82 protein-coding genes, 1 tRNA gene and 6 pseudogenes (2 of these 89 cut by a window edge) are annotated in these 115,343 nt (G+C 61.6%); 49 read left to right on the top strand and 40 right to left on the bottom strand.

What is annotated here, in order from left to right; translation table 11 throughout:
* On the top strand, positions 1-394 hold the 3' portion of the coding sequence (locus tag GKZ68_RS07840) for a YtxH domain-containing protein (RefSeq protein WP_173112898.1). 20 nt of this gene lie to the left of the window's left edge; only the last 394 of its 414 coding nucleotides appear in the window; its start codon lies beyond the left edge, outside the window; the stop codon is at positions 392-394.
* A gap of 283 nt (positions 395-677) precedes the next feature.
* On the opposite strand, the gene lysS is transcribed toward GKZ68_RS07840, so the two are convergent.
* The 4 genes from lysS to GKZ68_RS07825 form a co-directional block, all read right to left on the bottom strand.
* Complete coding sequence (gene lysS / locus GKZ68_RS07835; RefSeq protein WP_173112895.1) at positions 678-2,234, bottom strand: lysine--tRNA ligase; 1,557 nt, start codon at positions 2,232-2,234, stop codon at positions 678-680.
* 223 nt (positions 2,235-2,457) lie between these two features.
* Positions 2,458-3,129, bottom strand: coding sequence for a hypothetical protein (locus tag GKZ68_RS22005; RefSeq protein ID WP_254244207.1), 672 nt, complete (start codon positions 3,127-3,129; stop codon positions 2,458-2,460).
* Between the two features lie 206 nt (positions 3,130-3,335).
* Complete coding sequence (locus GKZ68_RS22000) at positions 3,336-3,566, bottom strand: hypothetical protein (RefSeq protein WP_254244206.1); 231 nt, start codon at positions 3,564-3,566, stop codon at positions 3,336-3,338.
* A 238-nt stretch (positions 3,567-3,804) separates the two neighbouring features.
* A complete protein-coding gene (locus tag GKZ68_RS07825) occupies positions 3,805-6,081 on the bottom strand; it encodes a carboxy terminal-processing peptidase (protein ID WP_254244205.1) in 2,277 nt (758 codons plus the stop codon).
* A 105-nt stretch (positions 6,082-6,186) separates the two neighbouring features.
* On the opposite strand from GKZ68_RS07825, the gene GKZ68_RS07820 reads away from it, so the two are divergent.
* On the top strand, positions 6,187-7,161 hold the full coding sequence (locus GKZ68_RS07820) for an ADP-ribosylglycohydrolase family protein (RefSeq protein WP_173112889.1): 975 nt from the start codon (positions 6,187-6,189) through the stop codon (positions 7,159-7,161).
* Positions 7,162-7,169: 8 nt separating this feature from the next.
* Here GKZ68_RS07820 and GKZ68_RS07815 read toward each other — a convergent pair whose 3' ends face one another.
* From GKZ68_RS07815 to GKZ68_RS07805, 3 genes are all read right to left on the bottom strand, one after another.
* Entirely contained in the window at positions 7,170-8,042 is an 873-nt protein-coding gene (locus GKZ68_RS07815) for a DMT family transporter (RefSeq protein ID WP_173112886.1), read from the bottom strand.
* A gap of 47 nt (positions 8,043-8,089) precedes the next feature.
* On the bottom strand, positions 8,090-9,511 hold the full coding sequence (locus tag GKZ68_RS07810) for a glycoside hydrolase family 125 protein (RefSeq protein WP_173112883.1): 1,422 nt from the start codon (positions 9,509-9,511) through the stop codon (positions 8,090-8,092).
* 116 nt (positions 9,512-9,627) lie between these two features.
* On the bottom strand, positions 9,628-11,577 hold the full coding sequence (locus GKZ68_RS07805; RefSeq protein ID WP_173112880.1) for a beta-1,3-glucanase family protein: 1,950 nt from the start codon (positions 11,575-11,577) through the stop codon (positions 9,628-9,630).
* A gap of 530 nt (positions 11,578-12,107) precedes the next feature.
* Between GKZ68_RS07805 and GKZ68_RS07800 the strand changes: the two genes are divergently transcribed.
* A complete protein-coding gene (locus tag GKZ68_RS07800; protein ID WP_173112877.1) occupies positions 12,108-13,250 on the top strand; it encodes an L-dopachrome tautomerase-related protein in 1,143 nt (380 codons plus the stop codon).
* A 15-nt stretch (positions 13,251-13,265) separates the two neighbouring features.
* On the opposite strand, the gene GKZ68_RS07795 is transcribed toward GKZ68_RS07800, so the two are convergent.
* Genes GKZ68_RS07795 through GKZ68_RS07780 form a run of 4 tightly spaced genes read right to left on the bottom strand, consistent with a single transcriptional unit; the run spans position 13,266 to position 17,802 of the window.
* Positions 13,266-14,378, bottom strand: a complete 1,113-nt coding sequence (locus GKZ68_RS07795) for a VWA domain-containing protein (RefSeq protein ID WP_173112874.1) — start codon at positions 14,376-14,378, stop codon at positions 13,266-13,268.
* Between the two features lie 3 nt (positions 14,379-14,381).
* Positions 14,382-14,741, bottom strand: coding sequence for an Imm51 family immunity protein (locus GKZ68_RS07790; RefSeq protein ID WP_173112870.1), 360 nt, complete (start codon positions 14,739-14,741; stop codon positions 14,382-14,384).
* Between the two features lie 45 nt (positions 14,742-14,786).
* Positions 14,787-15,467, bottom strand: coding sequence for a 2'-5' RNA ligase family protein (locus GKZ68_RS07785; RefSeq protein ID WP_173112867.1), 681 nt, complete (start codon positions 15,465-15,467; stop codon positions 14,787-14,789).
* A 28-nt stretch (positions 15,468-15,495) separates the two neighbouring features.
* Complete coding sequence (locus GKZ68_RS07780; RefSeq protein ID WP_173112864.1) at positions 15,496-17,802, bottom strand: DUF5682 family protein; 2,307 nt, start codon at positions 17,800-17,802, stop codon at positions 15,496-15,498.
* Between the two features lie 326 nt (positions 17,803-18,128).
* Between GKZ68_RS07780 and GKZ68_RS07775 the strand changes: the two genes are divergently transcribed.
* Positions 18,129-18,530, top strand: a complete 402-nt coding sequence (locus GKZ68_RS07775; RefSeq protein WP_173112861.1) for a hypothetical protein — start codon at positions 18,129-18,131, stop codon at positions 18,528-18,530.
* A gap of 9 nt (positions 18,531-18,539) precedes the next feature.
* On the opposite strand, the gene GKZ68_RS07770 is transcribed toward GKZ68_RS07775, so the two are convergent.
* The 6 genes from GKZ68_RS07770 to GKZ68_RS07745 all read right to left on the bottom strand — a co-directional run bounded on the left by GKZ68_RS07770 (position 18,540) and on the right by GKZ68_RS07745 (position 26,216).
* Positions 18,540-19,622, bottom strand: coding sequence for a hypothetical protein (locus tag GKZ68_RS07770; RefSeq protein ID WP_173112859.1), 1,083 nt, complete (start codon positions 19,620-19,622; stop codon positions 18,540-18,542).
* Positions 19,623-19,757: 135 nt separating this feature from the next.
* A complete protein-coding gene (locus GKZ68_RS07765) occupies positions 19,758-20,780 on the bottom strand; it encodes an AAA family ATPase (RefSeq protein ID WP_254244204.1) in 1,023 nt (340 codons plus the stop codon).
* Positions 20,781-20,895: 115 nt separating this feature from the next.
* Entirely contained in the window at positions 20,896-23,898 is a 3,003-nt protein-coding gene (locus GKZ68_RS07760) for a DUF5691 domain-containing protein (protein ID WP_173112856.1), read from the bottom strand.
* Between the two features lie 57 nt (positions 23,899-23,955).
* Positions 23,956-24,507 carry a hypothetical protein gene (locus tag GKZ68_RS07755; protein WP_173112853.1) on the bottom strand — a complete coding sequence of 184 codons (552 nt, stop codon included), beginning with the start codon at positions 24,505-24,507 and terminating at the stop codon, positions 23,956-23,958.
* 71 nt (positions 24,508-24,578) lie between these two features.
* Positions 24,579-25,094, bottom strand: a complete 516-nt coding sequence (locus GKZ68_RS07750) for a hypothetical protein (RefSeq protein WP_173112850.1) — start codon at positions 25,092-25,094, stop codon at positions 24,579-24,581.
* Positions 25,095-25,118: 24 nt separating this feature from the next.
* Positions 25,119-26,216, bottom strand: coding sequence for a tryptophan 2,3-dioxygenase family protein (locus GKZ68_RS07745; RefSeq protein WP_367949213.1), 1,098 nt, complete (start codon positions 26,214-26,216; stop codon positions 25,119-25,121).
* Positions 26,217-26,301: 85 nt separating this feature from the next.
* Here GKZ68_RS07745 and sdaAB point away from each other — a divergent pair, with 85 nt between their 5' ends.
* From sdaAB to GKZ68_RS07720, 5 genes are all read left to right on the top strand, one after another.
* Positions 26,302-26,979: an L-serine ammonia-lyase, iron-sulfur-dependent subunit beta gene (gene sdaAB, locus GKZ68_RS07740; protein ID WP_173112847.1), complete on the top strand. Its 678-nt coding sequence runs from the start codon at positions 26,302-26,304 to the stop codon at positions 26,977-26,979.
* Between the two features lie 194 nt (positions 26,980-27,173).
* The gene (locus tag GKZ68_RS07735) at positions 27,174-28,712 is read left to right on the top strand and encodes a TolC family protein (protein ID WP_173112844.1); all 1,539 of its coding nucleotides are present in this window, start codon (positions 27,174-27,176) and stop codon (positions 28,710-28,712) included.
* A 65-nt stretch (positions 28,713-28,777) separates the two neighbouring features.
* Positions 28,778-30,187, top strand: coding sequence for an efflux RND transporter periplasmic adaptor subunit (locus tag GKZ68_RS07730; RefSeq protein ID WP_173112841.1), 1,410 nt, complete (start codon positions 28,778-28,780; stop codon positions 30,185-30,187).
* A gap of 125 nt (positions 30,188-30,312) precedes the next feature.
* Entirely contained in the window at positions 30,313-31,125 is an 813-nt protein-coding gene (locus GKZ68_RS07725) for a phosphatase PAP2 family protein (protein ID WP_173112838.1), read from the top strand.
* Between the two features lie 30 nt (positions 31,126-31,155).
* On the top strand, positions 31,156-31,569 hold the full coding sequence (locus tag GKZ68_RS07720) for a hypothetical protein (RefSeq protein ID WP_173112835.1): 414 nt from the start codon (positions 31,156-31,158) through the stop codon (positions 31,567-31,569).
* Positions 31,570-31,577: 8 nt separating this feature from the next.
* Here the strand turns inward: GKZ68_RS07720 and GKZ68_RS07715 are convergent, their stop codons facing one another.
* From GKZ68_RS07715 to GKZ68_RS07700, 3 genes and pseudogenes are all read right to left on the bottom strand, one after another.
* Positions 31,578-33,056: an exonuclease domain-containing protein gene (locus tag GKZ68_RS07715; RefSeq protein ID WP_173112832.1), complete on the bottom strand. Its 1,479-nt coding sequence runs from the start codon at positions 33,054-33,056 to the stop codon at positions 31,578-31,580.
* A 120-nt stretch (positions 33,057-33,176) separates the two neighbouring features.
* Positions 33,177-33,638, bottom strand: a complete 462-nt coding sequence (locus tag GKZ68_RS07710) for a PA2169 family four-helix-bundle protein (RefSeq protein WP_173112829.1) — start codon at positions 33,636-33,638, stop codon at positions 33,177-33,179.
* A 110-nt stretch (positions 33,639-33,748) separates the two neighbouring features.
* Positions 33,749-34,902, bottom strand: a pseudogene (locus tag GKZ68_RS07700) (AI-2E family transporter).
* A gap of 319 nt (positions 34,903-35,221) precedes the next feature.
* On the opposite strand from GKZ68_RS07700, the gene GKZ68_RS07695 reads away from it, so the two are divergent.
* From GKZ68_RS07695 to GKZ68_RS07685, 3 genes are all read left to right on the top strand, one after another.
* Entirely contained in the window at positions 35,222-37,135 is a 1,914-nt protein-coding gene (locus GKZ68_RS07695; protein ID WP_173112820.1) for a DNA topoisomerase IV subunit B, read from the top strand.
* Between the two features lie 219 nt (positions 37,136-37,354).
* Positions 37,355-40,312, top strand: coding sequence for a DNA gyrase/topoisomerase IV subunit A (locus GKZ68_RS07690; protein WP_302052010.1), 2,958 nt, complete (start codon positions 37,355-37,357; stop codon positions 40,310-40,312).
* 35 nt (positions 40,313-40,347) lie between these two features.
* Positions 40,348-41,313, top strand: coding sequence for a hypothetical protein (locus tag GKZ68_RS07685; protein ID WP_173112817.1), 966 nt, complete (start codon positions 40,348-40,350; stop codon positions 41,311-41,313).
* A 15-nt stretch (positions 41,314-41,328) separates the two neighbouring features.
* Here the strand turns inward: GKZ68_RS07685 and can are convergent, their stop codons facing one another.
* The 3 genes from can to GKZ68_RS07670 form a co-directional block, all read right to left on the bottom strand.
* A complete protein-coding gene (gene can, locus GKZ68_RS07680; RefSeq protein WP_173112814.1) occupies positions 41,329-42,105 on the bottom strand; it encodes a carbonate dehydratase in 777 nt (258 codons plus the stop codon).
* Positions 42,106-42,259: 154 nt separating this feature from the next.
* Positions 42,260-43,654: a HAMP domain-containing sensor histidine kinase gene (locus tag GKZ68_RS07675; RefSeq protein WP_173112781.1), complete on the bottom strand. Its 1,395-nt coding sequence runs from the start codon at positions 43,652-43,654 to the stop codon at positions 42,260-42,262.
* 90 nt (positions 43,655-43,744) lie between these two features.
* Positions 43,745-44,425: a response regulator transcription factor gene (locus GKZ68_RS07670; RefSeq protein ID WP_173112778.1), complete on the bottom strand. Its 681-nt coding sequence runs from the start codon at positions 44,423-44,425 to the stop codon at positions 43,745-43,747.
* Positions 44,426-44,635: 210 nt separating this feature from the next.
* On the opposite strand from GKZ68_RS07670, the gene GKZ68_RS07665 reads away from it, so the two are divergent.
* From GKZ68_RS07665 to rplT, 5 genes and pseudogenes are all read left to right on the top strand, one after another.
* The gene (locus GKZ68_RS07665; protein WP_173112775.1) at positions 44,636-45,745 is read left to right on the top strand and encodes a lipopolysaccharide assembly protein LapB; all 1,110 of its coding nucleotides are present in this window, start codon (positions 44,636-44,638) and stop codon (positions 45,743-45,745) included.
* Between the two features lie 102 nt (positions 45,746-45,847).
* Positions 45,848-47,785, top strand: a complete 1,938-nt coding sequence (gene thrS, locus GKZ68_RS07660) for a threonine--tRNA ligase (protein ID WP_173112772.1) — start codon at positions 45,848-45,850, stop codon at positions 47,783-47,785.
* Positions 47,786-47,968: 183 nt separating this feature from the next.
* Positions 47,969-48,508, top strand: a pseudogene (gene infC, locus GKZ68_RS07655) (translation initiation factor IF-3); the annotation flags it as partial.
* A 198-nt stretch (positions 48,509-48,706) separates the two neighbouring features.
* Complete coding sequence (gene rpmI, locus GKZ68_RS07650) at positions 48,707-48,901, top strand: 50S ribosomal protein L35 (protein WP_144842930.1); 195 nt, start codon at positions 48,707-48,709, stop codon at positions 48,899-48,901.
* Between the two features lie 70 nt (positions 48,902-48,971).
* Positions 48,972-49,316, top strand: coding sequence for a 50S ribosomal protein L20 (gene rplT, locus GKZ68_RS07645; protein WP_173112769.1), 345 nt, complete (start codon positions 48,972-48,974; stop codon positions 49,314-49,316).
* Between the two features lie 174 nt (positions 49,317-49,490).
* Here the strand turns inward: rplT and GKZ68_RS07640 are convergent, their stop codons facing one another.
* Together GKZ68_RS07640 and GKZ68_RS07635 are read right to left on the bottom strand one after the other, a co-directional pair.
* Positions 49,491-50,750, bottom strand: coding sequence for an arsenic transporter (locus GKZ68_RS07640; protein WP_173112765.1), 1,260 nt, complete (start codon positions 50,748-50,750; stop codon positions 49,491-49,493).
* Positions 50,751-51,395: 645 nt separating this feature from the next.
* A tRNA-Met gene (locus GKZ68_RS07635) sits at positions 51,396-51,469 on the bottom strand.
* A 128-nt stretch (positions 51,470-51,597) separates the two neighbouring features.
* Between GKZ68_RS07635 and GKZ68_RS07630 the strand changes: the two genes are divergently transcribed.
* The 7 genes from GKZ68_RS07630 (at position 51,598) to GKZ68_RS07600 (ending at position 59,603) form a co-directional block, all read left to right on the top strand.
* The gene (locus tag GKZ68_RS07630; RefSeq protein ID WP_254244203.1) at positions 51,598-52,011 is read left to right on the top strand and encodes an START-like domain-containing protein; all 414 of its coding nucleotides are present in this window, start codon (positions 51,598-51,600) and stop codon (positions 52,009-52,011) included.
* A gap of 89 nt (positions 52,012-52,100) precedes the next feature.
* The gene (locus GKZ68_RS07625) at positions 52,101-53,546 is read left to right on the top strand and encodes an LptF/LptG family permease (protein ID WP_173112762.1); all 1,446 of its coding nucleotides are present in this window, start codon (positions 52,101-52,103) and stop codon (positions 53,544-53,546) included.
* 106 nt (positions 53,547-53,652) lie between these two features.
* Entirely contained in the window at positions 53,653-53,928 is a 276-nt protein-coding gene (gene rpsO, locus GKZ68_RS07620; protein ID WP_173112759.1) for a 30S ribosomal protein S15, read from the top strand.
* A 200-nt stretch (positions 53,929-54,128) separates the two neighbouring features.
* The gene (gene pnp / locus GKZ68_RS07615) at positions 54,129-56,267 is read left to right on the top strand and encodes a polyribonucleotide nucleotidyltransferase (RefSeq protein ID WP_173112756.1); all 2,139 of its coding nucleotides are present in this window, start codon (positions 54,129-54,131) and stop codon (positions 56,265-56,267) included.
* Positions 56,268-56,463: 196 nt separating this feature from the next.
* The gene (locus GKZ68_RS07610) at positions 56,464-57,327 is read left to right on the top strand and encodes an RNA polymerase sigma factor RpoD/SigA (protein WP_144842942.1); all 864 of its coding nucleotides are present in this window, start codon (positions 56,464-56,466) and stop codon (positions 57,325-57,327) included.
* A gap of 128 nt (positions 57,328-57,455) precedes the next feature.
* Positions 57,456-58,388 carry a thioredoxin-disulfide reductase gene (trxB, locus tag GKZ68_RS07605; protein WP_173112753.1) on the top strand — a complete coding sequence of 311 codons (933 nt, stop codon included), beginning with the start codon at positions 57,456-57,458 and terminating at the stop codon, positions 58,386-58,388.
* Between the two features lie 102 nt (positions 58,389-58,490).
* A complete protein-coding gene (locus GKZ68_RS07600; RefSeq protein ID WP_254244202.1) occupies positions 58,491-59,603 on the top strand; it encodes a peptidoglycan DD-metalloendopeptidase family protein in 1,113 nt (370 codons plus the stop codon).
* Between the two features lie 77 nt (positions 59,604-59,680).
* On the opposite strand, the gene GKZ68_RS07595 is transcribed toward GKZ68_RS07600, so the two are convergent.
* A complete protein-coding gene (locus tag GKZ68_RS07595; protein ID WP_173112750.1) occupies positions 59,681-59,983 on the bottom strand; it encodes a hypothetical protein in 303 nt (100 codons plus the stop codon).
* Between the two features lie 152 nt (positions 59,984-60,135).
* Here GKZ68_RS07595 and bshB1 point away from each other — a divergent pair, with 152 nt between their 5' ends.
* Positions 60,136-60,861: a bacillithiol biosynthesis deacetylase BshB1 gene (bshB1, locus tag GKZ68_RS07590; RefSeq protein ID WP_173112747.1), complete on the top strand. Its 726-nt coding sequence runs from the start codon at positions 60,136-60,138 to the stop codon at positions 60,859-60,861.
* A 77-nt stretch (positions 60,862-60,938) separates the two neighbouring features.
* On the opposite strand, the gene GKZ68_RS07585 is transcribed toward bshB1, so the two are convergent.
* From GKZ68_RS07585 to GKZ68_RS07575, 4 genes are all read right to left on the bottom strand, one after another.
* Positions 60,939-62,981, bottom strand: a complete 2,043-nt coding sequence (locus GKZ68_RS07585) for a KUP/HAK/KT family potassium transporter (protein WP_173112745.1) — start codon at positions 62,979-62,981, stop codon at positions 60,939-60,941.
* A 41-nt stretch (positions 62,982-63,022) separates the two neighbouring features.
* Positions 63,023-63,787, bottom strand: a complete 765-nt coding sequence (locus tag GKZ68_RS07580) for a sensor histidine kinase KdpD (RefSeq protein ID WP_254244261.1) — start codon at positions 63,785-63,787, stop codon at positions 63,023-63,025.
* Positions 63,685-64,794, bottom strand: a complete 1,110-nt coding sequence (locus tag GKZ68_RS21995) for a PAS domain-containing protein (protein ID WP_254244201.1) — start codon at positions 64,792-64,794, stop codon at positions 63,685-63,687. Before GKZ68_RS21995 ends, GKZ68_RS07580 begins: the two co-directional genes overlap by 103 nt.
* Before the next feature lie 237 nt (positions 64,795-65,031).
* On the bottom strand, positions 65,032-66,390 hold the full coding sequence (locus GKZ68_RS07575) for a sigma-54 dependent transcriptional regulator (RefSeq protein ID WP_173112738.1): 1,359 nt from the start codon (positions 66,388-66,390) through the stop codon (positions 65,032-65,034).
* A gap of 181 nt (positions 66,391-66,571) precedes the next feature.
* On the opposite strand from GKZ68_RS07575, the gene GKZ68_RS07570 reads away from it, so the two are divergent.
* From GKZ68_RS07570 to GKZ68_RS07490, 17 genes and pseudogenes are all read left to right on the top strand, one after another.
* The gene (locus GKZ68_RS07570) at positions 66,572-67,015 is read left to right on the top strand and encodes an antitoxin Xre/MbcA/ParS toxin-binding domain-containing protein (protein WP_254244200.1); all 444 of its coding nucleotides are present in this window, start codon (positions 66,572-66,574) and stop codon (positions 67,013-67,015) included.
* Between the two features lie 8 nt (positions 67,016-67,023).
* Positions 67,024-67,485 carry an RES family NAD+ phosphorylase gene (locus GKZ68_RS07565; protein WP_173112735.1) on the top strand — a complete coding sequence of 154 codons (462 nt, stop codon included), beginning with the start codon at positions 67,024-67,026 and terminating at the stop codon, positions 67,483-67,485.
* Positions 67,486-67,571: 86 nt separating this feature from the next.
* On the top strand, positions 67,572-68,549 hold the full coding sequence (locus GKZ68_RS07560; protein ID WP_173112732.1) for a fatty acid desaturase: 978 nt from the start codon (positions 67,572-67,574) through the stop codon (positions 68,547-68,549).
* A gap of 450 nt (positions 68,550-68,999) precedes the next feature.
* Positions 69,000-72,161, top strand: coding sequence for a TonB-dependent receptor (locus GKZ68_RS07555; RefSeq protein ID WP_173112729.1), 3,162 nt, complete (start codon positions 69,000-69,002; stop codon positions 72,159-72,161).
* Between the two features lie 82 nt (positions 72,162-72,243).
* Positions 72,244-73,776, top strand: a complete 1,533-nt coding sequence (locus tag GKZ68_RS07550; RefSeq protein WP_173112726.1) for a RagB/SusD family nutrient uptake outer membrane protein — start codon at positions 72,244-72,246, stop codon at positions 73,774-73,776.
* 87 nt (positions 73,777-73,863) lie between these two features.
* Positions 73,864-75,552 (top strand): family 43 glycosylhydrolase, encoded by a 1,689-nt coding sequence (locus tag GKZ68_RS07545; protein ID WP_173112723.1) that lies wholly within the window; start codon positions 73,864-73,866, stop codon positions 75,550-75,552.
* A 17-nt stretch (positions 75,553-75,569) separates the two neighbouring features.
* Positions 75,570-76,781: an aldose epimerase family protein gene (locus GKZ68_RS07540; protein WP_173112720.1), complete on the top strand. Its 1,212-nt coding sequence runs from the start codon at positions 75,570-75,572 to the stop codon at positions 76,779-76,781.
* Between the two features lie 46 nt (positions 76,782-76,827).
* Entirely contained in the window at positions 76,828-78,552 is a 1,725-nt protein-coding gene (locus tag GKZ68_RS07535; protein ID WP_173112716.1) for a ribulokinase, read from the top strand.
* The gene (locus GKZ68_RS07530; protein ID WP_173112713.1) at positions 78,549-79,250 is read left to right on the top strand and encodes an L-ribulose-5-phosphate 4-epimerase; all 702 of its coding nucleotides are present in this window, start codon (positions 78,549-78,551) and stop codon (positions 79,248-79,250) included. The genes GKZ68_RS07535 and GKZ68_RS07530 overlap by 4 nt, the downstream gene beginning before the upstream one ends.
* 144 nt (positions 79,251-79,394) lie before the next feature.
* Positions 79,395-80,882: an L-arabinose isomerase gene (gene araA / locus GKZ68_RS07525; RefSeq protein WP_173112710.1), complete on the top strand. Its 1,488-nt coding sequence runs from the start codon at positions 79,395-79,397 to the stop codon at positions 80,880-80,882.
* Between the two features lie 164 nt (positions 80,883-81,046).
* Positions 81,047-82,749: pseudogene (locus tag GKZ68_RS07520) on the top strand (sodium/solute symporter).
* Positions 82,750-82,778: 29 nt separating this feature from the next.
* The gene (locus GKZ68_RS07515; protein WP_217275334.1) at positions 82,779-84,830 is read left to right on the top strand and encodes an alpha-L-arabinofuranosidase C-terminal domain-containing protein; all 2,052 of its coding nucleotides are present in this window, start codon (positions 82,779-82,781) and stop codon (positions 84,828-84,830) included.
* A gap of 177 nt (positions 84,831-85,007) precedes the next feature.
* Positions 85,008-86,678: a family 43 glycosylhydrolase gene (locus GKZ68_RS07510; protein ID WP_173112707.1), complete on the top strand. Its 1,671-nt coding sequence runs from the start codon at positions 85,008-85,010 to the stop codon at positions 86,676-86,678.
* A gap of 19 nt (positions 86,679-86,697) precedes the next feature.
* A complete protein-coding gene (locus GKZ68_RS07505) occupies positions 86,698-88,545 on the top strand; it encodes an NPCBM/NEW2 domain-containing protein (protein ID WP_173112704.1) in 1,848 nt (615 codons plus the stop codon).
* Positions 88,546-88,583: 38 nt separating this feature from the next.
* A complete protein-coding gene (locus GKZ68_RS07500) occupies positions 88,584-90,749 on the top strand; it encodes an alpha-galactosidase (protein ID WP_217275333.1) in 2,166 nt (721 codons plus the stop codon).
* A gap of 109 nt (positions 90,750-90,858) precedes the next feature.
* The gene (locus GKZ68_RS07495) at positions 90,859-92,916 is read left to right on the top strand and encodes a glycoside hydrolase family 127 protein (protein ID WP_173112701.1); all 2,058 of its coding nucleotides are present in this window, start codon (positions 90,859-90,861) and stop codon (positions 92,914-92,916) included.
* A gap of 167 nt (positions 92,917-93,083) precedes the next feature.
* Positions 93,084-94,781 carry a beta-xylosidase gene (locus tag GKZ68_RS07490; protein ID WP_173112698.1) on the top strand — a complete coding sequence of 566 codons (1,698 nt, stop codon included), beginning with the start codon at positions 93,084-93,086 and terminating at the stop codon, positions 94,779-94,781.
* Between the two features lie 86 nt (positions 94,782-94,867).
* Here the strand turns inward: GKZ68_RS07490 and GKZ68_RS07485 are convergent, their stop codons facing one another.
* From GKZ68_RS07485 to GKZ68_RS07470, 4 genes are all read right to left on the bottom strand, one after another.
* The gene (locus GKZ68_RS07485) at positions 94,868-96,043 is read right to left on the bottom strand and encodes an MFS transporter (RefSeq protein WP_173112695.1); all 1,176 of its coding nucleotides are present in this window, start codon (positions 96,041-96,043) and stop codon (positions 94,868-94,870) included.
* 145 nt (positions 96,044-96,188) lie between these two features.
* The gene (locus tag GKZ68_RS07480; protein WP_173112692.1) at positions 96,189-97,148 is read right to left on the bottom strand and encodes a glycoside hydrolase family 43 protein; all 960 of its coding nucleotides are present in this window, start codon (positions 97,146-97,148) and stop codon (positions 96,189-96,191) included.
* Positions 97,149-97,300: 152 nt separating this feature from the next.
* Entirely contained in the window at positions 97,301-98,443 is a 1,143-nt protein-coding gene (tal, locus tag GKZ68_RS07475; protein WP_173112689.1) for a transaldolase, read from the bottom strand.
* Between the two features lie 124 nt (positions 98,444-98,567).
* Entirely contained in the window at positions 98,568-99,554 is a 987-nt protein-coding gene (locus GKZ68_RS07470) for an arabinan endo-1,5-alpha-L-arabinosidase (protein ID WP_173112687.1), read from the bottom strand.
* 323 nt (positions 99,555-99,877) lie between these two features.
* Here GKZ68_RS07470 and GKZ68_RS07465 point away from each other — a divergent pair, with 323 nt between their 5' ends.
* Positions 99,878-100,939 (top strand): LacI family DNA-binding transcriptional regulator, encoded by a 1,062-nt coding sequence (locus GKZ68_RS07465; protein ID WP_173112684.1) that lies wholly within the window; start codon positions 99,878-99,880, stop codon positions 100,937-100,939.
* A gap of 9 nt (positions 100,940-100,948) precedes the next feature.
* Here GKZ68_RS07465 and GKZ68_RS07460 read toward each other — a convergent pair whose 3' ends face one another.
* The 3 genes and pseudogenes from GKZ68_RS07460 to accC form a co-directional block, all read right to left on the bottom strand.
* Positions 100,949-101,863: a hypothetical protein gene (locus GKZ68_RS07460; protein WP_173112681.1), complete on the bottom strand. Its 915-nt coding sequence runs from the start codon at positions 101,861-101,863 to the stop codon at positions 100,949-100,951.
* Between the two features lie 5 nt (positions 101,864-101,868).
* Positions 101,869-102,396, bottom strand: a complete 528-nt coding sequence (locus GKZ68_RS07455) for a HEAT repeat domain-containing protein (protein WP_173112678.1) — start codon at positions 102,394-102,396, stop codon at positions 101,869-101,871.
* Positions 102,397-102,413: 17 nt separating this feature from the next.
* Positions 102,414-103,924: pseudogene (gene accC / locus GKZ68_RS07450) on the bottom strand (acetyl-CoA carboxylase biotin carboxylase subunit).
* Positions 103,925-104,238: 314 nt separating this feature from the next.
* Here accC and GKZ68_RS07445 point away from each other — a divergent pair.
* Both GKZ68_RS07445 and GKZ68_RS22635 read left to right on the top strand, forming a co-directional pair.
* Positions 104,239-105,476 (top strand): annotated as a pseudogene (locus tag GKZ68_RS07445) (aminotransferase class I/II-fold pyridoxal phosphate-dependent enzyme).
* Positions 105,477-105,738: 262 nt separating this feature from the next.
* Positions 105,739-105,912, top strand: a pseudogene (locus GKZ68_RS22635) (histone H1); the annotation flags it as partial.
* Positions 105,913-106,251: 339 nt separating this feature from the next.
* Here GKZ68_RS22635 and tyrS read toward each other — a convergent pair.
* Positions 106,252-107,556, bottom strand: a complete 1,305-nt coding sequence (tyrS, locus tag GKZ68_RS07435) for a tyrosine--tRNA ligase (RefSeq protein WP_173112669.1) — start codon at positions 107,554-107,556, stop codon at positions 106,252-106,254.
* A gap of 155 nt (positions 107,557-107,711) precedes the next feature.
* Between tyrS and holA the strand changes: the two genes are divergently transcribed.
* Both holA and GKZ68_RS07425 read left to right on the top strand, forming a co-directional pair.
* Positions 107,712-108,770 (top strand): DNA polymerase III subunit delta, encoded by a 1,059-nt coding sequence (gene holA, locus GKZ68_RS07430; RefSeq protein ID WP_173112666.1) that lies wholly within the window; start codon positions 107,712-107,714, stop codon positions 108,768-108,770.
* 57 nt (positions 108,771-108,827) lie between these two features.
* A complete protein-coding gene (locus GKZ68_RS07425) occupies positions 108,828-109,013 on the top strand; it encodes a hypothetical protein (RefSeq protein WP_173112663.1) in 186 nt (61 codons plus the stop codon).
* Positions 109,014-109,114: 101 nt separating this feature from the next.
* Here the strand turns inward: GKZ68_RS07425 and GKZ68_RS07420 are convergent, their stop codons facing one another.
* Together GKZ68_RS07420 and GKZ68_RS07415 are read right to left on the bottom strand one after the other, a co-directional pair.
* Positions 109,115-111,520, bottom strand: a complete 2,406-nt coding sequence (locus GKZ68_RS07420) for an outer membrane beta-barrel protein (RefSeq protein ID WP_173112660.1) — start codon at positions 111,518-111,520, stop codon at positions 109,115-109,117.
* Between the two features lie 353 nt (positions 111,521-111,873).
* Entirely contained in the window at positions 111,874-113,592 is a 1,719-nt protein-coding gene (locus GKZ68_RS07415) for a M28 family metallopeptidase (protein WP_173112657.1), read from the bottom strand.
* Positions 113,593-113,955: 363 nt separating this feature from the next.
* On the opposite strand from GKZ68_RS07415, the gene yiaA reads away from it, so the two are divergent.
* Both yiaA and GKZ68_RS07405 read left to right on the top strand, forming a co-directional pair.
* Positions 113,956-114,399: an inner membrane protein YiaA gene (gene yiaA / locus GKZ68_RS07410; protein ID WP_173112654.1), complete on the top strand. Its 444-nt coding sequence runs from the start codon at positions 113,956-113,958 to the stop codon at positions 114,397-114,399.
* A 119-nt stretch (positions 114,400-114,518) separates the two neighbouring features.
* Positions 114,519-115,343 carry the 5' portion of a discoidin domain-containing protein gene (locus GKZ68_RS07405; RefSeq protein ID WP_173112651.1) on the top strand. The gene runs 834 nt beyond the window's last position, so 825 of the gene's 1,659 nt are visible here — the first part of the coding sequence; it begins with the start codon at positions 114,519-114,521; the stop codon falls past the right edge of the window.

Genomic DNA, 115,343 nt, shown 5'->3' with positions numbered 1-115,343 from the left:
CGGAAAAGTTATTGTTTCGCTATTGGCCGGTGCCACGGCGGGCATCGTGGCGGGCCTGCTGCTAGCCCCCGAAACCGGCGAAGACGCCCGCAAAGGCTTGCGTGCCTCGGCCCAGAAGTGGCTGAGCGGCGACCTCGGCAAGCTAGCCAAAGAGGCCCTCGGCAAGCTGCAAGGCACCACCAACCCCGACGCGGCCGTGAGCGAAGACAAGCAGGCCGCCGACAAGCTATTCGACTCAATGGATAAGGCCGAGCCTGGCGACCTGGCCACCCCGGCCGGCAACGGCCACTCAGTAGCCGGCCAGGGTGCCGACTACGCCGCCAGCCACCGCGACGACTTTGGCGCCGATGGTGACGAAGACGAAACCCACTACCGCACCGGCGTAGGTGCCTAGCCACAAAGTTTTTAAAGAAAAATGCCCAAGCGCGTAACCTCATTTCTAGCGCCGCGTTGAATACCTTACAAACGGCTTAAACGAAGCCCGCTAATTGAAAGTAGTAAAATTGCCGGTTGTAGGAGCTTCTGCCAGAATTGGTTAAACATTCGGGCAGTAAAATCAGATGACCCATCGCACAGTTCTGGTTTCACTGGTAGCTTTTATCGGCTGTTCGTAAAAAGGCCCGTTCCCCTTTGTTGGGAGCGGGCCTTTTTTTATGGTCGCAGCTGCCAGCGCTTCGTTACGAAGCGTTGGGTTGGGTCTTCTCCTGCGCCACCACTTCGGGGCGCATTTGCGGAAAAAACAACACGTCCTGGATGGAGTGCGAGTTGGTCATAATCATGCTCAGGCGGTCGATGCCGATGCCCAGGCCGGCCGTGGGGGGCATGCCGTATTCGAGGGCGCGCAGGAAGTCTTCGTCGAGCACCATCGCCTCGGTGTCGCCGCGCTTGCCGAGCTCCAACTGGTCCTCAAAGCGCTGGCGCTGGTCGATGGGGTCGTTGAGTTCCGAGAAGGCGTTGCAGATTTCCTTGCCGTTGCAGATGGCTTCGAAGCGCTCCACGAGGCCGGGATGGTCGCGGTGCTTTTTGGCTAGCGGCGACATCTCCACCGGGTAATCGGTGATGAAAGTGGGCTGGATGAGCTTGGGCTCCACGTGCTCGCCAAAAATCTCGTCGATGATTTTTGACTTGCCCATGCTAGGGTCGAGGCCCACTTTCAGGTTCTTGGCCGTTTCGCGCAGCGCCGCCTCATCCATGTCGCCGATGGCCACGCCGGTGAACTTCTCAATGGCCTCAAACATGGTGTAGCGCTGCCAGGGGCGCTGGAAGTTGATGAGGTTGTCGCCCACCTGCACCTCGGTTTTACCGTGCAGGGCCAGGGCCACGCGCTCCACCATTTCTTCCACCAGGTCCATCATCCAGGCGTAGTCTTTGTAAGCTACGTACAGCTCCATCTGGGTGAACTCAGGGTTGTGAAAGCGCGACATGCCCTCGTTGCGGAAATCCTTCGAGAATTCGTACACGCCGTCGAAGCCACCCACGATGAGGCGCTTGAGGTACAGCTCGTTGGCAATGCGCAGATACAGCGTCATATCCAGCGTGTTGTGGTGCGTCTTGAAGGGCCGCGCCGCCGCACCGCCGTAGAGCGGCTGCAAAATCGGGGTTTCAACTTCCAGGTAGCCTTTGTCGTTCAAATAGTTGCGCATGGCCTGCACCAGCTGCGTCCGCTTGATGAAGGTATCGCGCACCTGCGGGTTCACCACCATATCCACGTAGCGCTGGCGGTAGCGCTGCTCGGGGTCGGTGAAGGCGTCGTACACGACTTTCTGGCCCGTGGCCTCGTCAATCTTCTCCTTCACCACGGGCAATGGGCGCAGCGACTTGGCCAGCACTTTCAGCTCGGTGACGTGCACGGAGGTTTCGCCCACCTGCGTCTTAAACACATGGCCCTTCACCCCGATAAAGTCGCCGAGGTCGAGCAGCTTCTTGAACACGGTGTTATACAGCGTCTTGTCTTCGCCGGGGCAAATCTCGTCGCGATTTACGTAGAGCTGAATGCGGCCCGACGAGTCCATGAGCTCAGCAAACGAGGCTTTGCCCATCACGCGCACCGACATGAGGCGGCCGGCTAGGGCTACCTCCTGGAAGTTGTTCAGCTCGGGGTGGTAGTTGTCGTGAATTTCCTGGGCCGAAAAGTTGACGTCGAACAATTCGGAAGGGTAGGGCTCGATGCCCAGCGCTTTTAGCTCGTCGAGCTTTTGGCGGCGCAGAATTTCCTGCTCACTCAGGTGGTGCATAAGGTTGCCGGTTATCTATTGTCTGGGCCACGGATTAGTCGGATTTCTCGAATTTCTCGGACTTTGAGCCGACTCAAACGAAAGACCTGACAACGACCCGCTAAAGCGGATGGGCACGTGGCAAATAAAAAGTGAGCCGCAAAAGTACAACATGAAAAAAGCCGCCCCATTTAGGGGCGGCGTAGTTTGCTGGTAATCGGTTACAAAATCCGTGGCGCAGGTGTTACGCGGCCATTTTCAGCTCGGGCGCCGGCTCGGCCCCTAGCAGCGTGGGTTGCACGCGGGTGCGCAGGCGCTCCTGCACAAAGCCGGCTTGCAGGTGGCTAGGCAGCTCGCGCACCAGCTGCTCGTAGCGCGCCAGGCCCAGCGCCTTAGCCACGTAGGTTTCGTGAATGCCATTGAGGTAGCTCACGATGCTCAGCAACGAGCTGTGAAAGAGCTTGAAGTCGATATCAGCCTCCACGTAGCGCTCAATCTCGCGGCTGCTCTGCGAGATGCGCAGGCGGCCCAGCAAATCGAAGATGGTGGTGTAGCCCAGGCGCCAGGTAATCTGCTGCCAGTGGCTGGCAGTCCACTTATCCAGCGGCTTGCCGGTCTTTTGGCTGCGAATGGCGGTGTTGGGGTTAGCCTGCACCTGCTGGCGCACGGCAATGGCCGTTTGCTTGCGCGTAGTGCGCAAAAACTGGCCAATCTGAGCCTGGGCGTCAATCTCCTGCGAGGCAATGTGCAGCCCGGCCTTGTAGCCAGCCAGCGGCAGGCGGTGAATGTTGAAGTCGCCGTAAGCGCCAGCCGCGTAAAACGATACCGGGCGCGGGTAGGCATTCTTCACCACCAGCCGGCCCACCTCGCGGCGAATCACCTGGGCGTTGTTCGAGCGCACGCCGGTGGTATACAAAAAGGCTTGCAGGCCCGACAGGATAGTGTGATATGCCTGCGGGAACGTCCAGTGCAGGGCATTGCGCAGGAAGTTCTCGTCGCCTAGCTCGGCGGTAGCGCGCAGCGCATACTCGGTGCTCCAGCACGCGTGCAGCAGCTTAGTGAGCGCCGTTACGTCGGTTTCGGTCAGCTCGGCCTGGTGCTGGCGGAAATAGGTCGAGTGGGCTAGCCCCCGAGCGGGCTCTCGCCCTCCTGAATGTGGTAGCTTAGGGCAAAGAAATAATTTAGAAACACCTGGGCCGGAATCGAGCGGCGCCAGGTTTCGTCGGCCAGGCGCTGCTGTTCCTGCTCCTCAGGCGTGAGCAGCGCTTCGGCGGGCGAAACGCTCATCACCGGGGCCGGGTACGTATCGGCCGGAATGAGCGGAATAATGCGGGCTTCGGGTTTCGTCATCATGCTTAGTAAACCGTTTGCCAAAGATTTTAGTTGCAGATTTGCTAATAAAAATTAAGTCAATTTGCTAATTTTATTAGTTAGTCGCGGATTTTGCTGGTTGGGCATATTTTATAGTTTAAGACGTAAAAAATCACGCAATAAAAAAGCTCCTGAATCAGTGATTCAGGAGCTTTTTATGAGAATATATATGCGAGCGGGCTAGTGGTGCCCGTGCCTGCGAAATCTGCTTAATCAGCGATTATTGCTCGTCTTTAATTACGGCCACGGCCTCACCCAAGGTAATGTCTTTGTTGAGACCGCGCGTGAAGCGCATGGAGCGGTTCACTTTCACCGAGTCGCCCCCCAAGGCGGTGCGGTCAGCGGCTAGCGGGGCGAGGGCTAGCGGGGTAGCCGTCTTCTGGATGGCCTCGTACTTGTCCGACTCTGCCTTGAGCTGGTGCTGGAAGGTGCGGTACTTGGTCAGGTTGAGCGATACTACCGTTTCGTCCTTGCGCTTGCGCAGGCTCTGCACGAGCTCGGTCATCTGCTGGAAGGCCGGGTTGGCGGCCACGCGGGCCTTGCTGTTGGCTTCGAGCTTGGCGTAGTTGGGCTGGTCGTCCCAGGGGCGGTAGCCAGCGGGCTTAATCTCGTCCCACTTCAGCGGGTAGTCCGATTCTTTTTCACCCTGGTCGAGGTACGAAAGCACGTCGGGCAGCACGATATCCGAAGCCACGCCCTTGAACTGCGTCGAACCGCCGGTGACGCGGTAAAATTTCTGCATCGTGAACTTGAGCGAGCCGAAAGGCTTGAGGCTAGCCAGCTCGGAAGGCAGCGTTTCGTCGAGGTCGATGATGCGCTGCACGGTGCCCTTGCCATAGGTGCTGGTCGAGCCCATAATGACGCCGCGCTTGTAGTCCTGAATGGCGGCGGCCAGAATCTCAGAAGCCGAGGCGCTGTACTTGTTCACCAGCACCACCAGCGGGCCGCTGTACTGCACACGCGGGTCCTTATCGTTGAGCACCTGGGTTACGCCCCGGCTATCGTGCACCTGCACCATCGGGCCGCTGGGCAGGAATAAACCGGCCATTTCGACGGCATCGTTAAGCGAGCCGCCGCCGTTGGTGCGCAGGTCGAATACCACGCCTTTCACGCCTTCGGCCGTGAGCTTGGCAAGCTCTTTCTTCACATCCTCGGCCGACGAGCGGCCGCCGTTGTCGTTGAAATCGGCGTAGAAGGCGGGCAGGCGCAGATAGCCGATTTTCACGCCGCTAGGGTCGTTGATGACGGCCGACTGCGCGTAGGTGTCTTCCACCACTACCACATCGCGGATGATAGGAATGACTTTGGTCGAGCCATCGGCTTTCTTCACCGTGAGGCGCACTTCCGACCCTTTTTTGCCCCGGATGAGCGTCACGGCCTTGTTGGTGTGCCAGCCCTCGATGCTCACCGGCTCGGCGGCGCCCTGCGCCACGCGCAGAATAGCGTCGCCCTTCTTCAACTCGCCCTCGCGGTACGAAGCTGAGCCGGGCACGATGTCTTCGATATAGATGAGGCCGTCTTTTTCGCGCAGCGTGGCCCCTATGCCTTCGAAGCGGCCCGTGAGCTGAATATCAAACTCCTGCTTATCGCGCGGGGCAAAATATTCGGTGTGCGGGTCGTAGGTGTTTGCAATGACGTTGGCGTAGTTGGCCAGCACCTCGTTGGTGTCGGGCTGGTCGGCAAACTGCTCGTCGTAGTACTTCAGCACGCGCTTGCGGGCTTCTACTTCCATTTGGGCGGGCGTGCGGTCGGGCTCGGCAGTGGCGGGCTCGTTAAAGGAGTGAGCCGGCGGTAGTTCGAGTCCATTCCGCGGTAGGGTTGCCGAGGCACTAGCGAGCGGCAGGCCGGCTTTTTTGGCGTGGCGCTTATCCTGCTCGTCCATCATCTCGACCACGCGGGTCAGCGTTTCGTACTTGAGCAGCTTGTGCCACTGCTCGCGCTGGTCGGCGGCAGTGGCCGGGAAGGCGGCCTTCTCGAAATCGGTTTGCAGGGTTTCGTCGTTGTCAAACGTAAAGGGCTTGGCCAGCAGCTCGTGGGTCAGCGCCTGCATCTGCTTGGTGCGCTCGCTCATGAGCTTGGTGCTCAGGTCGAGAAATTCGTGGGTGCCGCGCTTGGTTTCGTCATCGATATCGGTCTGATACTTCATCAGCTGCGCGATGTCGGCCTGCAGCAAGAATTTTTTACGAAAGTCTAAGCGCTTGATAGCCAAGTCAAACACCCGCTTGCTGAAGGCATCGTCGATGCGCTCGGGCTGGTAGTGCGCCTGCGACAAGCCCTGCACGATGGTGCCCACCAGCACCTGCTCTTTGCCGGGCGCGGCCTGCGGGCCACTATGCTCATAAAAGCGGTAAGAAGCCAGCCCAAATACGGCGGCCACCAGGCCAGCGTAGGAGCCAATTTTGAGGCGGGGGAGAACATTCAGGTAATAATTAGGAAGAAAGCCAAATGTAGGGTTTACGCGGCGGCTGGCCGCACACCCTATGCCTAAGTACGGCAAAAACATCGACGGGGCTGCGAATAGTGCCGGTTAATCCACTTCTTGCGCCCGATTTCCGGCCAACGCCCCCGGTTCGTCGGCACAATTCGCCTATCTGCCCCACCCATGACTACTACTGCCACCACCCGCGCCGCCCTGCTAGGCCTGGCCGTGGGCGACGCCCTAGGCGTGCCCGTTGAGTTTATCAGCCGCCACGTGCGCCAGCGCGACCCCGTGACCGGGCTGCGTGCCTACGGCACCCACCACCAGCCGGCTGGCACATGGTCTGATGATTCGTCGCTCACCTTTTGCCTAGCTGAGACCCTGGCCCGGCCCGGCGAGCTAGCTGCCGCGCCCGACCTGGCCGACTTCGGCCGCCGCGCCATCAACTGGCTGGACAACAGCTATTGGACCGCCCACAACCAGAGGTTTGACGTGGGCGGCGCTACCCGGGCCGCCATCCAAAGCCTCAAGGTGGGCGTGGCCCCTAGCCAAGCTGGCCCGCGCTCGGAGTTCGACAACGGCAACGGCGCGCTGATGCGGATTCTGCCGCTCGTTTTTCACCAAGCCTGGCAGGCTGAAAACCTGGATTTGAACGCCGCCTGGGCGCTCACCGAGGCCGTGGCCAGCGTTACGCACGGTCACCCGCGCTCCACCTTGGGGTGCTTTTTGTACCTGCTGGTGGCGCGCGGGTTGGTCGCCGGGCTAGCCCCGGCCGCTGCCTATGAACAGATGCAGACCCTAGCCAACGACTGGCTGCATAAGCAGGCGAAAGGCCCGGTTTTCTACGAATGGCCCAAGTACGGCGCCATACTAGATGGCAGCCTGCCCGCCCAGTCCGAACCCGACATAAAATCCTCCGGCTACGTGGTGCATACCCTGGAAGCCGCCCTCTGGTGCCTGCTGCGGCACGACACTTACGCCGCCACGGTGCTGGCCGCCGTAAACCTTGGCGACGACACCGACACCACCGGCGCAGTAGCCGGCGGCCTGGCCGGGCTAGCCTACGGCGAGGCGGGCATCCCGCCCGAGTGGCTGGCCGGGCTGGCCCGCCGCGCCGATATCGAAGACCTGGCCGGGCGCCTGGCGGCGGCCAGCTAGCCCCGGCGCTATTCGCCGCCCACGGCAGCCTGCGCCCGGCGCGCCGTGAGGGTAGCCCCGGCGCTGGCCGCCATCACCAGCAGCACGGCCAGCCACTGGCCGGGCGTGAGGCGCTCGCGCAGAAACAGCCAGCCACAGAGCGCCGCCGCAGCCGGTTCCAGGCTCATTAAGATGCTAAAGGTGCGGGTGGGTAAACGCTTGAGGGCCTGCATTTCTAAGGTAAAAGGCAAGGCACTGGCCAGCAGCGCCAGCGCCCCGCCCAGCGCCAGCAGGCGCGGCGTGAGGTGGGCCAGCTGCCCATCGGCCAGGCCAAACGGCAGCACGGCCAGCGAAGCAAAAAGAAGACCCACGGCCACGGCCTCGTTGCCGGGCAGCACCTCGGCCACGCGGCTGCCCAGCACAATGTATACCGCCCAGCAGCCACCCGCCGCCAGCGCAAATAGCATCCCCACCACGTCGATGCCGTGGCCGCCCCAGGGCGCAATGAGCGCGATGCCCGCCCCCGCCAGCACCGCCCACAGCACATCGAGCCAGCGGCGCGAGCCGGCCAGCGCCACCAGCAGCGGCCCCACAAACTCCAGCGTGACGCCCAGGCCCAGCGGCACCCTGGCCAGGGCGCAGTAAAACAAGAAGTTCATGGCGCCCAGCGCTAGGCCGTAGGGCACCACGGCCCGCCACTGCGCCGCCCGCAGCTGCCCTAGCCGGGGCCGCACCGCCACCAGCAGCAGCAGGGCTGAGAGGCCGATGCGCAGGCTGGCCGTGCCCGCCGCCCCCACCACCGGAAACAGCCCCTTGGCAATGGCCGCGCCACCCTGCACGCTGATAATGGCTAGTAAAACAGCCGGCACGGGCGGCAGCGAAAAACGGGAAGAATCGGGCATGGTGGCACAAAGCTAGGGCCGGCGCCGGCCTTCGGCAGAAGCTGAGGCTAGGCCAGCAGCGCCGGCCGCTCCTTATATACCTTCCACAAAAACTCCCCAAACAGCGTGTTGGCCCAGGCAAACCAGCTGCGGGTGAATTTCTTGGCGTCGTCTTTGTGAAACGACTCGTGCATGAAGCCCGTGCCGGCGTGGGTAGCTTTCAGGGTTTGCACGCAGGCCCGGATTTCGGCGTCGTCGGTGCTGGTGAGGCCGCGCATGGTGATGGCGATGGGCCAAATCATGTCGGCCCCCACGTGCGGCCCGCCGATGCCCTCGGCCGCGGTGCCCTTGTAAAAGAAGGGGTTGGCGGCCGAAAGCACCAGCTTGCGGGTGTTTTGGTAAATGGGGTCGTTGAGGGGCAGCGCCCCCAGGTAGGGCAGGGCTAGCAGGCTGGGCACGTTGGCATCGTCCAGGAAGAGGCGGCCACCGTAGCCATCCACTTCATAGGCATAGACCTGGCCAAACTCGGGGTGCGCCACGAGGGCGTGCTGGCGCAGGGCGGTGGCCACTTCGTCGGCAAAAGCCATGAGGTCGTTGTAACCCTGCGAATCGTGGTGGATGTCGTTGAGCATGAGCGCGGCCTGGCGCAGGCTAGCCACGGCGAAGAAATTGCTGGGCACCAGAAATTGCAGCACCGTGGCATCGTCGCTGGGCCGAAAGGCCGAGGCAATGAGCCCGCAGGGCCGCACCGGGTAGCCGTAGCCGGCCATTGCCTGGGTATCGGTGGCCTTGGCCGTTTCGCGCTGAAAGTGATAGGGGCCGGGCCCGGCCTTGCGCTGCTGCTCGCGAAAGGTCTTTACAATGAGGTCGATGGCCCGGCGCCACTGCGCGTCGAAGGGCTGCTGGTCGCCGGTGGTTTTCCAGTAGTGATACCCGAGCCGGATGGGGTAGCAAAGCGAGTCAATTTCCCACTTGCGCTCGTGCACGCCGGGCTGCATGGCGGTGAGGTCGGTTTTCCACTCGCCCACCTTGGTTTTGTCGCCATAAAATGCATTGGCGTAGGGGTCTTGCAAGATGCACTGCGTCTGGCGGTTAATCACGCCCGCAATGAGCTGGCGCAGGGCCGCGTCGTGCGGGGCCAGGGCCAGGTAGGGCCACACCTGGGCCGACGAGTCGCGCAGCCACATGGCGTCGATGTCGCCGGTGATGACGTAGGTATCGGGCCGCCCGCCGGCGGTGGTGTGCGTCACGGTGGTGTCGAGGGTATTGGGGAAGCAGTTGCCAAACAGCCAGCCCAGCTCGGGGTCTTGTACCTTCTGCTGAAACTCCGTGATGGCCGCCTCCACGGCCCGGCTGCGAAAGTGCCGCTGGCTAGCCGCCGGCCGCACCACCGGAAACGCCGGGGCGGCCAGGGCTTCCAAAGACGAAAAAGGCAGCAGGGGGCTAGCGGCCAGCAAGCCGGCGCCCCGCACAAACGAGCGGCGATTCATAGAGATTGGGTTAATAAAAGCTGGGCAAAGATGCGCCTAAACGGGGTCGAATGCACAAAAAAAGGCCGCCCGGATGCCGGGCAGCCTTTCGAAAAATGCTTTCGTACCACCCGATACTAGAGCTTGGTGAAGCGGCGACTCAGCGTTTGCTGGTCTTTGGTTGTGACTACGAGCAGGTACAGGCCGGCGGGCAGCGCGGCCACGTCGAGGCTGGCGCCCAGCGCGCCACTGCGCACGGCCTGGCCCACCGTATTTACCACGCGGTAGGTGCTGCCGGCCAGCTCGGGGGCGGTGGCTAGCAGCAACTGGTCGGCCACGGGGTTGGGGTAGAGGCTCAGCGGGTCGTCGTTTGGGGGGCCGACGGGGGCCGTTACCTGCGCAATGCGCGCGCCGCTCGGCTTGCTGATGCGAATCCAGTTGATGTTGTAGCCGGCCGTTTGGGCATACACGCCGAAGTTGTACGTGCCGGCGCTGATGGTAGCCGTTCGGGAAACGGTCGTCCAGTTCTGCCAGCCGCCGGTGCCCGGAATGGCCGTGTTGCCCAGTTGGATAGCGCCGGCGTTCAAGTCCGAAGACACGGTGCCGCCACTGGCCCCGCTGGCTACCCGGTACTCAATAGTGTAGGTGCCGGTGGTGGGAAAGTTAATAGTATTAAATACCAGGTAGTTGCCCGCCGCAATGTAGCCCATGTCCTGGCCACCGCCAGTGTCCGAGCAGGCTTCTACCTGCATCCCGCTTTTTACGCTGTAGTTTTCAGCTTCGAGCTGCAGGCTGAAACCCGTGCTGCTGGCCTGCCCCACAAAGCCGCCCCAGGTAGCCACCACTTTGGTGGGCTGCGGCGTTTGCAGCGTGCTCGACTGGTCGGCCACGTCGTCGTAGGCAAAGCCGTAGCTCAGGTTATTCACGCTGATGCCCGGCAGGTGCCAGAAGCGGGCGTAGTAGTTCATGGGCGCCGTCTGGTAGAAGCCCGCCACGTTGTAGAAATTCTGCTGCCCGGCGGCGGCGCTAGCCACACTGACTGCGTGGCGGTTGACCGCCGCCGTAAGTTGGGCCTGCACCACGAGGTCGCAGTCGCCGTCGCTGTTGCGGGTGGCCAGCACGCCCTTGCCCTCGAAGGCTTCCTGGGTAGTGGGCTCGCGGGTGATAATACCCGTGCGGCCGTTGTAGGCGCCCGACTGGCCCACCACCACCAGGCGGTTGTCGGCGCCCACGCGGCCCTTAAACACGCCCGCGTTGCCGGCGTTGAAAATCAGGTCTTCGTTCTTGTACTTCGCCCAGATGGCGTCGAGGTAGCTCTTGAAGTAGTTGCCATACGGGCCAGCCGTAGTGCCATTGGTACCATCCTGGAAAGCCGGCGTCTTGCTCGGGAAGGTAATGACACCGGTCGAGCTGTTCACCGTCCCCTGAAACTCGGTGGGCACGTTAGCCTTATAGGCACTCACGATGTCGGCGGCCGACTTCAATTCGCCGGTTTTCTTGTAGTAGCCGTTGCCGGTCAGCTCCAGGCCCATCGGGAAGTTGAAGGCATCGACGCGGGTGGTGTTGCCGAAGAAGCCGCCCGAGTTGTTGGTCAGCTCAATGGTTTCGTAAATAATACCCGTGTTGGGGTCGCTGCTGTTCTGCGGGTTGGGCGCGGTGTAGCCCGAGGGCGCGCCGCTAGCCCCGAAAAAGTAGAAATACAGCTGTTGCCCCCGCGAGATATACACCCGGCAGCCCGCAATAAAAGGCAGGGTAAACGTCTTGTTCGGAATGGCGCTGAGCTTGGTAAAGCAGGCCGCGTACTTCGAGTTGCCGCCGGGGCCGGTGTTGCCATTCACGGTGGGGCCAGTCACGGTGTTGTAGCTGGTGCTCATGGGTAGCACCTGGCTGTTGGCCGCGTTCACCCACACGTGGTTGTTGTTGGTATCGATGCCCACGATGGCCACGTAGAGGTCGGCATCGGCCGTGGTCGAGTTGTTGTTAATCGTGAATGGCAGACTGCTGTTGCCCTGGGCCTGGCTGCGCGGCGGTAGCAAAATGCTCCAGAGAAGTAGCCCCAGCAGGGCAAGGAGTGAGGGTTTTTTCATGGGAAAAGGAATTAGGTGGGAATAGCATTAAAAGTGGTGAGCCGCCGCCCGCCGCCAGGGGCGCAGCCGGCCCGGCCGCCAGTTCAACCCCGATGTTCGCAACAAGTCCTGGCCAGAGCCGCCGCCATTTGCCAGCCCCCGGCAAGGGGGCCAGGCGAACGGCAGCGCGCAAATGTAGGCGGCCCGCCAAGGCAAAAAAAGCCCATTAAGGTCCCTCAAGTTGCCGTTTTATAATGCGTTAGCGGTTAAGTCGCACGGCAGCGGCAGTTACGCCACCACCCGCGGGCTGGTGGCGGGCTGCCCGCCGGGCTCAGGGGCTGGTGCGGGGCCGCCAGCCCTGGCCAAATGTTGCGCTTAAAAAACAAGGCGGCTGCCGCCAGTTTTTTTGTTTTTTGTAAAAAAGGCAGAAGTAACCAGGCCGTTACCGGGCTGCCACGCTGCTAGCCAGGGCTGGCTGCTACCGGCTAGCCTGGCAACCCACCGCCAAGGGTGATGCGTAAGGCAGGAGTATCCTTTTCCATCTCCTACTCATGCACCTCTCTCGCTTTGGGCTGCCCGCCGGGCTGGCGCTGCTGGCGGCCTGCACCGGCGGCACCGGCACCGAAAAATCGACCAGCGTAGCCACCCCGCCGCCCGTGCCCACCTCCGAAAGCGCCAAACAACTCGTGTCGGTGGCCACCGCCGATACCATCTGGAACGGCGTGGCCGTGAGCGACAACGACCGGATATTCGTGCTGTTTCCGCACAACGAGGGCAACCCCGGCACCCGCATCGGCGAGCTGAAAAACGGCAAGGTGACGCCTTGGCCCACCCGCGCCTGGAACGCCTGGAAAAAGGAGGGCGACCCGGCCAAGCAGGCGTTTGTGCGTGCCAACTCGCTGCGCTTCGGCCCCGATGGCCTGCTGTGGATAGTAGACACCGGCACGCCCAAAAGCGACGCGCCGCCCATCACCGACGGCCCTAAGCTGCTGGCCTTCGATATTGCCAAAAATCAACTGGTCAAGACCATCGCGCTCGATAACTACGTGAAGCGCAAGAGCTTCGCGGATGACCTGCGCTTTCACGGCGACATGATTTACGTGACCGATGCCGGCGCGCCGGGCCTCATCATCCTCAACCAGAAAACCGGCCAGGGCCGCCGCCTGCTCGACGACGACAGCACCACTACCGCCCGCCGCCCCATGCTGGGCGAGGGCAAGAAAATGGTGAAGCCCGACGGCAGCGACGTGAAGCTGCACGCCGACCAGATGGAAGTATCGCCCGACGGGAAATACTACTATTTCCAAACCGCCGCCGGCCCCATGTACCGCGTCGAAACCAAGTACCTGGATGACCCCAAAACCAGCTCCGCCGACCTGGCCAAGCAGGTAAAATACTTTTTCAACTCGCCCACCTGCGGCGGCACTGCCATCGACGCGGCCGGCAACTTGTACGTGGCCGACGCCAATGAGAAGCGCATCCTGAAAGTGACGCCCGCCGCCAAAAGCAGCGTGCTGGTGCAGGACCCGCGCCTCATCTGGGCCGATGCGCTTTGGATAGACCACGCCGGCAACCTCTGGATTCCGGTGCCGCAGATGAACCGCACCGCCGGCTTTCAGAAAGGCGTCGAAACGGTAGCTTTCCCGGTGCACTTGTTCAAAATGCCCATCGGTGCCCAGCCGCTACGCGATTAGAAAATAAGCAATTGGCTAGCTGCCAGCGTCCAGCTTGCGTCCCTGAATGGCGTTAGCCATTAGCTCCGGAAACCGCGCCGGCGTGCAGGCAAAGCTCGGGATGCCCAGCGCTGCCAGCTGCTCGGCCAGGCGGCGGTCGAAGCTAGGGGCGCCTTCGTCGGAGAGGGCTAGCAGCACCACCAGGGTCACGCCGCTGGCCTTGAGCGCGGCGGCGCGCTTGAGTAGCTCGCGCTCGTTGCCGCCCTCGTAGAGGTCGGTTACGAGCACCAGCATAGTATCGGTGGGCCGGGTAATAAGCTGTTGACAATAGCTAAGAGCCAGGTTGATATCGGTGCCACCGCCGAGCTGCACCCCAAAAAGCAACTCCACCGGGTCGCGCAGTTCTTCGGTAAGGTTTACCACGGCGGTGTCAAAGACGACCATGTGCGTTTTTACGGCCCGCAGCGAGGCCAGCACCGCCCCACACACGCCCGCATACACCACCGAGGCGGCCATCGAGCCGCTTTGGTCGAGGCAAAGCACGATTTCCTTGAGCGCCTGCCCGCGCCGCCCGTGGCCTACCAGCCGCTCCGGAATAATGGTGCGGTGGCTAGCCTGGTAGTGCTTGAGGTTGGCCCGGATGGTGGCGCCCCAGTTGATTTCGTGGTAGCGGGGGCGGGGGTTGCGCACGGCGCGGCTTAGAGCGCCTTGCACGGCTTGGCGCAGTGGCTGGGCTAGCTTCTGCTCCAGCTCGCGCACCACTTTGGTCACTACCTCGCGGGCGGTGGCTTTGGCCTTGGCGGGCATCACGCGGCCGAGCGAAAGCAGCGTGGCCACGAGGTGCACATCGGCCTGCACGGTGCGCAGGATTTCGGGCTCCAGCAGCAGCTGGTTGAGACCCAGGCGGTCCATCGCGTCCTGCTGCATCACGGCCACCACCTCGGCCGGAAAGTACTGGCGGATGTCGCCCAGCCAGCGGCTCACGCGCGGGGCCGAAGCGCCGAGGCCGCCCCGACGCTCACCGTCGTAGAGGGCCGTGAGTACTTGGTCGAGTGCGCCGTAGTCGGCGGGCATTGCCACCGAGTTGTCGGCATCGGCAGCGGCGCCGAGCACGAGCTTCCAGCGGGCGGCGGTAGGGCTCTCGGGCATAACTCAGGCAAAAAAATCGCCGGGGTCGGTCTGGCTAAGGTACTTTTTAAGCTTGCCCAAATCGCCGAAATACGGCAGTACCCATTCCATAAACTGGCGCACCGCGTCGGGACCGTCGGCGTAGGCCACGAAGGTGCTGTGGTCTTCCTCAAACTCCAGGTGGTCGAGCAAGCCGGGCTGAAATTCCTCGATAATAGTTTCGATGTGCTCGCGCCAGCTAAGGCCGTCGCCGCCGTAGCCGTAGTCCTCGAAGAGCTTGAAATAATCGTCGAGCCCACTCACATCGGCCAGGATGACGAACTGGCGGGCTGGGTCGGCGGGCGCCTTGGCGGCCGCTACTTTGAAGGGGTAAGTCGAGGACATGCGGCAAGGTAGCCTAGCGGCGCGGCAGTGTCGGGCTAGCCGGCTTTACAGCGCATACTTCGCGAGCAAAACGGTATTGGGCGCCCGCTGGTACCAGTCGTTGTACACCAGCTCGACAGTATTTACTTCGAAAGTGCCAACGAAGTGCTGTTCATACTTCCTAAGAACAGCCAACAAAAGTGCCGGATTGGCAAGCGGTTTCCGAAAGCGAATAACCGTGGAGTGCGCCGTTTGCAGGCGGTAGCGCTGGTCGATAGACTGCTGAAGGCCCGAGCTTTGGAAAATTCTTCGCGTGGTATTGCGCAGGCTAGCTAGGCCGTCATCTTGCGGAAAGCCCTGCACCATAATGCTACCCGGCGAGGCCGTGAGGCCCGCGTAGGTGATAGGGAAGGCGCGGCAGTCTTGCAGGCTAGTCTGCACCGTCGCCCGGTAAGCATCGGGGTCGATAGCGCGAAGCGTAAAGCCTGAATAGCAAGAGATTATTGACAAGATAGTGAGGTGAATGTCGCTAGCCGGGTAGTAATACTGCGCCGGGTCAATACGCCGAAAATCGGCCAGCATAGCCTCCATAACAGTCGTGATAGCGGCGGGCGGGCGCGCCAGCAGGGTAATGCCCCGGCGGTCGTCGTGTAGTGAGTCGATAAGTGGGTCAAGGTCGGCCGCGCCATGCGCCAGCTGGCGCACGGCAGCTTCCCGCATGGACGTGTAGTGTTCGGCTAAAGTCATGGAAATATGGCTTATCAACGCGCTTCCGCTAGGCCGGCACCGGCGTGCCGAGCAGCGTGCGCAGCACCGGCAGCACCCGTGCCCCGCGCTCCCAGTCAAAATCCAGTTCTTCGACTGCGGCGGTAGGTGCCGCCGGCCCGGCCGCCGCCAGGTCCATAAGCTGCCGGCGCTCGGGCGGCGAGAACTCCGAAAATGCCCGGCGCAGCAGCGGCACCGTTTCGCGAAACGTGGCTTCGGCAAGGCTCCCCAGCCAAGTATTGAGCAGGTCGAACAAGGGCCGGTGGTGAATGAGCACCAGCCCCAAGCCGCGCAAAAACCCTTCAATCCAGGCCGTGGCGTAGGCCGTGGGCTGGGCGGGGGCCAGCGCCAGGCCCAGCACGGCAGCCGTGGCCTCGGTGTCGGCCTGCTGCGCGTCGAAGAGCAGGCGGGCGGCGGCCCCGGCCAGCAGGCCGTTGCTAGCCGCGCTGCGCTGCACGGCGCCCAGCGCGGCGTACCAGTCGGCTTCGTGGGCAGCCTCTTGCAGCAGCCGAATGGCGGCGTGGCTAGCCTCGATTTTCTCCAGCAGGGGCCGGGCCGCGTCGAGGTCGAGGCCCGCGCAGGCGGCGGGCAGGCCGATGGCCAGGCGCGGCACCAGCTGCTGCACCACCTGGGCCACCTGGGCAGTGTCGGTGCGGCGCACGTTGCCGTAGCGCAGCACCTGGGCCAGCGGGGGCAGGGCGGCCAGCAGGTGCGTTACGTCGCGGGTGTCGGCGGCCAGGGTTTCGAGGCGAACTACCAGCGCCGCGATGGCCGGGCTGAGGTCGGCGCGCAGGACTTCTTCGAGCAGGCTGCCCACGGCTTCCAGCGTGGTGGTTTCGGCGGCGCGGGCCGTGGCGCGGGCGGCCGCGGCGGCCAGCACGGTGTTGCCCCAGCGGCCGGCGTCGAGCACGGCCAGGGCCATATCGGGCGGCCAGGCCAGTTCCCATTCCTCGTGAAACGTGCCGGCCTTGCCGCCCGCCACGCGCTGCGGCTGGCCCCACTTTATATCGAGTAGGCGCAGGCGGTGCAGCAGGTGGCTGCGCAACAGATGCGTTGCCTGGCGCAGGTCGAGGGCCAGCGGCTGGCGGTCGGGCACGGGCTTGAGGCGCAAGGTTTTCTGCTGCTGGGCCAGGTCTTGCTGCAAGGGCGTGGCGGGCTGGCCGGGCGGCACCGCCCCCAGCTTTTTGCCGATTACCAGTTCCTGTTCGACCACCGCCAGTCCCTCGGCGTAGCCGCCGCCCAGCAGGGCCACGGCGGCTTCCTGCAATTCGGTAATGCCCGGCAGGGCTAGCCCGCGCACGGCGGCCAGCGTATTAGCCAGCCGCACGGCCTCGATGGCGTGGGCCGAGGAAGCATCCAAATCTTGGTCGCGCAGCAGGCGGGCGGCGCGCACCATCCACTGCGTCACCACGGTAGCGCGCGGCTGGGTGAACAGCAGCTCGTACCAGGCCGGCGACAGCACGCCCGCCCCGTAGCCCGCGCTGAGCGACAGCCGCTCATACGTCCAGGGTATCCAGGTGGCGGCGATGGGCATCTTTTTCAAGCCTTTGAGTAGCGCCTTATCTTCTTTTTTCTGGAAATTGGGGTCGATAAGCACCGGCGCGTGCCAGGCGCCGCATACCACGGCCACGCGCGGATAGCCCTGGGCCAGGGTAGCGCGCAGGGTTTCGCGCATATAGGCTTCGCGCAGCAGCGTTTCGGCGGTTTCGGGCCGGGCCGATTCTTCGCGCAGAGCCGTCATCAATTCCAGTACCAGGGCAAAGGTGTCGGCGTGGCCGGGCGCGTGCTCCAGGTGCGTTTCCCACCACTGCTCGGGGTCGGTGTAGCCGGCTAGCCCGGCCAGGTAGGCCACGGGGTCTTGGGTTAAGGAAGAATTGGGAATGAGGAATTGGGCACTGGTAGGAGGTTCTGCCGGTGCCTCGGGGTCAGCGCTTTCTGAGGAATTGGCCAGCTCACTGGCTTTTACTTCCTCCCTCTTATTTCCCAATTCCGCATTCGCAAACCGCAGCCCGAGCGGCAAATCGAAGCAGCGCACGTGAGCGCTCGCGCGCTGGCACCAGCGCACCGCCTGCCATTCGGGCGAAAACTCGGCAAACGGCAGAAACGACGCCTGGCCCTGCTGCCTGGGGTTATATAAAAGCAGCGCTACCGGTGGCACCAGCTCGGGGTCGGCGAGGGTGGCCAGCGCGGCCTCACCATCGGCCGGGCATTCGAGCAGCACGATGTCGGGCCGAAAGGCATCGAGCGCGGCCCCCAGGCTGGCGGCGCTGCCGGGGCCGTGGTGTCGAATGCCGAAAAGGCGCAGGTCGGAGGGCATATGAAAAAAGATAATTGGCCAGGGACTTGCGGGCTAAGCAACTTCTGTCGCCAGGGGGCGGTCATGGGCAAGCAGCAAGGTAGAGAAAATCGCCCGCAAGTTTGCACCGGGCGCTACCGGCGTGCCATCGGTTTTGTACTGTATCCGGAATAAGTAGTAGTGGCGGGTAAGGGCAAAGGTGGTGGTGTCAAAATAGGACAAAAAAGCAATAAAGTACCAAAAAGAACACGTATTTGGGACGGATTCATCCAAACCGCCCGTTTTTCAGACTTCGTAGGTTCAGGTATCCTGCCGCTCTCTTTTCTGCAATTCCTCAGCCGTTGCCTATGAACTCGGACCTCTTCTCCTCCACGTTTTTAGAAGTCACTTACCGCCCCGACCTGGGCCTGCTGATGGGCCGCTGGCTGCGCTCCGTCACCGAAACGGAGCTGCGCCTCGGCTACAATGCCCTGCACCGGGCGGCGCTGCACCACGGCTGCGGCCACTGGCTCATCGACTCGCGCCGCCGCGTGTGCCGCTGCCCCAACAGCGCCGAATGGGTAACTACCCAATACCTGCCCCAGGTGCAGCAGGCGCTGGGCGAGCCGCTGCGCGTGGGCGTGCTGGTGCTGCCCGACTACCTAGCCAGCCTGCCCCAGGCCTATAGCAACTGCTCGGCCACCAGCCCCGTGCAGTTTGCCCGCTTCGTGGATGAGGGCGCGGCCAATGTGTGGCTCGGGGTGCTGTAGGCGTAGGACTTACGGAGTCAGCAGCTCGAAGGAATGGCCGTTCCAGATGCCTGCCCCATCGTTCTGGGTTAGCAGAACCAGCTTGCCTTCGCCGAGCGCCAGCATGGCTAGCACGTTCATGGGCGACCCTATGGCATCGGGCTGGCCGCTGCGCCAGTGCAACCGGGGCTCGAACACCTTGTGCCAGCTGGTTAGCTTGGTAAGGTCTTGGCCATAAGGCGCTTGGTAGACGCCCAGCTGCGAATAAAAATAAAGCTGGTTGGCGGCTGCGTCGTAGGTAGCGGGGCCAATGTAAGGTTGCTCTGTAAAGTGGGGCTGCCTGGTCCGGGCCGTGTCGCGGTCGGCCCAGGTATCGTAGAGCAGGCGGGCCCCGGCGGGCGTAAATTCAGCCAGCGTCCCGGAATTGGTGAAGTGCTGCAGCCCCGCCGAAACGCCCACGCCGTTGGGAAGCTGAAAGAACGACTTCACCGGACTTAGCTCTATGTTGAACTTGTTGAATTGCAAGTCGCTGAATTTGTGCTTATTGGTGTCAAAAGCAAAGATATTGCCGCCCCATTCCCCGTACCCGAAGCCTAGCCACAGCCGGTCCTCGCTATCCATAAAGCAGGCGGCGGGCTGGCCGAAAGCGGTGAGCTGCCGCAGCTGGTGGTTGGGCCATGAAGTTGGGAGGTAGGTTTTGCCGGTGCCCACCTCAAGCACGCCCTCGGTGGTGACGGCAAACACGCGGTGCTGGCGGTTGGCAGCGATGCCAAAGGCGGTGGCCGGCATTTTACCGACGGTTTCCCACCTCGATTTAGCCACGTTCCAGCGTGCCAGCCGACTGCCAATCTGGGCAAGTACATTGTCACCATCGGTGGCGAGGTGCTGGGCCGTAACTGCCGCCACCGAGGGAAGCGGCTGCGGAGTGCCCTGCGCATCGTAGACCTCAATTTTGCCGGCTGCTGTCAGCAGCCAGATGGTATGATTGACGACGAGCACCTCCCGGTAGTTTCTCGGCGGCAAAGAGGCTGGCCTGCACCCTAGCAGCGCGGCAACAACTAAAAAAAAGGTGAGCAGATGGCCAGGCGCCAGGCAGCGTAGACGGGAATTCATAGGAAAGCGCGGGAAGAATGAGTACACAGAGGGCCATGCCCGTATTCCTGATGCCGGCCCGGGCTCAATTGCACACCTGCTACTCCACCACTTCCCGGCACGCCCGGTACAAATCCTGCCAGCCGTCGCGCTCCTTCACCACGGTTTCGAGGTATTCGAGCCACACCACGCGGTCGGGGCGGGGTCTTTGATGACGGCGCCGGTGAGGCCGGCGGCCAGGTCGGCGGCGCGCAGGGTGCCGTCGCCGAAGTAAGCGGCCAGGGCCTGGCCGGCGTTCATTACCGAGATGGCCTCGCCGGTGCTGAGCGTGCCGCTTGGGCTCTTGAGCTTGGTTTTGCCGTTGTCGGTGCGGCCCTGGCGCAGCTCCCGAAACACCGTGACGAGGCGCTGAATCTGGGCCAGGGCCGGGGCCTCGGCGGGCAGCTGCAAGGTGCGGCCTTGCTTCTCAACGCGGGTTTGCACGATGCGCACTTCCTCGTCGAGGCTAGCGGGCAGGGGCAGCACCACAGCATTGAAGCGGCGGCGCAGGGCGCTGCTCAGTTCGTTCACGCCCCGGTCGCGGTCGTTGGCGGTGGCGATGATGTTGAAGCCCTGGGTGGCCTGAATCTCGGTACTCAGCTCGGGTATCGGTAGCACTTTTTCGGAGAGCATAGTGAGCAGCGTGTCCTGCACGTCGGACGGGATGCGGGTCAGTTCCTCGATTCGCACGAGCTGGCCGTCCTGCATGCCGCGGTAGAGCGGGCTGGGTACCAGCGCCGCCAGTGAGGGCCCCTCGGCCAGCAGGCGGGCGTAGTTCCAGGAGTAGCGCAGGCTGTCTTCGGCGGTGCCGGCGGTGCCCTGCACCAGCAGGTTGGTGTGCCCGCTGATGGCGGCGGCCAGGTGCTCGCTCACCCAGCTTTTGGCGGTGCCGGGCACGCCCAGCAGCAGCAGGGCGCGGTCGGTGGCTAGCGTGGCCACCGCTATTTCCATGAGTCGCCGCTGGCCGATGTATTTGGGTTCAACCTCGAAGCCGTTATCCAGCTTCCCCCCTAGCACATACGTCACCACCGCCCAGGGCGACAGCTGCCAGCCCGGCGGCTTGGGGCGGTCGTCGGCGGCGCGCAGGGCGGCCAGCTCTTCGGCGTACAGGTCTTCGACGTGGGGGCGGAGGGCGGTCATTTCTTAAGTGAGTGCTAATGGTAGTCAACAGTGAGCAAGGCAAAAAAGCACGTCATGCTGACCACAGGGAAGCATGACGTGCTTCTGGGGTTAGGTAGTAAGTTAGGTCATCTAATTAAGAGTTAGGTCCTTCCAGCAAGCTAGCGGTCAAGCGAGGACGCAGCTCCAGCAGCTCCAGCACCTGCGCCACTTCTTCGGCAAAGCGGGGCTGCACCTCGGAGAGCTCGCCCAGGCCGGTGGGGAGGTGGGCCAGCAGGCCGGGCTCGTCACTAGACCCTAGCGCAAACAGCAGGCTGCGCACGGCCTGGTCGAGGTCGGTTTGCTCGGGTGCCCACGACGCCGGCTGGCGCAGGGCCGCCCGCAGCAGCGGCAGCGCCCGCTGCCACAGCGCCGCCGACCAGGGCTGCGCGGCCAGCGGCAGCCAGTGGGCCCAGCCATTGCCAGGCGGCAGTGCGGCGGCCGAGGCCGGGAGCGCGGCCAGCAGCCAGGTTTCTTTTTGACCGGGCGCCAGCACCCACGAGGCTTCGACCAGCAGGCGCGACTTGGGCGGCAGGCTGGGCTGGCTAGCCTCGTGCAGCAGCAGGGCCAGTGCAAACTCGGCATCGTGGTGCAGGCGGGCGGCCCGCAGCCAGGCCGGCAGTAGTACCGCCGCCCACTCGGAGGCGGCCGCCAGGGCCACGGCCTGGGTGGCGCTCACGCCCCAGGCCGTGGCCCAAAAGCTGGGCGGCAGCAGGGCTAGCAGCTGGCCGAGCTGCGCGGCTTTTTCGCCCCCGGCGTAGTCCGTATTTTTCTGCTCGATGCCGTCGCGCTGCCACTCGGCCGACCAGGTGGGCAGGGTGATGGCCAGCGTATCGCGGCCCAGCAGCTTGGTTTTATGTTTGATGAGCGGCGCCGCGCGGCCCCACAGGCGCGGCAGCAGCGGATTTTCGGCGGTGCGGGCTAGCCAGCGGGCGGCCGTTTGGCGCACCTCTTTAGCCCGGCTGATGAGCACCGGCTCCAGCACCGGCCCAAACTCGGTGGGCAGTGGGGCGGCTAGCGGCAATGCGTCGAGTGCGCCCAGCAGGGCTACTTGCGTGGCGGCGGGTTCTTGCGGCAGGGTTTCGGCCAGTAGCCGGGCCGCGTGGCCCGGGTCAGCAAGTAGTTGCTGCTCGAGGTAAAGCCGGCGGCGCGGCGGGGGGCCGGTGAGCCAGTCGGCCTCGGTGGGCACGTGCTGGGTGGCGGCAACTAGGATGAAGTGCCAAGCGGAGTTTTGGGCGGCTAGCCAGCGGCCCCGCTCACCCAGCGCTTCCTCCACGAATGGTGCGGCCCAGGGTTGCTCCTGCACCCAGCCCAGTACCTTGGCAAGCAGCGCGGGGGGCACTACCCGCTGGTGCTGGCCCATATTCTGCAAATAGTCGCTGAGGAGCGGGCGATAATGCGGGCGGCTCAGCAGCTGGCGCAGCAGCGCGTGGCCCGCTGGCCCCACCAGCGGCCGGGTTTCGGGTGGGGCCGGCGCTGGCAGGGGGCTAGCCACCAACTGGAAGCCAGCTTTGCGCAGCAATGCCAGCGTGCCGGCACTCAGCAAAAGCTGCTGCTCGCGGCTGTCGGCCGCCGGAAAGTCGCCCAAATCCAGGCTGGGCAGGGCCTCGGTGCTTTGCCGAGTGCCTAACAACGCCACGCGCAGCAGCGTAGGCCAGGGATTGGCCGGAGGTGGGGCGGGCGCTGTTGGCGCACTGGGGCTGGCGGCGGGCACTGGCAGCACCCCGGCTGGTTTCGCCCACCAATAGCTGAGCACGCGAAACGCCTGGCCGTCCCACTCGCCAAACAAGGCCAGGGGCTGCCCACCGCTCAGGGCCAGCAGGTGCCAGCCGCGTAGCCCGTCGGGTAGCGTCAGGGGCAGGGCCGCACCCGTCGCAGGGTCGTGCAGCTGCCAGGTGCCCGCCGCGCTCCGGCCCACTGTGGCCCATACGCTGGCCGGTAGTTCACGCAGCCACGGCTGGCGGGCCAGGCTGGCGGCATAGGCGTCGAGCAGGCTAGCCAGAGTGCGGGGCGCGGGCCAGCCGCCTGCCGCATCGGACCGGCGCGCGAGGCTGGCGCTGGCTACCGCCCGCAGCCGCAGCAAACCCGGATAAAACACCAATTCGCCCGCGTACCTCGCTTGCGGCACGAGCATCGTGGCAAACGCCCGGCTGCCAAACGCAAATTCCAGCAGCAGCGCTAAGCGACCCGAGTGTTGGCCATGCAGCCAGCTGCGGCGGCCGGTGAGGCGCTCTTCGGGCCAGGTATGCTGGCCCAGCACCAGCCAGGTATCCGCAATGGCGAGGGCGGCCGGGTCAGCCAGCAGCACTTCTTTTTTGAGCGTGAGGCCGACGTGCTGAGCCACGTCCTGCCGGGCGGCGGGCGCCAGGTTTTCGCGGTTCAGAAAGGTGCGCAGCAGCAGGTAGATTTCGCCGAGGCGGGCTAGCAGGCGGGCGGCCCAGGCCGGGCCGGCGGTGGGGTAGTCGGCCAGCTCGCGCAAGGCGGCGGCCAGGCCGGGCAGCTGGTTGTCAACGAGGCGGGCGGCCTGGTTTTCCCACAGGCTGCGAGGCTTGCCGGCGAGGTCGGCCAGGCCGGCGCGCAGCAGGTCGAGCAGCCAGGTTTCGAGGTCTTCGGCGCCGGTCTGCATGCGGGCCTGGCGCTGTGCTTCGCGCTTTTGCTGGGTGGCGCTGGATAGGGCGGCGGGTGCGGGAGCGGCGGCCGGCGGGCTAGCTTCGGTGGCGCCGGTAGCTGGCTTTTTGGCGGGTTTAGCCGCCGCTTGTGCTGCGCTTTTGCTTTGGCGACGGGCCAGCCACTCGGCCAGCCAGGCGGGCGGCACGCCGGGTGCCAGCAGCGCCGGCTGCCGGGCCAGTAGCAGCAACAACCCGGCCCCGTGCTTGCACGGAAACACCTGGCTCGGGCACGAGCACTTAAACGCCGGCTCCGTGAGGTCGATACCCGTGAGGTAGGGGCGGCTGCCGCTGCCGGCGCACTCGCCCCAGGCGGCCGTATTGGTACGGCCCAGGCCGGCCCAGTTGGCCGGGCTAGCCAGCTCCTGGCCGCGCTTCAGCGTGCCGGGGTCGGTGACGAGGGCCGTGGCCTGGTCTTCGGAAAAGGGTATCATGGGCGGCAACCGGGGGGCGTACTTGGCAGCCCAAGTTAGGGCCGGCGCCCGGCTGGCCTAGCGCCGCCGCCGCCAAAAAACCAGCCCCGCGCAGGCTAGCGCCAGGGCCACCACCAAGCCATCGCGCACGGTGCGGCCCTGCTGGGCTTCGTGCAGGTCGGCTTCCAGCGTGCGCTGCTTGTCGGTGGCCTGGCGCAGGCGCTCTTGCAGGTTCTGCTGCTCGTCCTGCAACTCGCTGAGGCGCTGGGCGGTGAGGTTGCGGTCGTCGCGGCCGGTGTTTTGCAGCGTCGTGGTCGTGGTTTGAAGCTGGGCAGCGGTGGTCTGGGCCTGCGCGGCCGTTTCATTGAGCGCGGCCACTATCTGCTCGTCCTTGTTCACGATGCCTTGCAGGGCATCTACCACGTCCTGCAAGTCCTTTTTAGAAGGCTTGTTGCTGAGACCCAGCAGGCCGTGGCGCTGCGCGTTAGCCTCGGCATACTGGCGGGTGAGCACCTTGCGCTCGGCCAGCAGCCGGGGCAGCGGTGAGTCGGGCGTAACGACTTGGGCGAAGGAGGTGGCGGGGGCTAGCAGGACTAGCAGGACGAGAGACGTCAGACGAGTAGTAAGCACTAATTGAGGAGGAATAATAGTAAATCAGTTTAAATAATATAATTTACAAATTATTTTTATTTATAAAATAGTTATTCAGCCAATAAAACTCGAGTTTTAATATAACGGATATGCCATTCGTTTAACCAAAAGGTTGTGCGCCAAAACAATAACATTGCCACCGCATTGATAGATAATAGTAGTGTGTCAGATGAGCCATTAATCTTGAAATTAAATTCTCCGAAAGCAAACTCAGCCCGAAGAATTAGGTCATTGGTTAAGTCGGCGCTGATAGCCAAAAATGGTCCAGCAAAATATCGGAATGAATAGCCTCCGGCAGCGAATCCTAAAAATTGAGTCATCAAACTAATTCTACTTAATTGCAAGCCCCGATAGGGGTGCTTTAGCGTAAGATAGCCACAGTAGATAGTGAAGCCAGTCAAGGCTAAGAAACCTACGTATAGTAGTAATGCCAGCCCTAATAAACTTGTAGTCTGAGCCAATAAAAACACAACAAAACCAGTTGTGAGAATGCCTGATGCTATTTCATAGTAGGCAAAATACCTAATTTGAGTTTGTAATTGGTTTTCTGATAAATGTAGTCTCATGGGCTTCAAGTGCGAAGTGATTAATTAAGCCGTGATAATTTCCTCCAGCACCTTTTCCACCCATCCCTTGCCCCATTCCTCCAATTCCTGGGCGCTCCACAGCTGCGGGTAGAAGATGCGGCGCTGAAACTTGGGCGGCAGGTAGTTCCGCCAGTTGGTGCCGCCGGTGGCGGGCACGTCGGTGGGGTCGCGCTGGAGGTAGCGCACGGCCGACTTGTAGTGCATCAGCGGCCAGTTTACGTTCACGTTCACATCGAGCTGCTTGAGGGCGCGCACCAGGCGCGGGTGGCGGCGGTCGGCCTCGGGCAGGCGCTGCACCACGGCCCAGGCGTTGCGGTGCTCGAAGTGCCGGGCGTGGGCCACGAGCTGGCCGGTGTACTTGCGCTCAAACTCGACCAGGGTCAGGGCCTTGGCGCCGGTTTCCTCCACGGTGGCGCCGGCCTGCCAGTAGATGCAACCCATAAACTCCTCGTGGGTGGGCGCGTCGCCGAGCAGGCGGCGCTTCTCGGCGGGCACCAGGTTTTCGAGGGCCGTGCTGGCAATTTCAATAAAGCGGTACTGCACGCTCTGGAAGCCCGAGGCGGGCATCAAACTCATTCGAAACTGCAGAAACTGCTGCTTGTCCATGCCATCCACCATCACGTCGAACGAGTCGATGAGGTTCTCGAAGTAGCGGTTTACGCGGCCCAGGCGCAGCACCACTTCACCCAGTGTGGGCTCGGCCAGGGCACCCAGCTGCTCGTACTCGTGCAGGCAGAGCTTGAAATACAGCTCCGTAATCTGGTGGTAGATGATGAAGATTTTCTCGTCGGGAAACTTGGTGAGCGGGCGCTGCAGGCTCAGCAGCGTATCGAGCTCGATGTAGTCCCAATAATTCACGTAGTCAGCGTGATACAGGCCTTCCAGGTAAGCGGCCAGGTCCTGGCCATCGGGAGCGTACCGGGCCTGCAGGCGGCGCAGCTGGGCCAGCACAGCCGGCGAAAACTCGGCTTCGGGCGAGGCAGGGGAGGGAGGCGAAGGAGCCATCGGCGGGGGAGTGGTGAGCGGCGCAAATATCGGCAGGGCGGGCTGGGCACCGGCCGATGGGCTGGCGCCCGCTACTTTTGGGGCGTTGAGAGGCATGAAGTATAACCGGAATAGCGAACCGGGCGCTGGGCTCGCTTTTCCAATTCATAACTCATAATTTATAACTCATAATTCTCTTCAGGTGGCCGAAAAATCCAGCATTTTTGACATGATAGGACCGGTGATGATTGGGCCCAGCTCGTCGCACACGGCCGGCGTGGTGCGCATTGCGCGGGCCGCCATCCGCATCCTGGGGGCGCTGCCTACCGAGGCGGTTATCACGTTTTACAACTCGTTTGCCCGCACTTACGAGGGCCACGGCTCCGACCGCGCCATCGTGGCTGGCCTGCTGGGCTATGCCACCGACGATACGCGCATCCGCACGGCTTTCGACCACGCCGCCGAGGCGGGCTTGCAGTATACGTTTCAGAGCGTGGGCAATGCCTCGACGCTGCACCCGAATACGATTAAGCTCAACCTTACTGGACCCGATGGCCACCAGGTCGAGGTAATGGGCCAGAGCCGGGGCGGCGGCGTTATTCGCATTGTGGAGGTCGATGGCTTTGGCTGCGACTTTTCGGGCTCGCTGCACACGCTCATCGTCGATGCCCAGGATGTGCCGGGCTCCATTGCTTTTATCGCCTCGGTTATCGCCCACGACGACTGCAACATTGCTACCATGTTCGTGTCGCGCAAGGGGAAAAATGAGGCCGCGCGGCAGTTTATTGAAATGGATAGCGCTATTAATGACTTGACCCTGGCTTACTTACGCCACCTGAGCTGGGTGCAGCGCATCACATACATTCCGACCTTGGAGTAAGGCGCCCTACTTTCGCCCGTCGGTTTTGGTGATATTCTGGTGAACGTCAGTAATGCGCTGAGCTGACTGGCGATAGCTGCGCCCCGCGCCGCTGGCTAGCCCCACCGATTAGCCAAAAATATCGGCGGGTCGGCCACGCTTCCTTACCGAAGGGCAACCAACAAGCGACTACATTAGCTCTTTCTTTTTCTACTATGACTGCACTAAGTACGCGCCTGTTACGGGCCTCGGTGGGGCTGGCGGGCCTGCTGGCCGCCGCCCCGCTGGCCGCCCAAACCAGCCCTGCCCGCCCGGCCTCACCCCCGGCCGCTGCGCTGGCTAGCCCGGCGGTGGCCGCTACCGGTCCCTGGGGCTTGCAGCGCGCCATCGACTACGCGCTGGAGCACAACATCGGGGTGCGCATCAACCAGCTTACGGTGCGCAGCAACGCCCAGATTTTGCGCCAGAGTAAGGCGGCGCTGCTGCCCACGGCCAATATCAGCGCTTCTCAGGCTTGGCAGTACGGCACCAGCGTGAACCCGCTCACGTATCAGTTTCAGAGCCAGACGGTACGCTCCAATAACTTCTCGGGCAACTCGCAGCTGGTGCTGTTTCAGGGCTTTCAGCTGCGCAACACCATTCGGCGCAATGCCCTCGACTTGCAGGCTAGCGAGGCCGACGTGCAGAAGACCCGCAATGATTTGAGCCTCAACGTGGCTTCGTTATTCTTGCAGCTGGTGCTGGCCCAGGAGCTGGTGCGCGCCAACCAGTTTTACGTGGCGCGCGACCAGGAGCAGATTGCCCGCACCAAGCTGCTGCTGCAAGCCGGCAGCATTCCGGAAAGCACCCTGCTCGATAGTCAGAGCCAGCTGGCTACCGACGAGCTGAACGTGACCACCGCGCAAAACCAGGCCACCATTGCCCGCCTCAACCTCCTGCAACAGCTCAACCTGGACCCGGCCGCCAACCCCGACTTTCAAATTGAGGTGCCCGACCTGCCCGACCCCGACGAGGAAAACGCCCTGGCCCTGAATACCAACGAGGTGTATCAAGGAGCGGCCACCCGCCAGCCCGAAATCAAGGCCGCCGACCTGCGGGTGCTCAGTGCCGGCCGCACCATCGACCTGGCCCGGGGCGCCTACTACCCGCGCCTGGCCCTGGCGGGCAGCGTGTTCAGCGGCTTTTCATCGGCCCGTACCGTGACGCAGGTCGGCAGCGATTCGACGGCCCGGCGCACCACCTTTTTCGTGCAGAACCCCGGCACGCCGGGCTCGCCGCTCACGCCGCTGAGCGTGATAACCTACCAGCGCAACGTAACCAGCCTTCCCCAGGGTTACTGGGACCAGCTCAACCAGAACCTGGGCCAGCAGGTGCAGTTTGCGCTCAGCATTCCGATTCTCAACGGCTTGCAGGTGCGCACCAACGTGCAGCGCACTATCATTGCCGCCGAGCAGGCCCAGCTGCAGGCCGAGCAGGCTCGCCTCACGCTGCGCCAGAGCATCGAGCAGGCCTACGCCGACGCCCGCGCCGCCCAGCTGCAGTATGCCGCCGCCAAGCGCCAGGTAGCCGCCCTCACGCTCACGCAGCGCAACTCGGAAATCCGCTTCAACAACGGCCTGCTCAGCGGTACCGAGTTTAATATTGCCAAGAATAATCTCAACTACGCCGTTTCTAACCAATTGCAAGCCAAGTATACCTTCATTTTCCGGCGCAAGGTGCTGGATTTTTACCAAGGCAAGCCGCTGGCCTTGTAACTAAAAATTGTGCGCGATTGCTGCGCTAGCGCCCGCAATGACAATGAAACACTAGATTCTTTTCCATGAAGAACAATCGTTTACTTATTATGCTGGCCGTGGCCGTAGTCGTGCTCATTGGCGGCTACGCGGTGGCGAAGAAAAAAGGCTGGGTAGGCAAGCCTGTCGGCACCGAAATCACGGCCGCCACGGCCGGCCCGGCCACCATTGTGGAGAAAGTGAGTGCCTCGGGCAAGGTGCAGCCCGAAACGGAAGTGAAAATCTCGCCCGACGTATCGGGCGAAATCATCGAGCTCTACGTGCAGGAAGGCGACTCGGTGAAGAAGGGCCAGCTGCTGCTGCGCATCCGGCCCGATAACTACCTGGCCATGGTGAGCCAGCAGTCGGCCGCCGTGGGCACGCAACGCGCCAACGTAGGCCAGGCCCAGGCCCAGCTGGAGCAGCAAACCGCCAATGCCAAGCAAACCGAGCTGACCTACCGCCGCCAGGCGTCGCTCTATAAGCAGAAGGTTATTTCGCAGGCCGACTACGAGGCCGCCCAGGCCGCTTATAATGCCTCCCAGGAGCAGCTCAAGGCCATTCGGGCGCAGATAACGGCCGCCCAGAGTACCGTGCGCTCGGCCCAGGCCGGCTTGCAGGAGGCCCAAAAAAACCTCAACAAAACCACCATCTACGCGCCGGTAAGCGGTACCGTGAGCAAGCTCAACGTGAAGAAAGGCGAGCGCGTAGTGGGCACCACCCAGATGGCGGGCACCGAAATCATGCGCATTGCCAACCTCAACAATATGGAAGTGCGGGTGAGCGTGAATGAGAATGATATCATTCGGGTGGCGCTCGGCGACTCGGCCGACGTGGAAGTAGACTCTTATACTACCAAGAATGAGAAGTTTAAGGGCATCGTGACGGCCATCGCCAACACGGCCAAGGACGCGCTCACCGCCGAGGCCGTGACCGAGTTTGAGGTGCGCGTGCGCCTGCTGCCCGAGAGCTATAAGCACCTCATTAAGACGGGGCCCAACGGCCACAGCACCGTGCCCTTCCGACCGGGCATGACGGCCTCGGTCGACATCATCGCCGACCGCAAGGCGGGCGTACTGAGCGTGCCGCTAGCCGCCGTCACAACGCGCTCCGACTCGGCCGCCACCAAGTCGGAAGCCGCCGGCGGCCGCAGCGGCCCCGGCGGACGGGCCACCGGCTCGGCCCAGGTAGTCGATGCCAGCAAGCCCGCGCCCAAGGCGGCCATTCAGGAGGTGATATTCGTGATAAAGAACGGCAAGGCAGTGCTGACGCCCGTCAAAACCGGCATCAGCGACTTTCAGAATATCGAAATTGTGAGCGGTATTTCGGCCGGTACGCAGGTGGCCAGCGGCCCCTTCCGCGCCGTGTCGAAAACCTTGAAAGACGGTGCCAACGTGGTAGTGAAAGATGCCGCTAGCCTCAGCAAAGAAGCCCTAGCCGACAACGGCGGCAAGTAGCGGCTAGCCTAACGAAGCTATTTTGCGTAAGAGCGGGCCAGCGAAAGCTGGCCCGCTTTTTTGTTTAAATTATGCTAATCTTTACAAAGGCCTGGGGAATAAGGCCAGCCGTTGGCTGGTTCAATATGTTGTTGGTTTTGAGCGGGCTAGTAGGCAGTGCCCAGGCCCAGACCTCGCCCGCTAGCCCTTCCGATTCCACGCTGCACAAGTATCAGTCGCTACCCGGCGCTGCGCGCCAGCCCTGGTACCGAAGCAAGCTGGTACGGGCCAGCATCGTGCCGGCCGTGCTCATCGGCTACGGCATCAGCGTCTACGACGACCACGGACTCTATTCTTCGCGCCGGGCGCAGGCCGACTTGCAGCGCAACTTCCCTAACTTTAACAGCCACCTCGACGACTACGGCCAGTATGCGCCCTACCTGGAGCTGGGAGCCGTGCTGGCCTTCGGCGTAGACGGCCGCAACGACCGCGTAAACCTGGCGCTCATCGTGGCCAAGTCGGAGCTGTTAATGCTGGGCATGGTCGAAATAACGAAGCGCGCCACCCACCACCTGCGGCCCGATGGCTCCGACTACCGCTCGTTTCCGTCGGGCCACACGTCGCAGGCGTTTCTGGCGGCCAGCATCGTGCACACCGAGCTGCGCGACAAAAGCCAGTGGTACGGCATCGGGGCCTACGCCGTGGCGACCGGGGTGGGTGCCTTCCGCATGCTCAATAACAAGCACTGGGAATCAGACGTGTTTGCGGGCGCCGGCTACGGCATTCTGGCGGCGCACCTGGCCTACCTCAGCCACCGCCACCGCTGGGGCCGCCACCCCGCCGACCGCCCCGGCGTGGGGCTAGCCCTGCCCCAGCCCGCCAAAGGCGAGTGGCAAATGAGCCCCACCATGCTGCCCGGCGGTGGGCTAGGGGTATTCGTAAGCTGGCAGGCGAAGTAGCCGGAGGCTAGCCATGACTATATTTTGAGCATGAAAGCAGTCCTGATTTTAATGCTAGTAAGTAGTCCGATTTCACTTTTCGCGCAAGGAGCGCCAACTTTCAGCCTGGAACGCTTACCCCACGCCAGCTATTTAGATTTCGCGTCGGAATTAGATGGCTGCGAAGAAGGAAAGAAGCTGGCCGAAAAAGATATTGAAGAGAAAAGGCCTTGCTTGCTTTTAGCAAGCGGTATTGCGCCCATAGCCTATACTACAGATAAAGATTTCGAAAATAAGTTTGGGGTTCACTATCTGGAAAACGGCTGTACGGGACCAGCTACCGCTTGTGCAACTGCATATGACGCGCGGATATTCCAGTATCTCACAGAAAGATTTGGTCGTGCCTGGCAGAAGAAGGTCAGAAAGGACGTGCTGGGCTTGGCGGAATGGAAACGCACTAAGTAAGCTAGTGACTACCCAAATACTTTCACTTGCTCGCCCTTGCGCTTGGTGCGCACGTGGTGACGGATAATCTGCTGCACATCCTTGTTATCGGCGTAGGGCTTAACGGCGGCCCGAAAATCGGCCAGCTTGCGCGCCGTAAACGTCTCATCGACGTAGCCGAAGCCCACGTAGCGGCCGTTCTCAATCACTACCAGCGATTTTTCGTCGGCCCGCCGGCCGGGGCCGATGACTACGAATGACTCGTGCTCATACGTGATGCTGTCGATGGCCTCGTCTACGCGCTGGTTGTAGCTTTCGGGTGGCTCCTGGCCCACGCAGGCACCCTGGCAGCGATGCACCTGGTAGTCGAAGCACGCGCCCTGAGTTTTATAGAGGCCGCACAGCTTCTGGCACAGGTTATACTTCGCAACCTTGTGGTAGAGAAAGCCTTGTGCCTTATACTGGTTGCCGAGCGCGATGATGGGAATCTCCGAGTTGCGGGCATCGGCGCGGCCGTAGTACAGGCACTTGTAGCCGTTTTCGTCGGTTTTGAGGTAAATACCGGCCGGAAATACTGACCGCCGCTGGGCCCGGTTATACGCCGGCTTGAGCTGCTTAATGAGGTGCGATTCGTAGAGCAGCGCCACCAACTCCGAGCCCGTCAGCTCCCAAGTTATGTCAGCAATAGAGTTCTTGAAATCCAGGCTTTTGCGCGACTTCACATCAACCGCGAAGTGCTGCTGAATGCGCTTATAGATGTTGATGCTCTTGCCCACGTAAATAACCTCGCCGGCCTCGTTGTGGAAGTAGTACACGCCCGTTTCCTGGGGCAGGGAAGCCACTTTCTCGGGCGTGATGAGCGGCGGCAGCAGGGCCGTTTTGATGGCCTGGGCCATGGCGGCCACCCGGCGCGGGCTAGGCTTTTTCTCGGCGCTGGCGCTACGGCCGGCGGGCGCCAGGGCATCGACGCGAGCCAGGGCGTCGGCGTCGCTAGCCTCCTGGGCGTCGCTGGCCTGCGTTATCTTCAGCAGGCGGTCAAAAAGTACGGCCGTGGCCTCGGCGTCGCCGGCGGCGCGGTGCCGGCCTTCGAGCGGAATTCCGATGTTCTGGCACAGCTTGCCCAGGCTATAGCTCGGCTGGCCCGGAATGAGCGAGCGCGAAAGGCGCACGGTACACAGCGTTTTGCGCGAGTAGTTGTAGCCCAGGTCGGCAAATTCCTTTTTCAGAAAAGAATAGTCAAACCGCACGTTGTGCGCCACAAATACGCAGCCTTCGGTCATTTCCACCACCTTGCGGGCCACTTCGTGGAAGCGCGGCGCATCGGCTACCATGTCGTTGGTGATGCCCGTGAGCTGCGTGATAAACGGCGGAATGGCGCGGCCGGGGTTTACCAGCGTGGTGTAGGAGTCAACCACCCGCTGGCCGTCGTGCACGAAGATGGCTAGCTCCGTGATGCGGTCGTTGGCTGGCTGGCCGCCGGTGGTTTCAAGGTCAATAATGGCGTACAAAGGCGCGAGGATAGGAGGACGAGCAGGGCTAACAAAGTTAGGGCCGGGGTTAGTTGCGACCCGAACGTTAAAAAGCCCACCGGAGTACTCCGGTGGGCTTTTTAACTTATTTGTTAGCAATTACTTAGCCTTGTTCATCGCCAGCCAGTTTTTGGCTTGCAGGATGGCGTCGTGCTGCTGCTGGAATACAGTTTTGGCACCAGCCGGCACATCGTTCGACGAAAGTACGGTTTCGTAAGCTTTCAGGGCCGAAGCTTCGCCGGTTTCGGCGGCTTCCAGCACGGCCGAGTCACTCTGGCCGGTAATAGCTGACTTAATATTAATCCAGCCACGGTGCACAGCGGCGGCGGCATCAGTTGCCAAGCTTTCTACCGTGTTGGTATCGTGGGCGTCAATGCCATATTGCTTGGCATAGCCTTCGAGGTCCGACACGAAGCCGGCGCGCTGCTGCGAAAACTGGCTCAGCTTGGCTTTGGTATCAGCATTTTTTACTTCTTCGGCAGCTTCCTGGTAGCCTTTTACCGAGGTGCGGTTTAGGTTCAGGATATCGGTAAGGGCGCGGGCGATGGTTTCGTTAGCCATGATTTCTGGTCGGTAATGGGAAGTTGTGGAAAAGGAGAAGGTTGCACGCCGGGCGGCAACTGTCAGCTATACGCATACTAGCCCCGATAGGGTTCGTACAACATTTGGGGCTAGCGCGTGCCCGGGATGGGCGGCAGCTGCGGCTCGGGCGCCAGCGGCGGGCGCTTGCCGCGCACTTGGTCCCAAAGCTTGGTCAAAAAGCTTCGGTCGTCGCTAGGGTCTTTTTTGGTAGTTTCGCCGTCGCTCACGTCGCCCAGCAGGAAACCCCAGGCCTCAGTGCCTTTATTAGCATCGAGCACTACTTTGATAACGGCCGACAGCGGCACACTTAGAATCATGCCCGGCGTGCCCCAGAGCTGCGCGCCCAAAATGAGGGCAATAATGGCGGTGAGCGGATTAAGACTCACTTTCGAGGCGGTAATAAGGGGGCCAGAATATTATCGGAGATAACCTGCACGAACATAAACACGCCGATAACCCCTAGCCCGTGCGCCACCGAGCCGGTTTCGACAAACGTGATGAGGGCCGGGATAATCGACCCTACCGTGATGCCGATGTAGGGAATGACGGCCAGCACCGAGGCAAAAACAGCAAAGAAGAACGCATACTTCACGCCCAGCAGCAGCAGCCCCGCCGCATTCATAACCGACACCACGGCAATAACCGTCAGCAGGCCAGTCATGTAGCCCTGCACCACGTGCTGAATATTATCAACCGTGTGCAGCACCGTGGTGCGCTTGTCGGGCTCCACAAACCGGAACATAAACTGCCGCAGATGGTCGCGGTAATACAAAAAGCAGAAGATGTAAATCGGTACTAGCGTCACGGTGCTGAGCACCCCCAGCGTCGTGCTCAGCGTCGAGGTCAGGTATTTGCTGCCCTGCTTTTGCAGGGTATCGAGCGAGCTATCAATCACCTGCTCGTGGTTCATCGGCTTGAAGTGAAACTTCTGGGCCAGCTGCTGCTGCGTCTGGTCAAAAAGAACTCCTAGCTTTTCCTGAATGAGCGGCAGCTCGCTGCGCAAGTCCACTATTTGCATCCCAAAAAATCCAAATAGCAGTACGATACCAATGATAACCAAGAAGATAGAAGTGGCGATGGCTAGCATCCGGGGCCACTTCCATTTTTCGAGCTGAGTAACCAGTGGCATCAGCAGCAGCGACAGCAGCACGGCGTAGATGAGCGGCAGCAGCAAGTCATCGAGCGTGTGCAACACAAATACTAGCAGCGAAAACCCCACCAGCAGGAAAGTGTAGTGCACCATCGGCGACTGCTTGACGTGAGAGGGCGCGTGGTTGAGCGTCGGCGACGGGACGTTGCGGGGGCTATTAAATTGATTAGCAGGTGGTAGCATTGACTAGATAAGCTATGGGGCTAGTGCTTGACGCATTGAGAGTTGGCCCATTTACGCAAACCAGCCGGGCACGTTGGGGCCGTGCTGGGCCGAACTGGGGGCCGCCAACTAATGTTGGCTAAGTAAATTGGCCGAAAAAAACTAAATTTGCTGGCTGGCCGGGTGCTGGCTAGCCGCGTTTTTTGGCGTTATTTTACCCGGCCATTGCGCCTTCTACGGATTATTACTCATGAGTGCTACCCTGCCTGCCGCCCCCGTCCACAATTACAACGAAGACAGCATCCGCTCGCTCGACTGGCGCGAGCACATTCGCCTGCGGCCGGGCATGTACATTGGCAAACTCGGCGATGGCTCGGCCTACGACGATGGTATTTATGTGCTTGTCAAAGAAGTAATTGATAACTGCATAGACGAGCACGTGATGGGCTACGGCCGCACCATCGAGATTAAAATCTCGGAAAGCCGGGTGCAGGTGCGCGATTACGGCCGGGGTATTCCGCTGGGCAAAGTGGTGGATGTGGTGAGCAAAATCAACACCGGCGGCAAGTACGACAGCAAGGTGTTTCAGAAGTCGGTGGGCCTCAACGGCGTGGGCACCAAGGCCGTGAACGCGCTCAGCAGCAGCTTCGTGGTGCAGAGCGTGCGCGAAGGCCAGCTCAAGGCGGCCGAATTTTCGCAGGGTCAGCTGCTCAACGACCCGGCGCCCATTAAGACGAGCCAGCGCAACGGCACGCTCATCACCTTTCAGCCCGACGACACGATTTTTAAGAATTACCGCTTCATTCCGGAGTTTCTCGAAAATCAGATTCGCTACTACTGCTACCTCAACGCGGGCCTGACCATCTACTACAACGGGCAAAAATTCGTGTCAGACAACGGTCTGCTCGATTTGCTAAAAGACAAAACCGACCAGGAAAGCCGCCGCTACGACATCATCCATCTCAGGGGCGAGGATATTGAAATTGCCCTGACCCACGGCAATGACTATGGCGAAGAATACTATTCGTTTGTGAACGGGCAGTATACTACGCAAGGGGGCACGCACTTAGCCGCGTTTCGCGAAGCGGTGGTGAAGACCGTGCGCGAGTTCTACAAAAAGGATTACGACGCGGCCGATATCCGGGCTAGCATCATTGGCGCCATCTCGGTGCGGGTGCAAGAGCCGGTATTTGAGAGCCAGACCAAGACCAAGCTGGGTAGCATCAATATGGAGCCGGAAGGCAGCCGCACCGTGCGCGGCTTTATCGTGGATTTTGTGAAGGAGAACCTTGACAACTACCTCCATAAAAATCCCCTAGCTGCTGAGGCGCTGCGCAAGCGCATTGATCTAAGCGAGCGCGAGCGCAAGGACATGGCTGGCGTGAAGAAGTTAGCCAACCAGCGCGCTAAAAAAGCTAATCTGCACAACCGCAAGCTGCGCGACTGCCGCTTTCATCTGGGTGAGAATGTGAAGGATGGCGCCGAAAAGGAGCAACTGACCACGCTTTTCATTACCGAGGGCGACTCGGCCAGCGGCAGCATCACCAAGAGCCGCAACGTGGAGCTCGAAGCCGTGTTCAGCCTGCGCGGCAAGCCACTCAACTGCTTCGGTCTCAAAAAGAAGATTGTGTACGAGAACGAGGAATTCAACCTCTTGCAGCACGCGCTCAACATTGAGGAAGGCCTCGAAGGCCTGCGCTACAACCGCGTGGTAGTAGCCACCGATGCCGACGTAGATGGCATGCACATCCGGCTGCTGCTGCTCACGTTCTTCCTCCAGTTTTTCCCCGACCTGGTGCGCAACGGCCACGTGTATATTCTTGAAACACCGCTCTTCCGGGTGCGGAACAAGAAGGAAACCATCTACTGCTACAACGAGCAGGAAAAGCAAGACGCCATGCGCAAGCTCGGCCGCAACCCCGAGGTGACGCGCTTTAAGGGGCTAGGGGAGATTTCGCCCGATGAGTTCGGGAAATTTATCGGCGAAAATATTAAGCTGGAGCCGGTTATCCTGCAGTCGGACCGCTCGATTCAGCAGGTGCTGGCCTACTACATGGGCAAGAATACACCGGCCCGCCAGGAGTTCATCATCGACAACCTGCGCCTGGAAAAAGACTTGGTGACGAGCGACGTGCTGCCGGTGGCCGAAATCGCGCTGGCGTAGGGCTAGCGAAACTCAAGTAATAGCCCTCGCCCGCTCGTCGGGCGGGGGCTTTTTGTAATGTCATACCCTAGAATTGCCAGTTATATTAGTAGCTTTGCCTTGAAGTGTAGCTAATATTTTTGGGAACTTTCCGAGCTAGCCAGCTCTTGCTAAACTGGTGATTGGCGCCAATTTTTACGGTACTTTTGACGGCAGCTTGCCGATTTTACGTTTTCTCTTGTGGCTATTTTTGACTCTACCGCTCCCGACGCTTCTGACCCTGACTACTTGCAGCCGGGCGACTCGCTGGATTTTGACTTAAGCGCCCCTGCCCACCCGGTGCCGGACGCAGCAGTTGAGGCCGCTGCGCACGAGGCCGCGCAGCTGGTAGCAAATACGTTATTCGACGAGACGGATGAGGCTAGCCCTGCGTTGTTTACCGATGGGGAAGCCGAGCCCGACTCGCCGCAGGAGGCTAGCGAAGAAGCAGAAGAGGATACCAAGTTTGCCCCCGGTGAGGTCATTCATGACCTTAATAACGTGCGCGGTATGTACCAGAACTGGTTTCTGGACTACGCCAGCTACGTGATTCTGGAGCGGGCCGTGCCGGCCGTGGAAGACGGCCTGAAGCCCGTGCAGCGGCGCATCCTGCACGCCATGAATGAGATGGACGACGGCCGCTTTAATAAAGTAGCCAACGTCATTGGCCAGACCATGCAATACCACCCGCACGGCGACGCCAGTATTGGCGATGCGATGGTGAACCTGGGCCAGAAAGACCTGCTTATCGAAACGCAGGGCAACTGGGGCGACGTGCGCACCGGCGACTCGGCGGCCGCGCCGCGCTACATCGAGGCCCGCCTGAGCAAGTTTGCGCTCGAAGTCGTGTTCAACCCCGACATCACGGAGTGGCAGATGAGCTACGACGGCCGCAAGCGCGAGCCAACTACGCTGCCCGTAAAGTTTCCGCTGCTGCTGGCGCAGGGCGTCGAAGGCATTGCGGTGGGCCTGAGTACCAAGATTATGCCGCACAACTTTCGCGAGCTGTGCCAGGCGAGCGTGGCGGTGCTGCGCAATCGGGAGTTTCAGTTGTACCCTGATTTTCCGACGGGCGGGCTAGCCGATATCAGCAATTACCAGAGCGGGCAGCGCGGCGGGCGCATCCGGCTGCGGGCCACGATTGAGAAGGTCGATAAGACGCTGCTCGTCATCCGCGACATCCCGTATGGCACCACCACCACGGCGCTCATGGAGAGCATCGTGAAGGCTAGCGAGGCCAATAAAATCAAGATTAAGAAGGTGGTAGACAATACCGCCGCCGACGTGGAGATTCAGGTGCAGCTGCCGCCCGGCATCAGCCCCGACCTCACCATCGACGCCCTTTATGCCTTCACGGATTGCGAGATTTCGATTTCGCCCAACACCTGCGTCATAATTGACGACAAGCCGCGCTTTGTGAGCGTGGAGGATATGCTGCGCCTGAGCACCGGCAAAACCGTGCGTTTGCTCGAACGCGAGTTGGAAATACGGCAGCAGGAGTTGCAGGAAAAATGGCATTCGGCGTCGCTGGAGAAGATTTTTATTGAAAACCGCATCTACCGCAAAATCGAGGACTGCGAAACCTGGGAGCAGATTCTCGAAACCATTGACGCCGGCCTGAAGAAGTTTGTGCGCGTGGAAGGTGAGAAATTGAAGGCTAGCGACACGCGCGTCGTGCTGCGCCGCCCGGTGAGCGAGGACGACCTGACGCGCCTAACCGAAATTCGCATCAAGCGCATTTCAAAATATGACGGTTTCAAGGCCGAGGAATACATTCAGAAGCTTGATGCCGAGCTAGCCGAGGTAGCCGATAACCTGGCGCACCTCACGCGCTACGCCATTGGGTATTTCGAAAATCTGCTGAAGAAGTACGGCGCGGGCCGCGAGCGTAAAACCCAGCTCCGGACCTTCGATGTAGTTACGGCACAGAAGGTTGCAATAGCTAACCAAAAGCTCTACGTGAATCGCCAGGATGGCTTTGTGGGCTACGGGCTGAAGAAAGACGAGTTTGTGTGCGACTGCTCGGACCTCGACGACATCATCGCCATCAAGCGCGACGGCACGTTTATGGTGACCAAAATCGCGGAGAAAACCTTCGTGGGCAAGGACATTCTGCACGTTGGCGTTTATAACAAAAACGATGACCGCCTGGTGTATAACATGGTGTACGTGGACGGGGCTAGCGGCATCAGCTTTGCCAAGCGCTTCCTGGTTACGGGCATCACGCGCGATAAAACCTACGACCTCACTAAGCGTACCAAGGGCACGAAAACGCTGTACCTGACGGCCAATCCTAATTCGGAAAGCGAGACGGTGACGATTCAGCTTTCGGACAAGGCGCCGGCTAGGGTCAAGCAATTCGAGTTTGATTTTGCTGAGCTGGCCATCAAAGGGAAGGGCTCTATGGGCAACATCGTGACCAAGCAGCCGATAAAGAAGATTACCCAGAAGTCGGTGGGCGACAGCACGCTAGGGGGGCGCGACGTGTTCTTCGACCCGGTAGTGGGCCGCCTCAACCACGCCGGGCACGGCCGCTATCTGGGCGCCTTCGACACCGAGCACGTGGTGCTGGTGGTGTACAAGGACGGCTCGTATGAACTGACCGCGCCCTCACCGGCCACGCACTTCGACGTGCCCAACATTGTGCTACTGCGCAAGCTGGAGCCCAATACCGTGGTGAGCGCCGTGTACGTGGACGGTGAAACCAAAATGCACTATGTCAAGCGTTTCCATATCGAAACCACGACCCTGGACAAGCGCTTTACCTTCATTTCCGAAAGCAAAGGCTCGAAGCTGCTGGCCGCCAGCACCTTTGCCGAGCCGGAGGTGGAAGTGAGCTTACAGCGCGATAAGAAGGCCGACAAGGAGAAGGAGAAGATTCGCCTCGACCAGTTTATCGAGGTAAAAGGTTGGAAGGCGCTGGGCAACAAGCTCAACTACTTCAAAATTCACGGCCTGGCGCTACTCACCGACGAAGGCCCCGAGCCCGCCCGCCGCGAAGCCAAGCGGCGCGGCGCGGCCAAGCCCGAGGGCGGGAGCGAGGCTAGCGACGAGCCGCTGCCCGCCGCTGCGCCGGCCAACGTAGAAATCACGGACGAAGAGGTGGCCCAGTCGCAGGCGCTGCTGCGGCGGCCCAAGGCGCAGCTAGGGTTGTTTTAAGGCACTAGCTCGCTGTTTAGCCCGTTGATAAAGGCATGGCTGTGGTTCGCCCGACACTGGTAGCAACGCTGCTGAGCCTGACCGGGCTGGGCGGCCTGCCCGTGGCCCAGGCCCAGAAAACGACCACCTCCCAGCCTTCATTGCCTGCTACGCTCGAGCCAGCTGAGCTAGGCCCCCGGCCAAAGTCCAAAGCCGGGGCCTCGCCCGCGCCCGACTCGGTGGCCTTGCGCCAGCACCTGCGGCTGGCGGCCAGCCTGCAGGGCAAGTATAAAGACTCGGAAGCGCTGGCCGAGTACCAGGCAGTGCTCAAGCTCAATGCCCAGCACTACGAAAGCCTGTGGCGGGCCGCCGTGCTGAGCGTGAGCATCGGCAACCGCTACTCGGACGAAACCCGCAAAAAAGCGTATTTCGACGCCGCGCACCAGTATGCTGACCGCGCGCTGGCCCTCCAGCCCGAAGGTGGCGAAAGCAACTACGCGATGGCGCTGGCCCTCTTCAGCGAGGCCGGGCTGACGAGCGCCCGCGACCGGCTGCGGCTGTTTAAGCAGCTGCGCTCGCACGTGTTTCTGGCCGCCGAGCGCCGCCCCGACCTGCCCGAGGCCTGGCAGCTGCTGGGCCGCTGGTACTACCGGGTGGCGCATTATAACGTGCTGGAAAAAACGTTTTCGCGCGTTTTTTTGGGCGGCTACCCGCACGGCGCCAGCTCTAAAAAAGCCATTGATGCCCTCGAAAAGGCGCATCAGCTCGACCCCGGCCGGGTGCAGTACAGCTACGACCTGGCCCGCATGTATAAGTACCAGAGCCACCGCCACCAAGCCATCGCCGTGCTGCAAGAAGCCATTAAGCTGCCCACTTACACCAGCGAGGACCTGACGGTGAACCGACTGTGCCAGCAGCTGTTGCCGCCGCTGCTGCGTGCCGCTGCCCGCCGCGACCGCCTGCATGCCCGCTGGTATAGAAATCTGAAGCCTACCCCGGCTACCGGTACCGCTGGTAAGTAAGCGCGTGGCATCAGTTTAAACCATTGCCGCTGCGGACGCGGGGTCGAGCGGCGGGCCGTCGCGGTGGCTGGCTTCTTCGGCGGTAGTGGCGGCTTTGGGGGCGGGTTGGGCCGCCGCAAACGGAGCAACCTCGGTGCCGTAGACGTGGGCCAGGTCGTGAATAACAGCTGTATTGTTTACCTGCAAGTCTTTGAGCACGCCATCGGCAATATCGTAGACGAGGCCGTGGAGGCGGGGCGGCTGGTGGCCGCGCAGCGCGTTCTGGATGATGTTGGTTTTGGCCAGGTTGCGCACTTGCTCCACCACGTTGAGCTCGACGAGGCGGCGCAGGCGCTGCCGCTCGTCCGGGAGGCGCAGCAGCTCGGTTTCGTGCAGGTGCACCACGTCGCGGATATTGACCAGCCAGTTGTCAATCAGCCCGTACTGCTTGTTGGTGGCCGCCGCCGCCACGCCGCCGCAGCCGTAGTGGCCCACCACCAGAATATCCTGCACGCCGAGCACTTCCACGGCGTATTGCAGCACGCTGAGCAGGTTCATGTCGGTGTGTACCACCAGGTTGGCAATGTTGCGGTGCACAAACATCTCCCCCGGCCCGGTGCCCGTGATGCCCGAGGCCGGCACCCGCGAGTCGGAGCAGCCGATGAACAGGTAGCGCGGCTGCTGGCCATTGGCCAGGCGCTGAAAAAACTGCGGGTCTTCGGCGTTTTTGGTAGCCACCCACTGCCGATTGTTGGCCAGAATATCCTGAATGCCGGAAGCAGCCGACTCTTTAGAAGAAAGCGAAGAAGCCATAAAAAAAGGGTAGGAGCGGAGGAGATTAAAAAGTGAAAAAGCCAGGTAAGGTAGCAGTCAGGCCTTAATACTAGCCCAGGGCTACCGCCCAGATGTGCACAGGCCTGGGAGATGATAGGATAGTTTTTAAGTTGAAATTATATAATATTTTTTCTTAGTGCAATGACCATTCGAGCCACACTTGAGTGCCCTGGCCGGGCTCGCTGGCCACGCGCACCAGGCCGCCGTGCAGGGCCATAATCTGGGCCGTGAGGGGCAACCCAATGCCGTGCCCCGGCAGCGCCCGCACCGCCGCCGCCCGAAAAAACGGCACAAACACCTGCTCCAAATCGGCGGCACTGAGGCCAGGGCCGTGGTCCTGCACCAGCAGGCGCAGGCGGCCCGCGCCGCCCGGCAGCAGGCTAGCCAGCACCGGCTCGGTGGCCCCGGCCGAGTACTTGCAGGCATTGTCGAGCACGTTGAGGATGGCAGCGAGCAGCAGCGCCTCATTGCCGCGCACGGCGGGCGGCGCCTCATCGCCCAGTTCTAAATCGACGCGGCAGGTGGGGTAGCGGCGCAGTATCTGCTCGTGGGCTTGCAGCAGCAGCTCATCAACCCGCACCGGGGGCATGGGCACCTGCGAGGGGTCGCCACTCGCCCGCGCTATTTGCAGCAGGCCATTGGTGAGGCTGCTGAGCTGGCGGGCCGCGTCGAGGGTGCTTTGCAGCGTGCGGCGGTAATCGGCAGTGGGCCGCTCGGCGGGCAGCAGCGCCACTTCGAGCTCGCCGATGAGGGCCGTGAGGGGCGTGCGCAACTCGTGCGAGGCATCACGCACGAAAGTGCGCTGGCCCACGAAAGCCGATTCGAGGCGGTCGAGCAGGCGGTTGAAGCGCTGAGCCAGGTGGCCTAGCTCGTCGGCCCGGCCCTTGGCCTGGGTGAGGCGCCGGCTCAGGTCGGTAGCCGTGATGCCATCGACCTCGCTCACCATGCGGCGCAGCGGGTACAGGGCCTGCCCGGCCAGTAGCCAGCCGCCCCCGCTCATCACGGCGGCGGCGGCCAGCAGGCCTATTATCAATACCTTGCGCAGCGTATCGAGCTGGCGGCGGCCTTCCTCATCGACCGAGGCGGCCACCACCACGAGCGGGCCTAGCCGGGCATCCTGGTAGAGCAAACCCACCGTTTCGTGATAATGGGTTTCGGGCTCGAGCACCGCCCTACCCAGCTGGTGCACCTCGGCCAGCCAGGCGGCCGGAATGGGCTTGGCCGGCGGGCGCTGGCCCTCGCGAAACACGAGCCGTCCGGCGGCGTCGTACACGCGCCCTTCCTCGGCGGGCAGCGTGCGGTAGAGCTGGCGCAAATACTGCCGGTACGAGGCCCGGTGGCTCGAATCGGCCCGCGCCTGGCCGTCGGCGTAGGCGTGGCCCACCACCAGCGCCCGCTTAAACAGGCTTTGGGTAAACTCTTCACGGCGGGCTCGCTGCGTTACGAAGTAGATAGCCAGCGCGAACAGCACCAGCGTAATCACCAGAATGGCTCCAAACTGAGCCGCCAGCCGCAGGCGAATGGACATAGAATGAGGAATCGTAAGTAACTCATAAGTAATTAGGTAAGTAGTGCAGGTGATGAGTAACATCACGTGGTGCCCACTCTTCGCTAGCCATTACTCATTAATCCGCAGCGCGTAGCCCATGCCCACCAGCGTGTGAATGAGCTTGGGCTCAAAGCCTTTATCTATTTTCTTGCGCAAAAAATTGATGTACACGTCAATTACGTTGGAGCCGGTGTCGAAGCTCAACTCCCAGACGTGCGCCAGCAAGTCGGCGCGGCTCACTACGTGGCCCTGGCGGCGCAGCAGGTATTCGAGCAGCGCAAACTCGCGGGCCGTGAGCGTGATAAGCTGGCCGGCACGCTCCACGCGCTTGGTGGCGGGGTCGAGGCTGAGGTCGGCCAGGCGCAGCACGGCGGCCGGCGCGGGCGCCTCGGTGCGGCGGCGCACCAGCGCCCGGATGCGGGCCAGCAACTCACTGAAGGCAAAGGGCTTGACCAGGTAATCGTCGGCCCCGGCGTCGAGGCCCCGGATTTTGTCGTCCGTTTCGCCCAGCGCCGTGAGCATCAGAATGGGCACGCCGGGGTCGTGGGCGCGCACCTGGCGGCACACTTCGAGGCCGCTGAGGCCGGGCAGCATCTGGTCCAGAATCAGGCAGTCGTACTGCGTGCTTTGGGCGCGGCGCAGGCCGAGCAGGCCATCGGCGGCCAGGTCCACGGTGTAGTCCTGCTCGCTGAGGCCCTGGTGCAGGAAGGCAGCCACGGAGGGCTCATCTTCGACGAGAAGAATTTTCATGGGCGCAAAGAAACTGCCCGGTGGCCGGGTCGGGGGCTAGCCAATGGCGAGCCGAGCCATCGCCGGCCCGGTTGCGGCACTAAAAATCGGCTTCGGGGCTAGCGGGCCGGCCTGGGGAGATACGGAGCGCTTTTTCGCTGCGCGCCTGGCTAGACCTATTTTTGGGGGTTGTTTCTGCTTTGCCTTATGTGTCGTCGGCTTCTTCCTGTTTTGGCTTTGCTGCTGGCCGCCTGTCACAGCACGCCCACCGAGCGGCCCGATACCCTCGTGAACCTGGCCACCGTGCGCACCGGCCCTCGCGTGCAGGCCGATGAGCTCGACGGCGCCATTCGGCAGCAGCCCGATAATACCGGCCTGCTGGCCCGCCGTGCCAGCCTGCGCCTGGCCGCCGGGCAGCCCGTGGCGGCCTTGCACGACGTCGAAACGGCCTTGCAGGTCGATGACCAGGATGGCGACCTCTACTTTTTGCAGGCCCGCGCCCTGCGCGCCCTGGGCCACCTGAATGAGGCCCTGGCCGCCGCCCGCCGCGCCGCCGACGCCGGCTTCAACTCGCCCGAGCTGCCGCTGCTGGAAGGCGAAACGCACCTCGCCGCCCGCCACTACGGGGCGGCCCTGGCTAGCCTCGACCGCACCCTGCGCCTCGACCCCGACCAGCCCGCCGCGCTTTTCTACAAAGGCCTAGCCTACGCCGCCACCGCCGATACGGTCCAGGCCTTTGACTACCTACAGGCGGCCCGCGCCCGCGACCCGCACCAGCCCGAGATTCTGCACCAGCTGGCCTTCCTGCTCAATGCCTACCGCGTGCCCGAGGAAGCCGCCACCTATGCCACCCAGGGCCTGCGCCTCGACTCTACTTCGGGCGCGCTGCACTACGACTACGGCCGCCAGCTCGAATTGCAGGGCCGCCCCGACAGCGCCTTGTTTTATTATCGCCGTGCGCTGGTTTTCGACACCACCCAGTACCGGGCCGACTACCGGCTAGCCCTGGCGGCCAGCGCGCACGGCCAGCGGCCGGCCGCTATTATTCCGCACCTGCAGCGGGCGCTGCGCCGCAACCCGCGCCTGCCCGGCGCCCGCGCCCTGCTGGCCGAGGCCCTCGAAGGCCAGCACCGCCTGCCCGAAGCTCTGCGCCAGTACCGCATGCTGGTGCTCGAAAACCCTAGTAATCAGCACTGGACCTTTAAAGTCTGGAAAACCAATGAGCTGGTGCAGGCCTCCCTGCCCGATAGCCTGCGCACCACGCCGCGTACTTACTACCACCGGGCGCCCAGTGCGCGCCCCCGGCCAATAGAGCCGCTGAGTCCGCTGCCTATGCGCTAGCCCCTGCCCGGCAAGCAAGAGGCTTAGGTATCGTAGGGAGGCACTCCTAGCGCTCGCAGGTGTAACTTGCGCCTGCTTTGCGCCCACCGCAGGCAGTAGTTTATGCTCCACATTACCCTCCCCGACGGCTCCGTCCGCCAGGTCGAAGCCGGCTCGACGGGCTACGACCTCGCCGCCAGCATCAGCGAAGGCCTCGCCCGCAATGCGTTAGCCGTGAAAGTAAACGGTGAAATCCGCGACCTGCACCGCTCCCTCACCGAGGATGCGACCCTCGAAATCCTGACCTGGAACGATGCCGGCGGCAAGCAGGCCTATTGGCACTCCTCGGCCCACCTCATGGCCGAAGCCCTCGAAGCGCTGTATCCCGGCGTGAAGCTGGCCATCGGCCCGGCCATCGAAAACGGCTTCTATTATGACGTAGACCTCGGCGAAGGCCGCGCTATTTCGAGCGACGACTTCCCGGTCATTGAGAAGAAAATGCTCGAGTTGGCCAAGCATAAAAGCAAGTTTGAGCGCCGCGACGTGCCCAAGGCCGAAGCCATTGCCTACTTCACCGAAAAGCAGGACCCCTACAAGCTGGAGCTGATTGACGGCCTCCAAGATGGCCAGATTACGTTCTACTCGCAGGGCAATTTTACGGACCTTTGCCGCGGGCCACACATCCCTGATACCAGCCCCATCAAGGCTGCCAAAATCATGAACGTGGCCGGCGCCTACTGGCGCGGCGACGAGAAAAATAAGCAGCTCACGCGCCTCTACGGCATCACCTTTCCCAAGGCCAAGGACCTCACCGAGTACCTCGAAAAGCTGGAGGAAGCCAAGCGCCGCGACCACCGCAAGCTGGGCAAGGAATTGGAGCTGTTCGCTTTTTCGGAGAAGGTGGGCGCCGGCCTGCCGCTGTGGCTGCCCAAGGGCACGACCCTGCGCGAGCGCTTAGAGCAGTTTCTGCGCAAAGCCCAGGTAAAGGCTGGCTACCAGCCGGTTGTGACGCCCCACATCGGTGCGAAGGAGTTGTACGTGACCAGCGGCCACTACGAGAAGTACGGCGCCGACTCGTTCCAGCCCATCAAGACGCCCAACCCCGGCGAGGAGTTTTTCCTCAAGCCGATGAACTGCCCGCACCACTGCGAAATCTACCGCACCAAGCCCCGCAGCTACCGCGACCTGCCGGTGCGCCTGGCCGAGTTCGGCACCGTGTACCGCTACGAGCAATCGGGCGAGCTGCACGGCCTCACCCGCGTGCGCGGCTTCACGCAGGATGATGCGCACATCTTCTGCCGCCCCGACCAGGTGAAAGAGGAGTTTCAGAAGGTGATTGACCTCGTGCTCTACGTATTCAAGGCGCTGGGCTTTAGTGATTTCACGGCTCAGATTTCGCTGCGCGACCCCGAAAACAAGACCAAGTACATCGGCACCGACGAAAACTGGGCCCTGGCCGAAGCCGCCATCCAGGAATCGACGGCTGAGAAGGGGCTAGCCACCGTGACGGAGCTAGGCGAAGCGGCCTTCTATGGCCCCAAGCTCGACTTTATGGTGCGCGACGCGCTGGGCCGCCGCTGGCAGCTCGGCACCATTCAGGTCGATTACAACCTGCCTGAGCGCTTCGACCTCGAGTACGTGACGCCCGAAAACACCCGCGCCCGCCCGGTGATGATTCACCGCGCGCCGTTCGGCTCGTTGGAGCGCTTCGTGGCCGTACTCATCGAGCACACGGCCGGTAATTTCCCGCTCTGGCTCTCGCCCGAGCAGTTTATTGTGCTGCCCATTTCCGATAAGTTTGCCGACTACGCCCACGAGGTAAGGGCCAAGCTGGAAGCCGCCGACCTGCGCGGCACCGTAGACGGCCGCGACGAGCGCATCGGCCGCAAAATCCGGGACGCGGAAATTGCCAAAACGCCCTACTTGCTGATTGTGGGTGAGAAAGAAGCCCAGGATGGCCTGGTGAGTGTGCGCCGCCACGGTGAGGGCGACATCGGCTCGATGCCCATCGAGGCCTTTATCAAGAGCGTGAATAGCCAGATAGCGGAGGCAATGGGGTAGGTGATTACTTAGTTAACTGAAAATAAGGCCCGGTCGATACCCTCGGCTAGGCCTTATTTTTTGGTATCATTTTGATTTACCAGTAAAAAGTCGGATATTTGCCCCCCGAACGCTTGGCCCGTGGGCCATTCGTTCATGCCTTAAAAACTTTCCCCGCCACATTTTAGCAGGAGGACTTTCGCCATAGCTACCCCGAATCGTCGGTACGTGCCCCGCCAGCAGGTGGAGGAGCCGTTCAAAATCAATCAGAAAATCACCGCTCGCGAGGTTCGCCTCGTGGGGGATAACGTCGAGCAGGGGGTATACCCCACCGACCAGGCCCGCAAGATGGCCCAGGACCAGAACCTGGACTTGGTGGAGATTTCGCCCACGGCCGTGCCGCCCGTGTGCCGCGTCATCGACTACTCGAAATTCAAGTACGAGCAGAAGAAGAAAACCCGCGAGCTGAAGGCCAAGCAAACCAAGGTTGTCCTCAAGGAAATCCGTTTCGGACCCAATACCGACGACCACGACTTTGACTTCAAGCTCAAGCACGCGCAAGAGTTTTTGAAGGAAGGAGCTAAAATCAAGGCCTACGTGCACTTCGTGGGCCGCAGCATCGTCTTCAAGGAGCGCGGCGAAATATTGCTGCTCAAGTTTGCCCAGGCCCTCGAAGACCTGGCCAAAGTAGAGCAACTGCCCAAGCTTGAAGGCAAGCGGATGTTCCTCTACCTGGCGCCGAAAGCCGCCGTAGTGGTTAAGGCCGCGCCCAAACCCGCGCCCGTTGAGAAAGATAAAGCTGTGAAAGCTCCTAAAGAGGCCAAGCCGACCCAGGAGCCCGCCGCGACCGAATAGCTTCACCCCGTTTGTTGATGGCTGCCGCTGCCGAATGAGTAATTCGTTCAGCGTCAGTACCTAACAATCAATAATCAACCACAACCCATGCCCAAAGTAAAAACCAAGTCGGGTGCCAAAAAGCGTTTTAAGCTGACCGGCACCGGCAAAGTAAAGCGCAAGCACGCCTTCAAGTCGCACATCCTGACCAAGAAGAGCACCAAGCGCAAGCGCGCCCTCACCCACAGCGGCCTCGTTAGCTCGGCCGACATGAACCGGGTGAACCAGATGCTGAATATCTAAACTATCACCAGGCTTCCGGCTTAAGCTTCAGTAATTTACTGAGCGCCGGCTGCCAAAAACAACTTAGGTTATGCCAAGGAGTGTAAACCACGTGGCCTCGCGCCACCGCCGCAAGAAAGTAATGCGCCTTGCCAAAGGCTACTATGGCCGGCGCAAAAATGTGTGGACCGTTGCGAAAAACGCCGTAGAAAAGGGCTTGCTCTATGCCTACCGCGACCGCAAGGTGAAGAAGCGCGAGTTCCGCGCCCTCTGGATTCAGCGCATTAACGCTGGCGCCCGTGAGCACGGCCTCTCGTACTCGCAGCTAATGGGCGGCCTCAAAAAAGCTGGTATCGAGCTCAACCGCAAGGTGCTCGCCGACCTCGCGCTCAACCACCCCGCTGCTTTCGCCGGTATCGTGGAGAAAGCGAAGTAGTTTGCGGCTCCGCCAGCGGAAATATTTGTTGGATTAGAAAAGCGCCTGCCTCTTACTTGGGGCAGGCGCTTTTTGCGTTATAAATAGCTAATAACTAGCATTATATGCTAAAGCTATTTAGGAAGTTGAGAAGCGCGGCGTTTAAAGCAGCTTCACTGACAAGCGCGCGGCGAGTTAGCGCGGTAGTAAAAAGAGGGACCCGATTGCCAGCAGCAGCGGCACGGTCATCACCAGCGCCCCGAGCTTGAGGAATTGCCAGGTGCTGACGGTGACGTTTTCGCGCCGCAGGGCAACTAGCCAGAGAATGGTGGCTAGCGAACCCGTCACGGACAAATTGGGGCCGAGGTCAATGCCAATTAGCACGGCGCTTTTGACTAGTTCCGGCACGTGAGCCGTTTGCAGCACATTGCCGGCAATCAGGCCGGCGGGTAAGTTATTCAGCACATTGCAAAGCAGCGCTATCCCTACGCCACTGACCCAGGTGGTTTTGGCAGCCGACTGCGCGGCCCCGGCGTTGAGAAGCGTGGTGAGCCAGCGCGTAACGCCCGTTTTGTTGAGGGCTTCCACTAATACAAATAACCCGGCCACCAGCGGCAACACCGACCAGGAGACGTTTTTCACGATTTCGACCGGGCTCTTGCGGGCGCTGAAAAGTACGATAATAGCCGTGAGTATACCCGTGATGGCAGTAGGCAGGCCCAGCGGCGAGTCGAGGGCGGAAGCTGCCAGCAGCGCCACGGCCGTGACTCCAATGCCGGCCAGCGCCACCTGCCCGCCCCGCTCAAGGGTAGGCAGCTCAATGTCTTGCGCAATATCCTGGCCCAGCTCTACTTTTTGGGTGTGCAGCAAAATGAAGTACGTGGCCACGATGGATACGGCCGCTGGCAGCAGGTAGTGCGGCAGCCAGACCAGCAGCGGCGGAATATGCGCCCCGTAGATGACGAGGTTGGCGGGGTTGGAAATAGGTAGCACGAAGGAAGCCGCATTGGCAATGAAGGCGCAGCTGAACAGGTAGGGCAGCGGATTTTTGACCCTAGCGGCCCGCACGGCGCTGGCTACGGCCGGCGTGAGCACTACCGCCGTGGCATCATTAGAAAGAAACGTGGTAACTAGCACGCCCACCAGGTAAACAAGTAGAAACAGGCGCGGCGCCGAGCCTTTGGCCAGCTGGGTGGCGTGGGCGGCGAGCCAGTCGAAAAGCTTTTCCTCGCGGGCAGTTTCGGCCAGTAGCATCATGCCCGTCAGAAACAGGTATACGTCGAGGCCCCTGGCTACGCCCGCTAGGCCTTCGGCCGGCGTCAGGAGTCGAAATAGCAGCAGTAATACGGCACCGCTCACGGCCCATACATACTCGGGTACTTGAAAGGGCCTGATGATAACCAGCGCGATGGAAAGCGCTGAAATAGCCCAAATAATACTGATACTGGTGTGCATCGGGTCGCTACTCGTGAGCGGCTTTTAGGTAGAATGGTTTAGCAATGCGGTTGAGCCGGGTACCCATAAATTCGTTTTCTTCCCAGGCCCCGACGCTGCCTGCGTCCGGCTGGTGCGGCACCTAGGCGGCCGCACTGACCGCGAGCAGCCCGGCCCTCCGCAATTGGAGTGCGGCAGGTGCCTGGCATGGCGGCCAAGGCCCGTCAGTTATTACCCTTACCAAGCTGCCTGGCTAGTCGTAAAGCTGCCAGCGAGGGGCTTAAACGGCCAGCTGATACTCCTTCCAGCCGGGCCAATAAGCAGGTAGCAAGCCCTGTATAAGGAGTGGCGACCTAAATGGTAGCGCCATCACCACTCAGCTGGCTTTGTGCTGGATAAGGCCGGTGAAGCAGCGTAGAAAGTACTTACCGTTTGGGTCAGCGGCTTACGCACGTATTCGCGGGCGTGTTGCGCTGCCGGCACTTGAATTACTTGGATACGGCGCTGCTTATTACCGTGGGCGGCCTTGGCTAAAACCCGGTAGCGTGAGTAAAGGGCGAGTGCGTACCTTTGCCGCTCGAATACCCCTGCCCGCAATGATGCCTGCTTGCCTAAGTAACAAAAAAGCACTTGCGCAGCTAGGTACGCAAGTGCTTAGTTTTCAAGTAGCGGGGACGAGAGTTGAACTCGTGACCTCAGGGTTATGAATCCTGTGCTCTAACCAACTGAGCTACCCCGCCAGTCGGTGAATTGGGAGTGCAAAGGTACTGAAAAAACTTCTTCCTGCAAGCGTTGATTTAAAAAATACTCGTTTTCCTGCCCCTAGAGCCACTTTTGGTGGTGAGTGGTGGGCTCCTTTTCTTTGCTTATGGCCGTGTCTGCCACCAGCGCCAAGCGTCGCTTCGAGATGGAATACTCGATAAACGCTTCACCCAAAATACTTTTTCCCTACATCGCCTCGGCTTCGGGCCTCTCGCAGTGGTTTTGCGACGACGTGCGCCTCGACCCCGACCACCGCCTGAATATGGTGTGGGACAAACAGAGTCACTTTGCCGAAATCGCCGCCCAGCGGCCCGGGCGTAGTATCCGCTACGTATTTCTGGATGAGCAGAAGCGTCCGTTGCAGGATGCCAACTACCTCGACTTTACCCTGGAGCTATCGCGCATCACGGATGAAGTATTTTTGCGGGTGACTGACTACTCCGACCATGCCGACGCGCAGGAGCACCAGGAACTCTGGGAAGGCTTGGTGGGCAAGCTGCGCGACCAGGTGGGCGGCTAGCCTGCCCAACCCGGTCGGGCTGGCACTAGAAGAGTGCTCGCTGCGTTAGCACCCAACCCAAGCCCGCGCCCGCGCTCGTAACTGCCGTTGTGAAAAAACTAGATAAGCTGATTCTGAAGGCCTTTACCGGGCCGTTTTTGCTCACGTTTGCCGTGGTAGAGTTTATTCTGCTCACGCACACGCTGCTGAAATACCTCGACGATATTGTGGGCAAGGACCTGGGCACGGGCGTGCTCTTGCAGTTGCTGTTCTTTTTCAGCATCCTCATCGTGCCCATTTCGCTGCCGCTAGCCGTGCTGCTGTCGTCGCTGATGACCTACGGCAACCTCGGCGAGCACCACGAGCTGACCGCTATCAAGGCCTCGGGCATTGCGCTCACGCGCATTTTGCGGCCGGTGTGGCTGGTGAGTATGGTGCTGGCCGTCACGGCGTTCTGGTTCAACGAGCGCATCGTGCCGAAGGCTAACCTGAAAGCGTACAGCTTGCTGTGGGACGTGCGCCAGAAAAAGCTGGCCCTCGATATCCGGCCCGGCGTTTTTTACAACGGCATTCCCGGCTACACCATTAAGGTGGATAAAAAAGTGGGGCCGGAAAAAGATATTCTCATGGGCGTCATGATTTATGACCACACCCAGAAATCGGGTAATGCCACGGTAATGCTCGCCGACTCGGGCCGCATGTTTACCCGCTTCGGGGGGCAATATTTGGGCTTCGAGTTGTTTCGGGGCCACACCTACGTCGAGCAGCCCGACGCGCAGAACCGGGCGGCGGCGTCCTTCATTCGGGAAGGCTTTAAGCGGAACGTGCTCACCTTCTCGCTAGCCTCCTTCAACCTCGACCGCACCAAGCAGGAGTTGTTTCAGCAAAACCGCATGATGCTGAACATCCCGCAGCTGCACCACAGCGTCGATTCTATTCAGCGTATTCTGGCCCGCGAGCGCAAAGTGCTGCCGGCCCGCCTCGGCGGCTACTACACCTACCTGCGCCTCGATACCACGGGCCGCGCTCAGAATCGCAAGCTGGCCCGCTTGCAGGTGTCGCCGTCGCGGCTAGCCCCGCTCACGGCTTCGCAGGTAGAGCAGGCGCTGAGCCGTGCCCACAATGTGCAGTCGTTTATTACCTCCACTTCCCAGCATCTGTATGAAGTGGCCCGCGATTCGGCCGAGTTTCGCATTGAAGTATACCGCAAGTACACGCAGTCGGTGGCCGTGCTGCTGATGTTTCTGATTGGCGCGCCGCTCGGGGCCATTATCAAGAAGGGTGGGCTAGGGGTGCCCATTCTGGTTTCCATCCTGTTTTTTATCATCTTCTACGTCTTCGACACGATGGGCTCGAAATACGGGCGCGATTTTGTGCTGCCGGTGGGCGTGGGGATGTGGCTGTCTAACTGCATTTTATTTCCCTTCGGCTTGTTTTTTCTGTACCAGGCCTACAACGATTCGGGCCTGCTGGAAATGGATTTCTGGCGGCGGCTGGCCCAGCGGCTGCCGCGCTTTCCGCGGCTGCGGCTGCTAGCCGCGCCCACAACCGAATGAGGTTTGGAATCCGCCGAAAAACGGCGTACCTTTGCACCCGCCCCGAGGTGCGGGGTACGCATTTTCTCTTATTTTTTAATCTAAGACGGGTTCTCCCTATCTGCCGATGAAACTCTCGACCGAGGCCAAGCAGGCCATCTTCGAAAAAAACAGCCTTCAGAAAGTTACCACCGACACCGGTTCGGCCGAGTCGCAAATTGCGCTGTTCACGCACCGCATCCAGCACCTCACGGAGCACCTGAAGACCAATAAGAAAGACCACAGCACCCGCCTGGGCTTGCTGAAACTGGTAGGTAAGCGCCGCCGCATGCTGGATTATCTCCAGCACCGCGAAATCAACCGCTACCGTGCGATTATCAAGGAGTTGGGCATCCGTAAGTAAGCCCACCTGCTAAGAGTAGGGAGCCTTCCCCCCGAAGGTTCCCTACTCTTTTTTTTGCCCTTTGTCTGCTTTGCTTGGACATGAGACGGTAGCCCGACGACCCGCACGCTGCGTTAGCGTGCGGAGGGTGCTACTGAAGCGGAAATGCCCGCACTGCTGCTCATGTCTCGTGTCTATTGTCTCTAGTCCAATCCTCCCCAATGCCCGCTCCCCACGCGATTACCAAAACCCTGGCGCTGCCCGACGGCCGCCAGATTTCCATTGAAACCGGCAAGCTGGCCAAGTTTGCCGATGGCGCCGTAGTCGTGCGCCTCGGCGACACGATGCTGCTGGCCACCGTCGTGTCGGCCCCTAGCCAGCGCGAAGGCGTTGACTTCCTGCCGCTCTCGGTTGACTACCAGGAAAAATTCGGCTCGGCCGGTAAGATTCCGGGCTCGTTTCAGCGCCGCGAAGGCCGCCTGAGCGACTACGAAATCCTCATTTGCCGCCTCGTGGACCGCATCCTGCGGCCCATGTTCCCCAAGGATTACCACTACGAGGTACAGGTAATGATTACCCTCATCTCGGCTGATAAGGAAGTGCAGCCCGATGCCCTGGCGGCCCTGGCGGCTTCGGCCGCGCTGTCGATTTCGGACATTCCGTTTGCCGGCCCGATTTCGGAGGTGCGCGTGGCCCGCATTGATGGCCAGTTCCAGATTAACCCCAAAACCACCGACCTGGCCCGCGCTGATATGGACCTTATCGTGGGTGCTACCGGCGACTCGGTGGCCATGGTGGAAGGCGAGATGGCCGAAGTTAGCGAGGAAGAGATGGTTGCTGCCATTGCCTACGCCCACGAAGCCATTAAGGCCCAGGTGCAGCTTCAGAAGGAGCTAGCCGAAGCCGTGGGCCGCACGCCCGAGTCGCAGCCCCGCGAGTATCCGAAGTACGAGGAGAATGAGGAGTTGAAAAAGCTCGTGCACGAAGGCATTTATCAGGGTGCTTACGACGTGGCCCGCTCGGGCAACACGAGCAAAGCGGGCCGCAAGGAAGGCTTCACAAACGTAAAAAAGGCATTCCTGGATAAACTCATTGCTGAGCAGCCCGAACTGGATACCAAGCAGTTTAGTCGCTACTATTCGTCGGCTGAGAAAAAGGCTATTCGCGACATGATGGTGAAGGAGCGCGTGCGCCTCGACGGCCGCCAACTCACCGAAATCCGCCCCATTTGGTCGGAAATTAACTACCTGCCCGGTGCCCACGGCTCGGCCATCTTCACCCGCGGCGAAACCCAGAGCCTGACTACCGCCACCCTCGGTACCAAGCTCGACGAGCAGATTATCGACCAGCCGCTGACCAAAGGCTTCTCAAAATTCATGCTGCACTACAACTTCCCCGGGTTCTCAACCGGTGAGGTGAAGCCCAACCGCGGCGCCGGCCGCCGCGAAATTGGCCACGGCAACCTGGCCGCCCGCTCGCTGAAGCGCGTGCTGCCGCCCGACGAGGAAAATCCCTACACCATCCGCATCGTGTCGGACATCCTGGAGTCGAACGGCTCTAGCTCGATGGCTACCGTCTGCGCGGGCTCGCTAGCCCTCATGGACGCTGGTGTGAAGGTGCGCGCTGCCGTAGCCGGCATTGCCATGGGGCTGGTGCAGGACAAGGAAACCGGCGAGTACGCCGTGCTCTCCGATATTCTAGGCGATGAGGACCACCTCGGCGACATGGACTTTAAGGTAACCGGCACGGAGAAAGGTATTTGCGCCTGCCAGATGGACATTAAAATCCAGGGCCTGAGCAACGAGATTCTGACGGCCGCGCTGCACCAGGCCCGCGAAGGCCGCCTGCACATTCTGCGGGAGATGGCCAAGACCATCGCCGCCCCGGCCCCCGAGCTGAAGGCGCACACGCCACGCTCGCACAAAATGCTGATTGACAAAGAGTTTATTGGCGCCGTAATTGGGCCGGGCGGCAAAGTCATCCAGCAGATTCAGAAGGATACCAATGCCACGGTAATTATCGAGGAGAAAGACGAGAAGGGCCACGTGAGCATCTACGCCGCCAACCAGGCCGATATGCAGGGCGCCATCGACCGCATTCGCGCCATCGCCGCGCAGCCCGAAGTAGGCGAAACCTACAAAGGCAAGGTGCGCAGCATTCAGCCCTACGGCGCGTTTGTGGAGATTATGCCCGGCAAAGACGGCCTGCTGCACATTTCGGAAGTAACCCACGAGCGCATTGCCTCGCTCGAAGGGGTGCTGGAAGTGGGCCAGGAAATCGACGTGAAGCTGGTGGATATCGACAAGAAAACCGGCAAGTACCGCCTCTCGCGTAAGGTGCTGCTCGAAAAGCAGGCGTAATTTTTGCGCAGGCTGCCACGCGGGCTAGCCGATGAGTTTTAACCTCATTGGCTAGCCCCTGTCGGGGCTTGTCGAATAGCCGAAAAGAACTTTAGCTCGTATAGCCTTGTTGTTTTCGGTTGAATTGATGGGCCGCCCGTCACCCTATTATCTTCCGAATAACTTCTTTAGAACTACCTAGTTAGCGCCGTTACCGATGAGACAGCTAAAAATCAGCAAGCAGATTACCAACCGCGAAAGCCAGTCGCTGGATAAATACCTCCAGGAGATTGGCAAAGTGGACCTGCTGACACCCGACGAGGAGGTGACGCTGGCGCAGCGCATCCGCGATGGTGACCAGAAAGCGCTCGAAAAACTGACTAAAGCCAACCTGCGCTTCGTAGTGTCGGTGGCTAAACAATATCAGAACCAGGGCCTTAGCCTGGGTGACCTCATCAATGAGGGCAACCTGGGTCTTATCAAAGCCGCCAAGCGCTTTGACGAAACCCGGGGCTTTAAATTCATCTCCTACGCCGTGTGGTGGATTCGCCAGAGCATTCTGCAGGCCCTGGCTGAGCAGAGCCGCATTGTGCGTTTGCCCCTTAATCGGGTAGGCTCGCTGAATAAAATCAGCAAGTCGTTCTCGGAGCTGGAGCAGAAATTTGAGCGGGAGCCTTCGCCCGAGGAAATTGCTGAGGTGCTGGAGCTAACGACGTCGGAAGTGGTTGATACCCTGAAAATCTCGGGCCGCCACGTATCGGTCGATGCGCCGTTTGTGCAGGGCGAGGAAAACCGCCTGCTCGACGTGCTCGAAAACGAGGACGAAGAGACGCCGGATTCGGGCCTGATGAATGACTCGCTGCGCAAGGAAGTGCAGCGTGCCCTCTCGACCCTGACCAAGCGCGAAGCCGACGTTATCACCCTGTATTTCGGTTTGAACGGAGAAGCTGCGCTCACGCTGGAAGAGATTGGCGAGAAATTTAATCTGACCCGCGAGCGGGTGCGCCAGATAAAGGAAAAAGCCATTCGCCGCCTGCGTCATACGTCGCGCTCGAAGGCTCTGAAGCCCTATTTGGGCTAATTGCTGCCTAAATTTGTTGACTGAAAACCCCGACCGTGAGGTTGGGGTTTTTTGTAGGGTAAGCTCCCGCTTATCGTAGGAAAAATATCTGCCTTTACTAAAATGGCAAGCGCTGGCTTGTCCTTCAGATGGAACACATTCATTGCCTGATTATCGGGTCGGGTCCGGCCGGTTACACGGCTGCTATCTACGCTGCGCGGGCGGGCTTGAAACCCGTCATGTACATGGGCTTGCAGCCGGGTGGCCAGCTTACCATTACCAACGATGTGGAAAATTTTCCGGGCTACCCCGATGGCGTGATGGGGCCGGAAATGATGGAAGACTTGAAAAAGCAGGCTGCACGCTTTGGCACGGATATCCGCTACGGCATTGCCACGAAAGTTGATTTTTCGGGCCATCCGCACAAAGTCACGATTGATGAAACGGTTGAACTCACGGCCGATGCCGTGATTATTGCTACCGGTGCCTCGGCCAAGTGGCTAGGTCTGCCTTCGGAGGCCCGGCTCAATGGCTCGGGGGTATCGGCCTGCGCCGTGTGCGACGGCTTTTTTTACCGGGGCAAGGAAGTGGCAATAGTGGGTGCTGGCGATACGGCCGCCGAAGAAGCCAACTACCTGGCCAACCTGTGCTCGAAGGTGTACATGCTGGTGCGCAAAGACGCCATGCGGGCGTCCAAAATCATGCAGCAGCGCGTGCTGGCTAACCCCAAGATTGAAGTGCTGTTTGACACGGCCACCGACGAGATTCTGGGTGAGCATGCCGTGGAAGGCGTGCGGGTAAAGAATCTGGTGACGCACGAAACGCGCGAAATTCCCGTTCATGGGTTTTTCGTGGCAATCGGCCACGAGCCAAACTCCAAGATTTTTCAGGACTACCTGCACCACGACGAGCAAGGCTACCTCAAGACGCTGCCCGGCACGGCCAAGACGAACGTGGACGGCGTGTTTGCCTGCGGCGACGTGCAGGACTTTACCTACCGCCAGGCCGTTACGGCCGCCGGCTCGGGCTGCATGGCCGCGCTCGATGCCGAGCGCTACCTGGCCGGCCTGCACCAGGGCTAGCGGCACTGACTTGCAGCCGGCCGGTCGGGTTCGGCGACTTTGTTTATGTTATAACCCAGCAGTGGCTCCAACTGGGCCACTGCTGGCCTTTTTGGGTTTCGTTTGAATTTCCCCAAGCTCTTTTTTAGTCTGCCGGTGCTATTGCTGCTGCTAGCCTGCTGGCTGGGAGCTAGCGCGCCCGCGCAGGCGCAGCGCCGCAAGAAAATACCGGCCCCCAAAGCCAGGGCTGGTACGCCGCGCAACCGGGATTTTTTCCGGATTCGCACTCCTACCATGCGCTACGTGAAGCCGGATACGACCACGATTATCGAAACCGAGGAAATGCCCGATGACAAGTCGGACGCCGCCAAGTCGATATTCAACCCGGCCCGTAAGCTCAGCATCGTGAGCGAGGACACCACCACGCTCAACGAAGGCGGCCAGGAGATTGTGGAGATGTCGGACGAGGTGCTCATTGACTCGTCGTGGGTGAAAGTGGCGGGCTACTACGCCATCTGGGACACGCACAATATCAATCCGTACCGCGTAGATGGCCGGCGTATTCGCGACACGCTGACGCTGAAGCTGGTAGACCCGGCGCGGCAGCATTTTGCCAAAATGCCGCTGGCCACTACGCCCATCACGTCGGGCTTCACGTTCCGCTGGGGGCGCTGGCACTTTGGGGTCGACCTCGACCTCGATACCGGCGACTCGGTGCGGGCCGCCTTCGATGGCGTTATCCGCATCAGTAAGTGGGACGGCGGCGGCTACGGTAATTACCTGCTGGTGCGCCACTACAACGGCCTCGAAACCCTGTATGGCCACTTGAGCAAGCCGCTGCTGCCGGTGGGCACGTTTGTGAAGGCCGGCCAGGTAATCGGGCTAGGGGGCAGCACCGGCCGCAGCACCGGCTCGCACCTGCACTTTGAGGTGCGCTACGAGGGCAACCCGATTAATCCGACCTACGTGTACGACTTCCCCGACTATAAGCTACGGGGCGAAACGTTTACCATCACTTCGGCCCTGTTTAATTATTACAGCCGGGCGTTGCGGCGGGGCAGCCATAGCCGGGGCGAGCCCACGGCGGCCCGCCAGGTTGCCACCCATAAAATTCGCCAGGGCGATACGCTCTCCGAGATTGCCGACCGCTATGGCGTGCGCGTAAGCACCCTCAAGCGCCTAAATCCTAACTTGCGCGGCAAGCTTCAGCCGGGTAAGCGACTGCGGGTGAAATAAATAGGCCATTAAGAAACGCGGCATAAAAAAAGCCAGTTTTTATGACTGGCTTTTTTTATGCCGCGTTTCTTAATGGCCTAGCGGCCGCGCAGGCGCTCGCGGCGAATCTGACGGCTATCGTGGTTCAGCTCGCCATTAAGCTGCTGGCGCTGGCCGGCAGTGAGGCGGCCTCCATCGGCGCGGCGCTCGGCGCGGGCTTGAGCCTGGATGCCGCGCTCTTCGCCCCGCAGCTGGCGGGCCTGGCGGCGGTTGAGTTCACCGTCGGCGCGGCCGGCAGCGATGCGGTCGCGCTGGTTATCGACGCGCTGATTGATAGTTTGAGCGTGGCTGGCAAAGGCTAGGGGCAGGCCACAGGCGAGGGGCAGCAGGAACTTTTTCATGCAAAGAAGGTGAGGGCTAAATAGGATGACTTGTAGCAGTTTGATTTAAATGCCTTCGCAGAGTTTAGTTAAGCCTGAAAAATAAATAAACGGCCTAGCCAGTAGGCAAGCGGGTATCTTTGCGGCCGCTCGCTAAAACGGGGAGTAATCGTATGAAATTGGATATTCTAGCCCTGGGAGCCCACCCCGACGATGTGGAGATGTCGTGCTCGGGCACGCTGCTGGCCGCCGTGGCGGCGGGCAAAAAAGTAGGTATTGTGGACTTTACGCGCGGTGAGCTGGGCACGCGCGGCACCCCCGCAACGCGGGCGGCCGAATCGGAAGCGGCTAGTAAGATTTTGCAGCTCAGCGCGCGCGAAAACCTGGGCTTGCCCGATGGCTTTTTCCGGAATGACCGCGAGCACCAGCTGCCGCTCATCGCAGCCATTCGACGCTACCAGCCCGAGATTGTGCTCTGCAACGCTATCACCGACCGGCACCCCGACCATGGGCGCGGCGCGCAGCTTGCTACTGATGCCTGCTTCTTGAGCGGCCTGCGCATGATAGAAACGCTAGGGGAGGATGGCCAGCCGCAGGCTCCCTGGCGGCCCAAGTACGTGTACCACTATATCCAGGACCGCCAGATTCCGGCCGATTTTGTGGTGGATATTACCCCGTACTGGGCCGGCAAGTGGGCCAGTATCAATGCCTACGGCACGCAGTTTTTCAACCCCGGCGCCGACCTGGCGGCCCCGCAAACCTACCTCTCGGGCCAGACCTTTTCGCACTTCATGGAAGCCCGCGCCCGCGAATTTGGGCACCTGATTGGGGTCGAGTTTGGTGAAGGCTACACGGTGCAGCGGCCGGTGGGCGTGAGGGAGCTGGGCGATTTGATTTAAGGAGCTGCCAGGAAGAAAAAAGGAATGCCCTGCTGCGCATAGCGCAGCAGGGCATTCCTTTTTTCTTTAAAAATATTTTACACCTTCACCGTGGCCCGCTCGGCGCGGATGTTCTCGGTCGGCACGGGGTCCTGGGCCTGCTCGGGTGGGTCGCGCAGGAGGTCGTGGGTGGCGACGGCGGGCTTGATAGTAAGCGGCACTTTTTCGAGGGCCACGTCGCTGGTATCGAGGCCAAACAGCTGCTGGTCGGAGATGGCGAAGCGGTTGATGAAGAAGTAGCCGTTCAGGATAAAGCGCTCCTTGAAGCTGAGCTGGTTGTCGTAGCTGAGCACTTTCTCAAGCACCACGAAGCGGAAGTCGCCGGGCATCTGGTAGCGGGCCAGCGAGTCGTAGCGCGAGGTGATGTCGATTTCGCCCTTTTCGCCCATCTGCTCCAGCACGCGGCGGAACAGCAGGTTGAGGCGCGGCTGCACCCGGAAGCCGAGCTTGAAATTAATTTTATACGCCACGCCCGGCACCAGTTCCTCCACCGAGTAGCGGGTGGTGTAGGGCTCGGTGAGGATGCTCATGTTGATAAACCAGTAGCGGTCGGCGCGCTTGGGCTGCTTGCGCAGGATGGAGTACAGAATTTCGTTTTCCAGCTCGCCGGGCTTTTTGCTGTGCGTGAGGTACACGAGGTTGCTGGCGTACTTGCTCACCGACTGGTCCTGGCTCAGCTCCAGCAGGGTAGGCCGGGTGCCGGCCACCGACACGAGGCTGAGCAGACTGTTTTTGATTTCGCGGCCCCGGTAGCCCACGTACATCATGAAAATCAGACCCCACTCGAATACCAGGATGCCTAGCCTGTTGAGCAGCTTGGTGATGTTGGCGATGAGAAAGGACGTTTCAACGGTGAAAAAGACGAGCATTATCAGCCCGACCACCGGCAGCGCCCACTTCTTGACGCCGCGCAAATATTGCGACAGCAGGATGCTGGTCATCAGCATCGCCACCGTGATGCTAAAGCCGTAGGCGGCCGTCATGGCTTCCGAAGTTTTAAACCACAGCTGCACGCACACGCAGCCAAACCACAGCAGCCAGTTGATGCTGGGCACGTAAATCTGTCCGCGCTGGTCGGTCGGGAACAGCACGCGCACCTTGGGCCAGAAACGCAGGCTAACCGCTTCGGAGATAAGCGTGTACGAGCCGGAAATGAGTGCCTGCGAGGCAATGATAGTGGCCATGGTGGCCAGGATAATGAGCGGCACGATGGCCCACTGCGGGGCAATCATGAAAAACGGATTCTGGTTCGAGGCTAGCGTGTGGCCCACGTGGCCCATCGTCCAGGCGGCCTGGCCGAGGTAGTTGAGCACCAGTGCACTCTTGACGAAAATCCAGGAGGTGCGGATGTTTTTGCGGCCGCAGTGGCCCAGGTCGGAGTAGAGCGCCTCGGCGCCGGTGGTGCACAAAAACACCGCACCCAGCAGCCAGAAGCCCTTCGGGTACTCAGTGAGCAGCCGGATGGCGTACACGGGGTTGAGGGCGGCCAGCACGCCGGGATAGTGCAGAATCTGGGCTAGCCCCAGCGCCGCGATGGCCGTAAACCAAAGCAGCATGATTGGCCCGAAGGCCGCGCCTACCACCTTGGTGCCAAACTGCTGAAACGCGAATAGAAGCGTAATAATGGCAATGACGATGATGACGATGGTTTCGGTATTGAGGGCAGGATAGAGGATTTTCAAGCCCTCAATGGCCGACGATACCGAGATGGGTGGCGTGATAATGCCGTCGGCCAGCAGCGTGCCCGCCCCGATAATGGCCGGAAACAGCAGCCAGTGGCCGCGCTTCTTCACCAGCGAAAACAGGGAGAAAATACCGCCCTCGCCGTGGTTGTCCGCCTCTAGCGTGAGCAGGATGTACTTGATGGTAGTCTGGAGCGTGAGCGTCCAGAACACGGCCGACACGCCGCCGTAGACCAGCAGCTCGCTCACCGGCCGGTCGCCGATGATGGTTTGGAAGACGTAGAGCGGCGAAGTGCCGATATCGCCGAAAATGATGCCTAGCGTGACCAGCAGCCCCGCCGCCGTGACGCGGCGCAAGTGGATGTTGTCTTCGGTAGGCAGGGCCGAGGAAGTTGACATGAGGAAGAAAAAGAAGAAATTGTCAGTAGATGCGGCGGCGCTCAGCTGGCCACCGGTAGGGTGAAGTAGAAGGTGCTGCCCTCGCCCAGCGTGCTTTCGACCCCCAGCTGGCCGCCCTGGCTGGCGATGAATTCGCGCGAAATGCTGAGGCCGAGGCCGGTGCCAGAATCAGCATCGCCGCTGGCAGCCGGGGCGGCCGGGCCCTGAGCGAAGCGCTCAAAAATGCGCTGCTGGTCGGCCGGGGCGATGCCGGGGCCGTGGTCCTGCACCTGCACGCGCACGGCACGGCGGTCGGGGGTAGGAGCGGCGCTGAGCTCGATGTGGCCCTGCTCGGGCGAGTAGCGCACGGCATTCACGAGCAGGTTGAGCAGCACCCAAGCCGTTTTTTCGTGGTCGGCGCGGATGGGCGGTAGGTCGGCGGGCAGCTGGGTATCGAGCGTAAGGTGGCGGGCGCGCAGCTGCAATTGCAGCGGCGTGGTGGCGGCGGCCACCAGGCTAGCCACGGCCAGCGGGCGCGGGTCGAGGGCAATGCCCTGGCCCACGTCGAGGCGGGCCACGGTCAGCAGCTCGCCCACGAGGCGCAGCAGGCGCTGGTTTTCTTCCTTGATGGTGCCCACAATGTCCTGCTGCTCGGCGTTGAGCTGGCCCACGCGCGGGTCGTGCAAGAGCTTGAGGTTGAAGTTGATGCTCGAAAGCGGCGTTTTCAGCTCGTGCGCGGCCGTGGCCAGGAAATCCGACTTGGTCTGGTCGAGCTGGCGGAAGGCCGACACGTTGCGCAGCGCCAGCACGGTGCCCACGGCCTCCATCTGGTCGCGCGCTTCGTTGAAGGCCACTGCCTCGTGCACCGAAAGCTGGTAGTGGGCGGGGGCTTCATCGGGGCCAGCCAGGCTAGCCAGCACCAGCGGCTGCGCCTGGGGGGGCGCTGGGCCACCGGCAGCAGGGCCGGGGCCAGCACCTGGGCAAAAACTGCGTTGTCCTGGGCGAGCTCGGTGGCCGGGCGGCCCAGCACCTGGCTTTCGGCCAGGCCCAGCAGGGTGCAGGCGGCCGGGTTGGCCACGATGAGGCGGCGGCCGGGGTCGAGCAGAAATACGGGCTCGTCGAGCGTTTGCACGAGGCCGCTGGTGCGGTTGCGCTCGGTCACGACCTCGGCCAGGCTGTGGCTGCGAATGTCCTGCACGTGCACCAGCAGGCGGTTAAAGGCCGCCGTGACCTGGCCCACCTCGTCGGTGCTTTCAATAGGCACGGTGGCCGCGAAGTTGGTACGCGTGGCGTAGTCGAGGCTAGCGGCTAGCTTGCGCAGCCCCCCGATAGCGGCCTGCGGTACGCTGCCCACCAGCATCAGCCCCACCAGCGTACTCAGCACGCTGAATAGCAGCAGGTAGTTCTTGGCCTGGGCGGCGGTGTGCATCGCCTGGCCGTTTTTGCGGGTGAGGGCGGCCATGTTCAGCCCCACCATGCGGTGGGTGAGCTGGCGCAGCCGCGCCTGACTGGCGGCCGGGGCCGCGCCGGGGTAGGTGGCCAGCGCCTGGGTCAGGCTATCGACCAGCCGGCGCTCGCCGGGCTCAGTCACGTTGTCGGCCTCACGGTCGAGCAGGGTGCGCAGGCGGGCTAGCGCGGGCGCATCGGCGGGGCTGGCGGCCAGCCCATCTAGTGCCTGCAACATGCCCTGGCCGAGCTGTACCGAGTAAAAGTTATCCTGCAGCACGGCCCGGTTGGCCCGGTCGAGGCGGCCCAGGGTAGCAAAGGCGTAGAACCCAATGCCCAGCAGCAGCCCCAGCATGGCCAGGAAACCCAGCGTAATTTTAGTGTGCAAACGCATAGTAGCCGCCGGAATGCACCGCTGATGCGGGCCGGCTGACTACCCGCTGCGAAAGGCGGGCCTTAGTAAGACAACGTAGGTTGAAATTGAGTGTTATGTCTGATAATCAGATTTATAAAATAACTTATCAGCAGGAAGAAGTTGAGCCACGAACTGCCTAGTGGGTCATTTTGACCCGGTAATAGGGCCAAAATGGGGCAAGTAACTGGTAGCGCTACTACCCCCGGCTTATTATTCGCGGCCCAGTCCAAACTCCTCAATCTTGCGGTAGAGCGTCTTTACGCCGATGCCGAGCTGGCGGGCGGCCTCCATCTTGTTGCCGCCCGCCTCGCGCAGCACCTGGCCAATGTGGCGGCCCTCCACGGCGCGCAGGCTGCGGTCGGCGGGGTCGGCCGGGGCGGCGGGCAGGTACTGAAACTCGGGCGGCAGGTCGTCCACAGTCAGCGGCTGGTTATCGAGCGCCAGGATAGCGGCGCGCTCCAGCACGTTTTTGAGTTCGCGCACATTGCCCGGCCAGGGGTAACGCGCCAGGTGGGCCAGCGCCTCGGGCTCGAAGCCGGGCAGACGCTTGCGCAGCTTGGCGGCGAAAATGCGTAAAAAATGCTCGGCCAGCGGGGCCACGTCGGCGGGCCGGGCGCTGAGCGGCGGCACGGCCAGCTCAAACACGGAGAGCCGATAGTACAAGTCGGGCCGAAAATGCCCCTCGGCAGCTTCCTGACGCAGGTTGCGGTTGGTGGCCGCGATGAGGCGCACGTTCACCTTGGTGGGCTTGGTGTCGCCGAGCTTGGTAAATTCCTGGGTTTCGAGCACCCGCAGGAACTTGGCCTGCACGGCCAGGTCGAGCTCGCCGATTTCATCCAGAAACAGGGTGCCACCGTTAGCTTCTTCCAGTAGGCCTTTCTTATCGGCCAGCGCCCCGGTGAAGGCGCCTTTGCGGTAGCCAAATAATTCCGACTCCAATAAATCCTTCGGAAACGCGCTGCAATTGACGGCCACGAAGGGCTTGCCCCGGCGCGGGCTAGCCTGGTGAATGGCCTGCGCAAACAGCTCCTTGCCCGCGCCGGTGGGGCCTTCGAGCAGCACCGTGGAGTCGGTAGGGGCCACGCGCTCGGCCAGGGCCTTGGCCTTGGTGAGGGCCGCCGACTGCCCAATCATGGCGTCGAACGTGTACTGCTGACCCACCTGCTTTTCGAGCTCGGCCACGCGGCGGCGCAGCTGGGCCTTTTCCACGGCCCGGGCCACTACCACGAGCAGCTGGTCGTCCGAGTCGCCCTTGGTGAGGTAGTCGAAGGCGCCCTGCTTCATGGCCTGCACCCCGTCGGGCACGGTGCCGTAGGCGGTGAGCAAAATGATTTCGGCCAGCGGGGCCGCGGCCTGGTAGCGCGGCAGCAGGGCCACGCCGTGGCCGTCGGGCAGCTTCACGTCGGAGAGAATAACCAGGATTTCGGCGGCGTGCTCGGCTAGGGTTTGGAGGCCGCGCCGGGCGTCGGGGGCCTGCAGCACGAGGTAGCCTTCCAGCTCCAGCACCCTGGCCAGCACCTGGCGCAGGCGGTTTTCGTCGTCAATAAGGAGCAGGGTCGGCTGAGGCATGGAGCAAAGGTCAGCCGAAGATGGAGGAAGTAAAACAGTTTGGCTTGTGAGCGCAGTGCGGCAATCTCCTTTGGTCGCCGGGTCGGAACGAAAAGGTAGATTTTCCGTTTTCTAAAGAAAAGTTCCCCATATTTGCCGGGTCTTGGTTTGGTTGTATCGGGCCAGCCCATTTTATTCGCCTATGCTTGCCACGCCTGCTTATTTGCCCGGCGCTATGCCGGCCGTCCTGGCTAGCCTGGCCACGGTGGTTACCGATTCTTTCGCCTTGGTAATGGAGGCCCGCACCGGCGTGCCCGCTAAAGCTGCCTTTGCCGTGGCTAGCCTGCTGCAACTGAGTACCGACGAGCTGGCCGACCTGCTGCACACCACCACCAAAACCCTGCGCACCTACCGCGATGCCAACAAGCGCCTGGCCCCGGCCGCCAGCGAGCAGGTGCTCAAGCTGCTGGCCCTGGCCCGCCAGGGGGGCGAGGTATTTGGCGAGGCGGCCGCCTTTCGGCGCTGGCTGGGCAAGCCGGCGTTTGGGCTTGATAATCAGGCGCCGCTAGCCCTGCTCCAGACGAGCGGCGGCATCGACCTGGTAGCTGAGGAAGTGAGCCGCATCGCTCACGGCGACTTTGCCTAGCCCGGCCCGTGGAAATCTACTGCATCTGCCTGGCCAGGTACGCCGGCGAGCTGGTGGCCTCCGGCAACCCCGGCCGCTGGAATCTGCGCGGGCAGTTCGTCATTTACACCGCCGGCAGCCGGGCGCTGGCCTGCCTCGAAAACGTGGTGCACCGCAGCGGCGAAGGCCTGAATAACCTGTTCAAAGTCATTCGAATAGTCGTGCCCGACAGCCTGGCCGTGGAGGAGCTAACCCTGGCCCAGCTACCGCCCGGCTGGCAGCCCACCAGCGCCTATGCCCGCTGCCAGCCGCTGGGGGCCGACTGGTACCGCCGCCAGGCGGCGGCCGTGCTCCGGGTGCCGTCGTCCATCATCGCCCACGAGCATAATTACGTGCTCAATACCCGCCACCCCGATTTCGCCCAGATTCGCCTGGTAGGTTGGGAAGATTTTGCCTTCGACCCCCGCATTAAGGCCCCGGAGCCGGACTGAGGGAGGCGGGACAGCCTGCTACTACCAGCTTCCGCGCCAGAAAGGAAGTACCTTAGTAGCCCCGTCGTTTTTAGCTGCCTAGCATTATGCCCACCGCCCCCACCGCTTATACTCCCACGGCCGAGCCGGTGTCGCACCACGTGCGGGCCCGCCAGCTGCTCCGGGCGCACCCCGAGGTAAAGCGCCTCATGACCCGCAATGCCAACACGGCCCTCATCACGGCGGGTTGCGTGGCGGGACAGGTGCTGGCTACCTACCTGCTGCACGGCCACGCCTGGTACTGGTCGCTGCTGGCCGCCTACGTGCTCGGGGCGTTCGTGTGCCACACCCTGTTCGTGATTGTGCACGAGGCTACCCACAATCTGATTTTCAAAGGTCAGTGGGCCAATGCCGCCGTGGGCATCGCGGCCAACCTGCCAATGGTAATTCCGACGGCCATGAGCTTTCGCAAGTACCACCTCAAGCACCACTCGGCGCTCGGCGACTTCGACCACGACGCCGACCTGCCCGACCACTACGAGGCCCGGCTCATCCGGCACTATGCCGTGGGCAAGGCCATCTGGCTGTTTTTCTTCCCGATTTTTCAGGTGGTGCGCACCTTCCGCTGCCGCAGCGTGGTGCCGTTCGATAAGTACATCGCCGCCAATTGGGTGGCCCAGATTCTGTTCAACGTGGGCATGTACCTCTGGCTAGGCCCGTCGGCATTCGTGTACCTGTTTTTCAGCTTCTGGTTTTCGGTGAGTTTGCACCCGGTGGGCGCCCGCTGGATTCAGGAACACTACCTCGTGCTGAGCCCCGAGCAGGAAACCACGTCCTACTACGGCCGCCTCAACGGCGTGCACCTCAATATCGGCTACCACAACGAGCACCACGACCTGCCCGGCGTGCCCTGGAACAAGCTGCCCGAGCTGCGCAAGCTGGCGCCCGAGTTTTACGAGCCGTTGCAGCACCACACCAGCTACACCAAAGTGCTGCTGCGCTTTCTCTTCGACCAGGAGCTGTCGCTGTACTCGCGCCTCGTGCGGGGCCTGCCCACCGCGAGTGCCGTGCCGATAGCCAAATAATAAAGGTCCGCTAGCCCTCACTACGGCTACCTGCCCCCATTGCGGCCCCGTCGGGCAGGCAATGGGGGTTTTGCATGGGGCGCTGGTAATATTCTGGCGAAGAGCCTAGGGAGGTGATAACGGGTGATTCCACACAATCGTTAATGTTGCGGAGCAGTTAAGCGCAGTGGGTAATATTTTTTTCGAGAGCAAAAAAGGCCTAAAAACTATCCGCAATCGTTTGCAAAGCCAAAATTCGAAATTTTACAGCGCTCAAACGCACATTTTATTTTTGTTAATTCTCGGAAAAGCCCTTATTATTGTTGCGTTGATTCAAGGCGACATCTCTCCGCGCGGGTAAGCCCCCGAGTTTGCGGTACCAGCGATGACGTTTTTTTTACACAACCTACACAATCGATTGTGTAAAGCTATTCCGCTTTTATTCACTTTTCCCACCCAATCCTTCTCGCTATGAGAAAGTCAGTACCCAAGATGCGGCGGCTCGTGCTGCCCGCCGCGCTTAGCTGCCTGCCCCTGCAACCCCTGCTGGCTCACGCCCTGGCGGCAATCGAATTACGAGAGAATATCCCGGCCGCCGGCCCCATTACGGGCCTCATCGTAGACGAAAAGGGCGCGGGTCTGCCCGGCGTCAACGTGCTGGTGAAAGGCACTAACGTGGGCACCGCCACCAACGCCGACGGCCGCTATACCATCGAGGCCCCGGCCGGCGCCACGCTGGTATTCTCCTACATTGGCTACGCTAGCCAGGAAGTGGCGGTAGGCGACCGCTCGACGGTAGACGTGGCCCTGACCCCCGACAGCCGCGCCCTCAATGACGTGGTGGTGGTGGGCTACCTGGCCCAGGACCGCCAGAACCTGAGTAGCGCCGTAGGTACGCCTAACCTGAAGGAGGCTACCAAACAGCCGGTGCCTACCATTACGCAGGCCTTGCAGGGCCAGGTGGCGGGCTTGCAAATAACCGGCTCGGGCGGGCCGGGCGATGCCCCGGTCGTGATTATTCGCGGCGCGGGCAGCGCCGGCAACAGCAACAGCGCCCCGCTGTACGTGATTGACGGCCTCTGGACGGACAATATCCGCGACCTGAACCCCAATGATATCGCGACGCTCACGGTGCTGAAAGATGCCTCTTCCACGGCCATCTACGGCGCGCGGGGCGCCAACGGAGTTATTCAGATTACGACTAAGAAGGGCAAGGCCGGCGTGCCAACCATCGGGGTCAATGCTTACATCGGCGTTGATAACGTGTATAAGCGCTACCAACTGACCAATGCCAGCCAGTGGGCCGACCGCGCCGTGCAGGCGTATGCCAATGCCGGTATCGACCCACTCAATGCGGGCCAGAACAGCCTAGCGGGCGCGGTGAAGGGGCCGGGCGGCGCCTTCAACCCCAACGTCGACACCAACTGGCAGGATGCGTTTTTCCGGACCGGGAAGGTTGAAAACTACAATGTGAGCTTTTCGGGAGGTACCACGGGCGAGAATATAGGTAGCAACTACCTGATTTCGGGCGAGTACTTTCACCAAGAAGGCGTTGTAAAAGGACCTGATTTTAAGCGTTATAGCCTGCGATTGAATTCGGGTATGACTAAAGGTCGCTTCCGCTTTCAGGAAAACGCCCAACTCACGCACCTCAACACGACGCTGCTCAACGGGGCGCCGTTTATCGACGTGCTGACGATACTGCCCAGCGTACCGGTGTACGACCCCAACAATCAGGGCGGCTTCGGGGTGGGCTCAACCACCCAGAATACCTTCGCCACCAACCCGGTGGGCGCGCAGCAGCTACTGCGCCGCACGCAGTCGGACAACCGGCTGGCGGGCAACATGACGATGGACTATTCCATCTTCGATTTCCTGACCTACCGGCTGAACTTGGCTATGGACGGCCACACGTATAGCAACGCCGATGCCCAGCAACTAGGTATTCTGCGCCAAAACACTCAGATTAACACGTCATCGCTGAGCGAATACCAAGGCTACGACGTGTTTTTGATGGCCGAAAACACACTGAATTTCAATAAGACCTTCGGCGACCACCACGTGAACGTGCTGGGCGGCTACTCGGAGCGCTACATGGACTTCCATAATACGACGGCCCAAACCCAGGGCTTTACGGCCTCGCCGCAGTATTACTTCCAGCTGAGCGCGGGCCAGACGGTGGGCGTGGTGCAGGGCACCGAAGGCGTGATTACCAACCGCTCGTACTTCTCGCAGGCTACCTACGACTACAAAAACCGCTACTTGGTAAGCGGCAGCTTCCGCCGCGACGGCTCGTCGCGCTTCATCGAGCAAAACCGTTTCGGCAACTTCGGGGCAGCCTCGCTAGGCTACCGCATCAGCGAAGAAGACTTCTTCAAAAATGCCCTGCCCGCCGTGAGTAACCTGAAGCTGCGCGCCAGCTACGGTATTATTGGCAACGACCAGCTAACGGGGGACTACTACGGCGCCTACCTGCCCACGCCCAACATCAACCAGAACACCAACTACGTACTGGGCAGCGGCCAGGTCATCACCAATGGCCGCACCCAGACGGTACTGTCCAGCAACAACCTGCAGTGGGAAGAGCGCCGCACCAAAGATGTGGGCCTCGACCTGGCCGTGCTCAGTAACCACCTCACCTTCACAGCCGACTACTACATTTCGGAAACGCGCAAGGCGCTGGCGCCGGTAGTAGTACCTATCTACACGGGCAACTTCGGCGCGGTATTTCAAAACGCGGGCAATATCGAGAACCGGGGCTTGGAACTGGCGCTGGGCTACCAGAATGCCACGGCCAGCGGCTTTACCTACAGCCTCAATGCCAACCTGACGACGCTGCGCAATCAGGTGCTGGCGCTGCCCAACCCGGGCCAGACGCTGGTAGATGGCCAGGGCCTCACCAGCACCAGCGTGGGCACCAGCCTGGGACAGTTTTTCCTGATTCCGATGGCGGGCATCTTCCAGACGCAGGATGAGATAAATAACTATAAGTCGGCCGACGGTCGCCTGATTGAGCCCTATGCCAAGCCGGGCGACGTGAAGTATACCGACACCAACGGCGATGGCAAGATTGACCTCAACGACCGCGTGCACGTGGGCTCGGCCTTTCCGACCCTGCAATACGGCTTCAACCTCAGCTTCGGCTACAAGGGCTTCGACCTGTCGGTTTTGGCGCAGGGGGTGAGCGGTAACCGCATTTTCAACAACGCCAAAGTGGCGCTGGAAAGCTACAATGGCCCCACCAACTACGAGCTGAACGTGCTACCCTGGACGGCCGCCAACCCGTCGAACTCGGTGCCGCGCGCCCTGCAAGGCGGCAGTGCCGACCCCAACCTGGCCCTGGCGGCTTCGCAAAATGCCCTCTACCAGACCACGCGCTGGCTGGAAGACGGCTCCTACCTGCGCCTCAAGAACGTGCAGCTGGGCTACACCTTTGGCAAGAGCGCGCTGGGCTGGGCACCGGCCATTGGCTCGCTGCGCGTGTACGTGACGGGCCGTAACCTCGTGACCTTCACCAAGTACACCGGCTTCGACCCCGAAATCACGGGCACCGGCTACTTCGGCCGTGGCATCGACAACAGCGCTTACCCCAACGTGCGCACTTTCACGGGCGGCGTGCAGGCCACTTTTTAATGGCGCGTTCCGTCTGCCATTAGTTGGCAGGCTCACAATGACAGACGGAGCACTCTCCTAAACTGATATTTTCTCTCTTTTTATGAAATCCCACAAACTCTTTACCCTGGCGCTGGCGGGCACCCTAGCGGTAGCCACGAGCTGTAAAAAAGATTTGCTCAACCAGGCCAATCCCAACACGCTGTCGGTGGCGCAGTTCTGGCTGACGGCAAGCGACGCTAACAAAGGCGTAATTGCCTCTTATTCCGGCATTCAGCAATACGGCGTGTACGACCATTGCTGGCAGTTTATGGCGGCCCGCTCCGACGAGTCGTACAGCCAGAGCCCCTTCGTGGAGCTAGCCGTGTTCACGCGTTTCATTCAGGCCAACAACCTGTTTTTCATCTCGGCCTTTGCTTGGAATGATTACTACCGTACTATTTACCGCACCAACCAGGCACTGCACCACATCCCCGACATCACGATGGATGCAACCCTGAAAGCGCAGTACATCGCTGAGGCGCGCTTCATACGGGCGCTGATGTACTATGACCTGGACTCGTTTTTCGGTAACGTGCCGCTGATTACGGAAGACCCCACCGTGACCACCCGCGTGAAGCAGGTGACCCCGGCCGAGGTAGAAGCCCAGGTGATTGCTGACCTGCAGGCGGCCATTCCGGACCTGCCCACCGCGTACCCGGCCGCCGATTTGGGCCGCGCCACCAAGTATGCTGCCCAGGCGCTGCTAGCCAAGATGTACATGCAGCAGCATAAATACACCGAGGCTTCGACGCTGATGGCAGGTATTATCAGCTCGGGTAAGTTCTCGCTGGTGCCCAGCTACCTCGACAACTTTACGGAAAGCAACGAGAACAATAGCGAGTCGATTTTTGAGGTGCAGTACACCGGCTCGGTGCTCGACGTGGGCCAGGGCCAGGACAATGCCTCGTCGTCGGAGGGCTACGACCGCCCCAACTTCTTCGGGCCGCCCATCTACTCGTTTGCCGACGTGCAGCCCCGCCAGTCGCTCACAGCCTCATTTACCGACTCGACGGTGGCGCTGGTGCCCGGCACCAAGAAGCACGCCATTGACCCGCGCCGCGACATCTCGATTATCAGCGTGCTGAATCCGGATAAGTTTTACGGCAAAACCTTTACCCAACTGGGCTACAACCCTAGCCAGCAGTACTGGCGCAAGTACCTGAACGACCGCACTCGCACCACGCCCGAAAACTTTACCTCGGGTATCAATTACCGTCTGATTCGCTACGCCGACATCCTGCTGTTGCAGGCTGAGGCGCTGAACGAGCTGGGCCAGACGGCTGCGGCCGTGCCCCTGGTAAACCAGGTGCGGGCGCGCGTGGGCCTGGGGCCGGTGCCGGCCGCCAACACGGCCAGCCAAACCGCACTGCGCCTCTACATGCGCGACGAGCGCGGCCGGGAGCTAGCTGGCGAAAACGTGCGCTGGTACGATATCGTGCGCTGGGGCCTGCTCGACAACCAGGACGGCCTGAACTACCTGATTGCCCGCGACCCCGACTTTACCAACTTCGTGCTGGGTAAGTCGAAGCTGCTGCCCATTCCGCAGACCGATATCGACCTCGACCCTAATATCAAGCAAAACCCTGGCTACTAGCCGGCCGTGTGCCGGCCGCTGCCCGCTCCGCCAGGGGAGGGCAGCGGCCGGCACACGATATATTCAACCTCACTTTTCCCACCCGGTATGTTAGTATCTCTACTGTTGCGCGCGCGGCGGCTAGCCCTGCTCACGTCTGTTTTGGTGGCCTGGCTGGCCACGCCGGCCTGCGCGCTGCAAGGCGCGCTCGGCATTCACGACCCTTCCACGATTGTCAAGAGCGGGGCTACCTATTGGGTATTCAGCACCGGCGACGGCATTGCCTGCAAGTACTCGACCGACCTTATCAACTGGACCGACGCCAAGTCGGTGTACACCAAAACGGCTTATCCGGGCTGGATAAACGGCAAGGTGCCGGGCTTCGCGGGCACGTTCTGGGCGCCCGAGTGCCGGTTTATGAACGGCAAGTACTACCTGTACTACTCGTGCTCCACGTTTGGCTCGCAGGTGTCGACCATTGGGCTAGCCACCAACCCCACGCTCGACCCCACCGACCCCGCCTTTAAGTGGACCGACCAGGGCGAGGTGATTTCGAGCACGGCCCTCGGCAATAGTGCCCCTAATGCCATTGACCCGGCGTTGTTTACCGATGCCAGCAATAATCTGTGGCTCAGCTACGGCTCGTACTTCGGCGGCATCCGCATCACGCAGCTCGACCCTGCTACCGGCAAGCCCCTGAGCGTCAATACCCAATACGCGGTGGCCAATGGGGGAGTGGAGGCTTCCTACGTGGCGTATAGCAGCGGCTACTATTACCTGTTTGTGAACCGCGGCACCTGCTGCAACGGCGTGAGCAGCACCTACTACATTCAGGTGGGGCGCTCGGCTAGCCCTACCGGCCCCTACCTCGACCAGGCGGGCCAGGACCTGAATGCCAGCGGCGGCACTACGCTGCTCAGTGGCCAGGGTCGCTTTATCGGTCCGGGCCACGCGGGGCTGCTTACCGAAAACGGCGTGACGTATTTCAGCCACCACTACTACGATGGCTACGACAGCGGCGCGCCCAAGCTGGGGCTAGCCCGCCTAACCTGGGGCACCACTGGCTGGCCCAGCGTGACGCGCGACTGGCTGGCCGCCGGCCGCTACACCATTAAAAACCAAAACAGCGGCCTGGTGTGGGATGCCTGGGGCTGCACTGGGGTATCGGGCCAGATGGTGGCCCAGGGCACGCCCAGCGGCCTCACCTGCCAGCAGTGGGATATGACGCCGCTCGGGGCGGGCGCCTACAAAATTACCAACGCCCTCGGCGGCCTGGCCGTGGATGTTATCAACTGCCTGCCCGATGCGGGCACCAAGCTCCAGCTTTTTGCTTCCAATGGCCTCGTGTGCCAGCAGTACGTTATCGAGCGGGCCAGCAATGGGGACTATATCTTCACCTCGGCCACCGGCAACAACGTGGTGGAAGTACCCAACTGCTCGACCACGCCCGGCCAGCAGCTGGGGTTGTGGTACTACAACGGCTTTGGCTGCCAGCGCTGGGTGCCCGCGCTGGTGAATGCGCCCCTAGCCACGGCGGCGGCCCGCAGCCTGGCGGGCGTGACTATCTACCCGGTGCCGGCCCTGGCGGGCAATTTTACGGTGGAGCTGAGCAGCGCAACGGCCAGCGGCACCACCACGGTAGAAGTGTTGACGCTGCTGGGCCAGACGGTTTATCGACAGGAATTTGGCCCGCAGCAAACCCGGCTGGCCGTGGCGGCGGGGCTAAGCGCGGGCAGCTACTTGGTGCAAGTGCGCCGCGAAGGGGGCATATTTACGCAAAAAGTGAGCGTATTTTAATCTTTCTCTTCTCCCTCATGCCTAATTCTTCCCGCCTTGGCGTACTTGCCGCCGGCTTTGGCAGCGCTCTGCTGCTCGCCGCCTGCTCGTCTACTCCCACCTCCACCAGCCAGGAAACGGCTACTACCTCGGCCCCGGCCGACTCGGCCGCTACTGGCGCCAGCGCCTCCGCTACCATGCCCACTTCCGCTTCGTTTGGCAAAACTGCCGACGGCACCGAAATCCAGCTTTTTACCCTTACCAATAAAAATGGCCTGAAGGCCACCATCAGCACCTACGGCGGCACGCTTACCAGCCTGCTCGTGCCAGATAAGGCCGGCAAAATGAGCGACGTTATCCTGGGCTTCGACAACGTGAGCGGCTACCTCAGCCCCGAGTTCCGGAAGTCGAACCCGTACTTCGGGGCCCTCATCGGGCGCTACGGCAACCGCATCGCCAAGGGCCAGTTTACCATTGACGGTAAGACCTACCACGTGGGCCTAAATAACAACGGCAACTCGCTGCACGGCGGCACCGTGGGCTTCAACCAGAAGGTGTGGACCGCCAAGCCCGGCACCTCGGCCGACGGCCAGACGCTCACGCTGACCTACCTCAGCAAGGATGGTGAGGAAGGCTACCCCGGCAACCTGCACGTGACGGTTACCTATACCCTCACCGATGCCAACGCCCTCAAAATCGACTACGCCGCCACCACCGACAAGGCGACGCCCGTTAACCTCACCAACCACGCCTACTTCAACCTGGCCCTGGGCCAGAGCAAGGACGTGCTAGCCCACCAGGTTACCATTCCGGCCGACCGCTACACCGTGGTCGATGACAAGCTCATTCCGACCGGCGAGCTGAAGCCGGTGAAGGGCACGCCCTTCGACTTCACCAGCCCCCACGCCATCGGCGAGCGCATTGCGCAGGTGCCCGGCGGCTACGACCACAACTGGGCGCTCAATAACACGACCGGCCAGCACAGCGCCGCCACCGTGTACGAGCCTACCACCGGCCGCACCCTGGAGGTAACCACCGACGAGCCGGGCGTGCAGTTCTACACCGGCAACTTCTTGGACGGCAGCCTCAAAGGCAAGGATGGCGTGGTCTATGGCAAGCACGCGGGCTTCTGCCTCGAAACGCAGCACTTCCCCGACTCGCCCAACCAGCCTAAGTTTCCGAGCACTATTCTGAAGCCGGGCGAAACCTACCACACTACCACCAGCTACACATTTGGGGTGCGGAAGTAAAGGCGTCCCGCCAGAGCGAGCGCATAAATTCTTACTTATCAATACCGTGTCCACTCAATCCGACTCCCCGGCCTACGTTATCGGCCTCGACTACGGCACCGACTCGGTGCGGGCGCTGCTCGTCGATGCCCGCACGGGCGCCGAAGTAGCGCAGGCCGTGCATTACTACCCGCGCTGGAAGCAGGGCCAGTACTGCAACCCCGCCAAGAACCGCTTCCGCCAGCACCCCCTCGACCACCTCGAAGGCCTCGAAGCCACGGTGCGCGAAGTAGCTGCCAAAGTGCCCGCCGCGCAGATTCTGGGGCTAGCCATCGACACCACCGGCTCCACGCCCGGCCCCGTGAACGAGCAGGGCCAGCTGCTGGGCATGCTGCCCGAGTTTGCCGAAAATCCCAACGCGCTGTTCATCCTTTGGAAAGACCACACGGCCCTAGCCGAGGCGGCCGAAATCAACCACAAGGCCCGCACCTGGGGCGGCGAGGATTTCACCAAGTACGAGGGCGGTATCTACTCGTCGGAGTGGTTTTGGGCCAAAATCATGCACATCGTGCGCCAGGATGAGGCCGTGGCCAACGCCGCCTACTCCTGGATGGAGCACTGCGACTGGCTCACGCTAACCCTCACCGGCCAGCCGCTGGCCGAGTTTAAGCGCAGCCGCTGCGCCGCCGGCCACAAGGCTTTGTGGCACGCGAGTTGGGGCGGCCTGCCCCCCGAGGAGTTTCTCACTCACCTCGACCCTAAGCTGGCCGGCTTGCGCAATCGATTGTTCACGGAAACGTACACGGCCGATGAAGTAGCCGGGCATTTGTCGGAAGAATGGGCTAGCCGCCTGGGCCTGACTACCAGCACGGTAATCGCGGTGGGCTCGTTCGATGCCCACGCGGGCGCCGTGGCCGGTGAGATTGAGTCCTATTCGATGGTGAAGGTGATGGGCACCAGCACCTGCGACATTGTAGTGGCCCCGACCGCCGAAGTGGGCGACCACCTAGTGGCCGGCATCTGCGGGCAGGTCGATGGCTCGGTTATTCCCGGCATGCTGGGTCTGGAGGCCGGGCAGTCGGCCTTCGGCGACCTGCTGGCCTGGTTCCGCCAGATGCTGGAGTGGCCGCTGCAAGCGGTGCAATCGAAGGTGCTGACGGCCGAGCAGCAGGCTGCCTACCGCCAGGAGCTGAGCGACAACCTCATCGTGCAGCTCACCAAAGCCGCCGCCGAAGTAGACCCCGCCGAAAGCCACGTGCTAGCCCTCGACTGGGTAAACGGCCGCCGCACGCCCGACGCCAACCAGGCGCTGAAAGGCGCCCTCACCGGCCTGACGATGGGCACCTCGGCCCCGCAGGTTTTCCGGGCCCTGGTCGAGGCCATTTGCTACGGCTCGAAGCAGATTGTGGAGCGCTTCGAGCGCGAAGGCATCCCGATTAAGCAGGTTATCGGCATTGGCGGGGTGGCCAAAAAGTCGGCCTTCGTGATGCAGACCCTAGCCGACGTGCTCGACCGGCCCATCAAAATCGCCATGTCGGAGCAGGCACCGGCGCTGGGCGCGGCCATGTACGCCGCCGTGGCCGCCGGCATCTACCCCGATGTGCTGGCCGCCCAAAAGGCGCTCGGCAGCGGCTTTGCCGAAACCTATACCCCCAACCCGGCCAGCGTGGCCCAGTACGCCACCCGCTACGCGCAGTACCAGGCGCTGGGCAGGTTTGTGGAAAGCGCCACGCCCAGCCACTCGCAAGCGCCGATACTGGAACCCGAAACCCCCGCCATTGCCACCGCATGAGCCAGTACCAAGCCCTGAAACAAGCCTGCTACGAGGCCAACATGCAGCTGCCCGCCCTCGGGCTGGTGCTCTTCACCTTCGGCAACGCGAGCGTGGTTGACCGCGAAAAGAGCGTGTTCGCCATTAAGCCTAGTGGCGTGCCCTACGCCACGTTGAAGCCGGAGGATATCGTGATTGTCGATTTCGATAACAACGTGGTAGAGGGCACCAAGCGCCCTAGCAGCGATACCAAAACCCACGCGCTGCTCTTCAAGCAGTGGACGAACATTGGCGGCATCGTGCACACGCACAGTACCTACGCTACGGCCTGGGCGCAGGCGCAACTCGATATTCCCATCCTGGGCACCACCCACGCCGACCACCTCACCGCCGACGTGCCCTGCGCCCCGCCCATGAGCGACGAGCTTATCGCCGGCGACTACGAACACCAGACCGGCTGGCAAATCATCAACGAGTTCGCGAAGCGCGGCCTCTCGCCGGCCGAAGTCGAGATGATACTCGTGGGCAACCACGCGCCCTTCACCTGGGGCAAAACCGTGGAGAAAGCCGTGTACCACAGCGCCGTGCTTGAAGAAGTGGCCCGGCTAGCCTACCTCACGTGCACCCTTAAGCCAGGGGTAGCGCGGCTCAAAGACGCGCTCATCAACAAGCATTACCAGCGCAAGCACGGCGCTGGCTCTTACTACGGGCAGTCGTAGCAACATTTCCTGCTGCACGCGAGATGCTTCATCTAGCGTCCGCTTGCCGAAGCATCTCGCGTGCAGCAGTAATTCCAATCGTTCAACGATGCGAGCAAGATGCTTCGGCAAGCTCAGCATGACGTTCTTTTTTGCTTATTAACAATGATTGACATTTCGCACTACGAAGCCTGGTTCATCACCGGCAGCCAGCACCTCTACGGCCCCGAAACCCTGGAGCAAGTAGCCCAGCACTCGCAGCAGATTGCCCAGGAGCTGGGCACCAAGCTGCCCATCAAAATTGTGTACAAGCCGGTGCTCACCGGTCCGCAGGAGATTTACAAGCTCATGCAGGAGGCCAATACCACCGAGAATTGCGTGGGCCTGATTGCCTGGATGCACACCTTCTCGCCGGCCAAGATGTGGATTAACGGCCTGAAAATCCTGCAGAAGCCGCTAGCCCACCTGCACACGCAGTACAACCGCGATATTCCGTGGGATGCCATCGATATGGACTTTATGAACACCAACCAATCGGCGCACGGCGACCGCGAGTTTGGGTTCATCGGCTCGCGCATGCGCTTGAGTCGCAAGGTGATAGTAGGCCACTGGCAGAGCGCCGACGTGCAGGAGCGCCTCAGCATCTGGAGCCGCGTGGCCAGCGCCTGGGCCGACTGGCAGGGCGCCCGGTTCGTGCGCTTTGGCGACAATATGCGCTACGTGGCCGTAACTGAGGGCGACAAGGTAGAAGCCGAAATCAAGTTTGGCTACGAGGTAAATACCTACGGCATCGGCGATTTGGTGGCTGAAGTAAACGCCGTGACCGACGAGCAGCTTGCCGGCCTAGTGGCCACCTACGAGCAGGAATATGACCTAGCCGACAACCTGAAGGAGGGTGGCGAGAAGCGCGAAAGCCTGCGCGACGCGGCCCGCATCGAACTGGGGATGCGCAAGTTCCTGACCGACCGCAACGCCAAGGGCTTCACCGATACCTTCGAGGACTTGCACGGCATGAAGCAGCTGCCCGGCATCGCCACCCAGCGCCTGATGGCCGACGGCTACGGCTTCGGCGGCGAGGGTGACTGGAAGACCGCGGCCCTGGTGCGCGCCCTGAAGGTGATGGGCGCCGGCCTGCCCGGCGGCAACTCGTTTATGGAGGATTACACCTACCACTTCGCGCCCGGCAACGAGCAGGTGCTCGGCTCGCACATGCTCGAAATCTGCCCCAGCATCGCCGCAGGCAAGGTGCGCGCCGAGATTCACCCGCTAGGCATCGGCGGCAAGGAAGACCCGGTGCGCCTGGTATTCAACTGTCCCGCCGGCCCGGCCCTCAACGCGACCATCGTGGACATGGGCAACCGCTTCCGCATGATTGTGAACACCGTGGAGGCCGTGGCGCCCGAGCAAGACCTGCCCAACCTGCCCGTAGCCCGCGTGCTCTGGAAAGTGCACCCCGATATGCAAACCGGCCTGGCCGCCTGGATTCTGGCCGGCGGTGCCCACCACACCGGCTTTAGCCAAAACCTGACCCCGGAGTACCTCGAAGACTTCGCCGAGATGGCCGGTATCGAATACCTCATCATTGACGAGGATACCAAGCTGCGCACGTTTAAAAATGAGCTGCGCTTTAATGAGGTAGCTTTTAAGGGCTAGCAAAAAGTCAACCGTTTGAAATAAGGTCGTCATGCTGAACGCAGTGAAGCATCTCGCTCGCTTCGCTGAGGTAGTGCCCCTGGCGGCGCTAGTGAGATGCTTCACTGCGTTCAGCATGACGACCTTTTTGCACCTCAAGAAATAAAGCCTTTCCCACCCACCACATGCAAAATGCCTTCAACACCCTCGACCTCGGGGTGTTCCTTTTCTACATCATCGGCGTTTCGGCCTACGGCTACTACGTGTACCGCAGCAAGCAGAAGGCCCAGATGAGCACCAAGGACTACTTCCTGGCCGAGGGCTCGCTGACGTGGTGGGCCATCGGGGCCAGCATGATTGCCTCGAATATTTCGGCCGAGCAGTTCATTGGCATGAGCGGCAATGGCTTTCAGGTGGGCGTGGCCGTGGCGGCCTACGAGTGGGTGGCGGCCATCGTGCTCATCATTGTGGCCGTGTTCTTCATGCCCATTTATTTGAAGCAGAAGATTTACACCATGCCCCAGTTTCTGGAGCAGCGCTACAACTCGGCGCTGAGCCTGATAATGAGCATCTTCTGGTTGTTTTTATACGTACTGGTTAACCTGACTTCGATTCTTTACCTCGGGGCGCTGGCCATCAGTAGCCTGGTGGGCGGGGGCGAGGCGTTCCACCTAATTATGGTGGCGCTGGCGGTGTTTGCGCTCGTCATTACGCTCGGGGGGATGAAGGTGGTGGGCTACACCGACGTGATTCAGGTGACGGTGCTCATCATCGGGGGCTAGCCACTACCTACCTGGCCCTCACGCTGGTAAGTGAGAAGTTCGGCCTGGGCCACGACGCCATCGCGGGCTTCAACGCCATGATGAACGACGCGGGCAACCACTTCCACATGATATTTCCCAAGCCTACGGCCGCCACGCCGCAGGTCGATATCAACAAGTACCTCATGGTGCCGGGCATCGCCATGTACGCGGCCGGGCAGTGGATTGTGAACCTCAACTACTGGGGTTGCAACCAATACATTACGCAGCGCGCGCTGGGCGCCGACCTCAAGACGGCCCGCACCGGCATCCTGTTCGCGGGCATGCTCAAGCTCATCATGCCCGTAATTGTGATGCTGCCCGGCATCGCGGCCTACGTGCTGCACAAAAATGGCAGCCTCCAGCCCCAGATGTCGCCGGGCGGCGTCTTCAACTCCGATAACGCGTACTCGGCCATCCTGACCTTCTTGCCCAACGGCCTGAAAGGCTTGTCGCTAGCCGCCCTCACGGCCGCCATCGTGGCCTCGCTGGCCGGCAAGGTCAACTCGATTTCGACCATCTTCACCCTCGACATCTACAAGCGCTACCTCCGGCCCGAGTCTGACGAAAAGCAGTTGGTGTGGGTGGGCCGGCTCACGGTATTCGCCGCCATGCTGCTCGCCATCATGCTGACCTGGAAGGATTTGCTGGGCATTGGCGGCGAGGGCGGGTTCACCTACATTCAGAAGTACACGGGCTTTATCTCGCCCGGCATCGTGGCGGTGTTCCTGCTCGGGCTGTTTTGGAAGCGCACCACGGCGCCGGCCGCCATTGCGGGCATTTTGTCGGGCTTTATTTTGTCGGTGTTCTTCAACAACTACGCGCCCAACCTGCTCGGGCACGAAACGCTGATTTACACCGCTTTCCCGAATGGCAAAGGCGGCTATGAGATTCCCTTCCTCATCTGCATGGGTCTCTCGTTCGCCTTCACCTTCGTGCTGATGGTGGTGATGAGCCTGGCCGGCCCTGCTATCAACCCCAAGGCCATCCCGGTCGAGCCGGGCCAATTCAAAGTGGCCCCTAGCACGCTGGCGCTCATTGTGATTACGCTGCTGCTCATCATGGCCTTGTACGTCAAGTTCTGGTAATTCTCCCCACCCGATTTTATCCTGATTTTATGCTTATCATTTCCCGCCTCCCCAGCCTGGCCACCGGCCTCACGCTGCTGGGTACCCTAGCGGCCAGCGCGCAGTCGGCGGCCCCGGCTAGCCTCACCGTGCAGGTAAACAAGCCCGGCGCGGCCGTTAATAAGAACATGTACGGCCTGTTTTTCGAGGACATCAACTTCGCGGCCGACGGGGGCCTGTACCCCGAGCTGGTCAAGAACAAGTCATTTGAAATCAACCCCGGCCTCATCGGCTGGAAGGCGCTGGGTGGCGGCTTCAACCTCGACGCCTACGCCGTGCGCAATGAGCAAGGAATCAGCCAGAACAATACGCACTACCTGCGCCTGACCACCCGCAGCGGCGGCACCGGCGAGGCGGGCATCGAGAATGAAGGCTTCCGCGGCATGGGCGTGAAGGCGGGCGAGGGCTACAACCTCTCGTTCTATGCCCGGCGCGGGCCGGGCGGCATCGCCGGCCTCACGGCGGTGCTGGTGGGCGAGAAGGGCGAGGTGCTGGCCCAGGCGCCCGTCACCGGCTTCAGTGATAGCTGGCAGAAGTACACGGCCGTGCTCAAGCCCACTAGCACCCACAACAAGGCCCACCTCAAGCTGGTCGTGAACGGCCAGGGGACGGTAGACCTCGACGTGGTGTCGCTCTTCCCGCAGGACACTTGGAACAAGCGCCCCAACGGCCTGCGCACCGACCTGGTGCAGCTGCTCAAGGACATGAAGCCGGGCTTCCTGCGTTTTCCCGGCGGCTGCATCGTGGAGGGCCGCACCCTCTCGGAGCGCTACCAGTGGAAGGAAACCATCGGCGACGTGGCCAGCCGCACGCCGCTCATCAACCGCTGGAACATGGAGTTCAAGCATCGCTCGACGCCTGATTATTACCAGTCGTTCGGGCTGGGCTTCTTTGAGTATTTCCAGTTGTCGGAAGACATCGGCGCCGAGCCGCTGCCTATCCTGAACGTGGGCATGGCCTGCCAGTTCAACTCGGGCGAGCTAGCCCCGATGGGCAGCGCCAGCACCAAGGGCGGCCCTAACGCGCCCGCCGCCACTACCGGCGACCCGTCGCTCGATATTTTCATCCAGGATGCGCTCGACCTCATCGAGTTTGCCAACGGCCCGGCTAGCTCTGCCTGGGGCGCCAAGCGCGTGGCGATGGGCCACCCGGCGCCCTTCAACCTCAAGATGATTGGCATCGGTAACGAGCAGTGGGGCCCGCAGTACCTGGAGCGCTACGAGCCGTTTGCCAAGGCCGTGAAGGCCAGGTACCCGAAGATTGACATCGTGAGCAGCGCGGGCCCCAGCCCCGACGGCGACCTCTTCGACAAAGCTAGCCAGCGCCTCGGCGAGCTCAAGGCCGAGTACGTGGATGAGCACTACTACGCCCTGCCGCAGTGGTTCCGGGAGCACGCCGACCGCTACGACAAGTACGCCCGCACCGGCCCCAAAATCTTCGCCGGCGAGTACGCCGCCCAGAGCGTGGCCATCGGCAGCCCCGAGAACAGGAATACCTGGGACTGCGCCATCTCGGAGGCCGCGTTTATGACCGGCCTGGAGCGCAACGCCGACGTGGTGGGCATGGCCAGCTATGCCCCGCTCTTCGCCAACGTGGACGCCTGGCAGTGGACGCCCGACATGATTTGGTTTGATAACCTGAACTCCTACGGCTCGCCGAGCTACTACGTGCAGAAGCTCTACGCCCTCAACAAGGGCACCCGCGTGCTGCCCGTGACCATGCCCGCCGGCGCCAAAAACGGCGCCGACAACCTCTTTGCCAGCGCCGTGGCCGACGAGCCCACCGGCGAGGTGGTGGTGAAGCTGGTGAACTACTCCGGCAGCCCGCGCCCGGTCAGTATCAGCCTGGCCGGCGCCAAGGGCCTGGCCAAAACCGGTCGCGCCCAGACCATGGCCAGCACCGACCTGCAAACCCAGAACAGCCTAGCCGAGCCCAAAAAGCTCGCCCCGCAGGAATCGACCTTCGCCGTGAAGGGCAGCACGCTGACCTACACGCTAGCCCCCAATTCCTTCACGGTGCTGCGCGTAGCCGGCAAGAAGTAGGAGCGGGCCAGCGCCCGGAAAACCTCTTGTAGAACGTCATGCTGAACGAAGTGAAGCATCTCGTCCGAATCGTTGAAGTAGTACTTAAGCGGTGCGGTAGAGATGCTTCGGCAGGCGCAGCATGACGTTCTGTTTTGGCCTAGCGAATGTTACTACAACTGCCAGTCTTTCTGAGTTATGAACGTTTCTACTCATGCATTAGTCCGCCCGCTCCGGGCCTGGGCTAGCCGCCTGCTCTGGCTGGCGCTGGCCATTTTTTCGGGCCATGCGGCGCTGGCCCTGCAGGGCTTCCCCGGCGCGCACGACCCTTCGACCATCGTGAAGCGCAACGGGGTGTACCACGTCTGGACCACCGGCGACCAGATTTACCACCTGACCTCGACCGACCTCATCAACTGGCAGCCAGCGGCTACCGTGTTTGCGGCCGGCACCTGGCCGGGCTGGGTGGGCACCTACGTGCCGGGCTTTGCGGGCAACTTCTGGGCACCCGAGTGCGTGTATCTGAATGGGAAATACTATATGTATTACTCGTGCTCGCTGGGCGGGCGGCAGTGTGCTATCGGGCTGGCCACCAGCCCCGACCTTACGAACTGGACCGACCAGGGCATGGTGGTGTACTCCGATAATACTTCGCCCTGGGGCAGCATCGACCCGGCCGTGTTTACCGATGCGCAGGGTAAGCTATGGATGGTGTTTGGCTCGCACCTGAGCGGCAACTGGCTCGTGCAGCTCGACCCCGCCACTGGCAAGCGGATTGATGCCACCATCAAAAACATTGCGGGCAGCACGCCGTGGTGCGAAAACGAGGCGTCCTACGTGATGCAGCACGGCGGCTACTACTACCTGTTTTATAATAAAGGTATTTGCTGCGCGGGCGTCACGAGCACCTACTACGTGCAGATGGGCCGCGCTACCAGCCCCGCAGGGCCGTACCTGGACAAAAACGGCGTGGATTTGCTGCAGGGTGGCGGCACCGATTTTTTGGTAGGTAAAGACAACTACATCGGCCCCGGCCAGGTGGGGCTGTTTGTCGAAAATAGCGTAAACTACCTCACCTACCACTACTACAACGGCAACGCCAACGGTGCGCCCACCCTGGGCATCGGCAGCCTGAGCTGGGATGCGGCCGGCTGGCCCGCCGTGACGCAGGACTGGCTAGCCGCCGGCACCTACACCCTCACCAACCAGAATAGCCGCCTGCTGTGGGCCGCCGCCGCTTGCACCACCACCGCCGGCCAGGCCCTCGTGCCGAGCGCCGCCACCGGCCAGGCCTGCCAGCAGTGGAAGCTTACGCCCCAGGGCAGCGGCGTGTATAAGCTCGCCAATGTAGCCGCCAGCCTCAATGCCGACGTGGCCGGCTGCGCCGAGGCCGCCGGCACGCCGCTGGGCCTGCAAGCCGATTCGCCGCTCAACTGCCAGAAATTCAGGGTGGAGCGCGCTGCCGATGGCAGCTACGCGCTAGCCGCTATCTACGGCAACCGGGTGGTGGAAGTGCCCAATGCCTCGATGACGGCCGGCCAGCCGCTGGGCCTGTGGGACTACAACGGCTGCAACTGCCAGCACTGGCTTATCCAGGCCGTGGGCACAATCACGGCCACCGCTACTGCGCAAAACCCCGAGATTCAGCTCTTTCCCAACCCGGCGCGGGGCGGTAATTTTTCGCTTAAGCTGCCGGCCGGGGCCGCTGCCATGGTCAGCGTGGCCGACCTGAGTGGCCGCGTGGTATATCAGCAGGCGCTGCCTGCCGCCGGCGCGCACGACCTCAACACCAACCTGGCCGCTGGCGCCTACCTGGTGCAGATTAGCACCGCCGGGGCCACTACCACCCGCAAGCTGGTGGTGCTTTAAGATGCTGTTTAGTAAGATTATGAATAACCTTGCGCGCGTAATACTGGGCGGGCTGCTGGTAGTGGGCGCTCAGCCTGGGCTAGCTCAAAAAGCCGCTCCTACAAGCGACTTTCACCAGTGGGCCGCCACGCCCCCGATGGGCTGGAACAGCTGGGACTGCTACGGCCCCACCGTGACTGAGGCCGAAACCAAGGCCAATGCCGACTACATGGCTCAGCACCTGAAGGCCAGCGGCTGGGAATACGTGGTGGTTGACATTCGCTGGTACGTGGGCAACGACACCGCCCACGGCTACAACGAGAAAGACCCCGCCTGGAACATCGACCAGTACGGCCGCTTCGTGCCCGCGCCCAACCGCTTCCCGTCGGCCGCCGGCGGCCGGGGCTTTAAGCCGCTAGCCGATTATATGCACGCCAAGGGACTGAAATTCGGCATTCACCTCATGCGCGGCGTGCCGGTGGTGGCCGTGCAGCGCCGGCTGCCCATCAAAGGCACCAAGCTCACGGCGGCCGACATTTACAGCCCGGACGGCCAGGCGGCGTGGCTGCACGACATGTACACGGTGGTAGCTAGCCGGCCCGGCGCGCAGGAATATTACAACTCGCTGTTTGAGCTGTACGCGAGCTGGGGCGTTGATTTTGTGAAGATTGACGACCTCTCGGAGCCCTACCACGCGGGCGAGATTGAGCTGATTCGCAAGGCCATCGACCGCACGGGGCGCAAAATCGTGTTCAGCATGTCGCCGGGCGAAACGCCCGTTGCCGACGCCCGGCACGCCCAGCAGCACGCCAACATGTGGCGCACCGTGGGCGACTTCTGGGACTCGTGGGAGCAGCTCAAGGAGCACTTCGACGTGTGCCAGCGCTGGGCGCCGTATAGCAGCACCGGGGCCTGGCCCGATGCTGACATGCTGCCGCTGGGCCGCCTGGGCATCCGGGCCGAGCGCGGGGACGACCGCCAGACTCGCTTTACGCCCGACGAGCAGCGCACGCTCATGACCTTGTGGAACATCTTCCGCTCGCCGCTCATGTTTGGCGGCGATTTGCCCAGCACCCAGCCCGCCACGCTAGCCCTGCTTACCAACCCGCGGGTGCTGGCCGTGAACCGCGCCAGCACCCACAACCGCCAGCTCTTCCGGCGCGGCGACCTCGTGGGCTGGGTGGCCGACGACCCCACCACCGGCGACAAATTTCTGGCCCTCTTCAATGCCCAGGACCAGGAGCTGGCCCCCGCCAGCGCGGCCGCCGGGGCCAGCCCCCTCCTTACGCGTCAGACGCCCCAGGCCACGCTGGAAGTAGACCTGGCCGGTGCCCGAAACCTTTACCTGAGCGTGCGCGGCGGAGCCGATGGCACTGCCTGGGACCACGCCGACTGGCTAAACCCGGTGCTGGTGAGCGCCGACGGCACCCACACAGTGCCCCTCAACACGCTGCCCTGGCAGTCGGCCACCGCCGGCTGGGGCCAAACCACCGCCAACAAAAGCGTGAGCGGCGGCCCGCTGGTTGTGGCCGGCCAAACCTACCCGGCCGGCATTGGCACGCACGCCAACTCACTGATTACCTACGCGGTGCCACCCGGCTACGCCCGCCTGCGCACCGGCGTGGGCCTCGATAAAGCTGCCGCGGGGCAGAATACGGGCGGCACCGTGCAGTTTCTGGTATTCACCAAGAGCCCCCTGCTGCCCGCGCCCGCCGACTCGGTGCGCGTGCCCGTGACCATGCAGGAGCTGGGGCTGGCTAGCGGCGCCACCGTGGAGGATTTATGGATCGGCCGCCGGGTGGGGGTTTTCTCCCAGGAGTTTGCGCCCTACATTCGGCGGCACGGGGCGGGCTTTTACCGCCTTGCCAAGCCCAAGGCCAGTAAGTAGCGCCCCGATTATCTTCTTCCCCGCCCACGTTGTTGTTCATGGTTGTTTCCCGTTCCTTCCGCTGGTTGCTGCTGTTCGCCATGCCCCTCGCTGCCCAGGCCCAGGCGCCCACCGCGCCCATCGTTATCGAAACCGCGCACGTGAGCCTCGTGCTGGCCGTGGGCGCGCAGCAGAAGCTCTACCAGACCTACCTGGGCCCGAAGCTAGCCAGCCCCGTCGACTACCCGGCGCTGCCCCAGCGTCACGAGGCCTACGTGCCGGCCGGCACCAGCAATCTCTTCGAACCCGCTTTGCGCGTGGTGCACGCCGATGGCAACCCCTCGCTGGCGCTGGCTTTCGCGGGCGTGGAAACCGGCCCGGCCGGCGGCGACGTGCGCACCACTACCATCCGCCTGCGCGACCCGCAGTATCCGGTGGAGGTGCGGCTGCACTTCGTGGCCTACCAGCGCGAGGACGTGATGAAGACCTGGACCGAAATCGTGCACCACGAAAAGAAGCCTGTAGTGCTCACCAATTACGCCTCGGCCATGCTGCATTTTGAGGCCGCGCACTACTACCTCACCCAGCTGCACGGCGACTGGGCCGAGGAAGCCCAGCAGCAGGAAAGCGCCCTCACCAGCGGCATCAAAATTATCGACAGTAAACTGGGCACCCGCGCCGGGTGGTACCAAACGCCCTCGTTCTTCCTGGCGCCCGACCGCCCCGCCACCGAAACCACCGGCGACGTGCTGGCCGGCACCCTGGCCTGGACCGGCAACTTCCGGCTAGCCTTCGAGCTGGATAACGAGCAGTCGCTGCGCGTGTCGGCCGGCATCAATCCGTATGCTTCGGACTATACCTTGCCGGCCGGCCAGCCCTTTACCACGCCCGAGTTCATTTTTACCTACAGCACCCAGGGCAAGGGCCAGGCCAGCCGCAACCTGCACCGCTGGGCCCGCCAGCAGGGTGGTACCCTCGACGGCACCCAGCCGCGCCTCACGCTGCTCAACAACTGGGAAGCCACCTATTTCGACTTCAACGAGCCCAGGCTTGATGGCCTGATGGCCGACGCGGCCCGGCTAGGGGTCGATTTATTCCTGCTCGACGACGGCTGGTTTGGCAACAAATACCCGCGCAAAGACGACACCCAGGGTCTCGGCGACTGGCAGCCCAACAAATCCAAACTGCCCAACGGCGTGGGCCACCTCGTGCAAACCGCCACCAAGGAAGGCATCAAGTTCGGCATTTGGATTGAGCCCGAAATGGTGAACCCCAAGAGCGAGCTTTACGAGAAGCACCCTGGCTGGGTGCTGAAGCTGCCCAACCGGCCCGAGGACTACTACCGCAATCAACTGGTGCTCGACCTCACCAATCCGCAGGTGCAGGACTTTGTGTACGGCGTAGTGGATGCGCAACTCAGCCAGGGCGCGGCCTACCTCAAGTGGGATTGCAACCGCATGATTACCAATGCTTATTCGCAGTATTTGGGTAAAAATCAGTCGCACCTCTACGTGGACTACGTGCGCGGCCTCTACCGCGTGCTCGACCGCGTGCGCCAGAAATACCCGCACGTGCCCATGATGCTGTGCTCGGGTGGCGGCGCGCGGGCCGACTACGGCGGGCTGAAGTACTTCACCGAGTTTTGGCCCAGCGACGACACCGATGCCCTGGAGCGCGTCTATATTCAGTGGGGCTTTCTCAACTTTTTTCCCTCCAACACCCTGGCTAGCCACGTCACGAACTGGAATAAGGGCCAGAGCCTGAAATTCCGCACCGACGTGGCCATGATGGGCAAGCTCGGCTACGACATTGAGGTGGATAAAATGACGCCCGCCGAGTTTCAATTCAGCCAGCAGGCGGTGAAGGACTACAAGCGCCTGAGCCCCGTCATCTGGCAGGGCGACCTCTATAAGCTGCGCTCGCCCTACGAAAGCAACCAGGCCGCGCTGCTCTACGTGGCTGAAAAACAAGAGAAAGCCGTAGTTTTTAGCTACAACCTACGCACCCGCTTTCACGAAACGGTGTTGCCGGTGAAGCTCCAGGGTCTCGACCCCGCCCGCCGCTACCGCCTCACCGAACTCAACCTGATGCCCGGCCAGAAATCCGAGCTGGCCGCTGATGGGCAGACCTACTCCGGCGACTACCTCCAGAAAGTGGGCGTGGTGCTGAGCGACCCCGGAGCCCGGTCGCTCACGAGCCACGTGCTGGAAATAACGGCGGAGTAACTGATTGTTTTATTGACGTTTAAAATTATCCGTCATGCTTTGGCAAACTCAGTATGACGGACGATGAGGAAGAACAGCTAATAGATTCTCTAACTAATCCCCGCCCACTATGCGCTCACCCAAGCCTTTTCTCCTCGCCCTGGGCCTAGCCGTCGTTCTGCCCGCCGCTGCCCAAAAGTCTGATTACCCAATCCAGGCCGTGCCTTTCACGCGGGTGAAGCTCACGGATAGCTTCTGGCTGCCGCGCCTCAAAACGAATACCGATGTGACCATCCCGGCTTCGTTTGCGCGCTGCGAGAGCACCAACCGGGTGAAAAACTTTGAGATGGCGGCGGCCCGCCAGGGCAAGTTTGCCACCACGTTTCCCTTCGACGATACCGATATCTACAAGACCATCGAGGGCGCCTCGTACTCGCTGAGCGTGTACCCCGATGCCAAGCTCGATGCCTATGTGGATGAGCTGATTAAGAAGGTGGGCGCCGCCCAGGAGCCCGACGGCTACCTCTACACGGCCCGCACCATCGACCCCGCCCACCCGCACAGCTGGGCCGGCAAGGAGCGCTGGGAAAAGGAGCGCGAGCTGAGCCATGAGCTCTACAACGCTGGCCACCTCTACGAAGCCGCCGTGGCCCACTACGAGGCTACCGGCAAGAAAACCCTGCTCAACATCGCCCTCAAAAATGCCGACCTCGTGTGCGCGGTTTTTGGCCCCGGCAAGCGGAGCGTGGCGCCCGGCCACGAAATCGTGGAAATGGGCCTGGTGAAGCTTTACCGCGTGACGGGGCAGCCTAAGTACCTAACCACGGCCAAGTTCTTTCTCGACGCCAGGGGCCAGTACAAGGGCTACGACCCCAAGAGCCCCGACGGGTGGAAAAACGGTCAGTACTGGCAGGATGATAAGCCCGTGGTGGCCCAAACCGAGGCCGAAGGCCACGCCGTGCGCGCCGAATACCTGTACTCGGCCATGGCCGATGTGGCCGCCCTCACCGGCGACAAGCAGCTGCTGGCCGCCGTCGATACCATCTGGAACAACATGGTAGCCAAGAAGATGTACGTGACTGGCGGCACCGGCGCCGTGGGCAGCGGCGAGCGCTTCGGGGCCAACTACGAGCTGCCCAACGCCACGGCCTACAACGAAACCTGCGCCTCGGTGGCCGACGTGTTCTGGAACGAGCGCATGTTTCAGCTGCACGGCGACAGCAAGTACGTGGATGTGCTGGAAAAAGTGCTCTACAATGGCCTCATCTCGGGCGTGGGCCTCGATGGCAAGTCGTTCTTTTACAGCAACGCCATGCAGATAAAGAGCCTGGACAGCTACAGCTACCACGACACTGAGCCGGCGCGGGCGGGCTGGTTTGAGTGCTCGTGCTGCCCCACCAACCTGGCCCGGCTCATGCCCGCGCTGCCCGGCTACGTGTACGCCCAGAAGGGTAGGAGCCTCTACGCCAACCTCTTCGTGAGCGGTAAGGCTAGCCTCACGGTGAACAAACAGCAGGTGCAGCTGACCCAGGCGAACAACTACCCCTGGGATGGCGGCCTGAAATTTACGGTGGACCCTAGCGCGTCGGCCGCCGATTTTGACCTGCTGGTGCGCATCCCCGGCTGGGCGCGCAACGAGGCCATGCCGTCCGGCCTCTACACGTTTGAGCAGCCCTCGGCGCAGCGGGCTAGCATCAAGGTGAATGGTAAAATCGTTGACTATCAGCTGAAAAACGGCTACGCGGTGCTCAGTCGCAAGTGGCACAGGCACGACGTAGTCGAAGTTAGCCTGCCGATGGAGGTGCGCCGCGTGCACGCCAACCCGCTCGTGAAGGACGACCTGGGCAAGGTAGCCTTGCAGCGCGGTCCGGTGATGTACTGCGCTGAATGGCAAGACAATAACGGCAAAGCCAGCAATATCATCGTGCCGGCCGGCACGGCTTTCACGGCTAGCTACCAGCCTGGGCTGCTCAACGGCATAGAAACCCTTACGGCCACGGTGCCCGTGGTGCAGCTCGATGCCAGCGGCACGTCGGTGAGCACCGCCCCGCGCACGCTCACAGCCATTCCGTACTACGCCTGGGCCAACCGCGGCAAGGGCGAAATGACCGTCTGGTTTCCCGAGAAGCTCACCAACCTCGACCTGCTGAGCCAGCCGCCGGCTGCCGCGGCCACGGCGGCCAAGTAGCGTCGGCCTTCATCCAAGGGAGCCAGATGGCACCTAAAACACGAAGCGTCATGCTGCCCGCCGCGAAGCATCTCTACCGTGCCGTTAGGATTGCTACTCAATAGAGATGCTTCGCGGCGGGCAGTATGACGCTTTTTGATTAATAAAAAATTGAATAGTAGTAACTTATGCGGCACATCTGCTTCTCTGCTTTCGGTCGGCTGCTACTAACGGTGGCGGCTAGCCTGCCGCTGGTGGCCCGGGCCCAACCTGCACCCACTGCCATCACCGTGGACGTAGCCAAGCCGCTCGGTCCTATGCCGCCGGTGTGGGCCTACTTTGGCTACGACGAGCCCAACTACACGTATATGCCCGACGGCCAGAAGCTACTCACCGAGCTCGCCGCCCTGAGCCCGGTGCCGGTGTACGTGCGCGCCCACAACCTGCTGACCACCGGTGACGGTACCGCCGCCCTGAAATGGGGCTCCACCAACGCCTATACCGAAGACCAGAAAGGCCGCCCGGTGTACGACTGGACCATTGTGGACCGCATTTTTGACGCCTACGTCAAGCGCGGCATGAAGCCCATTGCCCAGATTGGCTTCATGCCCGAAGCCTTCTCCACGCACCCCGTGCCGTACCGCCACCACTGGAAGCCCGGCGATAATTACAATGACATCTACACCGGCTGGGCCTACCCGCCCAAGGACTACCAGAAGTGGAGCGAGCTGGTGTACCAGTGGGTGCAGCACAGCGTGGCCCGCTACGGCGCAGCCGAAGTAAAAACCTGGCGCTGGGAGCTCTGGAACGAGCCCAACATCGGCTACTGGAAGGGCACGCCCGAGGAGTACAACGAACTCTACGACTACACCGAAGCCGCCGTGCATCGCGCCCTGCCCGCCGCCAGCCTGGGAGGCCCCGAAACCACCGGCCCCGGCTGGGACAAGGCCGCCGCCTACCTGCGCGGCTTTCTCACGCACTGCGTGAGCGGCAAAAACTACGCGACGGGCCGCACCGGCACCCGCCTCGACTACATTTCTTTTCACGCCAAGGGCGCGCCGAAAGTGGTGGACGGCCACGTGCGCATGAACATGGGCACGCAGTTTGGCGACATCGAGGAAGGCTTTAAAATCGTGGCCTCGTTCCCCACGCTGCGCCAGCTGCCCATCATCATCGGCGAAAACGACCCCGAGGGCTGCGCGGCCTGCGGCGTGCAAACCAACCCCGAAAATGCCTACCGCAACGGTACTATGTATTCGAGCTACACAGCCGCCGCCTACGCCCGTCTCTACGAGCTGGCTAGCCAGTATAAGGTGAACCTGGAAGGTGCCGTAAGTTGGTCGTTCGAGTTTGAGAACCAGCCGTGGTTTGCCGGCTTCCGCGACCTGGCCACCAACGGCGTCGATAAGCCCGTGCTCAACGTGTTTCGGATGCTGGGCATGATGCGCGGCCCGCGCGTGGCCGTGGCTAGCCCCACCGCCCTCTCGGTAGCCGATATCCGGGCCCAGGCCCAGAGCCAGCGCGCCGACATCGGGGCCCTGGCCGCGGCCGATGCTCACTCGGCCACGGTGCTGGTCTGGAACTACCACAACGATGCCCTGCCCGCCCCGCCCGCCGAGGTCGCGCTGACGCTGCAGGGGCTAGCCACCGCCAAAGCCCAGGTGCAGCACTACCGCATTGACAACGAGCACAGCAACGCCTACACCGCGTGGCAGGCCCTAGGCTCGCCGCAGCAGGTAAGCGCGGCCCAGCGCACCAGCTTGGGGCAAGCCGGGCAGCTAGCCCAACTCACGGCGCCCGCTTCGGTAAGCCTCCAAAACGGCCAAACTACCTTACACTTCACGCTGCCGCGCCACGGGGTTTCGCTGCTGCGCCTGAGCTGGTAGAGCCGTTAGCGCAAACTTTGCAGTGCGCGTGCCCGCACTGCTAGCTCGTTCCGGGTCGCGAACTATAAAGTTCGCGCCACTGCCAGTTAGGCCACCGGCTCGGTTTGCGGCGTGGTCACCGGCGCCTGGTTGGGCAGCGAGGCTAGCACACCGATGCCCGTGGCCACGATGGCCACCAGGCCAAAGGCCGTGCGCAGCGAGAAAATCTGGGCCAGAAAGCCAATCAGCGGCGGGCCCATCAAGAAGCCCAGAAAGCCGATGGTAGATACCAAGGCCAGCGCCACGCCCGGCGAAACCGACGTGGCCCGCCCTGCCGCGCTGTACGAGAGCGGCACCACCGACGCAATGCCGAAGCCAATCAAGAGAAAGCCACCCACCGCCGGTATTAGGTATGGGAAGCCCACGGCTAGTAGCAAGCCGCTCACAATGAGCCCGCTGCTAAGTTGAAGCATACGAATAGTGCCGAAACGGTGGGTGAAGAAATCACTCAAAAACCGGCCCAGCGCCATGGTGCTCATGCAGGCCACGTAGCCGGCCGTGACCAGCGCCGCATCGGGCCGCACCACCTTCTGAAAATACACCCCGGCCCAGTCAAACATGGCTCCCTCGCTCATCATGCCGCAGAAAGCAATGAAGCCGATGCGCAGCAAATACGGGTCGGGGTGGCGCAGGCTGAAGCCCGGGCCGCTCTCGTCGGCTTTGCTCACATCGCGGCGCAGCGTGTAGCTGTGGGCCAGGGCCGCAATGGCGAGGCACACCACCAGCACCAGCAAAAAGTGGTGCAGCGGCGGCTGGTGCCAGCCAATGAGCGCCGTGCCCAGCGCCCCGCCCAGAAACCCCGCCAGGCTCCAGAGCCCATGAAAGGAACCCATGATGGGCTTGCCGTAAAACTCTTGTACGCCAATGGCTTGTGTGTTCACGGAAATATTCAGCATATTGCCCGCAAAGCCAAACAAGGCCAGCGCCGGGGCTAGTGTCCAGAAGCTGCCCGCCCAGCCCAGCAGCGGCAAAAAGCAGGCGTAGAGCACCGAGGCCAGCAGCACCGTGCGCCGGCTGCCCCAGGTCGATACCAGCCAGCCCGCCAGCGGCAGCGACACCAGCGAGCCCGCCGGAATGGCCAGCAGCAGCTGCCCCAGCTGCCCCGAGTTCATCCCCAGCTTGGCACTGATGTCGGGGATGCGCGAGGCCCAGCTCGCAAAGCACAGGCCGGGCAGGAAAAAGAAAGCGCTCACCGCCACCCGGCTCTTCGTAGTTGCATTCATAAGCTATTCGCAAGTGGGCATCTGCCCCCTCAAAATTACCGTTGCGAGCCCGGCCGCGCACCAAAACGCCCACCCGGCGTGCCCCGGCCAGGCGGCCAGGGGCAGTGCGGGTGGGCGGAGAGAAGCGCGAAAAGCAGTGTACGGATTACTGGGCCGGCTGTACGCCTTCCGTCGTCATTTGCACGCGCTTGAGCGTGCCGTCTGGGTTATAGTACAGGTAGTCAATGCATACCGAGCGGCGGAAGCTGCCGCCGTGCGTGTCCATCCCGCCGTTGTGATAGATGAAATACGATTTGCCTTTAAAGTCGATGATGGCCTGGTGGTTGGTGTTGGAGTTGCCGGCCAGCTCGTTCAGAATGCCTTTGTATTGCCAGGGCCCATTGAGGCTGCGGCTCATAGCGTAGACTATTTTTTCCGGAAACTCGGTGGCGTAGCTCAGGTAGTACCAGCCGGCGTGCGCGTGCACCCAGGGCGCCTCGGTGTAGCGCGGCAGCCCGGTCACCTGCTGAATGGGCCCGTCCAGCTCCGTCATGTTGGGCTTGAGCTTGGCGTAGTAGCAGGCCGTATTACCCCAAAACAGGTAGGCCTGGCCGCTCTTGTCGATAATCACCGTCGGGTCAATGTCATCCCAGCTAATGCTGGCGCCTTTAGTCATGTCGTTGGTAATCAGGGCCGCGCCGCGCGCGTCCTTAAACGGCCCTGCCGGGTTGTCGGCCACCGCCACCCCAATGGCCTTGCCCGGAATGGTGCCGTGCTCCACGGCGGCGTACCAGTAAAACTTGCCGTTGCGCGCAATTACCTGCGAGGCCCAGGCGTCGTCCTTGGCCCAGGCAAAGTCGCTAACTTTCAGCGGTGAGGGGTGCTCGGTCCAGTGCACCATATCGGTCGAGGAAAAGCACAGCCACTCGTGCATCACGTAGCGCTCCTGGGGCGGCGGCGCCTCGTCGTGGCCAGTGTAGAGGTACACCGTGCCGCCCTGCACCAGCGCCGCCGGGTCGGCCGTGTACTTGCTCTTGATAACGGGGTTACCGGCCGGCGGGGGGGTAGGGGCCTGCGCCCGCGCCGCGCCAGCTGCCAGCAGTAGGCAGGTAAAGAGAATTCTCATGCGAATGGTATAAGTAATTGTAAATAAATCTGCTATGTAAAAAAAGAACGTCATCCTGAGCCTGTCGAAGCATCTCTACCGAACGATACGGCGCGGTAGAGATGCTTCGACAGGCTCAGCATGACGTTCTTATACTTGACAACTGAATGTTATTACGCAGGCTGCTTGGCTTCGCCCACCGCGGCCTGGCGCTTTTTCTCCACCGAGTCAATCAGCTTGCCGAAGGGCTCGATGAACTTCTGCACGCCTTCTTTTTCGAGCTGCTCGGTTTGGGCGTTGAGGTCGATGCCTACTTTGGGCAGGTCGCGCAGCACCTGCTGCGCGTGGTCGAGGCCCTGCTCCAGGGTGTTGGCCGACTTGCCGCGCTGCTTGAAAATATCCATCGTCTCGACGGGCACCGTGTCCACCGTTTTCGGGCCGATGAGGCCTTCCACGTACTTCAGGTCGTCGTACTTGGGGTTTTTATTGCCGGTGCTGGCCCACAGCAGGCGCTGGGTGTTGGCGCCTTTGTCGGCCAGGGCCTGCCAGCGCGGGCCGGCAAAAATCTCCTTGTATAGCTGGTACGCCTGCTTGGCGCTGGCAATCGCTACTTCACCCACCAGCGACTGGGCTAGCTGGCCTTTCTCGCCGCCCTCGGCCGCAATTTTTTCCAGCTGCGGGTCAATCAGCACGTCGATGCGGCTCAAAAAGAAGCTAGCCACCGAGTCGATATGTTCGAGCGAATGCCCGGCGTTCACCCGGTCCTCAAGGCCCGCGATGAAGGCTTCGGTCACGGCCTTGTAGCGGTCCAGCCCAAAAATCAGCGTCACGTTCACGTTGATGCCTTCCGAGATGAGCGTGCGAATGGCGGGCAGGCCTTCGAGCGTGGCCGGCACTTTTATCATTACGTTGGGGCGGCTCACGTCTTGCCACAGCTGGCGGCCTTCGGCAATGGTGCCTTCGGTGTCGTGGGCCAGCTTGGGTGATACTTCCAGGCTCACGTAGCCGTCGCTGGAATTATCGTGGCTGTCGTACAGGCCTTTGAATAAATCGCAGGCGGCCTGCACGTCGGCCACGGCCAGGCCCACGTAGATGTCTTCGGCCGACTTGCCCTGCTGGGCCTGCGCCTTAATGGTATCGTCGTAGTCGGCGCTGCCGCCAATGGCTTTCTCAAAAATGGCGGGGTTCGAGGTCACACCGCGCAGCGCGTCGTGGTCGATGCGGGCTTTCAGTTCGCCGTTTTGCAGCACTTTGCGGCTGATAAAGTCGAGCCACAGGCTCTGGTCAAAGCGGCGAATGTCAACTAAAGGATTCATGGTTGGGGGAACTTGGGTGAAACGGGGGAGGGTAAGCCCAGCCGGCACAAGCGCCGGCCCGGCCTTGGATAGTACGTATAACCCAACCGCTTAGGCCGGGCTATGGTTGGCAGCTCTGCCGGGGCTAGGGCTTAACCGCCACGGTAGGCCAGCCGTCGGCGCTCCAGGCCAGGGGCTCGATGCGCAATTTAGGGCGGCCCTGGTCGTGGGCGTCGTAGCCGTGGAATATCAGGTAGTCGACGTTGTCGAAAGTCGCCACGGCGTTGTGGCCCACGCCGTACCAGTTGGCGTCGCCCTGCAGTACGAGCGTGCCGCCGCCCTGCTCCAGCGGCGTGCCGGCCTGGTCGAGGTAGGGCCCCGTGACGGCCCGCGCCCGGCCCACCATCATCTTGTAGGTGCTCTGCGGGCCCCGGCAGCAGTAGTCAAACGAGGTAAACAAATAGTAATAGCCGCCGTGCCGAAAAATAAACGGCCCCTCAATGGCCCCGTCGCCGGGCAGCGAGTCGGTGAGGGCCGCCGTGCGGGGGCGGCGGGCCAGCGTGCGCCACTGGGCGGGCGCGGCCGGCCCGGTGAGGTCGGGCCGCAGCCGCACCAGCTTAATACCGTTCCAGAACGAGCCGAAGGCTAGCCAGGGAGTGCCCTGCTCATCGCGGATAAGGTTGGGGTCGATAGCGTTCCACATATCACGCCCCGGCACCGACTCAATCACCGCGCCGTGGTCGACCCACTTGAAATCTTTGGCCTTGGGGTCCAGCGTCTTATTAGTGGCTAGCCCAATGGCCGAGCGGTTTTTGCCAAACGTTGATACCGAGTAAAACAGGCTGTACTGCCCGTTGAAATACGAAATATCAGGCGCCCAGATGTGCCCCTTAAAGCCCGGCACGTCGTGCTGCGCCCAGGCCGGCGGCGTGGCAAATACGGGCTTCTCGGGCGTCCAGCGCTGCCGGTCCGGCGACGACCACACCGTGATGCCGTTGCCGGTGCCAAAGAGGTAGTACGTCCCGTGCTGGCGCGTCAGCACCGGGTCGTGGATAGGAATGGCGGGTGGGAGCGCTTGGGCCGCGAGCTGTTGGCCGGTAGCCAGCAGCGCCGCGAGCAGCAGGTTTTTCATGCCGACAAGTGATTTACATAATCGATTGTGTAAATCGGCGGCAATTACGGCATTTTTTGCCAGACTTTATGCATTGCGGCGCTCTTATGGCAAAGTAATAGGGAGAGCGTTTGGGGAAATATTTGCAATATTTTCTAGCCCTGTGCCTGACTACGATTACCTACACAATCGTTTGCGTAGGTAGAATTGGATAATCGCGTTAACGGGCGGAATGAGGAGACGTGCTTGGTAGAATGGGAAAGTTGGAAAAGCATTGCGCAAACCCGCTTAAATTTGTAGCTAAGGCTGCATTCTCTGCAGAGGGCCCAGCCAAATTTATTCGCATGAGTTCTATAAAAAAAACAACGCCCAGCGCTGCGCCAACCGCCGTGTCGATGGCCGACCTGGCCCGTGAGCTGGGCGTGTCGATGACGACAATTTCGCGGGCGCTGAGCGACCACCACAGCATCGGGGCTGCCACCAAGCAGCGCGTACTAAAGCTGGCCAAGAAGCTTAACTACCAACCCAACCACCTGGCCGCCGCCCTGCGCAAGGGCCAGAGCCGGCTGCTGGGGGTCGTGGTGCCCTACATCGAAGGCAAGTTTTTTCCCTCGGTTATTCAAGGCATTGAAACGGCGGCCAGCAAGGCCGGCTTCAGCGTCATCGTGTGCCAGTCGCACGAGGAAGTGCAGCTGGAGCGCCGCAACGTGGAAACGCTGCTCAATGCCCAGGTGGCGGGCGTACTGGTATCGCTGGCCCGCAACACCCAGGATTATTACCACTTCGATAAGGTGCGGAGCCGCGGGGTGCCGCTGGTGTTTTTTGACCGCATTCCGGCCGCTGAGCAGGTAAACTCCGTGGTGCTCAACGACCGCGAGGGCGCCTTTCAGGCCACGCGCCACCTGCTGGCGCAGGGCTGCCGCCGCATTGCCCACCTGGCAGGCCCGCCGCACCTCAACATTTACCAGCACCGCCGCCAGGGCTACCTCGATGCGCTGGCCACCCACAACATTGCCCCCGACGAGTCAATGATTGTTACCTCCGACATGACTACCGACGACGGCGCCCAGGCCATGCGCCAGCTGCTGGCCTTACCCTTACCCATCGATGCCGTGTTTGCGGCCGGCGACTCGGCCATTCTGGGTGCCTTGCAGGTACTGAAGGGGCAGGGTATTCGCGTGCCGCAGGATATTGCCCTCGCTGGCTTTAGTAATGAAGGCTTTACGGCCATTACCGAGCCCCAGCTAACCTCCGTCGACCAGCGCTGCGAAGAAATGGGCCAGGCCGCCGTGCGCCTGTTTCTGGAGCTGGCCGCCGCCCCCGATGCGCCCTTCGTGCAGCGCCAGGTGGTGCTCCAGCCCGAGCTGTTCGTGCGCGAGTCGTCGCGGCACAGGCAGGCGGAATAATTGCTAAGCCTAGCCGGCGCCCCCTCTTGTTAGGCGACGGGGCCGGGGGGCGAGGTGCTGGTTGCGCCGGCTTACCCGAAACAGCTGCCCACGCTCATTGCTTATGAGTAAATCTTGGTTGTCAAGATAAAGCACCGCCTCGGCCTGCCCGGTAGTGGGCAGCCGGCGATAATTTTTCGGCTGCTGAAAAAGCCGCACGCCGGGCGGTCCCGCAAATAAAAACATCGCGCCGTAGCCTAGCAAGGCTACGCCCTGGTCATCGGGCCGCCGCGCGGCGCCGGTCACGAGCGTGCGCAGGCGCAGGCTGTCGCGCAAGATTGCCACGTGGCGGCCGGGCCGCGCCGGCACCACGTAGTAGCGCGTGCGGTGGGCTCGCCCCCGGTCTTTGGTAAAAAGGTGTAGTGTATCGTGGTAGAAGATAAATGCCTCGCAATCGAAATGTCGCCGGGCCGGGGGCGGCGGAAAGGCCGTCTGGTCGGGGTAGCGAAAGGCGATGGTATCGACCCGCGGCAGGCCGGTGGCACCCAGCGTCACCCGGTAGATGGCCAAATCGCGCCGGTCGTTGCGATTGTTGCCAAAATCGCCGATGTAAAAGCGCCCGGCCGGGTCGCGGGTCAGCTCTTCCCAGTCGCGGTTGGGCAGCGGGGCTAGCGGCAGCGTGCCGCGCAGTTGTCCGGCTAGGCTGGCCTGGTAGAGCGTAGCCGGGGTGCCGCCGTCGCCGTGGGTCCACACCAGCCCGGCCGAGTCGCCAGGCGCCAGCCCCGAGCTTTCGCGGATGGGCGCGGGCAGGCGGGCTAGCCGCGCCACCCGGTAGTGCCGCTGGCGGGCAAAGCGCCCGTGGCCATCATCGGGCGGCCGGCCCGCCAGCAGCGCGTGCAGAAACACGAGCACCGGGAAGAGGTGGTCGCGCACGAGGTAGAGCAAGAGCTTTAGTCGTTTAAGTAGCTGGTAAATCCTTCTACAAAATGCTGAATGTCATCCTTGCGCATTTCAAAATCAACGCATTTTTCAGGATGCTTTTGTAAGTCATCCCACTTGCCTTGAATAGCATGCAAATCAGCTTCCGAAAACTCAAAATCCTGTTCCTCGAGGATAGTCCCCGCATACATCTGGGCCTCGTAGCTACCGTAAAAAAGCAAGTCAAATAATTCCGGTAGCTTTTGCGAGCAATCCAGCCTCTCAAGAGCGTAAATCATTGTGGCTCGCTGATTTCGGTTTTGCGGGTTCAGGATTTCCCGCCAGAGAGGCTCCGCAGCCCGGTTGTCGCCGATGTTGCGCAGGGCCAGGGCGGCGCTGTTACGCCGCAAGGCGTTAGGGCTTTTGAGAACTGAGATTAAAAAATCCAGCACCTCATCGCCTCCAATCTCACTGAGCTTATCGGCCGCCGCCATTGCCACGGCTGAATCGGGCGAAAAGAAATCGGTTTTAAGGGTGGCTAGGGTCTGGTCGGGCTGCATAAGCTATGCGAGTGGATTTACCCAACCCCCATTCGATTCCGCCGCCACGCCGAAGCCGGCGCACCGGCCGCTTCGCCAGTTGCTACGGGGTTAGCGGGCTTTTTCTCGCTCATGAGCATAGCTACCAGCGCGGCGGCTACTTGGGCGGTCCCCTCGTCGGGGTGGTGGGGGCCAGCACGGCAGGGCTGAAGTGGTCGCGCACGAAATTCGTGTCGAAGTTGCCGCTCACGAAGGCCGGGTGCTTGAGCACGAAGGTGCCGAAGGGCAGCGTCGTTTCGATGCCCGTAATCTGGTACTCGGCGATGGCGCGCAGCATGCGGGCGATGGCATCTTCCCGATTAGCGCCGTAGGTTACCAGCTTGGCAATCATGGGGTCGTAGTAAATCGGAATGTCCATGCCCTGCTCAAAGCCGTCGTCCACGCGCACGCCGGGGCCCTGGGGGCGCACGTAGGTGGCTAGCCGGCCGATGTCGGGCAGGAAGTTGTTCTGCGGGTCTTCGGCGTACACGCGCAGCTCCAGGGCGTGGCCGGTAATGGTGAGGTCTTCCTGGCGGAAGGTCAGGGGCTGGCCCTCGGCCACCCGGATTTGCTCCTTCACGAGGTCAAGGCCCGTAATCTGCTCGGTCACGGGGTGTTCGACTTGCAGGCGGGTATTCATTTCGAGGAAGTAGAAGCGGTGCTGGTCGTCGAGCAAGAACTCGACCGTGCCGGCCCCCGCGTACTGGCAGGCCCGGGCCACGTCCACGGCACAGCGGCCCATCTCGGCGCGCAATTCGGGCGTGAGCACCGACGACGGCGCTTCCTCAATCACCTTCTGGTGGCGGCGTTGAATGGAACACTCGCGCTCAAACAAGTGCACGATGTTACCGTGCTCGTCGCCCAACACCTGAATCTCGATGTGGCGCGGCCCGGTCACGAATTTCTCGATAAACACCGCCCCGTCGCCAAACGCCGAGGTAGCCTCGCTCACCGCCAGCTGCATCTGCTCTTCAAATTCTTCCACGGCGTGCACCAGGCGCATGCCCTTGCCGCCGCCGCCGGCCGAGGCCTTAATCAGAATTGGAAAGCCTACTGCCTGGGCAATTTGCTTAGCGGCCTCCACGTCGGCAATGGCCTCGTCGGTGCCCGGCACCAGCGGAATGTTGTAGGCCTTCACGGCCTGCTTGGCCGAGAGCTTGTCGCCCATCATGTTCATCGCCTCGGGGCTAGGGCCCACGAAAATCAGCCCCGCCTCACGCACGGCGCGGGCAAAGCCGGCATTTTCGGAAAGGAAACCGTAGCCGGGGTGAATGGCATCGACGCCCAATTCTTTACATACCTCAATAATTTTATGGCCCCGCAAATAGCTCTGGGCCGAGGCCGGCGGGCCCACGCACACCGCCTCGTCGGCGTAGCGCACGTGGGGCGCGAGGCGGTCGGCCTCGGAGTAGATGGCCACCGTGGCGATGCCCATTTCTTTGGCCGAGCGCAGCACGCGCAGGGCAATTTCGCCACGATTGGCAACCAGAAGTTTCGCTATTTTTTTCATGCGGGGTGGGAGGGAAAGGCAGTAGCACGCAGCGCCGGCTTCGTGCATGAACAGGCGGAGCCGGACGACCCGAACGCAGGATGCTCGCTGCGCTCGCGCACGAAGCCGAAGCTGCGCGCTACAGTTTTACAATCACAAAGAAAACCTTAAACCGGTACCTTGGTACTTAAGTAAGCGCTGGCTAGCCTGCCGCTACGCCCAAATTATGTACAAAACCTGAGCGCGGCCTATCTTTGTCGTTTAGCTGATATTGCTGCGCGGGCTGGTTGTGCCCGCTTTCCTCGCTCTCTCAAACTTATTCCCCCTAGTTTTCAGTGGATATTTTCGACCGCGTTTCGGCCAACCGGGGCCCGCTGGGTTCGCACTCACACTATGCCCACGGCTACTTCACGTTTCCCAAGCTCGAAGGCGAGATTAAGCCCCGGATGATGTTTCGGGGAAAGAAGTATTGACCTGGAGCCTGAACAACTACCTGGGCCTGGCCAACCACCCCGAGGTGCGGCAGGCCGATACCGACGCCACGGCCGAATACGGCATGGCCTACCCGATGGGCGCCCGCATCATGAGCGGCAACTCGACGCTGCACGAGCAGCTCGAAAACGAGCTGGCCGATTTCGTGCACAAGCCCGCCGCGCTGCTGCTCAACTTCGGCTACCAGGGTGTAGTAAGTATTATTGATGCCCTCGTGAGCCGCCACGACGCTATCGTGTACGATGCCGAGTCGCACGCCTGCATCATCGACGGGGTGCGCCTGCACCAGGGCAAACGCTTCGTGTTTCCGCACAACGACATCGAGAACCTCGAAAAGCAGCTGGAGCGCGCCAAGCGCCTCACCGACGAAACCGGTGGCGGCATCCTGGTCATCACCGAGGGCATGTTTGGCATGTCGGGCAACCTCGGTAAGCTGCGCGAAATTGTAAAACTCAAGGAGAAGTTCAACTTCCGCTTGTTCGTAGACGACGCCCACGGCTTCGGTACGCTAGGCCCCACCGGGGCTGGCACGGCCGAGCATTTGGGCGTTACAGAGGGCGTAGACCTAATTTTTTACACCTTTGCCAAGAGCATGGCCAGCATCGGCGCGTTCGTGGCCGGGCCGGAGGGCGTTATTGAATATTTGCGCTACAACATGCGCAGCCAGATTTTCGCTAAGTCGCTGCCCATGCCGCTCGTAGTGGGCGCCCTCAAGCGCCTGGAGCTTATTCGCAACCACCCCGAGTACCGCGAAAACCTCTGGACCATCGTGCGCGCCCTGCAGAGCGGCCTGCGCGAAAAAGGCTTTAATATCGGTACCACCGAGTCGCCCGTCACGCCGGTGTTCCTCAACGGGCAAATTCCCGATGCTACGGCCTTAACCTTCGATTTGCGTGAGAATCATGGCCTTTTCTGCTCCATCGTGGTGTATCCGGTGGTGCCCAAGGGCGTCATTATGCTGCGCCTCATCCCCACAGCCGTGCACACCCTCGAAGATGTACGTGAAACCATCGCCGCCTTCGAAGCCATCTCGGCCAAGCTCGACAAGGGCCTCTACAGCAAGCAGGCCGCTACTGCCTAATACACTGGCAGCTAGCGGAGCTGCTGCCCGCGCGCCGGCTGCCCGCTAGGGCGGCCGGCGCGCTTGTTTTTGTACATTTCTAAGGCCATCGCGTGCCTAAAATTTCATCAAAAAAGCATTTTTTCAAAAAAAACCCGCTTACAAGGCCAGAAATGCGGTTTTGAAAAAAACCTGGAAAACTTGCTTGCGTAGAAAGTGCCTGTATATTAGGGCCGCGTAAGCACAATTCCCTTTTTTCTCACCCAATACCCAACCAACTTTCATGGCTAACCCTTTCAACAAGCTCAAGGACTTGATTCATTCGCTGGAAGACGACTTTGAGAAGTCGTATGATAAGCACAACGCCGCTGCCGGCACCCGCGTGCGCAAAGGGATGCAGGAGTTGAAAAACCACGCCCAGGCCATCCGCCTGGAAGTACAGAATATGAAGAATACGTCGAAAGACGGCGCTGCCGCTGCCCCGGCGGCTAAAAAGGCCGCTCCGGCCAAAAAAGCGGCGCCGGCCGCTGCCAAGAAGGCTGCTCCGGCTGCCAAGAAGAAGTAGGTTATCTGAGCCACGGATTCGGTCGGATTTTTCGGATTTAGTGGACGGATTTTTAAGTGCAAAAAGCCCCGCTAGCCTAGCTAGCGGGGCTTTTTGCACTTAAAATATTAAGCTGCTCTGCTAAAGCACGTCCTGCTGAGCCTGTTGAAGCATTGTGCTCGCGCCGGTTGGGTAGTATGCCTAGAGCGGTGTGGGAAAGATGCTTCGACAGGCTCAGCAGGACCTTGCTTTTCAATTAGTCATTTCGAGTAGGAAATAATCTCTCCGACCTTTTTTTACCACTAGATATTTATCCAGGAGCAGCGGCAGCTCCGCCACCGGCGCATCGGGCGAGGTCGCTTTCTGCCCGTTGAGGCTGAGGCCGTTGGACTGTACAAGCTTGCGCACTTCGCCGCGCGAGGGCAAAATCTGCTTGTCGGTAGCCTCGCTCAGCAGCACGGCTAGGGTCAGGCCGGTCGCCTCGGCGCGCGGCACGCGCAGGTGGGGCACGCCGGCAAACACGTCGAGCAGCGTGGCTTCGTCGAGCGCGGCCAGGTCGCCCCCGCCGAAGAGTACCTGCGAGGCGGCCACGGCCGCCTCGTAGGCCGCCTCGGAGTGTACCCGGATGGTTACGTCTTTAGCCAGCGCCTTTTGCAGGGTTTTCAGGCCGGGGTTTTGGGCGTGCTCGGCTTCGAGGGCTTCGATTTCGGCCTGGCTGAGCAGCGTGAAGACGCGGATGAGGCGCGGGGCATCAGCGTCTTCGGCGCGCAGGAAAAACTGGTAGAACTGGTAGGGCGAGGTCAGGGCCGGGTCGAGCCACACGGTGCCGGTTTCCGATTTGCCATACTTGGTGCCGTCGGCCTTGGTGATGAGCTGGCCGGTAAGGGCGTAGGCCTTGCCCTGGCCATCGGTGAGGCGGCGGATGAGCTCGGTGCCGGTGGTGATGTTGCCCCACTGGTCGCTAGCCCCCATTTGCAGGGTGCAGCCCAGGTTTTGGTAGAGGTGGTAAAAGTCATAGCCCTGCAGCAGTTGGTAGCTAAACTCGGTGTAGCTGATGCCCTCCGAGCCGCTGTCCTCATTGCCGCCGATGCGGCGCTTCACCGAGTCTTTGGCCATCATGTAGTTCACGGTGAGGTGCTTGCCCACCTCGCGCAAAAATTGCAGGAAGCCGAAGTCCTTGAACCAGTCGTAGTTATTGACGAGCACCGCCCCGGTGGGCGAGTCGTTGAACTCCAGGAATTTTTCGAGTTGGGCCCGAATGCCGGCCTGGTTGGCGCGCAGGGTAGTTTCGTCGAGCAGGTTGCGCTCGGCGCTCTTGCCGCTAGGGTCGCCAATCATGCCGGTGGCGCCGCCCACCAGCGCCACCGGGCGGTGGCCGGCGCGCTGCAAGTGCACGAGCAGCATAATGGTGGCCAGGTTGCCGATGTGCAGCGAGGCGGCCGTGGGGTCGAAGCCAATGTAGCCCGACACGGGCGCGGCGCTGGCCAGGTGCTCGGCCGTGCCGGGCATGGCGTCGTGGTACATGCCGCGCCAGCGAAGTTCAGAGAGTAAATCCAAGGAGAAAATAGATTCTGGTAAACAACTTTTTTAGATTCTGCCAGGCTCATTGAGTAAATCAGTTACCCAAGAACGAAGGGCAAAGGTAAAGCGGCTGTTTTACCTTTGCTGACCTGGCCGAGCGGCTAGTTTTTCGCTTTTCTACTTCTGTTGCCTTGAATACCGACGCCGACGCCATTCTCAAAGCTGTGCAGCAGCGGCAGTTTCAGCCGGTGTATTTTTTGCAGGGCGAGGAACCGTATTTCATTGATACCGTGGCCGACGCGCTCGAAGCCAGCGTGCTGCCCGCGAGCGAGCGCAGCTTTAACCAAACGGTGCTCTACGGCAAGGACACCGATACGGCGGGCATTCTGGGTCAGGCCAAGCGCTTTCCGATGATGAGCGATTACTCGGTGGTAATCGTGAAAGAAGCCCAGGCCGTGGCTGACCTGGAGAGCGAGAAAGCCTGGCCTTTTCTGGAGGCCTACCTCAAAAACCCGCTCGCCAGCACCGTACTCGTGCTCTGCTACAAGCACAAAACCCTCGACTCGCGCAAGAAGCTCGGCAAGCTGCTGGCCGGCAAGGACGCGCCCGGCGTGGCCCTAATGACGAGCAAAAAGCTCTACGACAACCAGGTGCCGCAGTGGCTGGGCGGCTACGTGCGGGCGCGCAAGCAGCAGATTACGCCCGGCGCCACGGCCCTGCTGGCCGAGTACATCGGCGCCGACCTGGGGAGGCTAGCCAACGAGGTGAACAAGCTGCTGCTCAACGTGAAGCCCGGCCAGGCCATCGACGAGGACCTGGTGCAGCGCCTGGTGGGCATTAGCAAGGAGTACAATATTTTTGAGTTGCAGCGGGCGCTGGTGCAGCGCGACGTGCTCAAGGCCAACCGCATTCTCACGCACTTTGCGGCTAATCCCAAGGCTAACCCGCTGATTCCCAATCTTACGCTGCTGTTTAATTTCTTCACCCGACTCTTGATGCTGCACCAAGCTGGCCCTAATCCCTCGGATGCGGAACTGCAGAAGATGGGCATCAACAAGTTTGCCCAGAAAGAATACCAACTGGCTCAGCGCCAGTTCGGCCCCGAGCGCACCATCGACCTCATCCACCTCATCCGGCGGGCCGATGCCCAGAGCAAGGGCATCGAGAGCGGTAGCATGGATGAGGGCGAAATTCTACGTGAGCTGGTGTGGCTGATACTGCACCCGGTGCCGGTGGCAGCCGTAGAGTAACGCGGGGCGCGTGACTAGCGTAGAAAGCAGGTAGTTCATCTTAACCTGATTTCACTCATGAGCGATAACCAACCGAGCGGCACCCTGGGCGGCATGATTTCCAGCCTGTTTGGCCGTAGAAATAGCGATGATAGCACGAGCGGCGGCTTTACGGCCACCCATAAAGTACTGAGCGGCGCCCTGCTGGCCGCCGGTGCCGCCTACCTCTACAAGCGCGCCAAAGGTAAGCAGCTAGCTAGCTAGGCTGCGCTTTAAAAGCAAGGCCCCCGTCAGTCGCATTCGGTTCGGAATGCACTGACGGGGGCCTTGCTTTTAAATCCTTTCGCGTTTTTGCTCGCGCTAGCCTACTGCCCGGCGGCGCGGCGCAGCTCTTCATCGGCGCCGGCGGCGCGGCGGCGGGCGGCGGCCACCTTGCCATTGCCGAAGCGGTAGGTGAGAGCGGCCGTCACGATGCGCGTGTCGAGGCGCGAGTAGTAGCTCTCGGTGAAGTTGTCGTAGGTAGTGGTGGCGCGATTGGGCGTGGTGTAGAAGATGTCGGCCACGTTCAGGCGAAAGGTGCCCTGCTTGTGCCAGAGGCTTTTTTGCAGGCCTGCCGACACCTGGCCACGCGCCTGAATAACCTGAAAGCCATAGACTTCGCGCGATTCGTAGAGGCCGTTGAGCTCGGCTAGCCAACCCTTGGGTATGGTGAAGCTGTTGTTGGCGGTGAGGTTGCAGGCAAAGCGGCCACGGTCAAGGTTGGTGCCATTTAGCTCGCCCACGTAGCGGTTGTAATAAAGTAAAGCATTAGCGTAGAGCGTCCACCACTTGGTAAGCGTAAGCGGCGCGGTGAACGTAAGCGTGTAAAAATGCCGGGTACTTAAGTTTACATTTTGGCTGACCACGAGGCGCCCACCGTCGGGCGAAGGCTGCACCACGCTCACGATGGGCAGGTCGGAGCGCGAGTAAGCTAGCCCGGTGCTGAATTTCTGGCGGTAGGTATGCGTCAGCTCGAAGTTGTAGCTAGTCGAAGCCATCAGGTTAGGGTTGCCCGAGATATAGGAGGTGGCATCCGGGTAGGTGCGCAGCGGGTTGAGCTGCTGGTAGTTGGGCCGGTCGATGCGCCGGGCCACGGCCAGGGTCAGCGCGTGGCGGTCGTTGACGGTACGTTCGACCAGGGCGCTGGGAAATAGCTGGAGGTAGTGCTGCTCGCGTAGCGTAGCGCCGTACTGCGTGGCCAGAATGTTGGTTTGTTCGGCGCGCAGGCCAGCTTGAAGCGTGGTTTTGGGCAAGGCTCCGCGCAGGCTGGCGTAGGCGGCGTTCACATTTTCGTGGTAGCTGAACTGGCTCGAAATATCGGGGCGCGGGTAGGTCTGATTATTAGCTGTGCTCGCAAAGGCTACATCGTTGTCCGATACCACCTGCGTGGCCTTGGCGCCCACGTCGAGGCGGGTGCGGTGGGGCAGGGGTTGGCTAAAATCGACCTTAGCCGCCCCGATGCCGAGGCGGCTGTGCTGGTTGCCGCTGAGCAAGCTGCCGGGCTGGCCCGACGTGTCATAATACACGTTCTGATTGCTCAGGCGGGTGAGGTTATAGCGGGCGTAGTCGGCATCGGCCGTGAGCGTGGCGGCGTTGGCCGAGTCGGCAAAGGCATGGCGCAGATTGATATTGGCACTGCCGCTGGGCCGGCTCACGTCCCAGGCCGTGAGGGCGTGGTAGCGGTCGGTGGGCGTGCCCGCCTCGTCTACCGACACGGTTTGGCTGGTAGTCGCGAGCGAAGAATTGCTAGCCAAGCCCGTCACCGACGCACCCAGCAGCGTCCGCTTCGAGAGGTTGAGGTCGAGGCCCACCTTGCCCGAGTGTGAGCGCAGGTGCGCGAGCTGGTCATTACTTTGCACCGTGCCGCCAGCCGGGAGCGCTGCCGTAGCCGCAAACTGCCGGTTGAAATCAATGCGGGAGAAATAGTGGCGGTCGGTGTAGGCGTAGTTGCCGTACACGTTCAGGTTTTTGCGGCGGTGGTTGAGGGCTAGCCCACCCGTAAACTTGCCCTGCTCGCTGTAGCCGTAGCTGGCATTAGCGGTGCCATTGGTGCCCAGGCGTTGGTCTTTCTTGAGATTAATGGCAATGACGCCGGCCCCGCCCTGGGCATCATAGCTGGCGGGTGGGTTAGTAATCAGCTCGATGCTTTGCAGCTGCTCGGCGGGCAAGGAGCGCAGGTACTCGGCCAGGTCGTTGCCGGAGAGCGGCGTGCGCTTGCCGTCGATAACCACAAGCAGTCCTTGGCGGCCGCGCAGGCTAAGCTCATTAGAGGTGCTTAGCGTGATGCCGGGCGAGCGGCCCAGCACGTCGAGCGTGGTGGCTCCTGAGGAGAGTGGGCTGTCGGCCACGTTGACCACGGTGCGGTCGGCCCGGCGCTCGTAAAGCGGCTTGCGGCCCGTCACGGTTACTTCTTTCAACGCCGTGGCCTGGCTAGTTACTAAGCGGATAGCCGGCAGGGCTAGCCCGCCCTCGGGCAGCTCAAACGGCGCGCTCCAGTAGCGCCCGTAGCCCACCTGCGCCACTGACACGCGGTAGCTTCGGCTGGCCGGCGCGTCGAGCCGAAACGCGCCCTGCGCATCGCTGAACTCGGTTTTGACCACCACCGAATCGGCGGCGCGGTGCAGCGTGACGGTGGCAAACTCCACGGCCGCGCCGGCCGGGCTAGCCACGGTGCCGCGCACGGCCGCACGCGCCTGCGCGTGGCTGGCCAGCGGCGCCGCCAGCAATCCCATTGTTACTACTCCCCCCGCTCGATAAACCCCTAAACTTAGTCGAAATAACGCAGCGCGTACGAACATATAACGGTAAAAGAACCAGCGCAAACCTACCTTCGCCAGCTGACCGGATAACGAGCATGCACGGGCAGCTGGCGAAATAGTTTAGCCTTTAGTATACAAGGCGTAAAGATGCGGCACGGCCCGCAATACTTAGCTATTGTAAGCTAGCTAAAAGGAAATTAAGGCAACGTGATTACAAATAAGCATTAAAATATTAATGTAAATAAGTTGCATCATTAGCGCTAAAAGCCCTGGCAGCGGCCGCTTGTCGGGTCGTTGCCAGGGCTTTAGTACTAACTTAAATGCGCTTACTGCGGCCGGCTTTTCAGGCGCACGGCCCGGAACTCGGAGCCGGCTTTCCACTGCGGAAAGGTGGTTTCGCTGGCTAGCCGCTGGCCGATGCGGAAGAGCAGGCGCGCATCCTGGGCCGCGCCGCGCAGGTCCCACTTGGGGTCGAACTGGTCGGAAGGCTGGTGGTAGTTGTTAGCCTCAAACTCTTCGCGCTGCTTTTCGGCGAAAGCCTTGCCGTGCAGGCGGCTCTCGAAGGCGCCGCTGGCGTAGAGCGCCGGCACGCCCACCTTGGCAAAGCTGAAGTGGTCGGAGCGGTAGAAGCTGCCAGTTTCGGGGTGCTGGTAGGGGATGACGTAGCGGTTCTGCTCCTTGGCGGCAGTGCGGGCATAATCGTCGAGTTCCGACTGCCCGTAGCCGGTGATGGTCACGTCGCGCATCGGCCCGAAGGCCAGCAGCTCATCCATGTTAATATCGGCCACCGTGTTTTTGAGCGGGAAAATCGGGTGCTGGGCGTAGTAGTCCGACCCGAGCAGGCCCTGCTCCTCACCCGTCACGGCCAGGAACACGATGCTGCGCTGGGGCTTCTCCTTGGCCTGCACGAAGCCGTTGGCGATGGCCAGCAGGCCCGCGCAGCCGCTGGCGTTGTCGAGCGCGCCGTTGTAAATCGAGTCGCCCTTCACGGCCGGGCCAATGCCGAGGTGGTCCCAGTGCGCCGAGTAAATAATATACTCCTGCGGCCGGGTGGTGCCGGGCAGCACGGCCACCACGTTCTTGGAGGTTTTGTAGGTGATTTTATTGTGCAGCGTGGTCGTCAGGCTCAGGCCCAGGTCTGTGGCCTTGAAGCCCGGCTTGTTGGCGGCGGCGTACAGGGCGTCGTACTGCAGGCCGGCGGCCTCAAACATCCGCTTGGCCGCGTCGAGGGTCATCCAGCCTTCGAGGGCCACCTTGCTGGCGCCGTGGTCGGGCGTGGTCGGGTGCAACTTAGAGCCGCCGTTGCTGCTTTGCACCACCGTCCAAGGATAAGAAGCGGGCTTGGTGTCGTGGATAATGACCAAGCCGGTGGCGCCGTGGCGGGCGGCCTCTTCGTACTTGTACATCCAGCGGCCGTAGTAGGTCATCTCCTTGCCCTTAAACATAGTAGTGTCCTGGCCCGCGTTGCCGGGGTCGTTGATGAGCACCACCACGGTCTTGCCCTTCACGTCGAGGCCGGCGTAGTCATCCCACTTATATTCGGGGGCCGTGACGCCGTAGCCGGCAAATACCAGCGGCGAATTTTTGATTTCAACCATAGGCTTTTCGCGCTCGGTCAAAAACATGTAGTCGCGTCGGTAGTGCAGCGTCAGGCTCTTGCCTTTGCCAGCGATGGTCGCCGTGGAGTCGGGCTTGCCGGCAATCTCGACAAGCGGCACCGGCTGAAAGTAGCTGCTGCCGTTGCCCGGCTTCAGCCCAAGCTTCTTAAACTCGCTGGCCAGGTAATCAGTGGCCTTTTCCTCGCCCGCCGTAAACGGCCGCCGGCCCTGAAACTCATCCGAGGCCAGCACCTTGATGTGCCGGGCCAGCAGCGCGGGCGTAATGCCGTCGTTGGGCGTGGGCACGCTGGCCGTATCGGTGGGCGCCGCCTCGGTGGGCTGGCCGGTGGCGGTGGTTTGGGAGGTGGAAGAATTGCTCTGGCAGCCCGCTAGCAGCAGGCCGGCCGCCGCCGGGGCTAGCCAGGGTCGTAGGGTAGAAAAACGCATGAAAAAAAGGGTGTTAGGGGGATGATAAGGTTGCAGCTTGCTGCCTGCTCCAGGCAGCGGCTGCCGTTGCGAAGGTAGGGCCGGCCAGCAGGTCAGTAGATGAACGAAGCGCATAGGAGCCAGTCCTTTTTCAGCGTGGCCACCGGCAAGCTACCAGCCAGGGTTGGCCCGTCAATTGGGCTGATAAGTTGCGCAGGTCTAATGTCGGGAAATCTATTGTTGTTTTCTGTTTACAATCAAGCCTTTGTATCAAGAAAATTACCTTGAAGCAAGGAATGAAAAGTCTGCTCAAACAAGAAATCGTCTTTCGGCGCCCTGGATGAGCGCGCTACTTTTGAGCCAACCTTTCACCCCTCACTAACCATGTCTTCAGCTCCTGTTGCCACCGCCCGTCCTTCCGCCGCCTTTATTGCCGCCTCGTGGTTTGCCCTGCTCGCGGGCATGGGCGGCTTCATCATCGGCCTCTGGAACGCCACGATGGCGCTCAATGAGAAAGGCTACTACTTTACCGTGCTGATGTTTGGCCTGTTTGCCGCCATCTCGCTGCAAAAAACGGTGCGCGACCAGCTGGAGAAAATCCCCGTCACGGGCCTTTATTACGGCCTGGCTTGGTTTGCTACGCTGCTGGCCATCCTGCTGCTGCTCGTCGGCCTCTGGAACGCGACGCTCACGCTCAGCGAGAAGGGCTTCTACGCTATGGCCTTTCTGCTCGGGCTGTTCGGGGCCATCGCCGTGCAGAAGAACACGCGCGACATGCGCCTGGCGCCGGGCGGCATTGCTTCGGGAATCGATACTGACGTGGTTTAGCGCCGGCATCTGGTGGGTGGCAGGGGAGGGTTGGCCTCGCTAGCCTCTGCAAGAAGTAGTAGCTTTAAGGCGAGCCGCAACGGCTAGGCTATTCTGGCTGCTGCCAATTCCCACCCCGCATGAAAAAACTTCTTCTCCTGGCCGCCGGGCTGGGCGCCAGCCTGCTGGCCCACGGCCAAACCAGCCCCACCTGGACCCAGGTATGGAGCGATGAATTTAACGGCCCCGTGCTCGACCAGACCAAGTGGAGCTACGAAACCGGCACTGGGGTCAACGGCGACTTTGGCACCGGCCAGCTCGACCGGGCCACCGCTAGGCCCGAAAACGTGGCCATTGAGGCCGGCATCGCCGGGGCCGACGGCGGCGCCCTGCGCATCAGCACCCGCCGCGAAACCTACCTCGACCGCAACTACACCAGCGGCCGTCTCAACACCAAAGACAAGGCCGCCTGGGGGCCGGGCCACCGCATCGTGGCTAGGGTGTGGCCCCAGGGCGTGCGCACGCAGGGCCAGGGTTTTGCCTTCTGGCTGCTGGGCAACGAGGCTCCGGCCGGCGTAGCGAGCCTCACCTGGCCCCAAGTGGGCGAAGTAGACATTATGGAGTACGTGGGCTCGCTGGCGGCCTACAACCTGGGCACGGTGCACTACGCCTACCAGTACAATAACAACCAGTATGCCGACTGGAACCACGGCTCGCACGGAGCCTACTACAGCTTTGCCGAGCAGCAGCTACCCGATGCCCCCGAATGGCTGCAGGTGGACCTGGGCGCGCTCTACAACGTGAGCCGCGTGATTCTAAACTGGGAAAACAACGGTACAAGCTACGTCGTCGAAACCTCGACCGACGGCACCACCTGGCAGCCCGCCTACCGCACCAGCACCGGCAAAAACGGCGTGAGCGACCTCACGTTTGCGGCCGTGAGCGCCCGCTTCGTGCGCGTCACG

The sequence above is a fragment of the Hymenobacter sp. BRD128 genome, assembly GCF_013256625.1.
Lineage (GTDB): Bacteria > Bacteroidota > Bacteroidia > Cytophagales > Hymenobacteraceae > Hymenobacter.
The sequence above is the reverse complement of the archived record's forward strand: the minus strand, read 5'-3'. Positions and strand labels throughout refer to the sequence as shown.

Excerpts from the sequence above, each read along its gene's own strand:
- lysS (WP_173112895.1), bottom strand. The coding sequence starts at position 2,234 with ATGCACCACCTGAGTGAGCAGGAAATTCTGCGCCGCCAAAAGCTCGAC.
- GKZ68_RS22000 (WP_254244206.1), bottom strand. The coding sequence starts at position 3,566 with ATGATGACGAAACCCGAAGCCCGCATTATTCCGCTCATTCCGGCCGAT.
- GKZ68_RS07820 (WP_173112889.1), top strand. The coding sequence starts at position 6,187 with ATGACTACTACTGCCACCACCCGCGCCGCCCTGCTAGGCCTGGCCGTG.
- GKZ68_RS07815 (WP_173112886.1), bottom strand. The coding sequence starts at position 8,042 with ATGCCCGATTCTTCCCGTTTTTCGCTGCCGCCCGTGCCGGCTGTTTTA.
- GKZ68_RS07810 (WP_173112883.1), bottom strand. The coding sequence starts at position 9,511 with ATGAATCGCCGCTCGTTTGTGCGGGGCGCCGGCTTGCTGGCCGCTAGC.
- GKZ68_RS07805 (WP_173112880.1), bottom strand. The coding sequence starts at position 11,577 with ATGAAAAAACCCTCACTCCTTGCCCTGCTGGGGCTACTTCTCTGGAGC.
- GKZ68_RS07800 (WP_173112877.1), top strand. The coding sequence starts at position 12,108 with ATGCACCTCTCTCGCTTTGGGCTGCCCGCCGGGCTGGCGCTGCTGGCG.
- GKZ68_RS07795 (WP_173112874.1), bottom strand. The coding sequence starts at position 14,378 with ATGCCCGAGAGCCCTACCGCCGCCCGCTGGAAGCTCGTGCTCGGCGCC.
- GKZ68_RS07790 (WP_173112870.1), bottom strand. The coding sequence starts at position 14,741 with ATGTCCTCGACTTACCCCTTCAAAGTAGCGGCCGCCAAGGCGCCCGCC.
- GKZ68_RS07785 (WP_173112867.1), bottom strand. The coding sequence starts at position 15,467 with ATGACTTTAGCCGAACACTACACGTCCATGCGGGAAGCTGCCGTGCGC.
- GKZ68_RS07780 (WP_173112864.1), bottom strand. The coding sequence starts at position 17,802 with ATGCCCTCCGACCTGCGCCTTTTCGGCATTCGACACCACGGCCCCGGC.
- GKZ68_RS07775 (WP_173112861.1), top strand. The coding sequence starts at position 18,129 with ATGAACTCGGACCTCTTCTCCTCCACGTTTTTAGAAGTCACTTACCGC.
- GKZ68_RS07770 (WP_173112859.1), bottom strand. The coding sequence starts at position 19,622 with ATGAATTCCCGTCTACGCTGCCTGGCGCCTGGCCATCTGCTCACCTTT.
- GKZ68_RS07765 (WP_254244204.1), bottom strand. The coding sequence starts at position 20,780 with ATGACCGCCCTCCGCCCCCACGTCGAAGACCTGTACGCCGAAGAGCTG.
- GKZ68_RS07760 (WP_173112856.1), bottom strand. The coding sequence starts at position 23,898 with ATGATACCCTTTTCCGAAGACCAGGCCACGGCCCTCGTCACCGACCCC.
- GKZ68_RS07750 (WP_173112850.1), bottom strand. The coding sequence starts at position 25,094 with ATGAGACTACATTTATCAGAAAACCAATTACAAACTCAAATTAGGTAT.
- GKZ68_RS07745 (WP_367949213.1), bottom strand. The coding sequence starts at position 26,216 with ATGCCTCTCAACGCCCCAAAAGTAGCGGGCGCCAGCCCATCGGCCGGT.
- GKZ68_RS07735 (WP_173112844.1), top strand. The coding sequence starts at position 27,174 with ATGACTGCACTAAGTACGCGCCTGTTACGGGCCTCGGTGGGGCTGGCG.
- GKZ68_RS07730 (WP_173112841.1), top strand. The coding sequence starts at position 28,778 with ATGAAGAACAATCGTTTACTTATTATGCTGGCCGTGGCCGTAGTCGTG.
- GKZ68_RS07725 (WP_173112838.1), top strand. The coding sequence starts at position 30,313 with ATGTTGTTGGTTTTGAGCGGGCTAGTAGGCAGTGCCCAGGCCCAGACC.
- GKZ68_RS07720 (WP_173112835.1), top strand. The coding sequence starts at position 31,156 with ATGAAAGCAGTCCTGATTTTAATGCTAGTAAGTAGTCCGATTTCACTT.
- GKZ68_RS07710 (WP_173112829.1), bottom strand. The coding sequence starts at position 33,638 with ATGGCTAACGAAACCATCGCCCGCGCCCTTACCGATATCCTGAACCTA.
- GKZ68_RS07695 (WP_173112820.1), top strand. The coding sequence starts at position 35,222 with ATGAGTGCTACCCTGCCTGCCGCCCCCGTCCACAATTACAACGAAGAC.
- GKZ68_RS07685 (WP_173112817.1), top strand. The coding sequence starts at position 40,348 with ATGGCTGTGGTTCGCCCGACACTGGTAGCAACGCTGCTGAGCCTGACC.
- can (WP_173112814.1), bottom strand. The coding sequence starts at position 42,105 with ATGGCTTCTTCGCTTTCTTCTAAAGAGTCGGCTGCTTCCGGCATTCAG.
- GKZ68_RS07675 (WP_173112781.1), bottom strand. The coding sequence starts at position 43,654 with ATGTCCATTCGCCTGCGGCTGGCGGCTCAGTTTGGAGCCATTCTGGTG.
- GKZ68_RS07670 (WP_173112778.1), bottom strand. The coding sequence starts at position 44,425 with ATGAAAATTCTTCTCGTCGAAGATGAGCCCTCCGTGGCTGCCTTCCTG.
- thrS (WP_173112772.1), top strand. The coding sequence starts at position 45,848 with ATGCTCCACATTACCCTCCCCGACGGCTCCGTCCGCCAGGTCGAAGCC.
- rpmI (WP_144842930.1), top strand. The coding sequence starts at position 48,707 with ATGCCCAAAGTAAAAACCAAGTCGGGTGCCAAAAAGCGTTTTAAGCTG.
- rplT (WP_173112769.1), top strand. The coding sequence starts at position 48,972 with ATGCCAAGGAGTGTAAACCACGTGGCCTCGCGCCACCGCCGCAAGAAA.
- GKZ68_RS07640 (WP_173112765.1), bottom strand. The coding sequence starts at position 50,750 with ATGCACACCAGTATCAGTATTATTTGGGCTATTTCAGCGCTTTCCATC.
- GKZ68_RS07630 (WP_254244203.1), top strand. The coding sequence starts at position 51,598 with ATGGCCGTGTCTGCCACCAGCGCCAAGCGTCGCTTCGAGATGGAATAC.
- rpsO (WP_173112759.1), top strand. The coding sequence starts at position 53,653 with ATGAAACTCTCGACCGAGGCCAAGCAGGCCATCTTCGAAAAAAACAGC.
- pnp (WP_173112756.1), top strand. The coding sequence starts at position 54,129 with ATGCCCGCTCCCCACGCGATTACCAAAACCCTGGCGCTGCCCGACGGC.
- GKZ68_RS07610 (WP_144842942.1), top strand. The coding sequence starts at position 56,464 with ATGAGACAGCTAAAAATCAGCAAGCAGATTACCAACCGCGAAAGCCAG.
- trxB (WP_173112753.1), top strand. The coding sequence starts at position 57,456 with ATGGAACACATTCATTGCCTGATTATCGGGTCGGGTCCGGCCGGTTAC.
- GKZ68_RS07595 (WP_173112750.1), bottom strand. The coding sequence starts at position 59,983 with ATGAAAAAGTTCCTGCTGCCCCTCGCCTGTGGCCTGCCCCTAGCCTTT.
- bshB1 (WP_173112747.1), top strand. The coding sequence starts at position 60,136 with ATGAAATTGGATATTCTAGCCCTGGGAGCCCACCCCGACGATGTGGAG.
- GKZ68_RS07585 (WP_173112745.1), bottom strand. The coding sequence starts at position 62,981 with ATGTCAACTTCCTCGGCCCTGCCTACCGAAGACAACATCCACTTGCGC.
- GKZ68_RS07580 (WP_254244261.1), bottom strand. The coding sequence starts at position 63,787 with ATGGAGGCCGTGGGCACCGTGCTGGCGCTGCGCAACGTGTCGGCCTTC.
- GKZ68_RS07575 (WP_173112738.1), bottom strand. The coding sequence starts at position 66,390 with ATGCCTCAGCCGACCCTGCTCCTTATTGACGACGAAAACCGCCTGCGC.
- GKZ68_RS07570 (WP_254244200.1), top strand. The coding sequence starts at position 66,572 with ATGCTTGCCACGCCTGCTTATTTGCCCGGCGCTATGCCGGCCGTCCTG.
- GKZ68_RS07560 (WP_173112732.1), top strand. The coding sequence starts at position 67,572 with ATGCCCACCGCCCCCACCGCTTATACTCCCACGGCCGAGCCGGTGTCG.
- GKZ68_RS07555 (WP_173112729.1), top strand. The coding sequence starts at position 69,000 with ATGAGAAAGTCAGTACCCAAGATGCGGCGGCTCGTGCTGCCCGCCGCG.
- GKZ68_RS07550 (WP_173112726.1), top strand. The coding sequence starts at position 72,244 with ATGAAATCCCACAAACTCTTTACCCTGGCGCTGGCGGGCACCCTAGCG.
- GKZ68_RS07545 (WP_173112723.1), top strand. The coding sequence starts at position 73,864 with ATGTTAGTATCTCTACTGTTGCGCGCGCGGCGGCTAGCCCTGCTCACG.
- GKZ68_RS07540 (WP_173112720.1), top strand. The coding sequence starts at position 75,570 with ATGCCTAATTCTTCCCGCCTTGGCGTACTTGCCGCCGGCTTTGGCAGC.
- GKZ68_RS07530 (WP_173112713.1), top strand. The coding sequence starts at position 78,549 with ATGAGCCAGTACCAAGCCCTGAAACAAGCCTGCTACGAGGCCAACATG.
- araA (WP_173112710.1), top strand. The coding sequence starts at position 79,395 with ATGATTGACATTTCGCACTACGAAGCCTGGTTCATCACCGGCAGCCAG.
- GKZ68_RS07515 (WP_217275334.1), top strand. The coding sequence starts at position 82,779 with ATGCTTATCATTTCCCGCCTCCCCAGCCTGGCCACCGGCCTCACGCTG.
- GKZ68_RS07510 (WP_173112707.1), top strand. The coding sequence starts at position 85,008 with ATGAACGTTTCTACTCATGCATTAGTCCGCCCGCTCCGGGCCTGGGCT.
- GKZ68_RS07505 (WP_173112704.1), top strand. The coding sequence starts at position 86,698 with ATGAATAACCTTGCGCGCGTAATACTGGGCGGGCTGCTGGTAGTGGGC.
- GKZ68_RS07500 (WP_217275333.1), top strand. The coding sequence starts at position 88,584 with ATGGTTGTTTCCCGTTCCTTCCGCTGGTTGCTGCTGTTCGCCATGCCC.
- GKZ68_RS07495 (WP_173112701.1), top strand. The coding sequence starts at position 90,859 with ATGCGCTCACCCAAGCCTTTTCTCCTCGCCCTGGGCCTAGCCGTCGTT.
- GKZ68_RS07490 (WP_173112698.1), top strand. The coding sequence starts at position 93,084 with ATGCGGCACATCTGCTTCTCTGCTTTCGGTCGGCTGCTACTAACGGTG.
- GKZ68_RS07485 (WP_173112695.1), bottom strand. The coding sequence starts at position 96,043 with ATGAATGCAACTACGAAGAGCCGGGTGGCGGTGAGCGCTTTCTTTTTC.
- GKZ68_RS07480 (WP_173112692.1), bottom strand. The coding sequence starts at position 97,148 with ATGAGAATTCTCTTTACCTGCCTACTGCTGGCAGCTGGCGCGGCGCGG.
- tal (WP_173112689.1), bottom strand. The coding sequence starts at position 98,443 with ATGAATCCTTTAGTTGACATTCGCCGCTTTGACCAGAGCCTGTGGCTC.
- GKZ68_RS07470 (WP_173112687.1), bottom strand. The coding sequence starts at position 99,554 with ATGAAAAACCTGCTGCTCGCGGCGCTGCTGGCTACCGGCCAACAGCTC.
- GKZ68_RS07465 (WP_173112684.1), top strand. The coding sequence starts at position 99,878 with ATGAGTTCTATAAAAAAAACAACGCCCAGCGCTGCGCCAACCGCCGTG.
- GKZ68_RS07455 (WP_173112678.1), bottom strand. The coding sequence starts at position 102,396 with ATGCAGCCCGACCAGACCCTAGCCACCCTTAAAACCGATTTCTTTTCG.
- GKZ68_RS07425 (WP_173112663.1), top strand. The coding sequence starts at position 108,828 with ATGAGCGATAACCAACCGAGCGGCACCCTGGGCGGCATGATTTCCAGC.
- GKZ68_RS07420 (WP_173112660.1), bottom strand. The coding sequence starts at position 111,520 with ATGGGATTGCTGGCGGCGCCGCTGGCCAGCCACGCGCAGGCGCGTGCG.
- GKZ68_RS07415 (WP_173112657.1), bottom strand. The coding sequence starts at position 113,592 with ATGCGTTTTTCTACCCTACGACCCTGGCTAGCCCCGGCGGCGGCCGGC.
- yiaA (WP_173112654.1), top strand. The coding sequence starts at position 113,956 with ATGTCTTCAGCTCCTGTTGCCACCGCCCGTCCTTCCGCCGCCTTTATT.